Annotated in this window: 115 protein-coding genes, 1 other RNA gene and 3 riboswitches (2 of these 119 running past the window's edge); of the genes, 26 read left to right on the top strand and 90 right to left on the bottom strand. The window is 48.7% G+C overall.

What is annotated here, in order from left to right; all coding sequences use genetic code 11:
* The 5 genes in view from HP398_RS05820 to HP398_RS05840 are tightly spaced (at most 8 nt apart) and all read right to left on the bottom strand, a layout consistent with a single transcriptional unit that may run on beyond the window.
* Nucleotides 1-1,016, bottom strand: the 5' portion of a protein-coding gene (locus HP398_RS05820) for a DUF58 domain-containing protein (RefSeq protein ID WP_173622116.1). 355 nt of this gene lie to the left of the window's left edge; 1,016 of the gene's 1,371 nt are visible here — the first part of the coding sequence; its start codon is at nucleotides 1,014-1,016; its stop codon lies off the left edge, out of view.
* Nucleotides 967-1,887, bottom strand: a complete 921-nt coding sequence (locus HP398_RS05825) for an AAA family ATPase (protein ID WP_017249417.1) — start codon at nucleotides 1,885-1,887, stop codon at nucleotides 967-969. Before HP398_RS05825 ends, HP398_RS05820 begins: the two co-directional genes overlap by 50 nt.
* Before the next feature lie 8 nt (nucleotides 1,888-1,895).
* Entirely contained in the window at nucleotides 1,896-3,020 is a 1,125-nt protein-coding gene (locus HP398_RS05830) for a DUF4350 domain-containing protein (RefSeq protein WP_173622117.1), read from the bottom strand.
* Nucleotides 3,013-3,639 carry a DUF4129 domain-containing protein gene (locus tag HP398_RS05835; RefSeq protein WP_017249419.1) on the bottom strand — a complete coding sequence of 209 codons (627 nt, stop codon included), beginning with the start codon at nucleotides 3,637-3,639 and terminating at the stop codon, nucleotides 3,013-3,015. The genes HP398_RS05830 and HP398_RS05835 overlap by 8 nt, the downstream gene beginning before the upstream one ends.
* A complete protein-coding gene (locus tag HP398_RS05840) occupies nucleotides 3,632-4,669 on the bottom strand; it encodes a DUF7847 domain-containing protein (RefSeq protein WP_173622118.1) in 1,038 nt (345 codons plus the stop codon). The genes HP398_RS05835 and HP398_RS05840 overlap by 8 nt, the downstream gene beginning before the upstream one ends.
* Nucleotides 4,670-4,845: 176 nt before the next feature.
* Between HP398_RS05840 and HP398_RS05845 the strand changes: the two genes are divergently transcribed.
* Complete coding sequence (locus HP398_RS05845; protein WP_100169698.1) at nucleotides 4,846-5,511, top strand: hypothetical protein; 666 nt, start codon at nucleotides 4,846-4,848, stop codon at nucleotides 5,509-5,511.
* Nucleotides 5,512-5,753: 242 nt separating this feature from the next.
* On the opposite strand, the gene HP398_RS05850 is transcribed toward HP398_RS05845, so the two are convergent.
* The 4 genes from HP398_RS05850 to HP398_RS05865 all read right to left on the bottom strand — a co-directional run bounded on the left by HP398_RS05850 (nucleotide 5,754) and on the right by HP398_RS05865 (nucleotide 12,529).
* A complete protein-coding gene (locus HP398_RS05850; protein ID WP_017249422.1) occupies nucleotides 5,754-6,902 on the bottom strand; it encodes a glycosyltransferase family 4 protein in 1,149 nt (382 codons plus the stop codon).
* Between the two features lie 33 nt (nucleotides 6,903-6,935).
* The gene (locus HP398_RS05855) at nucleotides 6,936-8,696 is read right to left on the bottom strand and encodes a CotS family spore coat protein (protein ID WP_173622119.1); all 1,761 of its coding nucleotides are present in this window, start codon (nucleotides 8,694-8,696) and stop codon (nucleotides 6,936-6,938) included.
* 181 nt (nucleotides 8,697-8,877) lie between these two features.
* Complete coding sequence (locus HP398_RS05860; RefSeq protein WP_173622120.1) at nucleotides 8,878-12,150, bottom strand: DEAD/DEAH box helicase; 3,273 nt, start codon at nucleotides 12,148-12,150, stop codon at nucleotides 8,878-8,880.
* A 100-nt stretch (nucleotides 12,151-12,250) separates the two neighbouring features.
* Nucleotides 12,251-12,529 carry a hypothetical protein gene (locus HP398_RS05865; protein ID WP_017249425.1) on the bottom strand — a complete coding sequence of 93 codons (279 nt, stop codon included), beginning with the start codon at nucleotides 12,527-12,529 and terminating at the stop codon, nucleotides 12,251-12,253.
* A gap of 279 nt (nucleotides 12,530-12,808) precedes the next feature.
* Here HP398_RS05865 and pdaA point away from each other — a divergent pair, with 279 nt between their 5' ends.
* Nucleotides 12,809-13,594, top strand: a complete 786-nt coding sequence (pdaA, locus tag HP398_RS05870) for a delta-lactam-biosynthetic de-N-acetylase (RefSeq protein ID WP_173622121.1) — start codon at nucleotides 12,809-12,811, stop codon at nucleotides 13,592-13,594.
* Nucleotides 13,595-13,664: 70 nt separating this feature from the next.
* On the opposite strand, the gene aspA is transcribed toward pdaA, so the two are convergent.
* Nucleotides 13,665-15,089, bottom strand: coding sequence for an aspartate ammonia-lyase (gene aspA, locus HP398_RS05875; RefSeq protein WP_017249427.1), 1,425 nt, complete (start codon nucleotides 15,087-15,089; stop codon nucleotides 13,665-13,667).
* Nucleotides 15,090-15,248: 159 nt separating this feature from the next.
* Between aspA and HP398_RS05880 the strand changes: the two genes are divergently transcribed.
* Nucleotides 15,249-15,758: a Gmad2 immunoglobulin-like domain-containing protein gene (locus tag HP398_RS05880; protein ID WP_017249428.1), complete on the top strand. Its 510-nt coding sequence runs from the start codon at nucleotides 15,249-15,251 to the stop codon at nucleotides 15,756-15,758.
* A 361-nt stretch (nucleotides 15,759-16,119) separates the two neighbouring features.
* On the top strand, nucleotides 16,120-16,866 hold the full coding sequence (locus tag HP398_RS05885; RefSeq protein ID WP_017249430.1) for a YwaF family protein: 747 nt from the start codon (nucleotides 16,120-16,122) through the stop codon (nucleotides 16,864-16,866).
* Nucleotide 16,867: 1 nt separating this feature from the next.
* On the opposite strand, the gene HP398_RS05890 is transcribed toward HP398_RS05885, so the two are convergent.
* Nucleotides 16,868-17,746, bottom strand: coding sequence for a LysR family transcriptional regulator (locus HP398_RS05890; protein ID WP_173622122.1), 879 nt, complete (start codon nucleotides 17,744-17,746; stop codon nucleotides 16,868-16,870).
* Nucleotides 17,747-17,891: 145 nt separating this feature from the next.
* Between HP398_RS05890 and HP398_RS05895 the strand changes: the two genes are divergently transcribed.
* Nucleotides 17,892-18,788: a DMT family transporter gene (locus tag HP398_RS05895; protein WP_173622123.1), complete on the top strand. Its 897-nt coding sequence runs from the start codon at nucleotides 17,892-17,894 to the stop codon at nucleotides 18,786-18,788.
* A 124-nt stretch (nucleotides 18,789-18,912) separates the two neighbouring features.
* Nucleotides 18,913-19,392, top strand: a complete 480-nt coding sequence (locus tag HP398_RS05900; protein WP_173622124.1) for an SRPBCC family protein — start codon at nucleotides 18,913-18,915, stop codon at nucleotides 19,390-19,392.
* 81 nt (nucleotides 19,393-19,473) lie between these two features.
* Here HP398_RS05900 and HP398_RS05905 read toward each other — a convergent pair whose 3' ends face one another.
* The gene (locus HP398_RS05905; RefSeq protein WP_173622125.1) at nucleotides 19,474-21,072 is read right to left on the bottom strand and encodes an amidohydrolase; all 1,599 of its coding nucleotides are present in this window, start codon (nucleotides 21,070-21,072) and stop codon (nucleotides 19,474-19,476) included.
* 220 nt (nucleotides 21,073-21,292) lie between these two features.
* Here HP398_RS05905 and HP398_RS05910 point away from each other — a divergent pair, with 220 nt between their 5' ends.
* Complete coding sequence (locus HP398_RS05910; protein WP_017249435.1) at nucleotides 21,293-22,609, top strand: MFS transporter; 1,317 nt, start codon at nucleotides 21,293-21,295, stop codon at nucleotides 22,607-22,609.
* Between the two features lie 59 nt (nucleotides 22,610-22,668).
* Here the strand turns inward: HP398_RS05910 and HP398_RS05915 are convergent, their stop codons facing one another.
* From HP398_RS05915 to HP398_RS05925, 3 genes are all read right to left on the bottom strand, one after another.
* Entirely contained in the window at nucleotides 22,669-24,405 is a 1,737-nt protein-coding gene (locus HP398_RS05915) for an ABC transporter ATP-binding protein (RefSeq protein WP_173622316.1), read from the bottom strand.
* Complete coding sequence (locus HP398_RS05920) at nucleotides 24,374-26,212, bottom strand: ABC transporter ATP-binding protein (RefSeq protein WP_026043154.1); 1,839 nt, start codon at nucleotides 26,210-26,212, stop codon at nucleotides 24,374-24,376. Before HP398_RS05920 ends, HP398_RS05915 begins: the two co-directional genes overlap by 32 nt.
* A 319-nt stretch (nucleotides 26,213-26,531) precedes the next feature.
* Nucleotides 26,532-26,813 carry a hypothetical protein gene (locus HP398_RS05925; protein ID WP_007728325.1) on the bottom strand — a complete coding sequence of 94 codons (282 nt, stop codon included), beginning with the start codon at nucleotides 26,811-26,813 and terminating at the stop codon, nucleotides 26,532-26,534.
* Between the two features lie 538 nt (nucleotides 26,814-27,351).
* Between HP398_RS05925 and HP398_RS05930 the strand changes: the two genes are divergently transcribed.
* Together HP398_RS05930 and HP398_RS05935 are read left to right on the top strand one after the other, a co-directional pair.
* The gene (locus HP398_RS05930) at nucleotides 27,352-28,614 is read left to right on the top strand and encodes a DNA polymerase IV (protein ID WP_173622126.1); all 1,263 of its coding nucleotides are present in this window, start codon (nucleotides 27,352-27,354) and stop codon (nucleotides 28,612-28,614) included.
* Complete coding sequence (locus HP398_RS05935; protein WP_173622127.1) at nucleotides 28,611-29,087, top strand: YhjD family protein; 477 nt, start codon at nucleotides 28,611-28,613, stop codon at nucleotides 29,085-29,087. The genes HP398_RS05930 and HP398_RS05935 overlap by 4 nt, the downstream gene beginning before the upstream one ends.
* 323 nt (nucleotides 29,088-29,410) lie before the next feature.
* On the opposite strand, the gene HP398_RS05940 is transcribed toward HP398_RS05935, so the two are convergent.
* From HP398_RS05940 to HP398_RS05950, 3 genes are all read right to left on the bottom strand, one after another.
* A complete protein-coding gene (locus HP398_RS05940; protein WP_173622128.1) occupies nucleotides 29,411-29,836 on the bottom strand; it encodes a hypothetical protein in 426 nt (141 codons plus the stop codon).
* 134 nt (nucleotides 29,837-29,970) lie between these two features.
* Nucleotides 29,971-30,105: a hypothetical protein gene (locus HP398_RS30845; protein ID WP_371736723.1), complete on the bottom strand. Its 135-nt coding sequence runs from the start codon at nucleotides 30,103-30,105 to the stop codon at nucleotides 29,971-29,973.
* A 145-nt stretch (nucleotides 30,106-30,250) separates the two neighbouring features.
* The gene (locus tag HP398_RS05950) at nucleotides 30,251-31,120 is read right to left on the bottom strand and encodes an AraC family transcriptional regulator (protein ID WP_173622129.1); all 870 of its coding nucleotides are present in this window, start codon (nucleotides 31,118-31,120) and stop codon (nucleotides 30,251-30,253) included.
* 121 nt (nucleotides 31,121-31,241) lie between these two features.
* Between HP398_RS05950 and HP398_RS05955 the strand changes: the two genes are divergently transcribed.
* Both HP398_RS05955 and HP398_RS05960 read left to right on the top strand, forming a co-directional pair.
* A complete protein-coding gene (locus HP398_RS05955) occupies nucleotides 31,242-31,604 on the top strand; it encodes a VOC family protein (RefSeq protein ID WP_173622130.1) in 363 nt (120 codons plus the stop codon).
* A 20-nt stretch (nucleotides 31,605-31,624) separates the two neighbouring features.
* The gene (locus HP398_RS05960) at nucleotides 31,625-32,134 is read left to right on the top strand and encodes a GNAT family N-acetyltransferase (protein WP_017249443.1); all 510 of its coding nucleotides are present in this window, start codon (nucleotides 31,625-31,627) and stop codon (nucleotides 32,132-32,134) included.
* Here the strand turns inward: HP398_RS05960 and HP398_RS05965 are convergent.
* From HP398_RS05965 to HP398_RS06000, 8 genes are all read right to left on the bottom strand, one after another.
* Nucleotides 32,106-33,578 carry a hypothetical protein gene (locus HP398_RS05965; protein ID WP_254475901.1) on the bottom strand — a complete coding sequence of 491 codons (1,473 nt, stop codon included), beginning with the start codon at nucleotides 33,576-33,578 and terminating at the stop codon, nucleotides 32,106-32,108. The two genes, HP398_RS05960 and HP398_RS05965, sit on opposite strands and share 29 nt — an antisense overlap.
* Before the next feature lie 182 nt (nucleotides 33,579-33,760).
* On the bottom strand, nucleotides 33,761-35,815 hold the full coding sequence (gene recG / locus HP398_RS05970; protein WP_017249445.1) for an ATP-dependent DNA helicase RecG: 2,055 nt from the start codon (nucleotides 35,813-35,815) through the stop codon (nucleotides 33,761-33,763).
* Between the two features lies 1 nt (nucleotide 35,816).
* Entirely contained in the window at nucleotides 35,817-36,701 is an 885-nt protein-coding gene (gene sdaAA / locus HP398_RS05975) for an L-serine ammonia-lyase, iron-sulfur-dependent, subunit alpha (RefSeq protein ID WP_017249446.1), read from the bottom strand.
* A gap of 38 nt (nucleotides 36,702-36,739) precedes the next feature.
* A complete protein-coding gene (sdaAB, locus tag HP398_RS05980) occupies nucleotides 36,740-37,405 on the bottom strand; it encodes an L-serine ammonia-lyase, iron-sulfur-dependent subunit beta (protein WP_173622132.1) in 666 nt (221 codons plus the stop codon).
* Nucleotides 37,406-37,569: 164 nt separating this feature from the next.
* Nucleotides 37,570-38,022 (bottom strand): hypothetical protein, encoded by a 453-nt coding sequence (locus tag HP398_RS05985; protein WP_371736718.1) that lies wholly within the window; start codon nucleotides 38,020-38,022, stop codon nucleotides 37,570-37,572.
* Between the two features lie 79 nt (nucleotides 38,023-38,101).
* A complete protein-coding gene (locus HP398_RS05990; protein WP_069849460.1) occupies nucleotides 38,102-38,959 on the bottom strand; it encodes a DegV family protein in 858 nt (285 codons plus the stop codon).
* Between the two features lie 47 nt (nucleotides 38,960-39,006).
* Nucleotides 39,007-40,713, bottom strand: a complete 1,707-nt coding sequence (locus tag HP398_RS05995) for a DAK2 domain-containing protein (RefSeq protein WP_173622134.1) — start codon at nucleotides 40,711-40,713, stop codon at nucleotides 39,007-39,009.
* Nucleotides 40,714-40,726: 13 nt separating this feature from the next.
* Nucleotides 40,727-41,092: an Asp23/Gls24 family envelope stress response protein gene (locus tag HP398_RS06000; RefSeq protein ID WP_007728362.1), complete on the bottom strand. Its 366-nt coding sequence runs from the start codon at nucleotides 41,090-41,092 to the stop codon at nucleotides 40,727-40,729.
* A 248-nt stretch (nucleotides 41,093-41,340) separates the two neighbouring features.
* Here HP398_RS06000 and rpmB point away from each other — a divergent pair, with 248 nt between their 5' ends.
* Nucleotides 41,341-41,529: a 50S ribosomal protein L28 gene (rpmB, locus tag HP398_RS06005; protein ID WP_005831020.1), complete on the top strand. Its 189-nt coding sequence runs from the start codon at nucleotides 41,341-41,343 to the stop codon at nucleotides 41,527-41,529.
* 98 nt (nucleotides 41,530-41,627) lie between these two features.
* Here the strand turns inward: rpmB and spoVM are convergent, their stop codons facing one another.
* The 6 genes from spoVM to HP398_RS06035 all read right to left on the bottom strand — a co-directional run bounded on the left by spoVM (nucleotide 41,628) and on the right by HP398_RS06035 (nucleotide 45,021).
* Nucleotides 41,628-41,711 (bottom strand): stage V sporulation protein SpoVM, encoded by an 84-nt coding sequence (gene spoVM / locus HP398_RS06010; RefSeq protein WP_005831022.1) that lies wholly within the window; start codon nucleotides 41,709-41,711, stop codon nucleotides 41,628-41,630.
* Between the two features lie 23 nt (nucleotides 41,712-41,734).
* Nucleotides 41,735-41,908: a hypothetical protein gene (locus tag HP398_RS06015; RefSeq protein WP_007728365.1), complete on the bottom strand. Its 174-nt coding sequence runs from the start codon at nucleotides 41,906-41,908 to the stop codon at nucleotides 41,735-41,737.
* 189 nt (nucleotides 41,909-42,097) lie between these two features.
* Nucleotides 42,098-42,658 (bottom strand): energy-coupled thiamine transporter ThiT, encoded by a 561-nt coding sequence (gene thiT / locus HP398_RS06020; protein ID WP_017249451.1) that lies wholly within the window; start codon nucleotides 42,656-42,658, stop codon nucleotides 42,098-42,100.
* 128 nt (nucleotides 42,659-42,786) lie between these two features.
* Nucleotides 42,787-43,509 carry an amino acid ABC transporter ATP-binding protein gene (locus tag HP398_RS06025; RefSeq protein ID WP_173622135.1) on the bottom strand — a complete coding sequence of 241 codons (723 nt, stop codon included), beginning with the start codon at nucleotides 43,507-43,509 and terminating at the stop codon, nucleotides 42,787-42,789.
* Nucleotides 43,502-44,161 carry an amino acid ABC transporter permease gene (locus HP398_RS06030; protein ID WP_069849708.1) on the bottom strand — a complete coding sequence of 220 codons (660 nt, stop codon included), beginning with the start codon at nucleotides 44,159-44,161 and terminating at the stop codon, nucleotides 43,502-43,504. The genes HP398_RS06025 and HP398_RS06030 overlap by 8 nt, the downstream gene beginning before the upstream one ends.
* 53 nt (nucleotides 44,162-44,214) lie before the next feature.
* Nucleotides 44,215-45,021, bottom strand: coding sequence for a transporter substrate-binding domain-containing protein (locus HP398_RS06035; protein WP_017249454.1), 807 nt, complete (start codon nucleotides 45,019-45,021; stop codon nucleotides 44,215-44,217).
* A gap of 243 nt (nucleotides 45,022-45,264) precedes the next feature.
* Between HP398_RS06035 and HP398_RS06040 the strand changes: the two genes are divergently transcribed.
* Together HP398_RS06040 and HP398_RS06045 are read left to right on the top strand one after the other, a co-directional pair.
* On the top strand, nucleotides 45,265-46,398 hold the full coding sequence (locus HP398_RS06040; protein ID WP_173622136.1) for a M20 family metallopeptidase: 1,134 nt from the start codon (nucleotides 45,265-45,267) through the stop codon (nucleotides 46,396-46,398).
* A 128-nt stretch (nucleotides 46,399-46,526) separates the two neighbouring features.
* Entirely contained in the window at nucleotides 46,527-46,949 is a 423-nt protein-coding gene (locus HP398_RS06045; protein WP_017249456.1) for an RDD family protein, read from the top strand.
* Between the two features lie 194 nt (nucleotides 46,950-47,143).
* Here the strand turns inward: HP398_RS06045 and HP398_RS06050 are convergent, their stop codons facing one another.
* The 15 genes from HP398_RS06050 to HP398_RS06120 form a co-directional block, all read right to left on the bottom strand.
* Complete coding sequence (locus HP398_RS06050) at nucleotides 47,144-47,608, bottom strand: protease complex subunit PrcB family protein (RefSeq protein WP_017249457.1); 465 nt, start codon at nucleotides 47,606-47,608, stop codon at nucleotides 47,144-47,146.
* Between the two features lie 384 nt (nucleotides 47,609-47,992).
* Nucleotides 47,993-48,643: a ribulose-phosphate 3-epimerase gene (rpe, locus tag HP398_RS06055; protein ID WP_017249458.1), complete on the bottom strand. Its 651-nt coding sequence runs from the start codon at nucleotides 48,641-48,643 to the stop codon at nucleotides 47,993-47,995.
* Nucleotides 48,637-49,527, bottom strand: a complete 891-nt coding sequence (gene rsgA, locus HP398_RS06060; RefSeq protein ID WP_173622137.1) for a ribosome small subunit-dependent GTPase A — start codon at nucleotides 49,525-49,527, stop codon at nucleotides 48,637-48,639. The genes rpe and rsgA overlap by 7 nt, the downstream gene beginning before the upstream one ends.
* An 18-nt stretch (nucleotides 49,528-49,545) precedes the next feature.
* Nucleotides 49,546-51,531, bottom strand: coding sequence for a Stk1 family PASTA domain-containing Ser/Thr kinase (pknB, locus tag HP398_RS06065; protein ID WP_173622138.1), 1,986 nt, complete (start codon nucleotides 51,529-51,531; stop codon nucleotides 49,546-49,548).
* Between the two features lie 5 nt (nucleotides 51,532-51,536).
* Nucleotides 51,537-52,292, bottom strand: a complete 756-nt coding sequence (locus HP398_RS06070; protein ID WP_017249461.1) for a Stp1/IreP family PP2C-type Ser/Thr phosphatase — start codon at nucleotides 52,290-52,292, stop codon at nucleotides 51,537-51,539.
* Between the two features lie 4 nt (nucleotides 52,293-52,296).
* Nucleotides 52,297-53,367, bottom strand: a complete 1,071-nt coding sequence (gene rlmN, locus HP398_RS06075) for a dual-specificity RNA methyltransferase RlmN (RefSeq protein ID WP_017249462.1) — start codon at nucleotides 53,365-53,367, stop codon at nucleotides 52,297-52,299.
* 211 nt (nucleotides 53,368-53,578) lie between these two features.
* Nucleotides 53,579-54,925, bottom strand: coding sequence for a 16S rRNA (cytosine(967)-C(5))-methyltransferase RsmB (gene rsmB / locus HP398_RS06080; RefSeq protein WP_173622139.1), 1,347 nt, complete (start codon nucleotides 54,923-54,925; stop codon nucleotides 53,579-53,581).
* Nucleotides 54,926-54,928: 3 nt separating this feature from the next.
* Entirely contained in the window at nucleotides 54,929-55,879 is a 951-nt protein-coding gene (fmt, locus tag HP398_RS06085) for a methionyl-tRNA formyltransferase (protein ID WP_173622140.1), read from the bottom strand.
* Between the two features lie 4 nt (nucleotides 55,880-55,883).
* Nucleotides 55,884-56,360, bottom strand: a complete 477-nt coding sequence (def, locus tag HP398_RS06090; protein ID WP_017249465.1) for a peptide deformylase — start codon at nucleotides 56,358-56,360, stop codon at nucleotides 55,884-55,886.
* Nucleotides 56,361-56,376: 16 nt separating this feature from the next.
* Nucleotides 56,377-58,812, bottom strand: coding sequence for a primosomal protein N' (gene priA, locus HP398_RS06095; RefSeq protein WP_173622141.1), 2,436 nt, complete (start codon nucleotides 58,810-58,812; stop codon nucleotides 56,377-56,379).
* Nucleotides 58,809-60,056, bottom strand: coding sequence for a bifunctional phosphopantothenoylcysteine decarboxylase/phosphopantothenate--cysteine ligase CoaBC (gene coaBC, locus HP398_RS06100; protein WP_017249467.1), 1,248 nt, complete (start codon nucleotides 60,054-60,056; stop codon nucleotides 58,809-58,811). Before coaBC ends, priA begins: the two co-directional genes overlap by 4 nt.
* A 75-nt stretch (nucleotides 60,057-60,131) precedes the next feature.
* The gene (gene rpoZ, locus HP398_RS06105) at nucleotides 60,132-60,338 is read right to left on the bottom strand and encodes a DNA-directed RNA polymerase subunit omega (RefSeq protein WP_016742004.1); all 207 of its coding nucleotides are present in this window, start codon (nucleotides 60,336-60,338) and stop codon (nucleotides 60,132-60,134) included.
* A gap of 4 nt (nucleotides 60,339-60,342) precedes the next feature.
* Nucleotides 60,343-60,963, bottom strand: coding sequence for a guanylate kinase (gene gmk, locus HP398_RS06110; protein WP_017249468.1), 621 nt, complete (start codon nucleotides 60,961-60,963; stop codon nucleotides 60,343-60,345).
* 16 nt (nucleotides 60,964-60,979) lie between these two features.
* Nucleotides 60,980-61,240, bottom strand: a complete 261-nt coding sequence (gene remA, locus HP398_RS06115) for an extracellular matrix/biofilm regulator RemA (protein ID WP_015891999.1) — start codon at nucleotides 61,238-61,240, stop codon at nucleotides 60,980-60,982.
* Nucleotides 61,241-61,264: 24 nt separating this feature from the next.
* The gene (locus HP398_RS06120) at nucleotides 61,265-62,149 is read right to left on the bottom strand and encodes a YicC/YloC family endoribonuclease (RefSeq protein WP_069849491.1); all 885 of its coding nucleotides are present in this window, start codon (nucleotides 62,147-62,149) and stop codon (nucleotides 61,265-61,267) included.
* A 178-nt stretch (nucleotides 62,150-62,327) separates the two neighbouring features.
* Between HP398_RS06120 and HP398_RS06125 the strand changes: the two genes are divergently transcribed.
* The 3 genes from HP398_RS06125 to HP398_RS06135 are packed head-to-tail and all read left to right on the top strand — an operon-like array spanning nucleotide 62,328 to nucleotide 64,927.
* Nucleotides 62,328-64,067: an Rqc2 family fibronectin-binding protein gene (locus tag HP398_RS06125; RefSeq protein ID WP_017249470.1), complete on the top strand. Its 1,740-nt coding sequence runs from the start codon at nucleotides 62,328-62,330 to the stop codon at nucleotides 64,065-64,067.
* A gap of 36 nt (nucleotides 64,068-64,103) precedes the next feature.
* Nucleotides 64,104-64,445: a DUF2512 family protein gene (locus HP398_RS06130; RefSeq protein WP_173622142.1), complete on the top strand. Its 342-nt coding sequence runs from the start codon at nucleotides 64,104-64,106 to the stop codon at nucleotides 64,443-64,445.
* 32 nt (nucleotides 64,446-64,477) lie between these two features.
* Nucleotides 64,478-64,927: a hypothetical protein gene (locus tag HP398_RS06135; RefSeq protein ID WP_173622143.1), complete on the top strand. Its 450-nt coding sequence runs from the start codon at nucleotides 64,478-64,480 to the stop codon at nucleotides 64,925-64,927.
* An 86-nt stretch (nucleotides 64,928-65,013) separates the two neighbouring features.
* Here HP398_RS06135 and ssrS read toward each other — a convergent pair.
* Nucleotides 65,014-65,204, bottom strand: a non-coding RNA gene (gene ssrS / locus HP398_RS06140) — 6S RNA.
* A 162-nt stretch (nucleotides 65,205-65,366) separates the two neighbouring features.
* Between ssrS and HP398_RS06145 the strand changes: the two genes are divergently transcribed.
* A complete protein-coding gene (locus tag HP398_RS06145) occupies nucleotides 65,367-65,792 on the top strand; it encodes a Gmad2 immunoglobulin-like domain-containing protein (RefSeq protein WP_026043157.1) in 426 nt (141 codons plus the stop codon).
* Between the two features lie 7 nt (nucleotides 65,793-65,799).
* Here the strand turns inward: HP398_RS06145 and HP398_RS06150 are convergent, their stop codons facing one another.
* The 5 genes from HP398_RS06150 to HP398_RS06170 form a co-directional block, all read right to left on the bottom strand.
* Nucleotides 65,800-66,570: an enoyl-CoA hydratase/isomerase family protein gene (locus HP398_RS06150; RefSeq protein WP_026043158.1), complete on the bottom strand. Its 771-nt coding sequence runs from the start codon at nucleotides 66,568-66,570 to the stop codon at nucleotides 65,800-65,802.
* Nucleotides 66,571-66,588: 18 nt separating this feature from the next.
* Nucleotides 66,589-67,764, bottom strand: coding sequence for a CaiB/BaiF CoA transferase family protein (locus tag HP398_RS06155; protein WP_173622144.1), 1,176 nt, complete (start codon nucleotides 67,762-67,764; stop codon nucleotides 66,589-66,591).
* A gap of 132 nt (nucleotides 67,765-67,896) precedes the next feature.
* A complete protein-coding gene (locus HP398_RS06160; protein WP_017249475.1) occupies nucleotides 67,897-68,247 on the bottom strand; it encodes a DUF4870 domain-containing protein in 351 nt (116 codons plus the stop codon).
* Nucleotides 68,235-68,459: a hypothetical protein gene (locus HP398_RS06165; RefSeq protein ID WP_017249476.1), complete on the bottom strand. Its 225-nt coding sequence runs from the start codon at nucleotides 68,457-68,459 to the stop codon at nucleotides 68,235-68,237. The genes HP398_RS06160 and HP398_RS06165 overlap by 13 nt, the downstream gene beginning before the upstream one ends.
* A 277-nt stretch (nucleotides 68,460-68,736) precedes the next feature.
* Entirely contained in the window at nucleotides 68,737-69,669 is a 933-nt protein-coding gene (locus HP398_RS06170; protein WP_173622145.1) for a GntR family transcriptional regulator, read from the bottom strand.
* 136 nt (nucleotides 69,670-69,805) lie between these two features.
* Here HP398_RS06170 and HP398_RS06175 point away from each other — a divergent pair, with 136 nt between their 5' ends.
* On the top strand, nucleotides 69,806-69,976 hold the full coding sequence (locus HP398_RS06175; RefSeq protein WP_017249478.1) for a YjzC family protein: 171 nt from the start codon (nucleotides 69,806-69,808) through the stop codon (nucleotides 69,974-69,976).
* A 51-nt stretch (nucleotides 69,977-70,027) separates the two neighbouring features.
* Here HP398_RS06175 and HP398_RS06180 read toward each other — a convergent pair whose 3' ends face one another.
* Entirely contained in the window at nucleotides 70,028-70,279 is a 252-nt protein-coding gene (locus tag HP398_RS06180; RefSeq protein ID WP_173622146.1) for a hypothetical protein, read from the bottom strand.
* A gap of 91 nt (nucleotides 70,280-70,370) precedes the next feature.
* On the opposite strand from HP398_RS06180, the gene HP398_RS06185 reads away from it, so the two are divergent.
* A complete protein-coding gene (locus HP398_RS06185; RefSeq protein ID WP_173622317.1) occupies nucleotides 70,371-70,904 on the top strand; it encodes a DUF309 domain-containing protein in 534 nt (177 codons plus the stop codon).
* Here HP398_RS06185 and HP398_RS06190 read toward each other — a convergent pair.
* Both HP398_RS06190 and HP398_RS06195 read right to left on the bottom strand, forming a co-directional pair.
* A complete protein-coding gene (locus HP398_RS06190) occupies nucleotides 70,901-71,452 on the bottom strand; it encodes an RNA 2'-phosphotransferase (protein ID WP_173622147.1) in 552 nt (183 codons plus the stop codon). The two genes, HP398_RS06185 and HP398_RS06190, sit on opposite strands and share 4 nt — an antisense overlap.
* A gap of 21 nt (nucleotides 71,453-71,473) precedes the next feature.
* A complete protein-coding gene (locus HP398_RS06195; RefSeq protein ID WP_173622148.1) occupies nucleotides 71,474-72,154 on the bottom strand; it encodes a CPBP family intramembrane glutamic endopeptidase in 681 nt (226 codons plus the stop codon).
* A 194-nt stretch (nucleotides 72,155-72,348) separates the two neighbouring features.
* On the opposite strand from HP398_RS06195, the gene HP398_RS06200 reads away from it, so the two are divergent.
* A complete protein-coding gene (locus HP398_RS06200; protein WP_173622149.1) occupies nucleotides 72,349-73,548 on the top strand; it encodes an MFS transporter in 1,200 nt (399 codons plus the stop codon).
* 97 nt (nucleotides 73,549-73,645) lie between these two features.
* Nucleotides 73,646-74,125, top strand: coding sequence for a CcdC family protein (locus HP398_RS06205; RefSeq protein ID WP_017249484.1), 480 nt, complete (start codon nucleotides 73,646-73,648; stop codon nucleotides 74,123-74,125).
* 115 nt (nucleotides 74,126-74,240) lie between these two features.
* Here the strand turns inward: HP398_RS06205 and HP398_RS06210 are convergent, their stop codons facing one another.
* Complete coding sequence (locus HP398_RS06210) at nucleotides 74,241-75,056, bottom strand: VOC family protein (RefSeq protein ID WP_173622150.1); 816 nt, start codon at nucleotides 75,054-75,056, stop codon at nucleotides 74,241-74,243.
* Nucleotides 75,057-75,133: 77 nt separating this feature from the next.
* On the opposite strand from HP398_RS06210, the gene HP398_RS06215 reads away from it, so the two are divergent.
* A complete protein-coding gene (locus HP398_RS06215) occupies nucleotides 75,134-76,303 on the top strand; it encodes a CapA family protein (RefSeq protein WP_173622151.1) in 1,170 nt (389 codons plus the stop codon).
* Between the two features lie 62 nt (nucleotides 76,304-76,365).
* On the opposite strand, the gene HP398_RS06220 is transcribed toward HP398_RS06215, so the two are convergent.
* The 14 genes from HP398_RS06220 to HP398_RS06280 form a co-directional block, all read right to left on the bottom strand.
* Nucleotides 76,366-77,631 (bottom strand): homoserine dehydrogenase, encoded by a 1,266-nt coding sequence (locus HP398_RS06220; RefSeq protein WP_017249487.1) that lies wholly within the window; start codon nucleotides 77,629-77,631, stop codon nucleotides 76,366-76,368.
* A gap of 86 nt (nucleotides 77,632-77,717) precedes the next feature.
* Nucleotides 77,718-77,829: riboswitch (SAM riboswitch) on the bottom strand.
* A 66-nt stretch (nucleotides 77,830-77,895) separates the two neighbouring features.
* A riboswitch (SAM riboswitch) is annotated at nucleotides 77,896-78,002 on the bottom strand.
* Between the two features lie 94 nt (nucleotides 78,003-78,096).
* Complete coding sequence (locus tag HP398_RS31145; RefSeq protein ID WP_017249489.1) at nucleotides 78,097-78,231, bottom strand: hypothetical protein; 135 nt, start codon at nucleotides 78,229-78,231, stop codon at nucleotides 78,097-78,099.
* A gap of 159 nt (nucleotides 78,232-78,390) precedes the next feature.
* Nucleotides 78,391-78,595, bottom strand: a riboswitch (cobalamin riboswitch).
* 33 nt (nucleotides 78,596-78,628) lie between these two features.
* Entirely contained in the window at nucleotides 78,629-79,120 is a 492-nt protein-coding gene (locus tag HP398_RS06225) for a methylated-DNA--[protein]-cysteine S-methyltransferase (protein ID WP_173622152.1), read from the bottom strand.
* A 7-nt stretch (nucleotides 79,121-79,127) separates the two neighbouring features.
* Nucleotides 79,128-79,643, bottom strand: a complete 516-nt coding sequence (locus HP398_RS06230) for a DinB family protein (RefSeq protein ID WP_173622153.1) — start codon at nucleotides 79,641-79,643, stop codon at nucleotides 79,128-79,130.
* 44 nt (nucleotides 79,644-79,687) lie between these two features.
* Complete coding sequence (locus HP398_RS06235) at nucleotides 79,688-80,311, bottom strand: cyclase family protein (RefSeq protein ID WP_017249493.1); 624 nt, start codon at nucleotides 80,309-80,311, stop codon at nucleotides 79,688-79,690.
* A 21-nt stretch (nucleotides 80,312-80,332) separates the two neighbouring features.
* On the bottom strand, nucleotides 80,333-81,322 hold the full coding sequence (locus tag HP398_RS06240; protein WP_173622154.1) for a Gfo/Idh/MocA family protein: 990 nt from the start codon (nucleotides 81,320-81,322) through the stop codon (nucleotides 80,333-80,335).
* 25 nt (nucleotides 81,323-81,347) lie between these two features.
* Nucleotides 81,348-82,847 carry a glucose-6-phosphate dehydrogenase gene (gene zwf, locus HP398_RS06245; RefSeq protein WP_173622155.1) on the bottom strand — a complete coding sequence of 500 codons (1,500 nt, stop codon included), beginning with the start codon at nucleotides 82,845-82,847 and terminating at the stop codon, nucleotides 81,348-81,350.
* Between the two features lie 97 nt (nucleotides 82,848-82,944).
* The gene (gene kynB, locus HP398_RS06250) at nucleotides 82,945-83,565 is read right to left on the bottom strand and encodes an arylformamidase (protein WP_017249496.1); all 621 of its coding nucleotides are present in this window, start codon (nucleotides 83,563-83,565) and stop codon (nucleotides 82,945-82,947) included.
* A 139-nt stretch (nucleotides 83,566-83,704) separates the two neighbouring features.
* Nucleotides 83,705-84,880: an ATP-binding protein gene (locus HP398_RS06255; RefSeq protein ID WP_173622156.1), complete on the bottom strand. Its 1,176-nt coding sequence runs from the start codon at nucleotides 84,878-84,880 to the stop codon at nucleotides 83,705-83,707.
* 189 nt (nucleotides 84,881-85,069) lie between these two features.
* A complete protein-coding gene (locus HP398_RS06260) occupies nucleotides 85,070-85,594 on the bottom strand; it encodes a phage tail protein (protein ID WP_173622157.1) in 525 nt (174 codons plus the stop codon).
* 15 nt (nucleotides 85,595-85,609) lie between these two features.
* The gene (locus tag HP398_RS06265; protein ID WP_173622158.1) at nucleotides 85,610-86,119 is read right to left on the bottom strand and encodes a phage tail protein; all 510 of its coding nucleotides are present in this window, start codon (nucleotides 86,117-86,119) and stop codon (nucleotides 85,610-85,612) included.
* A gap of 27 nt (nucleotides 86,120-86,146) precedes the next feature.
* On the bottom strand, nucleotides 86,147-86,662 hold the full coding sequence (locus tag HP398_RS06270; protein WP_017249500.1) for a phage tail protein: 516 nt from the start codon (nucleotides 86,660-86,662) through the stop codon (nucleotides 86,147-86,149).
* A 54-nt stretch (nucleotides 86,663-86,716) separates the two neighbouring features.
* A complete protein-coding gene (locus tag HP398_RS06275) occupies nucleotides 86,717-87,193 on the bottom strand; it encodes a GNAT family N-acetyltransferase (RefSeq protein WP_017249501.1) in 477 nt (158 codons plus the stop codon).
* 271 nt (nucleotides 87,194-87,464) lie between these two features.
* Nucleotides 87,465-88,523, bottom strand: a complete 1,059-nt coding sequence (locus HP398_RS06280) for a peptidoglycan-binding domain-containing protein (RefSeq protein ID WP_254475903.1) — start codon at nucleotides 88,521-88,523, stop codon at nucleotides 87,465-87,467.
* A 223-nt stretch (nucleotides 88,524-88,746) separates the two neighbouring features.
* Between HP398_RS06280 and HP398_RS06285 the strand changes: the two genes are divergently transcribed.
* Both HP398_RS06285 and HP398_RS06290 read left to right on the top strand, forming a co-directional pair.
* Nucleotides 88,747-89,064 carry an ArsR/SmtB family transcription factor gene (locus HP398_RS06285; protein ID WP_007728447.1) on the top strand — a complete coding sequence of 106 codons (318 nt, stop codon included), beginning with the start codon at nucleotides 88,747-88,749 and terminating at the stop codon, nucleotides 89,062-89,064.
* A 99-nt stretch (nucleotides 89,065-89,163) separates the two neighbouring features.
* Nucleotides 89,164-90,261: a saccharopine dehydrogenase family protein gene (locus HP398_RS06290; RefSeq protein WP_173622160.1), complete on the top strand. Its 1,098-nt coding sequence runs from the start codon at nucleotides 89,164-89,166 to the stop codon at nucleotides 90,259-90,261.
* A gap of 33 nt (nucleotides 90,262-90,294) precedes the next feature.
* Here the strand turns inward: HP398_RS06290 and pyrE are convergent, their stop codons facing one another.
* The 19 genes from pyrE to HP398_RS06385 form a co-directional block, all read right to left on the bottom strand.
* Nucleotides 90,295-90,933 (bottom strand): orotate phosphoribosyltransferase, encoded by a 639-nt coding sequence (gene pyrE / locus HP398_RS06295; protein WP_173622161.1) that lies wholly within the window; start codon nucleotides 90,931-90,933, stop codon nucleotides 90,295-90,297.
* 27 nt (nucleotides 90,934-90,960) lie between these two features.
* Nucleotides 90,961-91,698 (bottom strand): orotidine-5'-phosphate decarboxylase, encoded by a 738-nt coding sequence (gene pyrF, locus HP398_RS06300; protein WP_371736719.1) that lies wholly within the window; start codon nucleotides 91,696-91,698, stop codon nucleotides 90,961-90,963.
* 15 nt (nucleotides 91,699-91,713) lie between these two features.
* Nucleotides 91,714-94,926 carry a carbamoyl-phosphate synthase large subunit gene (carB, locus tag HP398_RS06305; RefSeq protein WP_173622162.1) on the bottom strand — a complete coding sequence of 1,071 codons (3,213 nt, stop codon included), beginning with the start codon at nucleotides 94,924-94,926 and terminating at the stop codon, nucleotides 91,714-91,716.
* Nucleotides 94,910-96,007 carry a carbamoyl phosphate synthase small subunit gene (locus HP398_RS06310; RefSeq protein WP_017249508.1) on the bottom strand — a complete coding sequence of 366 codons (1,098 nt, stop codon included), beginning with the start codon at nucleotides 96,005-96,007 and terminating at the stop codon, nucleotides 94,910-94,912. The genes carB and HP398_RS06310 overlap by 17 nt, the downstream gene beginning before the upstream one ends.
* A gap of 55 nt (nucleotides 96,008-96,062) precedes the next feature.
* Nucleotides 96,063-97,343 (bottom strand): dihydroorotase, encoded by a 1,281-nt coding sequence (locus HP398_RS06315; protein ID WP_173622163.1) that lies wholly within the window; start codon nucleotides 97,341-97,343, stop codon nucleotides 96,063-96,065.
* A complete protein-coding gene (locus HP398_RS06320; RefSeq protein ID WP_173622164.1) occupies nucleotides 97,310-98,251 on the bottom strand; it encodes an aspartate carbamoyltransferase catalytic subunit in 942 nt (313 codons plus the stop codon). Before HP398_RS06320 ends, HP398_RS06315 begins: the two co-directional genes overlap by 34 nt.
* 185 nt (nucleotides 98,252-98,436) lie before the next feature.
* Entirely contained in the window at nucleotides 98,437-99,795 is a 1,359-nt protein-coding gene (locus HP398_RS06325) for a solute carrier family 23 protein (protein WP_173622165.1), read from the bottom strand.
* A gap of 161 nt (nucleotides 99,796-99,956) precedes the next feature.
* Nucleotides 99,957-100,496 carry a bifunctional pyr operon transcriptional regulator/uracil phosphoribosyltransferase PyrR gene (gene pyrR, locus HP398_RS06330; RefSeq protein WP_007728461.1) on the bottom strand — a complete coding sequence of 180 codons (540 nt, stop codon included), beginning with the start codon at nucleotides 100,494-100,496 and terminating at the stop codon, nucleotides 99,957-99,959.
* A gap of 223 nt (nucleotides 100,497-100,719) precedes the next feature.
* Nucleotides 100,720-102,081, bottom strand: a complete 1,362-nt coding sequence (locus HP398_RS06335) for a TolB-like translocation protein (RefSeq protein WP_173622166.1) — start codon at nucleotides 102,079-102,081, stop codon at nucleotides 100,720-100,722.
* A gap of 99 nt (nucleotides 102,082-102,180) precedes the next feature.
* Nucleotides 102,181-102,582 (bottom strand): VOC family protein, encoded by a 402-nt coding sequence (locus HP398_RS06340; RefSeq protein WP_173622167.1) that lies wholly within the window; start codon nucleotides 102,580-102,582, stop codon nucleotides 102,181-102,183.
* 19 nt (nucleotides 102,583-102,601) lie between these two features.
* Nucleotides 102,602-103,531 (bottom strand): RluA family pseudouridine synthase, encoded by a 930-nt coding sequence (locus HP398_RS06345; RefSeq protein ID WP_173622168.1) that lies wholly within the window; start codon nucleotides 103,529-103,531, stop codon nucleotides 102,602-102,604.
* 46 nt (nucleotides 103,532-103,577) lie between these two features.
* On the bottom strand, nucleotides 103,578-104,027 hold the full coding sequence (lspA, locus tag HP398_RS06350) for a signal peptidase II (protein WP_017249515.1): 450 nt from the start codon (nucleotides 104,025-104,027) through the stop codon (nucleotides 103,578-103,580).
* Between the two features lie 77 nt (nucleotides 104,028-104,104).
* A complete protein-coding gene (locus HP398_RS06355; RefSeq protein WP_017249516.1) occupies nucleotides 104,105-104,746 on the bottom strand; it encodes a serine/threonine-protein kinase in 642 nt (213 codons plus the stop codon).
* Nucleotides 104,747-105,570: 824 nt separating this feature from the next.
* Nucleotides 105,571-106,995: a phosphoglucomutase/phosphomannomutase family protein gene (locus HP398_RS06360; RefSeq protein ID WP_173622169.1), complete on the bottom strand. Its 1,425-nt coding sequence runs from the start codon at nucleotides 106,993-106,995 to the stop codon at nucleotides 105,571-105,573.
* A 19-nt stretch (nucleotides 106,996-107,014) separates the two neighbouring features.
* The gene (locus tag HP398_RS06365; protein ID WP_173622170.1) at nucleotides 107,015-108,976 is read right to left on the bottom strand and encodes a glycoside hydrolase family 15 protein; all 1,962 of its coding nucleotides are present in this window, start codon (nucleotides 108,974-108,976) and stop codon (nucleotides 107,015-107,017) included.
* A gap of 18 nt (nucleotides 108,977-108,994) precedes the next feature.
* Entirely contained in the window at nucleotides 108,995-111,400 is a 2,406-nt protein-coding gene (locus HP398_RS06370; RefSeq protein WP_173622171.1) for a sugar phosphate nucleotidyltransferase, read from the bottom strand.
* A 30-nt stretch (nucleotides 111,401-111,430) separates the two neighbouring features.
* Nucleotides 111,431-114,268, bottom strand: a complete 2,838-nt coding sequence (locus HP398_RS06375; protein ID WP_173622172.1) for a 1,4-alpha-glucan branching protein domain-containing protein — start codon at nucleotides 114,266-114,268, stop codon at nucleotides 111,431-111,433.
* Nucleotides 114,269-114,282: 14 nt separating this feature from the next.
* Nucleotides 114,283-114,900: a DUF4912 domain-containing protein gene (locus HP398_RS06380; protein ID WP_173622173.1), complete on the bottom strand. Its 618-nt coding sequence runs from the start codon at nucleotides 114,898-114,900 to the stop codon at nucleotides 114,283-114,285.
* Nucleotides 114,901-114,903: 3 nt separating this feature from the next.
* Complete coding sequence (locus HP398_RS06385; protein ID WP_173622174.1) at nucleotides 114,904-115,068, bottom strand: hypothetical protein; 165 nt, start codon at nucleotides 115,066-115,068, stop codon at nucleotides 114,904-114,906.
* Nucleotides 115,069-115,236: 168 nt separating this feature from the next.
* Here HP398_RS06385 and HP398_RS06390 point away from each other — a divergent pair, with 168 nt between their 5' ends.
* A protein-coding gene (locus tag HP398_RS06390) for a collagenase (protein ID WP_173622175.1) crosses the window boundary here: on the top strand, nucleotides 115,237-115,343 show its 5' portion. The gene runs 2,815 nt beyond the window's last position; 107 of the gene's 2,922 nt are visible here — the first part of the coding sequence; it begins with the start codon at nucleotides 115,237-115,239; the stop codon falls past the right edge of the window.

The following is a 115,343-nucleotide window of genomic DNA, read 5'->3' on the forward strand; positions in this document are numbered from 1 at the left end:
AGCGCCTTCGCCGGATCAGCCTCTACAAAATCACTCGTCAGGTTGTAGGTTGCCTCCAAAAGGGTGTGCAAGTGGCGCAGCCCTCTGCCTGGAGGTATGTACGTCTTGATCTCATGCGAATAGGCTAGTAACGCTACCTGATCTCCTTGACGCAATGCCACTGCCGCTAACGTGAGAGCAGACTCCAGCGATCGATCCAGTCTCGTCTGGTTATCCAGCTCGACGCCCATCAACCTGCCGCAATCGATCAAAATGGTAATCACTTTGCCATGCTCTGGGCGATATTGGTTCGTCATCAGACGTCGGGAGCGTGCTGATGCAGACCAGTTAATCATCCGAGGATCATCGTCAGGGACGTAATCGCGGATCGCATGGAATTCAGTACCCGCTTTCGCCCTGCGCATAATTTTTTTCCCGTCGACGATCAAGCTCTCCTGCAACGAAGCCAAATAGCCACGAACGGCTGAAAGGTCAGGATATACCTTGATTGTTTGTTCACACGCAAAGCGGCTTTGGCGATACCACAAGCCGAGCCTGCCATGCCACCGCATGTAAAGCCAGCGGAACACGTACTCTCCGCGTTCTTTTCCTCTTGTTTCAAAACTTAGGTTGGTTAAGGGTCGCTCCATCACACCTGTGATCGGTCCGGCTTCTTCAAATGACAGCGGAAGATCATCCACGATAGAGTACGCAACGGATTGCCCGCTTCTGTTCGCCAGTTCAAGCTCGATCGAAAACGATTGTCCGATATCCGTCTGCTCAGGCAAAATTCGCTGGATCGACAAGTCTCGACGCTTGGGGATGGTAACCCAATCCAAGATGCTAGCGATCAGGAGTAAACCGTTGTACAAAAAGAATGTCGAATAGCCAATCTCCAGTAGAAATCCGACGATCGCGATGGGTGTGCCTAGAAAAACTGCCACAAGCAGTCCCTTGGATGGCAAGACAAAACGGTCTGCCAAAAAATCAGCGAGGAACTGGAATAGCCGCCAGCGTCTCTTCGATGATGTGGTCACTGGTACCCCCCTCCAATTCTACCTGCGGTGACAGAATGAGTCGGTGCCGCAATGCAGGGCGGGCCACCATCTTCACGTCATCAGGCGTCACAAACTTGCGATTGTCCAAAAGTGCCCAGGCTTTACTCGCCATCAACACGGCGATTCCGGCACGAGAGCTGGCACCTAAGAGTAATCGCTTCGTTTCGCGTGTATTGCGAATCAGTGTCGTTATGTACTCCAGAATCGAATCATCCACAACCACTTCTTCTAATTGGCGTCGCTTCTCCAAAATCGCCTCCCATGTAAAGAGCGGCTCTTGATTACGCTCGTGGCTGCGCTTATTGGGAATATGTTTGGCGAGGATTTGCTTTTCATTTTCATGAGAAGGATACGACATTGTTAGCTTGAACAAAAAGCGATCAAGTTGAGCCTCCGGCAACACATACGTCCCTTCGTACTCCACCGGGTTTTGCGTGGCGACGACGAAAAACGGATCTGGCAAAGGATAGGTGACACCATGAATCGTCACTTGCCCTTCCTCCATTGCTTCTAAAAGGGCAGCTTGGGTTTTCGGGGGAGTCCGGTTGATCTCGTCCGCCAGCAATAAGTTAGCGAAAACAGGACCTTTGATTGTCTCAAACTGGTTCTGCTGCATATTGAACACCACATGACCAATAATGTCCGATGGCATCATGTCAGGCGTGAACTGGACGCGCTTGCTTACGCCCCCCATCAATTCCGATAAGGTCCTTACCATTTTCGTCTTTCCGATACCGGGTACACCTTCTAGCAAAACGTGCCCGCCGGCAACCAAAGCTGTTAGCAGTAACCGAACATTTTGCCGCTGACCAACCAGTTCTTTTTCCATTTGTTGCAACAATTGCTCCACAGTAGTTGTCACTCCTTCTCCAGACGCTTCGTAATCTCATCCAACAAAAGACTGTCTGCAAGCAAGCTCTTCGGCGCGTATCGCCCTTCGTTTTTTGCCTGTTCCAGTCGTTCTAGCAGATGAGCAAATTTCTCTACCTCTTGATTTGTCCATCTTGTTTTGGCATATCGCATGATTTCCACACGATCAGCTCGTTGGTGCACTCCCCACCGATCGTACAACAGCTGTCGCATGTACGCTTCTCGATGGCGCAACGCATCCTGTGCCAGCCCTCTTCGCTCATACCAGCTAGACACGGCGAGCAACGTCTCATCACCACGGCGCACCGTCCATTCCCTAAGCGTATAGACCGGTCCGAAACGTTTTCCTCTCCACCACACATACAGCAAAAGCAGGATACCGAGTTGAATGCAGGCAGCTATGAGCCAGCCCGGATAGATCGCCAGAAAACCTGGTTTTTCCTGCAAGCCGTGATGGTATTCGTCTACCCACAGGACGGACCAGTCTCCTTGTACATACGGCCAGATCGCTTCAAAGTGGGACAGTCGATCAATTTTTTGATTGGTTAGCCATTCCGGTACGAGAAAAAACGTGACACTGCCATCTCCTACTTCTGTTCTTCCTCCGAGTATCCCCTGATCGTCGTAGAGTAGTGGCTCCATGTCCTCATCTTCTAAAAATCGAAATGAGGTCTCTGCTTTGCCCATGAACCTGCCCTGGACGAGAGGTCCCTGAATGTTTCGCTCCTGATTTTCTTTTTCCCGGATGTACTCCGTATAAAAGGGAAGGTCTTCCCACTCTGGTCTCGACTGAAAGAGAATCAGGTCATTGCCTTCACTGACCCAATCCAGAATGTCTATCTGTTCCTCTGGCATCAGTTTTTCTGGTTCTACTACGAGCATGGCCTGCCCAGTTGCTGTTGGTAAAAAACGCATAGGCTGCCGCCATTCCTTTACCTGCTTGCCTTTTTCCTCCAGGAGTACGAGCACAGCCTTGAGTCCGCTCGGCTGTGCAGATGAAGCCAAATACGGTGGGAGAGGCTCAGCTGTAGGCTTGACGATCAACCAGCCCACGATGACGAGCAACAAGGTAGCCACAACTATTCCGACACGATAGGTGCGCAAACTATCCATGCTGTCCCTCCTCGCGCCAGATGCCTTCCAGTTCGTTTACACGTTGCCAAAACGACCCTTCATCAACAAGTGCTTGCCCGTACCAAACAGCGTCGAATTCTCGTGCGAAGCTGCCGAACACATCGCGTAAGCTCGGTTGATTTGCCTCAATTTCTTCTGCGTATTCCCAATTCGTTTTCCATTTCTCCACACGAACCCATGACTTCATTTGCATATAGACCAACAACGCCAAAAACAACGAGCGTTCTCCTTCCCGCCATTCTCCTCGCGCTGCTTTTTCTTTCGCATCACGCAAATAGTCTGCATGAGAACGTATTTTTTCACCGTCCATAAACAGCGGTTGATGCTTCTTCTGCACCCAAATCATTCTGCGGAACAACCAGTAAATGATGCCGACCAGTCCCAGTACTGCCATAATGAGCACGAGTGTAGATACGGTATTAGCAGCACCAGTTGGAATATGAGTCCACTGAAAAAGATCGGCGAGCAACTCGATCACAAACTCCATCGCTCTTTGAATCCAGTTCTCGCCACTGCCTTGGGGCAAATTGAACTCGTCTCTGGCTAGAATCTCTTGTAAATGCTCCTTGTCATCTACCCAAGGACTCGTGCTAATCATGAGTAACTCCCGGCTCTTGTGCAGGGGTAGGCGTTGCTGGTTCTACTGGTGCAGATGTGGCAAGCTGACGGCTAACTAGCTCTTGTAAATCTGTCCCTTCTTTTCTCACGCGCAGATCAAAGTAAGCCAACGCGTAAACAATGGCCATCCAAGGGGTCAAGAGGCAGGTAAGTGCAACCAGAATAATTTGCGCGAGGATAGATGTACCTAAGACGCCAGTGAGTACTAATTGCATGCCGCTAGAGAACATCGAGTAGATCACACTGAGAACAACAAAAAGACCGAATAAACGCCAAAAGTTTCCTTTTGTCATATTCCAGCTCTGGCCGATTCCGACTCCATCGCGTTCGAACAGAACGAGCGGCATATAAAAACCCCAACGAATTAAGAAATAGCCTGGTACGAGCATCATCCCAGCAATTAAGAATAAATAGCCAAATAAAACTAAAACGATCATAAGCACAATGCTGCCTTCATCTGACGGATCAAACATGGTTTCTAATGTCATCCCACCGGCGAAGGCGATCATAACGAAAATCAATCCATATACGATGACAAATGCTGTCGACACTGCAAACGCGATTACTCCATATAGGAAAGTACTGCCCGCGAGCGGCCAAAATCGACGAAGTGCCCCCTTTAAGGCATCTTTTAGGCTCAAGGTCTCACCCTCGAGAGCAGCCTTCGTCAGTAAAATCGAACCGGAAATCATTTGCGGATAGGCGATGATCAAAAGGATTGGTGCGACAAGGAATATGAATATGAGCAGCATCGGAAGGCTTTGTGTCATAAATTCTTCTTGTCCGGCAAATCTTGCGCCTAACGATTCTGCAAAATCCATACCTTCTGTATCTTGTGCGAGCAAAGGCACTCTGGTCAGATCAACCAAAAGCAGTTGCTGCAGGAGTAACAATGGACCGAACCAAATTAAAGCCAACAAAAAGAATGCTCCAAAATGCTGGCGATACACAGAAAAGCTCTTGTCCAACAGCTTCCCCACTCCCATGGGGGCAATCGGCGTACGATTCATGAGAAACCTCCATCTTTCTTTTTGAGATTACCTGATAAGTATACACGATTTTCCTATTTTTTTAAAAAAATCATCTAATTTTGCTAATGTTTTCCTGCCTGATTTTGTCAAATCAGGTGTTAGTCCAATGCGGTCGCCACCCTACTGAATATGATATTTCATGCATAGTAAGGAGGGTGTTGCCTTTGAAAGCATTGAGAAAGAAGAAATTAAAAGCAAAGCAAACCCGCTGCTGCCCCTGCAAGAAGCGATCTACCAAACGCAAATCCAATAGTCTGCTCAGGCAACTACGCCGTTTTGCCCGTATCCACGTTCGCGCACCTCAAGTGAATGTGACCACCCCCATTCCACAAGTAGAAGCACCTGTTGTACAAGTAGACGCTCCTGTTGTACATGTAGAAGCGCCTGTTGTACATGTAGAGCCACCTGTTGTACATGTAGAGCCACCTGTTGTAAAAGTAGAGGCACCTGTTGTACAAGTAGAGGTACCTGTTGTACAAGTAGAGGCACCTGTTGTACAAGTAGAAGCACCGAAGCCAATCGTCATCCCTGCACCATTAGTGAAGGTAGATGTCGAAACGGAAGAATCGGCTGATCAAGTATGTATTGAAGGGCTTCGTCAAGAACTCAGCAAATGCATGAGAAACGATCAACTTGTGGAGATCTTACTGACGACGGATTGGGGACCTGAGAGTCGTTCTTACCGAGTCGGCAAGCTTCTTAGAGTGGACGAAGGAATCATTGAATTACAGACCTTACCCTCCTCACGTACAAACGGAGCCTCTATTCTTATTCCTATCACCCACATCGTCGCGATTATTCCAAATGCAGAACCTAATTGAACAAGCTGATATTCTAAGGAGCTTCAGGATTACCTGAAGATGCGGGGAGTCTGTGCGTAGTAGATTCCCCCCATCTTCCCCCATTTCGTACAATAGGCATGTGGGACGAGCCCTTTTGTTCAGACAGGCCTGTCCACTCTAGAAGGACATTGCAAGTCTCTTTCGTCCCGAAGGTATGAATAAACGCCCACTTCTCCGATCTCTCTTTAGGGAAGTGGGCTGATAGCATTCACTTTTTGGTTTTACCTACCCATGTTATTCCATACATCTAGCACATCTCTCGCAACTCGATCCCATGTAAATCTTTGTTCGGCAAGCTGGCGTCCACTTCTCCCCATTTGACGTTGGAGATCGCGGCTGGACAATAGTTGTTTCAGCTGTACAGCAAACGCTTGAGGGTCCTCCGGCTGCTCGACCAACAGTCCATTGCCTCCGATGATCACCTCAGCATTTCCACCCCGTTTTGTCGTGACAAAAGGCAGACCGGCAGCCATCGCTTCATAATGGACACGTGCCAGTGGTTCCTCCCATTGCGAAGGACAGACAAAAACGTCCCCCGCCCAGAACCAGTGGTGAATCTGATCTGCCGGAACAAATCCCGTTGTAATTACCGGAACAGGCGAACGATTCGCCAATGATCGTACATATGCTGCATAGTCACTGATTTTATTTTCACCGTACCAGGACCCTCCAACTAAGACGAGAGCGATGTTGGAATGGTAGGAGCGGAGTTCATTCATCGCGCGAACCAGAATGTCGGCCCCTTTTTTCGGCGTCAATCGTCCTACAAACAATATCACTTGTTTGTTGCCAAGATTGTGCGTCGACCGCAGTTCCTGACGAATCTTTTGCGCCGTATTGGATCCTTCCACCGGAACAAACGTTTCCAAGTTCACACCTGAATAAATCGTACGAAGCTTGTTTGTGGCTTCAGGATATAGCGAGGAAATGACCCGGCCGACATAATCGCTGATGGTGATGATGCGTTCTGTTTCAGCAACGGCTCTAGCAGCTTCTGCCTGCCCTATTTTTACCGGATCAAACATATCATTGTGCATACTTAAAATGATACGTGCGTTCGGGCATACTTCACGAATGATGGGAACCATCCGCGGTCGGTTAAAAACATGGATAACATCATAGTTGTTCGCACTTAGGAAAGCGGCTACTTCGCGTGCATAAATCTCGAACACCCCTTGACCATTTACCCGCACATAACGTGCATTGCGAACTTTTTCATCCATCGGTAGCGTGGGATCCGACGTTCCCAGGATAGTCAGCTCGTGATGCCTCCCTAGAATATCTGCAATCCCTGCAATATAAGTCTGAATCGCTCCCCCTCGTATAGGAGGGACTGGCAATTTCTCTGTACAGACCATGATAACTTTCATCCGTATTCTCCTTTCCCGTTCCGACTTCTTACATTAGTTGCCTCTCGTCTTCTTTGATTTATGACGCTGTTTCTTCATCTGATTGTTGATGAATTTACGGCTTGGTTTCGCCGTCTTGGCAACTTTCTTGCTCTTGTTGGAAGTGACGGTCCGGGACTGCTGTTTAGATGTCCACACAGTTCCTTTTTTGCTTTTCCCTGTTTGACTTGCGGGTTTTGCTTGTGGTGATTTGGCTTTTACATTGATAGAGACCTTTACTCTTCTTTGAGGCTTGCTTGACTTATTGCTGCTGCTTTTTGAGACAGCTGAGCTCATCCCCCGCTTTTTGTTTCGACGAACGAGGTTTCGTGCTTCGCTTGTAGCGAGTGGCGCTGATGGCGTAAAAGGAACATTTCCCGAAAATGAGATTCGAGTTCTGCGAGTAGTGCTTTGTTCTGCCTCTGCCCCTTCTTGCTGGCTTTCTTCCGGTATTACTGGCGTTTTGTCGCTTGCAGGCTGCTTGACTTTGGACTCTTTGTCTTTGGATACCTTCACCTTAGACACCTTGCTCTTGGACTTTTCGTCTTTCGGCACCTCGACCAAAGACTCTGTCGGTGGAGTGGATACCGCAACAGGTATGAAGTCCTTGATACCTGACGCCAGCCTTTGCGGTTCAACTACTTCCGTTATTTGGTCATAGTTGCCCGGTTCGTATTTGCTGATATCTTTTGCAAGTTCTGCCAATGCCGCATCTTTCGTTTTATCCCCCGTCAACACTCGCTGCAAAATGCCTTCCGCTTCCGTCGACAGAAAGATTGCGGGATCATAAAACATCTCTTTGAGGTGCTTATAAAATTCGTTTGGCACTGCCATATCATTTAAGAGCACTTCAAACGATTCGCGATCCAGTGGATTCGCCTTATGATAGGCTTCGATCATGCCGCGCATCCAGGTAACATCCCAGACGCCCATATCATCCATCGTACTGGTGATGAGCTTGCGCAAATCCCGAAATGGCAAATCGTACGACACGCCATCCAGGTCGATGACCCAAAGCCCTCCCGGACCATTTTGACCATTTGACCAGCCGTAATCTTGGTGCACCAATCCCCAGTGCGCCTCTCCCATTTTGATCATTTTCGGATAGGAAGATGTTTTTAGTTTCTCTAAGGCTGCCCATGCTTGCTGTTCATAGTGATCAACGACGGCCAAAATGGATTTACTTGTTGGTGTTTCACTGTAGGCTTTTGCTACTTCCCGCATCCACCCGATTTTTTTGGCAATCTTTTGATAATGATTGGGCCAACGATATAAACGGGAAGAGTTTTTGGCTCCTGCGGGCGGAATATAGCCTTTCGAATGACGATGGAATTCACCAAGACCGTAGCAAAGTTCTTGCGCGCCTACCAAATCTACTTTTGTTGCCGGTTGCAAAGCAATCCAATCGGTAACAATCCAGAGTTTCCCGCCTTTTTCCACAAATAGACTGCCATTTCGGGCAGGAATCAGTGCTGGTACCCTTGCCCCCTGTTTGACGACGTATTCTTGGAAAGCCACACTATAGAGACTGCGTTCAGGCGTACGGTGCAGTACCTTTAGGCTGCGCGGACCTTTATCTGTTTCAATGCGCCAAATAGCCCCGCCTTTGTCTGGCTTGGAAGTAATGAGCGTACGACTCTTCACCGACATGTCATACTCTTTGACCACTTCTTCTGCGATCGCGTCTACTTCTGGTGGCACTGTCAAATCCCAGTTAGCCGGCGTTTCCACATTCCCTTCTCGGGTATCCCATGGCTTAATCACATATTGTTCCATTCCATTCCCCCCACACTACTGTGGTGATGCCTTCGTCCTTCTCCATAAGCTATTCGCTATATTCTTATCTCGAACCGGACAAATATCATTGGGAGTCTGCCAATTCGTTATTCGCACAGGGATAAAGTCTCGCAAAAACAGCTTGACCCCTCGCATGGTAGCGACAGTCAAGCTGTTCATGTTAAATCATCAGCAATTCGCGTATTTCTTGCTCGGTTAAAGAAGAGATAGCCTCGTGCCCCGGTGTAATGATTTCCTCGATCAAGTTTTTCTTTTTTTGTTGCAGCTCGTACATCTTCTCTTCGACCGTCCCCTCTGCAACAAGCCTGATCACTTGAACGACGTTCTTTTGTCCGATACGATGGGCACGATCAGCTGCCTGTTGTTCCACAGCGGGATTCCACCACAGATCATACAAGATTACGGTGTCCGCACCCGTCACATTCAATCCTGTTCCCCCAGCTTTCAATGACATGAGAAACAGATCTCGCTCGCCCTCGTTAAATCGGTTGCACAAATCTAGTCTCTCTGCCACTGGTGTCTGTCCGTCTAGATAGAAAAACGGGACACCGTGATACCCCAGCTCGCGTCCGATTATCCCTAGCATCTCCGTAAATTGAGAAAAGAGCAAAACGCGCTTCCCAGCGTTTTTGCATTCACCGATGATCTCGAATAGCTGTTCGAGCTTGGCTGACCCGCCGTCATACTCTTTGACGAACAGCGCCGGATGACAACATATCTGACGCAGTCTCGTCAAGCCAGCGAGAATTTTGATCCGATTTTTTTGAAAGCCTTTATTGTACAGATGCTTCACTGTTTCCTGTTGGAGCTGCGCCAAATAGGCGACATACAGCTTTTTCTGTTCTGGCAACAGCATTGCGCTTTGCAGTGTTTCAATTTTGGCCGGCAATTCCTTCAGTACCTCAGTCTTAAGCCTGCGTAGTAAAAATGGGCGCGTCCGCTTCGCAATCGTATCTCGCGGCAAGTCGAGGAATTCCTTTCTTGCCGGAAAAAGCTCAGGGAAAACAGCATCGTAGATGGACCACAGCTCCTCTATCCTGTTTTCCACAGGTGTTCCCGTAAGAGCAAAGCGATGCTTAGCTTTCAATCGTTTTACTGTCTGAGCTGTTTGGGTCACATAGTTTTTGAAGGTTTGCGCTTCATCCAAGATCAAGGTGTGGAAGGAATACTCCTCGAACTGGGCATGATCACGACGCAAGAGCGGATACGAAGTAATGAGCACATCGATTTCTGACAGCTCGTTTACGATTTGATTCCGCTCTTCCTTCGTTCCATCCACAATAACGCTACGGATATTTGGCGCGAACTTTTTAATTTCATTGTGCCAATTGTATAAAAGAGAGGCAGGAGCCACGATAATCGCCGGGAGCTTTTGTTCTCGGATTTCGGGCAGGACAGAGAGAAGAAAGGTAATACTTTGCAACGTCTTCCCCAGTCCCATATCGTCTGCGAGAATTCCCCCAAAGCCGTAGTGTGCCAATGTTCTCATCCATTGATAACCAAACTTCTGATAATCTCGAAGTGTCGCCTGCAATGATTCGGGTACTGGAAAGTCCAGATTATCAGGGTTACGCATATTCTCCAAAAACTGGCGCAATGATTTGCCTAGCTGAACAGACTGTCCCTGCATGGGTATATCAAGCAAGCGCAGTCCCCGAAAAGCAGGCAGTTGAAAACCACTCCCCATTTGCTCAGCATATTGCATGCCCATCTCGTCCAGGAAACGATTGATTTGCTCAAATTCCTTTGTCTCAAGTGGCAGAAGTGCTCCATTCGACAGCCGATGATATCTGCGCTTTTCTTCTACCGATTGGATAACACTTCGGATCTCGGACTCGGGTATCCCATCCATATCAAAGCGAAAATCCAGCCAATTTGTTCGCTCATCAACATCCACTTTTACTTTTGGTGGTAGGTGGAGAGGCTGAATCCTGATTTTTACGGAAGTTGTTGCGTATACCTTTAACAGTTTTTCCAGCTTAGGGACGACGTGGTAAAGGAAGTCGTACTCAGCTTCCTCGTCATCTAGAAAATACCCGCCTTCCGTGCGGATAAAGGCACTTTCCTCCATCAGCCCTAAAATCTGCCGCTCCTTCTCCCCATCACGCATTAAAATCAGCTCACTGCCACGTTGCCCTCCTCCTTCATTCCCTTCCAGCGGATTGATGACGATATCGCCATATTGAAACTCAAGTCCCGCCAGCAGCCGGTCTCTTACCCTGTCCAAATACAGCTTGGCTTTTAACTGGAATTGCACGACTCGTTCCGAGACGGCCTTTGCAATTTGCACGTTCCCCAGTTTCATCAAGGCCGGGACAACCTGCACCATGAATGGCTCGATTTTTTCCGCGGGAATGTGAATTCGCTCGCTGCTATGAGACTCTAGCAGGTACTTCAGCTCAGCCAAACTGTGGCATTGTTCCTTTGGTAGTCTGTGCCATATGCCATCTACGAGCAACAATCCGTAAGCTTCCAAGACAGTGATTTGCTTGAATCCTTGGACTTCCAGCTGATATTGATCGGTTTTGGTCTGGTCGAATTCGAAGTGGAGTGGCGGCGGCTCATCTATACATGCAAACGTTGGATACATTTGGTCATGATGCTGAATGTGAACAGTCGGTGCGGTAAGTAGCAAAGCAAATAATCGCTCCCAGGTAAAGGGTGGAACAAGAAGAACCCGTTCCCCACCCACATGCTTCTGTTCCTGATAATGGTAGCTTGCTGTCTCTCGATATATTTTTTCCGTGCGGTAAACTTGCAGGAGTTCACGGAGAATGGCTTCATGCTCTGGCAAAAAGCGATGCAAATTCGGATCATAGGCAAATTGGCTAGAGAAACGATACACTTGCTGCTTATCCACCTGGTCTAAAAACGCGCGAATGTCCTTTACGATGTACAACCTCTTTGGCCCTAGCTTCAGCTCTATTCCGATCATGCTCTTGCGAAAGCCGTACGGTATGATTTTACATATGATTTCCAAGGCAAGCGTTGTTCGTGAATCCAGCAACACGCGATTATGGCTTGTCCGAATCGGCCGGTCCACGAACAAGCCGAACAGTCCCTCTGTTAGCTGGGAATCAGGCTGGGTTGTCCTGCCTGCTTGTCTCGTTGCAAAGGAAGTGGAATAGCTGCCAGGATGCTCGTCTACTTGCAGATCACGCATGGTTAACAACGAAGCTGCGATATGTTGGCAGTAGTGATCATACGACGCTAAAGTAGGACAACTACACACTGCTGCCATACCAGACTCGTCCAGTTCAATCGTGACCTGATAATTATTTTTTCCTGCGTTCACTGTGGTTTTGATCCAGGCAGGCTCCTGTTGAAAATGCTCCACAAGCACGTTCCCAGAACGGTAAAACGTCTTTCCTCTTTCATAGGAAAGGCGACCACACCATTCTTTTATCGTTTGATGACTCACTTGAAAGCTCATTTTCTGCTCCATCCTCATCATGAAATATGTTTAATATTACAGAATGCAACAGAAAAAAGATACGCATGTACGCGTATCTTTTTTCAACAAATACAAACGATTAGTCGTCGTCATCTTCGTCGTCATCTTCTTCTTCGTCATCGGATTCCTCGTCTTCAGATTCCTCGTCTTCGGATTCCTCGTCTTCGGATTCTTCGTCTTCGGATTCTTCGTCTTCGGATTCTTCGTCTTCGGATTCTTCATCTTCGTCTTCATCTTCTTCATCATTACTGCCGAAGTACAATTTTTTCGTGGTACCATCTTCGTATTCGATTTTTACTTCCAATTCTTCTGCACCTTCACCGATGGCATCACGTAATTGCTCCAACCATTCTTCCATGTTAACCACACCTCCTGGCTATAGATGATTACTTGGTAGCATTTGCCAACAGTTTTCTGTCGACTTTGATACTATATGACGAGTTCCTTTTTCTTGTATGGACAGTTGTCTCCCTATCCAGAGAAGATTTTTACACAACTTGGAATACCGCTTCACTTGCCCTTCTACCTAGCCGCTGTTGCAGATGTACGTTTACATATTTGGAAGTAGACTGGACAAACTTTTGATGGAATCGCCTTAAATACATCATGACTTCGCTACAGAAGGGAGAGCTCCTTATTGAAAAGACGATGGATCAAAAGCTTGTTGATCGGGATTAGCTTGTTGCTTACAAGTGCCTTGCCAGTTGACTCGATTATGGCCTCACCAGATCACCCGTACCATTTTGGATTTAAAAAGAGCAAGAATGGTCAGTTACCCTCTATTAACGAGGAAGGCTTTAAAGGCATTGTGGATCGTCACGGTGCGGTTTTTTTAGGGGATACCACGAAAAAAGAGCTTTACTTGACGTTTGATAACGGTTATGAAAACGGCTTTACACCAAAGATTTTAGATACACTTGTCGCGAAAAAAGTCCCTGCCATTTTCTTTGTGACAGGGCACTTTGTGAAGGAACAGCCCGAGTTGTTAAAGCGAATGGCGCAAGAGGGACATCTAATCGGCAACCATTCCTGGAGCCATCCCGATATGACAACCGTATCGAATCAGAAAATCAAAGACGAACTGACGAAAGTAAGGGATGCAGTCCAGCAAGTGACCGGACAAGCTAACATGCGTTACTTACGACCTCCTAGAGGAATTTTCAGCGATCGCACACTTGCTGTAACCAAAGATATGGGCTATACCAATGTTTTTTGGTCGGTCGCCTATAAAGATTGGGATACCAAAGTCCAGCGAGGGGCAAAATATGCCTATGATAGCGTGATGGCTCAATTGCATCCTGGCGCTGTCATTCTGCTCCATTCTGTCTCCAAAGACAATGCAGAGGCACTCGGGATGATGATCGATGAAGCACGCAAGCAAGGCTATGAATTCAAGAGCTTGGAGCAGCTTCCGAAAAAGTAGTGCAAGCCCTTCCTTTTGCAAGCAAAAACTCCCGCTGCTTCGCATGTGCAAAGCGCGGGAGTTTTTTGGTTTAGTCGCGATCCAGCAAGGATGCTCCAGCAATACCTGGATGAGTCATTTCAAATGGATCGAGAATCAGATCCAGTTCTTCTTCTGTCAGTACATTGTGTTGCAAGCACAGCTCACGTACAGACTTTCCTGTCAAAATGGCTTCGCGGGCAATGCGTGCAGCAGTCTCATATCCGAGATGAGGATTCACCGCAGTGATGACGCCTACGCTTTTTTCGACGTATTCTTTCATGCGCTCGCGGTTTGCTTCGATTCCTTCCAAGCAGTGACGCGTAAAGACATCGAATGCATTGTCCATAATGCTGATCGATTGCAGCAAGTTGAAGACAAGCACAGGCTCCATAACGTTCAGTTCTAGCTGACCTGCCTCGGAAGCCAAACAAATCGTATGGTCATTTCCGATGACCTGAAACGCTACTTGGTTGATGAGTTCTGCCATGACAGGATTGACTTTTCCTGGCATAATCGAGGAGCCTGGCTGACGTGCTGGCAAGGAGATTTCTCCCAGTCCAGCTCGAGGTCCTGATGCCATCAAACGTAAGTCATTTGCGATTTTAGACATATTCATCATGCAAACTTTCAGTGCTGCTGATACTTCTGTGTACGCGTCTGTGTTTTGTGTAGCATCCACGAGATGCTCCGCACCCGTCAGCGGGAAGCCTGTGATATCGGCAAGATGCTTGACTACTGTTGTAATGTAACGAGGGTCAGCATTCAAACCCGTTCCTACCGCAGTCGCTCCCATATTCACTTCGTACAAATGCTGACGAGATTGCTTGATACGCTTGATGTCGCGCTCAAGCACTCGACGGTATGCTTCGAATTCTTGGCCCAAGCGAATCGGAACCGCATCCTGCAAATGCGTTCTACCCATTTTTATGACATCATCGAATTCTTTTGCTTTTTGGCCAAATGCATCATGCATCTTATCCATTGTCACGAGCAGCTTTTCCAACAGAGTAAGTGTTGAAATATGAATCGCTGTCGGGAAAGCATCATTGGTAGACTGAGACATGTTGACATGTGTATTTGGGCTGAGGTGGAAATAATCTCCTTTTTTCTCACCCAGCATTTCAAGACCGCGGTTCGCGATCACTTCGTTGGCATTCATATTGATCGAAGTACCTGCTCCGCCCTGGATCGGATCGACGATAAATTGATCATGCCATTTTCCTTGCATGATTTCTTCCGCCGCAGCGACAATTGCATTTCCTAACCGTGGATTCAATCTGGAAACTTCCATATTGGCCATCGCAGCTGCTTTTTTTACCATTGCCATTGCATTGATGAGGGAAAAATGAAGACGATACCCGGTGATTGGGAAGTTTTCCGTTGCTCGCATCGTTTGCACGCCATAATAAGCATCTACTGGAATTTGCTTCTCGCCAAGAAAGTCTTTTTCCACTCGAAACGTCTGTTGTTCCATTCTTATCAGACCAGCCTTCTAGGAATAATGGTTGCTACTTCCTCTCCATTCTACCACAGTTTGATGCAGGAAGACTCATCCACCTGAAACACTATTATTTGTTTTTACGTCTTACTATTTGTAGGTACCATTTCATACCAGACAGAATCGAGGGATACCATGAAAAAACTGCTTTTGCTGCTGTTGACGATCGGCTTGCTGCAAGGATGCACGAGTGGCACAGATAGCCCTTCCACTCCAACAGAACAACAGAAGCCACCTGTTGCAGCCGAGCCCGAGACACCTGCTTCTGAGCCACCCGCAACCACGCAACCACCTACAACGCCTGAGAAGCCACCAACGGAACAACCAACTCAACAAGAGACTGTCTATGCCAATGACATTTTCCGCAATGTCACTGTGAAGAAAACCGCCCAAGACACGTTTGAAATCAAAGGACAGGCGAGTGTGTTCGAAGCAGTACTCAATTACGTCGTAGAAGATGGGCATAACGAGCTGACGCAAGGTTCCGTGCAGGCTACGACCGCTGCTCCTGATTGGGGAGATTTTACCCATACACTGAAAGTGAAAAAAGCGGAGCCGAACAGCACACTGACACTGATCTTGTTTGAAACTAGCATGAAAGACGGTAGCCGAAGAATGGAACTCATCATTCCGCTCCCGGAATAAGGCCTGCAAAAAAATCAGACCCTCTCTATGAAAGAGAGGGCCTGATTGAAAGGGTCTATTATTAGATAGCAGTAGACAGTCAGTTGCCGTATGCCTTGCTGTTACTTTTACTCGCTTTTTTCTTCCTTGAAGCATTCCATGCAGAGCGCACCATTGTTCTCGATTTCATACTCGGTCAAGCGAACCTGGCAAGACTTGCATTGTTTTTCCGTGAGCACTAAGTTCAAGACTATAACTCCTCTCAATGATGTAACGTAGTCTATTTATATTATAACCAAAGATTTATATCAGACAAATAGCTACCTGTTAAAATTTCGTGAATTTTCAAATATAAAAAATAATAAACAAAGAGGAGATCATTATGACCTCACCCTATTTTTCACTTTTTCTGACAGGGGAGCCGTTTCGGCTGTTTTCTACTTCTCACGTTATCACCTTGATTCTTGTGCTTTGTCTGGTCGTGTTCACCTATTTATTTCGGCAAAAGCTCCAAGTCCCGACAAATCGACTCGCCACACGTTACGTACTTGCGGGTGTCTTGCTCTTGTCAGAGGTTTGTTATCAGCTTTGGCATGTTTATACCGAGAGTTGGACGGCTGCTTACACATTGCCCTTGCAGCTGTGTAGCGTGACCCTCCTCCTTTCTGCCATGATGCTGATGACGAGAAGTTATGGGCTGTATGAGATTACCTTTTTTGCAGGAATTGGCGGAGCCATGCAGGCACTGCTTACCCCCGAGTTGTTTTATCCATTTCCGCATTTTCGCTTTGTGCATTTTTTTGTAGCCCACGCGGGAATCGTCCTTGCTTGCCTGTACATGACGTGGATAGAAGGCTACCGTCCGACTGTCCGTTCGATTGGGAAAACGATGGGCTTTTTAAACCTGCTCTTACTCGTCGCACTTTTCGTCAACCATTGGACCGGCGGAAATTACTTATTTGTCTCGCGCAAACCGGACAATCCCAGTCTGATCGACTTTTTGGGCCCGTATCCGTGGTACATCGTATCGTTGGAAGGAGTAGCTCTCGCGTTGTTTTTCTTGTTGTACCTGCCCTTTATCCGAAAGCAGCCGTTGGCGAAGGAAGTCAGGAGCGATTTGTCTGTCTGAATTACGCCTGCTGCTCGTTTACCCATTCGGTAACAAATTGCAAGAAGCGTTTGGCAGCCGGTGACTGCTTGGAAAAAGAGGTTGCTGCCACCCCCAGCGAACGGTAATGCTCCCCTTCAAGCGGGATCATCCGGATATTTGCAGGCAAGCGGAATAAAATCATTTCCGGAAGGATACTGATCCCGAGCCCATTTTGCACCATGGCAATAATCGCATGATCATCTCCTACTTCATATTTGATTCGCGGCTCGATCTGATACTGGGCCAGCAAGCGCTGTATATCATTGTCACAGCCCGTCTTCGGCATGATAAATGTCTCTTCGGCCAATCGGCTCACATGCACCCGCTCCTCTTTGTAGAGCGGGTGTTCCTCTGTCACCAGCAAATACATCTGATCCTTTTTCAAAGGAATACATTCCAAATCCTCTGTTGTCGGCAAGGAGACGAAGCCGAAATCAATCTCTCCGGTTTGAATCCAGCTCTCAATTCCATCGTAATACCCTTCCATCAGCTTAATCTCGATCGCCGGATATTGATCTTGAAACCGCTTGAGAATACCGGGAAGCCATTGCGTAGATACACTCGTAAACGTCCCAATTCTCACCGTCCCGACCTCCAACCCATTGATGGCAAACACCTCTTGTTTCATCCGCTCATGACAGCGCAAGGTCTCGCGTATGTAGGGAAGCAGTCGCTCCCCATTACTCGTGAGGCTAATACCTGACCGTCCTCTGGTCAAAAGTGAAAACCCAAATTCCCGCTCCAGACTCGCAATCGCATGACTGATCGCTGATTGTGTCAGACCTAGTATTTCGCCAGCTTTGGTTAAGCTCCCCGACTCAATAACGGTGATCACTACCTCAAACTTGTTCAAACTCACCCTTCTTCGTCCCCTTTACATGAATCCGATTCATGAAAATCATCACAAACATTCATTTTTCTTATTTAAACGATACTCGTATACTGTTTATGGCGCAACACTGATTAGGACCCGCTTTTTCCCGGGCAAGGAGGCTTATCCCATCATGAAACCGCAAGTGAAAGCCGATTTGGCTATGATTTTGGTCACCCTGTTTTGGGGAACCTCGTATGTGTTTATGCAAATGGGATTGAAGGATTTGGAGACTTTCAATCTGATCGGTGTCCGCTTTGGCATTGCTTTTATACTCGCAGCTGCCTTGTTCCACAAACGCTTGCGTAGCACGAATCGAAAAACATTGCTCCATGCATTCGTACTCGGTGCGCTCCTTTTCGGGGTTTTTGCCACCATCACGAACGGAGTGAAATCAACGACAGCTTCCCAGGCAGGCTTTCTCGTTAGCTTGACCGTTATCTTTGTTCCGCTCTTATCTATTCTTTTGAGAAACCGTCCCGAAAAAAGAGTCTTTGTCGGCGCTGGACTGGCCATGATCGGTATCGGCCTGCTCACACTAAGCGCTGAATTTCGCATCAGCCAAGGAGATCTTCTGTGCATCGCTGGTGCTCTCTTTTACGCTACACATATTACCGTAACAGGCCGATGGGCCATTCAATCGGATACGATCCAGTTGGGGATTTATCAGCTTGGTTTTACGGCACTGTTGGGCATTGTTTTTTCTTTTGCGTTGGAGACTCCCACATTACCGCAGACGACAGAGGCTTGGATCGCCGTGCTCGCCCTTAGCGTATTGTGCAGTGCAATTGGCTTTGTCGTTCAAACGGTGGCCCAAAAATATACGACCGCCACGCACACAGGTGTTATTTTTTCCTTGGAGCCAGTCTTCGCTGCCCTGTTTGCCTTCTTGGTTACAGGCGAAACACTGTCTGTTCGCGGGTACATAGGCGCAGGTCTCGTTTTGATCAGTGTGCTGATTGCGGAAATCGATGTGAAGAGCTTGCTGCGCGGAAAGCAGCTGACAAAAAACCCGACTCACTCATCCTGAGCCGGGTTTTGCGTATGGGTTATGCAAGAGAGCAATCCGAAAGAAATCCAAACCTAATTTATTTGTTATGATTGAAAAAATGAGTATATTCATGGCGAAGCTACTTAAGTATGGAGGGATGGACATGAACCAAAACAGCGAAACAAACAAAATCGCAGCGCAAGCAGGTGAATGCGAGATTGTGATCACCCGTGTATTTGATGCTCCACGTGATCTTGTGTTTAATGCTTGGACGAAAGAGGAGAACCTGTCGAAATGGTGGGGGCCTCGAGGTTTTACGACGACTACTCAGCAGTTTGATCTAAAACCGGGCGGTACATGGCAGTTTATCATGCACGGTCCTGATAGCGTTGATTTTCCCAACACCAACGTCTTTGTCGAGGTCGTTCAACTCGAGCGAATCGTCTTCAAACATACTGTGTTTCCTCATTTTTTAGCGACAGCCATCTTTGAGGATCTGGATGGCAAGACCAAACTGACTTATCGCACCGTTTTTGAAGAAACGGCGGCTGTATTCGATAAGGTGAAAACATATGCCGTCCCAGGTGCCGAACAGACCATGGATCGTCTTGAAGAGCATCTGGCAAGTATGTCTGAAAAGTAGATCGTTCCATAAAACAGCGGCAATCCAGGACTTTACTTTCTTGTCCTGGACAGCCGCTGCTCTGATTTTCTGGTTATGTTTTCAAGACGTGTAGCAAACTGTTCCGCCTATGATGGTCATCATGACCTTTGTCGAGAGCAGCTCGTCTGGATCGATGGTAAACAGGTCTTTGGAATAGACGGTCATATCTGCGTATTTTCCACGAGACAGCGTACCTTTGACATGATCTTCGTTCGTCACCTGTGCACTGCCCAATGTAAACAGATGAATCGCTTCCTCCATCGTCAGTTTTTCTTGCGGGAAGTACCCATCGTGTGTTTCCCCTGGTGCTTTGCGCGTGACCGCTGCGTGTATCCCCAACAGAGGATCGATTGGCTCTACCGGTGTATCCGAGCCCGCAGCGCAAATGATTCCGTACTCCATCATCGTTTTCCAGATGTACGAGTGTTGAATCCGCTCCTGCCCAACACGATCCATCACCCAAGGGAAGTCTCCTGCAAGAAAACGCGGTTGGATATCTGCGATCCGATGAGGATGCTTCAAGCGGTCCAGCAGGTCCGGCCGCAAGATTTGTGTGTGTATGAGGCGGTCTCGATAGGCGACTGCCGGGAACTGATCCAAGCTGTCCAGCACCATTTCCAGTGCTTTGTCGCCAATGGTGTGTACGGCAATAGGCATCCCCAGTTCACGTGCTTGGCGAACCAGCTCTGTCAGCTCGTCTTGCTCATGCACAGGATAACCGCTGGTACTCGGATCATCAGCGTACGGAGCTGACAGGTAAGCCGTCCTGCGTCCTAATGCCCCATCTGCAAAAATTTTCACCGCACCGATTTGCACATGAGCGTTTCCATAGCCTGCCGTCATGTTTAAGTCGCGCAGCTCATGCATATGCGGATAGAAGACAAGCAGGTTGCTGCGCAGCGCAAGCTCTTCGCCATTGATGAGCTCATCATAGAGCCGATACGTTTGCGCAAGTCCGCTCAATTCACGCAAATCCTCCGTATGTGCCCCTGTCAATCCATGCGCCATTGCATAGCGAATCGAGCTGCGCAGGCTTTGCTTCAACTGATCGTAGTCAGGTCTTGGAATATGCTTCGTAATCAGGTTGGAGGCAGTTTCTAATAGCATACCCGTTGGCTTTCCGCTCACAGGATCATGTACAATGACTCCCCCCGCAGGCACTTCCATGTCACGATGATAGCCACATAGCTCCAATGCCTTGCTGTTGACTAGATTCGCATGTCCACATATTCGTGCCAGAAGAATCGGGCAATGCGGTGCAGCTTGATCAAGCTCTTCAATGGTAGGAATGCCGCCCCCATCCGCGAACAAATTCTCATCCCAGCCGTAGCCTTGTATCCACGTATTTTCAGGTGTGGCTTGCGCTTTTTCTTTTAAGAGAAACAGCATCTCGTCCTTGGACCGAGCTTTGCTCAAATCCAGCTGCAAAAAGGTGAGACCAAGCCATCCCAAGTGCAGGTGGCTGTCAATCAATCCCGGGGTAGCTGTACATCCTTGCAAATCAACGACTTCTACATCACTGCCTCCGTATTGAAGAAGCATGTCCGCATCGCTGCCCAAGTCATGGACAATTCCATCCCGAACGACCAGTGCTTGTACGAACAAATGCTTGGAATCTCCTGTGTAAATGCGTCCATTTCTGAAAATGGTTGTCGCCATCTCGTGACCTCTTTTCTGTTCGCTTCTGTATTTTCGTATGCCTATCCTCTCTTAATTTGTTTGCTGCTAGTCGTTTTCCTCCCTGAAATAAAATAACGTTCAAAAAATTGCGATCTTCGCTTTTCATTTGGGAAAACATGGTGCTTACTCACTTTCCTGTTGAAAGTAGCAGCGGTAGGGCACGTTATGTTCATGTCCTATTTTTGCGCGGAGGGAACGTATGCAGCAAAAAACAAAAAACCGCCTTCCATCCTTCCTTCAAATACAGGAGTCCACTGGTCTGAAAATGTCGCGCCACGAGCCTTCTCATCAAAAGCCATCAGGTCGGTTGGACAATCAAGCCAAGCTGCTGCTCCTGGTCAACGCTGTATTCATTGCCGCTGGCGCCCTTTCTGGCACGTTTGTAAACGTCTATTTGTGGAAGGTAAAAAGTCAGTTTGCACCGATCGCTTGGTTTACTTTCGCCGCCCATCTCGCGGGTGCTCTTACCTTCTGGCTTGCTGGCTGGTATGTTAAGCATTTGAATAAAATGAATATCCTGCGTGCCGGGATGGCGGTTTCTGCCCTTTTTTATTTGCTCGTTCTTCTGGCGGGTCCAAAAGCTGTCTCTTATGCCGTACCGCTTGGGCTCGTTCAAGGTATGGCGAGTGGCTTTTTCTGGCTTTCTTTTAATGTGGTGTACTTCGAAATCACGAATGCCGATAACCGCGACCTTTTCAACGGTTGGGCAGGGTTGCTTGCTTCCATTGGCGGCATGCTCGCTCCATGGATATCAGGGTTGCTCATTACGCGGCTCCCGGGCAATAGCGGCTACTCCCTTATTTTCGGGATCTCGCTTGCGCTATTTGTCGTCGGCGTGTTCATCAGCTTTTTTTTGAAAAAACGTCAATCGGAAGGGACGTATTCTTGGAGCTTTTCCTTCCGTTGCTTGAGAGAGGAGCCCGAGTGGCGCTGGGCGGCAGGCGCTTTAGCTGGTCAAGGACTGCGTGAAGGTGTATTCGGTTTTGTGATCGGTCTACTCGTCTACATTTCCACGAGAAGCGAGATGACTCTCGGCAACTACTGGTTGACTACATCTGCCGTCGGGCTTGTGAGCTACTTCTTGATCGCCAAATGGTTCGCTCCGCGCTATCGCAAGTGGGGAATGCTCACTGGTTCTGTCATCATGTGGGGGATTCTGTTCGTATTTTTTTGGCAGGTGAGCTTTACGACACTGCTTATTTTCGGGATTGCCGTGTCCATCGCTTATCCGCTGTATTCTGTACCCATGCTCTCCACGATTTTTGATCTGATTGGCACGAACGAAGAGAGCGCACGCAATCGGGTCGAGTATGTCGTGCTCCGAGAGTTCGCTCTGGACGTTGGTCGGCTGGTGGGGATTCTGATCTTTCTGCTGGTAACCTCCTTGAGCGTCTCTTCTCTTACGCTGAACTGGTTGATTCTGTGCATCGGAATCGGCCCACTCATCGCTTGGGCGTGCATGACCAAGCTATTCCGTCACGTCCCCGCGACTAAAAAAGCAGACAACGAAACGTAAGCGTACGCCCATGACAAAACCCGCTTCGGCTGACTTGCCTAGCGGGTTTTGTCACCGATTTATGAGGATAGTCTCCAGCCACCTGTCGTTTGTTGCAGCTTCCACAGCCGCGCATACAAACCGTTTTTCTTCACAAGCTCATCATGCTGTCCCTGTTCGACGACCGTGCCATTTTCCAACACGTAGATGTTGTCAGCATTACGGATGGTTTTCAGGCGATGAGCAATGGCAATAACCGTTCTTCCCTCGATAAGCGTATCGATCGCTTTCTGAATTTGCGCCTCATTTTCGGGGTCGAGTGAGGCTGTTGCTTCATCTAAGAGAATGATCGGCGCATTTTTCAAGATCGCTCGAGCAATGGAAATGCGCTGTTTCTCGCCGCCTGATAGCGTGCTTCCCCCTTCCCCTACGAGCGTATCGTAGCCATCGGATAGCTGCATGATGAAATCATGGCAGCACGCTTGTTTAGCCGCCTCCTCGACCTCAGCTTGTGTCGCATCCCTTTTTCCGAAGCGAATGTTGTTTGCAATCGTGTCCTGGAATAAATACACGTCCTGGAACACCATTGACACGCGGGAGAGAAGTGCCTCCGGGTCCATGTCGACAAGTGGTTGATTGCCCAGCTGAACACTGCCTTGCGACGGGTCATAAAATCTGGCAATCAGCCGCATCACGGTGCTTTTTCCACTGCCGGATGGCCCGACCAACGCTGTAAACGAACCGACTGGCATATGCATGCTCACGTTGTTCAGGACGTTCTTTTCGATATAGCCAAAAGAGACGCCTGCAAGCTTCACGTCGTTTTCCGAAGGTGGTTGCTGCTCGCCTGTCATGATCGGCTCCGACAGCAACTGGACAATCCGCTCCCCCGCCTGTTCGTGGTAACGGAATTCTGCATAGTTGACGAGTGCAGCTGTCAACGGATCAAAGATACGTGTCCCAACCAGCAGAAACATGACAAACGTGATCAGATCTATGCTACCTGCTATGAGCAAATACACGCCGACCATGACCATGAGTGTGAGGCCCGCCCGAATAAAAGCAATGGCGGCGAGCACAATCGGTCCCAGTAAACCTTCGATTCGTATGCTCTGCCGCATGAATTCGCGAAACGATTGCTCCAGCCGTACAAAGCGTTCGCCAGTCAAATTGTACGCCTTGATGACGCGAATGCCGTTCAAATATTCCTGCAAGCGATTGGCGGCGTCAATTTTGGCTCGCATATGCCTCGCTCCGAGCCTGCGTTGTAGTCCAGATGTCATCAGCACCAAGAGAATCGCTATGGGAAACGCAGCAAACAAGGCCAGTGCCATGCGCCAATCCGCGAAAGAAAGACCTACGATCGCCATGACAGGCATGATGATCGCCCCCAACATTTGCGGTACGAGATGGGAAATCCCGTGCTCTACCATCGTAAAATCTCCCATCATCATATTGGCCAAATCCCCTGGGTCTCTTTTGTTCAAGTAACCGAGTGACAGCTTGCGAAGGTGCTCTGCTAGCTTGGTTCGCCCTTCTGCAGCCGTGCTGTAGGCGCCACGAAACTGTGTACGATACGCTGGAATTTCGCATAGAAACAAAAGGAGCAACGAGACTACCATCCATCCGCATACCCACCAGAGTCGCTCGATGTTCAATGGGGCACCTGGCTGGGCAAACGGCTCAAAAATCAAGCGGGCACCCTCCACGAGCAAGGCAAACGGCAATATTTGCGCAAGGTTGGCAAGTGTCGTGTACATAACGGGTTTGATCAGCGCCCTTGGTTTACCTGCTGTGATATTGTTCAGCATACTCATCTGCATCCACACTCCCCTTTCCTTCGCCCATTTGCCAGTCCTGTGCATCGGTGTAAGCCTTCCACATCCGGGCGTAGAGCCCATTCGCCTCTATCAATGATTGATGCCTGCCTTGTTCGATCAGTTCCCCTTTTTCCAGCACCAAAATTTGATCTGCATCCCGAATCGTTGACAGGCGATGCGCGATGACAATGACGGTTTTGCCCTTCATCAGCTCTGCCAGCGCCAGTTGCATCTCATACTCATTTTCAGGATCAGCAAAGGCAGTAGCCTCGTCGAGGACAAGAATCGGTGCGTTTTTCAGGATCGCCCGTGCGACCGCCACACGCTGCTCTTCTCCCCCAGACAAGTAGACTCCCCCTTCCCCGATCAGGGTGTCGTAGCCTTGCGGGAGCTTTTGAATAAAATCATGGCATTGGGCTGCCTTCGCCGCTGCATAGACCGCCTCTGGCGTTGCGTCTGGCAATCCAATCGCAATGTTGTTGTAAACCGTGTCGTAAAACAAAAACGTATCCTGAAAGACGAATGCTACGGTGTTCATCAAATCCGTACTAGAAAGTCCCCGAACATCTACCTGGCCAATGCGAATCGCTCCCTTCGAAACATCCCAAAATCTCGGAATGAGATTCGCGACCGTAGATTTCCCTGCACCAGATGGTCCGACCAGAGCTGTCACCTGCCCGTGCTTCGCCAAAAAAGAGATGCGAGAAAGTGCCTCTCCTCCTGTTTTCCCCTCTGCTGCATAAGAAAAAGAGACGTTTTCAAATGCGACATCAAAGCTCTGCGGACGCTGGGAGCTAAGCGGTTCGGCAACGGGCTGCTCTGCCAAAATCCGATCCATGCGCTCCACCCCCTCGCCAATGTCACGCAGGGTAGAGGTCAAAAACAAGAGCTTAAACATCGGTGCAGATACACCTGGCGCCATTACGAGGAAAAAGAGCAGAACAGACGCAAACGCAACATTTTGCGGGTCTTTACTCAGCATGAACACCCCTACTGGGAGAATGAAGGCCGCAAATGAACTCAGAATCACCTTGAACACCAAAAATCCGTTTTGAAAATCATCCGTATGCTTGACGCAATAGTCCCGATAGGTGATCATATCCGCATAAAAGCGCCGGAAGGAATGAACCGTCTGCCCGAATACCTTGATCGCCGGCATTCCACGTACATACTGGACGGCAGATCCATTCATCCGTTCTAGCGAATCGTAGTACCTCTTGATATTTTCTTTTGTTTTCGTCCCGGAAAACGTAATGATCTGCACAATCAATCCCAGTATGATCGGCACGACGCAGGCCAGCGCCAGCCAGACGTTCAAGTAAAACATCACGCCAATCATGAGCACCGTTGTCACGACTACATGCACCAAATCCGGAAGCTGATGCGCGACAAACGTCTCGACCTTTTCCACATTTTGCTCCAATGTTTTTTTGACTGCACCGGTAGACGTCCCGTTGAGCCAGCCAAGCGGCAAACGGCCGATATGCGCAGCCAATTTGACTCGCATTCCGTACAAAATGCGAAACGCAGCGATATGAGACACCATCCCGCCTGCATACATCATGACCAGACTTCCCACGAGTCCCGAAAGCGCAATAACTCCCCACCGAATCATGTACGCCCCGTCCGCCATTGCGGGAGACGCTGCATGCGTTAACAGTTCGCGTAAAATAAAGTAGACCGATGCATAAGGCACCAGCATGCATATTGCGCTCAAGGAAGACAATATCGCCGAGACGACGAGCAAGCCGCGCTTCTCATCCGCAATCTCCAGCAAGCGACGCACGCCTTTTTTGGGCTGCATTCCCTCTTTGCTCTCCATTGTCGTCATTCCTGTTCTCCTCTCTCCTGCTTGCTTCTTTTGTCCTATTCCTTATCATAATGTGACCTTCTGCCCTCTACCGCCGATTGCCGGATAGATCTTACCCCTAGCCGGAGCATTCTTTTATTTAGGAACAACAAAACGGTCATAACCGTTTTGTTTGACCGCAAGCGGTCGCATCCAGCTTTATGAAAAACGTCGAGATGTTTCGATCCCCCGATGAGAGGGGACGTTTTTTACACAAAAAAACCTTTCCCACTTGGAGGCTAGCTCCCACGGAAAGGTTGCGTTGGTTTTTCGATTATGGTTGGACTACTTTTTCTTTCGCTTTCGTTACGATGTGGTGACCGAGCGGCAAGCCGCGCTGCTCCAGCTCATCAGCTGTCACAATATGGAGCGTCTCACTTTTACACGGCATGGGCATCAAGCCGCCCAATGGACTCATCACTCTTCCGATCGTGTCTGTCTCAATGAGCACGTACAGGCCTTTTTCCTCCAATTGTTGCATGAATTCTCCCCAACGTTTGGAAGTAATTTGATCGGCGTGCTTGGTGAATATGACACCCATTTCTTGTGCTAGCATGTTAAATCTCCTTTGTTCTATCCGTCAAATATATGCTTCAAAAGATAATCTAACAATACAGGGAAACCTCTCTTCTGGCAAAATCCGTGTAAGCCAAAAAAACACGAAAAACGGTTGTTTTTGACCGCTTTTCGTTTCAGGAATCTCGCATCTTCTTCGCACACACCGTTTCATCGCGGCACGCTGTTTTTTGCAGCTTGCTTTTGAAAAAGAGACCTATTTTTGTCTATTTACTGTGTTATTCTTGTGCACCTCCCCATCATGTACCTAACTTTTCCTTTATTCAGAAATTCGTTGCCAGCTTCACATGCAGCAGTCGGGCAAAAGGAACCCAGTGGACCTCAGAGCTGCCCGAAGCTTGAGGCGTTGCGCTACTTGGTCAATATGGATGACCTGGGGGCATTTTTTGCATTCCAATTATTCTCATTGCATCACGAACATACATTCGGTATATAATAAGAATATACGTTCGCATCCGTGGCGTGTATGGACTTTGTAGTACATCTACGAATCACCAACTTTACAGGAGTGAAATGCCGTGCCTCAAGAGCGAACCATTATGTTAGTTGACGGACAATCATTCTATGCTTCGATTGAAAAAGCGGCCCGGCCAGACTTGAAAGATAAGCCAGTCGCTGTAGCTGATCCCTCTAGAAGATCTGGTATCATTCTGGCTGCTTGCCCCGTCGCCAAATCACGCGGTGTAACAACGGCCGAAAGAGTCGGCGAGGCGCTTGCGAAATGTTCCGATTTGGTCGTAATACGCCCCCGAATGCAAACATATATCACCGTATCCTTGCTTCTTAGCGAGATCTTCGAGTCATTTACGGACCAGGTCGAACCTTATTCCATCGATGAACAGTTTCTTGATGTTACAGGTTCTATCAGTTATTTCGGGGCTCCGGAAGAGATTGCTCACCAGATTCAGACACACGTTCTGTTATCAACAGGAGTTTGGACGCGGTGCGGAATTGGACCAACGAAAGTGTTGGCGAAAATGGCTACTGATAATTTTGCTAAAAAAATGCCCGAAGGTATCTTTAAACTTGGTTTCGACAATTTAGAATCTGTATTATGGCCGTTACCGGTACATCAAATGTTTATGGTTGCCTCTCGAATGGCTCGTCATTTTACACGTATGGGTCTTTACACGATTGGCGACATTGCGCGTCTGGAACTGGGTGATTTTAAAAAGCGTATGCGAAAAGAGATGGGCAAGCAAAGTGATATACAGGCGGAATATTATTGGCAGACAGCACGTGGAATAGACCCTAGCCCTGTCGTGGCAAGTATTCGTAATAAATTAAAATCGGTTAGTCACGGCAAGGCGCTCAGAAGCAGCCTTTATCGGAAGATTGAAGATATCGAGGTTATACTGCTGGAATTGGTGGTGGAGGTCTGTCGTCGCAGCAGGAGACTGGGTTACATCGGGCGAGTTGTGTCCGTCGGAGCAACAGAAACAGATGGTCAACATTCGTTATTGTCGTTTAATAGACAGGTAACACTTCCACACCCTACATCCCTTTCACATGAAGTCGCATCAGCAGCTCTCGGAATTTTCCATAAACATTGGAGCGGTATGCCCGTTAACCACCTATCTGTTGCATTGACTGAGTTGACAGACGATAACGTCATTCAGCTTACTTTTTTCGACGACCGGATCAAAGCGTACAGCCTGGAGAGAGCGACTGATGACATTAAGGATAGATACGGCAGCGCCGCTATTATGAGGGCATCATCATTATTACAGTCCGGAGTAGCCCGTGAGAGGGCAGAACAGATTGGAGGCCATTACAAATGAGCAAACTGGACGGTAATGAACGGTGGAAGTCCAAAATGCTGCTTACTGAGCATCAAGAACAATACGAAAATCGTCACGACGCAAAGAACTCCCATAAACGACCTACAGAAGATGAGTTCAAAATGATCCGAGACTGCATCTTGCTTCCTCACATGTTAAGCATGGTGCAAAAGAGCATCGAAGACATAGAGAACCATTCCAACCTTCTAAAGCAGCTTTATTTGACAGCAGGCCGAGCACTAATGAGCCAAATAAGTGCAGATTTGTACAGTCTGCGCCGCGAATTGTCGAAGCGTAATATTAAAATAATGAGTGATGAACAAGCAGATATGGTAATGTATCACCGTTTTATTTGTAGAGGATACGAGGATCGCTTTGGAATGGTCCGGGATGTTATGCGTTCGGAAATCAGTATTCGCCTGTCAATGTATATCAAAGAATTAGTTAGTCGAATGGGTGCAAACGACTATTAAACCTTGCATATCCGAATTTACCGTCATATAAGTTGGCGATTTTGTTGTTGTTCCCATTATCATGGTTTTCTTCGTTTTTATCGGAGTGGATTGGGACATCAATGTAACGGCTTACGTAGTGCTAGAGCGGTCTACCGGAAGTCTTGCCCATTCCCTTGAAATTTAACAGAAAAAAGCCGACAACTCGGGCCGGCTGAAATGGTTCAAATTAACTCTGGTCGGCAAACATTACCGTCTTTCGGATGACAGCAGACCTGCCCCCCAGAAAGTAACAGGCTCACGCAATCTGAGCAGATGACCAGCCGACAGGTATTGCAGGATCGTCATCTTCTTTCAGGGACATGTGGACAAATACTTCTAAGGTATTGCAGCTGTTGCCAGGCAGCCGCATAGGCTTTGTATAGCTGTGCTGCCTCCTCCGTTCTACCAGCCTTATTAGCCTCGAGATACTTGTTATATAATTCCTTCACTTGCCTGTCGACTTCCGCTACTTTGTCGCAGCCAGTACCAGGGGTCACCAGACCAGGATCGGGGGATGGGGTCGCCGGACCAGGATCGGGGGCTGAGGTCACCGGACCAGGACCGGGGGCTGAGGTCACCGGTCCTGGATCGGAGGATGAGGTCGCCGGACCGGGACCGGGGGCTGAGGTCACCGGACCGGGACCGGGCGTCGACGGCGATGCAAACGGCTCGCAGGCGCCCAGCGGCAGGAACAGGAGGAGTAGGAACAAGACTAGGTGTTTACGCATCAGGGTTCCCTCCTTAATCGTGGTGTTGCCCTTAGAGTGCCCGAAAAGAGTCCTCAGTAAAGAAAGATTTCTTGGCATTAACGCTTGTCAGATGCTCGTGAGCACAGCAAGCGTAAAATAGCCCCACCTTGTCTTCAAGATGAGGCTAGGGTAATCTTGGTTAGGATTGAACTATGCGACACGTCAGCGGGATCGACGGCGACGACAATCAGCTTGTTTCGCAGCTCTGGGTTGACCCCTTTCTCGATACTGGCATAAAAGCTCTGCATGTCGATCAAAAACACGATCCGTTATTTAAGTAAACAAACGTTCGCTTTTATGCCTGTCATATGCAAAAAAAGTTGGTAATTATTTCTTCCCGGATATGCACACGCTGGTAGGTGTTCCGCAAACGAGAGCGAATGCAATATAGGGTTACTTTTTCACCACAGGAATCCAAATCTCGCTGCGAAAGGTCGGTGATGTTATCTCTTTATTTTCGTTCCACAAAATTTCTGGGCCCTGAGCCGCCTCATATCCAGAGGACACAAACCATTCAGCATAGATGCGACCCCAGATGTCTTGCAGCGTATCAGGGAATGGACCCACTGATTCGAATACGGCCCAGGTAAAAGCAGGAACTTCAAGCACTGCCAGATTGTCTGGACATTCCTTTGTAGTGGCCACCCCGATAAAGTGATCAACCTCACCATATTCCAGCCGACCTTCTGAAAAGTTCGTGGACGCACTGAGCAGTCCAAGTGGTTTGACATCGGATAGAGACTTCAGTTGCTGAATCGCCTCCATATCTAATGAAGCCCACATGGACGCAATCTCTGGATTGACTCCACGATAAATCAGCGGGACTCTTTTTTTCAGACCCACAATGCGAAATGGCTCTTTTTCTTCCATACGGTAGTTCATGGCACTGCCTCCTTTAATGGATAGATGAAAGGTCATTCGCGGATAAGCCTTCAAGGAATGGCCAATGTGTCTGGCTTCTGTCGGAGTGACGCCATGCACATTCTGAAAAGCTCTGGCAAAGGAATCAGCCGATCCGTATCCGTATTTGACCGCAATGTCAATGACCCGCTCGTTGCTGTCCGCAAGCTCAAAAGCTGCAAGCGTAATGCGCCGACGCCGGATGTACTCGGATAACGGAACTCCAGCGAGAAAAGAAAACATCCTTTTGAAGTGATACTCGGAGCAGCAAGCCACCCGAGCGATTTCTTTGTAGTCAATCTCGCTGGTCAAATTGTCTTCGATGTAGTCCAGAGCCTCATTCAGCTTTGCAAGCAAATCCATGGTAATGACCTCCCTTTCCCCCTCAGAATAGCAAAAGCAAAATCAGGCGATCCGACATTTCGTGCACGATTATGACGGGTCGCCCTTGTGAAAAACGCCTATTGAAAGGATCTCTATCACAATGACTACCACTTCCCCCCTGCTCTCCCAAATCGGAGCCATTTTTGTAGCCGTCAGCGACATCGAACGCGCACGCGACTGGTACTGCCGTCTCTTGGGCATTCCCGCAGACGGTGAGATTATGTTCGGACATATATACTGCATTCCCTTACAAAGCGGACTGACGCTCGTTCTAGACAGCAAAATCTTTCCGAAGCGCATCACAGATGATGCTCCCTTGTTTCATTTCAACACACAGGATATCGAAGCCTCTTATGCATTTCTCAAGGAGAACGGAGTAGAAGTCGTCGTTCCTATCCAGCATGGTCACTGGTTCAACTTCCGCGATCCCGACGGCAATCTGATCATGGTATGCAAATGTTAAGCTGAAAAGGAGATACACGCATGACCATCCACTTACGCCGCACTACACCAGCAGACATTTCATTTGTATGCGAAGTAGAAAATGCGCCAGAGAATACCCCGTTCATTATCCCGTGGAGCGAAGAGCGGCACCACCACGCACTTGGCAACCCGGACATCCTCCATATGATTGCCGAAAAAAAAGAAACAGGCCACCCCGTCGGCTACGTCATCATCGCCGGGCTGACCAATCCTCATCAAAGTATTGAGCTCATGCGTATTACAATCGCAGTGAAGGGCGAAGGCTACGGTCGCAACATCCTGCGTCAGATCAAGCATTGGGCATTCATCGAGCAAAAAGCCCATCGACTCTGGCTGGATGTAAAAGAAACGAACGACCGCGCCCGCACCCTTTACGTATCGGAAGGGTTTCACATAGAGGGCACCTTGCGCGATTGCCTAAAATCAGGCGATACTTACGAATCCTTGATCATTTTATCCATACTGGCATCGGAATATGACGCTAAGGGGCTAGTCGCTCCGGAGTCGTAACATACAGCCATTTGCCGTCGTTGCTAGCTCCCAAAATAGATACATTCGCTGGCAGTCCTTTCACCAGCACAGATTGTTGCTTACGATCAGCATCGAACAGGAAGAGCGACGATACGGACTCCGCTCCTTGTTCAGCTTTTTCCCAATCGATATAAACCAAATGGTGAGTGCCTGGAATCCATATCGCATCTGGTTTCATTTCCTTCAGTTTGACGTCGCCCTTAAACACCCCTGCATTCCAATACATTTGATAGGCGCCATCTGTCGACTGGATATAGCCAGACCAAGCTTCTTTGGGAACAGGTGGATTCCAGCTGATCACTTTGCCTGACTGCCAATCGTAGCGTTGACGAAGCTCCTCAAAGCTTTCCTCCTCCATTCTCATTTCAAACGTCGCGTAGCGTCCATCATCGATAAAACTGACGGGCTGGACTTGCCCATTCATCTCATCTGTTGGAACCCATCCTTTGATTACACCTGGGAGGCGCCGTTCTTTTGCAGTCGCCAGATCGTACACGACCAAATCGAGATCCTTTTTCTGTTCGGTCTTGCCTACTGCCATCAATACATGCTTGCGATCATGGCTAAAGCTGGCTCCATGTACGTATCCATCTACCTTGATACGAGTGGCAAACTCACTTTTCGGTACTTCTGTCCCTTTTGGTGGATGAGCGAAAAAGAAGCCGCGGCGATCTGCCATGAAGTCGCCTGCACCGCTATAGTTGTCAGTCAGCTCCACTGGATAAGCAGTCAGCTCTTTTGTCTGTATGTCATAAATCGAATACAGCATGGGGAAACGTGCATCGCACTCGCAATATTCTGTAAATCGCTCCAACAACACATACCGTTCCTCAGGGTCGATAAATTCCATGGGAGTCCTGACGGCAAAGTCCGTCATTTTTTCTTTCACCTTGCCATCAACGGAGACTCGCCAAATCTGAGACGGAGCAAACACCACCGCCGAGAAATCATTCGTATCATCAAACGCGGTTCCCTTTACCGTCTTCGCTCCTGCTACATTTACAACATATTCCGTCCAGCTTCTGTCTTTGGCAAGCGTATCAGGAAGGGTAGCCAGCAATTGCAGTTGACGGTCGTGCACCCAGTGAAACGTAAAAATCGGCTCCACGTAGCCCAAGTCCTCTTTTTTGGTCTCTTCCTGAGCATTTTTGCGGATCGCTGCTTCGACTGTTCCACGGTTCACGGCTTCCTTAAAAAAGAGGGTGTATGCCTGTGGTGCAGGTCCTACGACCGTTCTTCGAGGAGAGCGGAGCTGTGGAGCCTCGTTCAACTGAATAACCACGTCTTCTTTCATCGCTACGTAGTCGTAAGGCAGTTCCTTTTGCTTCCATTCCTTTGTCGTTTGGCTGGTCGTATGGGAGGGGCCAGTCTGAGCAATCCGACTGTCCGTGGAGGTTGCTTGCGCGAAGTCGGATCCTGTCATGATAAGCAATGCAAATACAATGGACATACTCATTCCCCGAATTTTTCGCAAAGACAAAAAAACTCGCCTCGCTTCCTAGAAAAATTTACCTTACAGAGGATAGACGTCGATACCCTACTTAAAGTTTCACTCCACAAAAGAAAAAGCCTCCCCACGCGCTTGAAGTGGGAAGGCTTCCTTTCCTAATCGAAGACGACACCGTCCAGCACGCCCTCATTCTTTAAATAGTCACGCAGCCAATGATACTTTTCGTCGCGCCAGAAAGAGTCCTCTGCTACCAGCTTGACAGTCTCCTGTCTCGCTACCTCCAGCGCTTTGTAATCACTTAATAAATCAGCGACTTTAAACTCCGGCAAGCCACTCTGCTTTGTCCCGAAAAAATCACCCGGTCCGCGCAATTCTAAATCGCGCTGCGATAGCTCAAATCCATCCGTCGTCTCGCACATGACACGCATCCGCTCTTTTCCAATCTCGGATTTCGGATCGGCGATTAACACACAATACGACTGTTCAGAGCCACGTCCTACCCGCCCACGCAATTGGTGAAGCTGAGCAAGACCAAACCGCTCCGCATCATAAATGACCATATAGGTGGCATTCGGCACATTCACACCGACCTCTACGACCGTTGTACTGACCAGGACAGCATGCTCTGCCGCCAGAAAGGCTTGCATGACTGCATCCTTTTCCTTCGCTGGCAGTCGCCCATGCATCAGACCTACGCCGAATTCAGGGAAAATGTGTGTGAGCTGAGCATGTACATCAATCGCATTTTGCACATCGAGCTTTTCCGACTCCTCAATGAGCGGACAAATCACATACGCTTGTCGTCCTTTGCGCAGTTCATCCCGCATTTGCTCCAACACAGCCGGAAACTGATCGTGCTTTTTCCATGTCGTCTCAATCGGTTTGCGCCCCGCGGGCATTTGATCAATCGTCGAGACGTCCATGTCGCCAAATGCCGTAATTGCCAGTGTTCTCGGAATTGGTGTTGCAGTCATAAACAAGACATCAGGAGACAAGCCTTTATTCCGTAAAATTCGCCGTTGCTCCACGCCGAATCGGTGCTGCTCGTCCGTAATCACAAGACCTAGACGGGAGAAAAAGACATCCTCTTGAATGAGCGCATGGGTACCAACCACGACATCGATTAACCCCATTTGCAGAGAGCCGATGACTTCACGTCTACGTTTCGCCGTCAGCGAACCAGACAAGAGCGCGACCTGAATGCCATAATCGGACAAAAGCTTCGTCAACGACTGCACATGCTGCTCGGCGAGAATCTCCGTCGGTACCATCAGCGCTCCCTGATAACCTGCTTTCACCGCAGCAATCAGCGCGATAGCAGCTACGACCGTTTTTCCCGAGCCTACGTCCCCTTGCAACAGCCGATTCATCGCATGAGGTGCCCGCATGTCGTCCAATATTTCTTTTACCACTCGTTTCTGCGCATCCGTCAGCGGGAACGGTAGACCTTTGACAAATTCCCGTACCTCTTCCATCGGAATCGTCAAAGCAACGCCTTCCGTTTGCTGTCGATTAATCTTGCGCAGTGTTTGCATCTTTAGCTGGAATAAGAAAAGCTCCTCGAACATAATCCGTCGCCGCGCTTGACGACCATCTTCCGCATTTTCCGGAAAATGAATCGAATGAAAGGCATGCATCCGAGGCATCAGTCGGTAGCGCTCCACAATATCGGCAGGAAGGATCTCAGGAATCTCCTTGCCGTATTGACGCAACGCCAGTTGAATGGTTTTGCGCAGCAGTGTATGCGTCACATCGCCACCAAGTGGATAGACAGGGGCGAGCTCGCCTCGTTTTGTCGCACGTTCGGAGTCTACTTCTGTCATTTCGCTCACAGTGATTTGTAGCTTGTGCTTGTCCCATTTTCCTGTGACGAGTATTTCCTTGCCGGGCGACAGCCTGCTTTTGACAAACGTCTGATTGAACCAGACAGCCGTCACCACGACACGATCCATGACAACCTTGACCGAAAGTCGTGATTTTCTTTTTCCATAAAAACGAACAGAGGGTTCGCCGTACACCGTACCTGCCAGCGTGACCCTCTCTCCGTCTTTTACTTCTGTCAAATCGCGCACACGGTAATCTTCATAGCGAGACGGGAAATACTCCAGCAAATCACCAATGCTGTTGATTCCCAGTCCTGCAAATGCCTTCGCCCGCTCTTCCCCTACCCCGTGCAAAAGGGAGACGGGCGATTGATATCCACCAGCCATCTTACTTCTCCATCCGTACGCCGAACACTTTGGCTTCGATCATGCGGCCCGTTTGCGTGGCAGCAAGACCACCCTGTGCGGTTTCCTTCAGGGTAGTCGGCATGGCGCAACCGATTCGGTACATGGCATCGATGACTTCATCTGTCGGGATTACGCTCTTGATGCCTGCCATTGCCATATCTGCGGCTACCGTCGCAATCGCTGCTCCCATCGCATTTCGTTTGACACATGGTACTTCAACCAGTCCGGCTACGGGGTCACAGACCAGACCGAGCATATTTTTCAATGCGATCGCCACTGCTTGGGCAGATTCCTCAGGCGTACCGCCAGCCATTTCTACAATCGCCGCAGCAGCCATAGCCGTTGCAGAGCCCACCTCTGCCTGGCAACCACCTGCAGCACCCGAAATGAATGCGTTATTGGCAATGCAATACCCGATAGCGCCTGCTGTGAACAAATAATTGACCATATCCTCACGGGTCGGCTGCAGCTTGTCAGATACAGCAAACAACGTCCCTGGTACAATGCCGCATGCTCCTGCTGTCGGTGTTGCGACAATCGTACCCATTGCAGCATTTACTTCGTTAACCGCCACAGACATCGAAACGGCATTCAAAAGTGTGGGGCCAGACAAAAACGTCTTGGTCTCCATATATGTTTGCAGCTTCTTCGCATCGCCGCCCGTCAACCCGCTATGCGAGCGAATATCTTCAGTAAGCCCGCGACGCACTGCTTTTTCCATCACATCGAGGTTGGCGTACATATCTTGCATAATGGCATCCCGACTGCGCTGGGAAACTTCCATTTCTGCTTCAATCATCACCTGGGAGATTTTCTTCCCCTGGGATTCGGCCAGCTCAACTAGTTCAGCCACATTACGAAACATCTGGTTGTTCACTCCTCTAATCCTGCTCGTCCTTTTGCTTAGTTCAATGCGAGCAGGGATACGTCAAAGATATGGGGGATTTGACGGATTTCCTCCAGGACTTCCGGGGAGATCGTCGAATCCGTTTCGATTGCCATCAAAGCACGCGAACCGCGTGTGTGTCGAGACACTTCCATGAGCCCCACATTAATGTTGTGCTGGGTCAGCACCTTTGCCACAGCCGCAATCATCCCAAAGCGATCCTCATGCAAGACCAAGAGCGTCGGTGTATCGAAGCCCAACTGAAAGGAAAACCCGTTCACTTCCAACACTTCGATCTTTCCGCCACCAATGGAAACACCAACGAGTTCAATCTGACGCTCATCATCAGACAGCTTGATCCGCGCCGTGTTCGGGTGCTCTGTCAAAACCTCAGAAGTGGACAACTCCACTTCCATGCCAGCTTTTTCTGCAATCACCAACGAATTTTTCAGACGCAAATCCGACGTGTCAAAGTCAAGAATTCCTGCAACGGTCGCCACATCAGAACCATGTCCTTGATACGTCTTTGCAAATGAGCCGTAAAACACAATTTCTGCTCGCAAAGGCATTCTGCCAAACAGCTTGCGAGCCACACGACCGATACGAGCTGCACCCGCCGTATGGGAGCTAGATGGCCCAACCATAATTGGACCGATAATATCAAATACGCTTTTGTACTTCAACCGGTTCTCCTCCTGAATCACAAGGGGTTCAACAAGATTCCCTCTCATTGTATCCTACAGCCTTTGAAAGCGCTACAGAGGAAACTGTACGTAAAGCAATCATAACCGATTTATGCTGACAACATGCGGTCAAATCAGGCTATATGAAAAAACTCCCTCTGAAATTATTTCTTTGGAAGTGAAATTAGGAATACCTTTACGGGATCTAGTTCTCGATCGAAATCTACAAATCCATCATGATACGAAAAATGAAGAAACTCGTTAATGATTGGTTCAAGCTCATCAATGATTTCAATCTTTCCGCTAAAGGGGAGTCTTTCATGAACCTGAGAGATAAGATTAAATTTTAGTCGCGAAGCCTGCCAATCGAACCAAACATATAACAGCATTCCATGATCACTATTTGATTTTAAAATTTGCTGTTTTCTATTCTCTATTACTTTATGGAAAAAGTTCATAAAATCAGAAACTGTGAACTGACTAGCTAACTGCTTACTTAAAGAAATAGACCACATATTAGCAGAAATTTCTTTGTTCAAATCATCTTTATGACCGCCAATAAATAGAGAGTCATACACAATATCCTCCAGCTCGATAAGGAAATCATCCTTATTCACCAGAACCTCCCCCTTGTATTTCACGTATAAAAAAGAAGCCCCCTACCTCAGGGAAGCTCCTCTCCATACGATATATCCCTTACTTATCTTTTACCATGACGATCCCAAGTAGACCTGGACCTGTATGCGTACCGATCACGGGACCAATCTGTTCCAACCAAGAGTCCGTTACCGAAAACTCTTGCTTGAGTCGCTCCAAGAGCTCAGCCGCTTGATCTGGAACACTACTGTGCAGCACAGCGATTTTCACAGGCTCGCCTTTCGCGTACTCTTGCAAAGCTTCAAATACGCGATTCAGAGCTTTCTTCGTCCCTCGTACCTTGTCAAAAGCAGACACGTACCCAGCAGTATCCAGCGTCAAAATCGGCTTGATATTCAAAAGCGAACCGATGACAGCAGATGCTCTGCCAATCCGACCGCCTTTTTGCAGGAACTCCAGTGTATCCACAATAAAGTATACCTGCACCTCATCCAAATAACGATCAATCTGATCCAGAATTTGCTCTTTGTTGTTGCCTGCTTGTGCGGCTTTGGCAGCCTCCACACAGATCATTCCATGAACAAACGAAGCTTTGCGAGAATCGATCACCGTAATGTCTATATTTTCATCCAACATCGACTTGGCGATCATCGCTGATTGATACGTACCCGATAAGGAACCCGATAAGAGTATGGCAATGATTTGCACGTCCTTGCCATAGTTCTCATAGATCGCTTTGTATGCTTCGGCAAATTCAAGCGGAGACGGCTGCGAGGTCGTCGGCATCACGCTCGATTGCTTCAGCTTATCGAAAAACTCCGAAGACGAGATAGTGACTGCGTCCACATACGTTTCCGCCCCAAACATGATTTTCAACGGGACGGCCACGATCCCCAATGACTGCCTCACAGACGCATCGATATCAGACGCGCTGTCGGTAAGAATCACAATTGGCATTCTCGATCGCTCCTCTCCCTATTCATTCGTGTTCAAAAGGTTGGCTTTTACTCGACAGAAAAAATGAATGGATACAACGGTTGACCGCCTGCCTGGATCTCTACTTCCACATCCGCGTACGCATCAGACAAAGCTTTTTCTAAAGCATGAGCCTGATCTTCTGTCGCATCTTCTCCTAAGAATATCGTAATGATTTCGGAGTCTTCATCCACCATTCCCAAGAGCAGCGTCGTTGCGCAAGCTAGCAAGTCGGGGCCTGCTGTGACGATTTCTTTTTCAGCCATGCCGATAAAATCGCCTTCTTTGATTTGTACCTCACCCATTTGCGTGTCGCGAACCGCGTGCGTCACCATACCTGTTTTCACCTGGGCAATTGCCTTGGTCATCGCTTGCACGTTCGTTTCCGGTTCAACATCTGTACGGAAGCTGACCAGTGCTGCTAATCCCTGCGGAATGCTCTTCGTCGGTATGACAGATACAGGAACTTCAGCGAGCTCGGATGCCTGCTGTGCTGCCATGATGATATTGCTGTTGTTTGGCAGGATGATGATGTGCTGGGCATTCAGTCCTGCGATGGCCTTCATGAAGTCCTCTGTGCTCGGGTTCATCGTTTGACCGCCCTCTACTACCACATGCACACCCATGCTGCGCAAAATTGTAGCGATTCCCTCACCAGCAGCTACCGCGATCAATCCGTATGGAAGCAACTCTGTAGCAGGTTTAGCAACTGTTTCTGGCTTCGCCTGTCCTTTGTTCTCTTCCGCTTTTAGAATGTTCGCATGCTGCTCGCGCATGTTTTCTATCTTCAGTCGATGCAGGCTGCCGAATTGCTGAGCGTATTGCAATACGCTGCCCGGATGCTCTGCATGAATATGTACCTTGACGACTTCATCATCAGAGACGACCAGTAGTGAATCACCCATCGTATCCAGGTGGTTGCGGAACAGCGCTTCTGAGAACGACTTTTTGTTCGGCTCGGTGCTATGCGCGACATGAACCATAAACTCCGTACAGTACCCGTACGTGATGTCTTCTGTTTTCATGTGGATTTGTGCATTATGCTGATCAGAAATGAGCTTGTCCAGCTCTTCCTGACCGATTCTAGGTAACGAACGCTCACGATCGGCGGATAGCTCTTCCCCGCGCAATGCTCGCAAAAACCCTTCATAAATAAACAAGAGACCTTGTCCACCAGAGTCGACTACGCCCACTTCTTTTAGAACAGGTAGCATTTCCGGCGTACGCAACAGCGTAGCTTGCGCCTGCTCGTATGTTTTTTCCATGACAGAGATAATATCATCTGACGTGCGCGCTGCACGCACAGCCATCTCCGCCGCTTCACGGGCAACAGTCAAAATCGTGCCTTCTACCGGCTTCATCACTGCCTGATACGCAGAGTCAACACCAGCTTTCAAGGCATCGGCAAACTGACGGGCGTTAACCTCATCTTTTCCATTGACTGATTTGCTGAAGCCGCGGAATAACTGGGACAAAATCACGCCGGAGTTACCGCGCGCGCCCATTAACAGACCTTTTGCCAAAGCAGTTGCCGATTCAGTGATTCGGGGGGATTCTTTTCGAGTCAGCTCCTCCACACCGGAAGAGAAAGTCAAATTCATGTTTGTCCCCGTATCGCCATCCGGCACAGGAAAGACGTTTAATCCATCCACTACTCTGACGTTGTCGGATAAAAGGTTCGCCCCCAGGTAAACCATCCGGCTAAACAGCACGCCATCTAGACGCGTATGTACCAACTGATGTTCCTCCTTACATATCCCTGTCTGTACGAACTCCCTGCACAAAAATATTAACAGCAGTCACATCAATGCCTACTGTTTGCTCCAAGGTATATCGAACACGGCGTTGAACGTTGCCTGCCACCTCAGAAATTTTTACGCCATAGCTGACGATAATGTGCATGTCCAATACTACTTCGCCATTTGTGTTATGAACGACGACACCTTTGCTCAGGTTGTCTCTTCCTAACAGTTCAGCGATTCCATCTTTCAACGCTTTGCGAGAAGCCATGCCCACAAGTCCAAAAACTTCCATGGCCGCGCCGCCAGCGATCCGTGCGATCACGTCTTCTGTAACATCGATCTTTCCTAGCGATGTATTCATTTCCACTGTCATGCAAGGACTCCTCCTCTGTTAAACAGCTTGACCGTCATAGGTAAGCGTAACCATGCTTCCTTACAATTCTACACTAACACAAAAGAGAAATGAAGCGTTTTGTCGATCCTATCAACCCTACGAGAAAGACTAGGTAATTCATGTTGTCAAGTATTGCAATTGACAGCAATGTTGTGCTAATATAGTCGAGTATTTGTATTTCCCACAAAGGAAATCCCGTTTATATGTAACAAGGGAGGTGGATTGTAATGGCACGTCGTTGCTTTGTAACAGGTAAATCTGCTAAAGCTGGAAACGCTCGCTCCCACTCCATGCGCGCAACTCGCCGCACTTGGGGTGTCAACGTACAAAAAGTGCGCATTCTCGTAAATGGAAAACCGAAGCGCGTTTATGTAAGTACTCGAGCACTGAAATCCGGTCTCGTAACTCGCGTATAGTTGATTTCAGCTATGCGAAAAAAAGCACCCTCGAGGTGCTTTTTTGCATTTCTCCCGTTTCTCCACTCTTCTCCCTAAGGAGGCTCGGGGCCGAAAGTTCATTTTTTCTTGTTGAACGCCTCGATGATGCCCCGAATCATGCCACCCAGGAACTTCGGCAACTTGATGGTGTAAAACCGCATGCTACCCCTCCTCACCGAAATTACTACACACGATACAAATACACGCCGGCCCCTATGAGTGCTAATGCCAATAGGCTATACCAAACCCACGGAGGTGCCCAATACAGGAAAATGGTGATTCCCCCGACAGCCAACGCAACCCCGAGAACACGTCGCAAGGCGCCCCCCTGTCGCAGGCGATAGGAGCGCAATCCCATTTCGCGTAAGCACCTCCTTTAGGTGTTCTCAAAAACGTGCATATTACATCATATTCTGCTGTCGGATAAACATGTATCCTGCCACCTGAAAAAAGTAGATGTCTAAGAAGTAAAAAATCAGGCAACGGAACTCGCTGCCTGATTACATTATGTGGATAGTTTGTACTTGATACCGATTTTTCCTGTTTCTTATGCGACTCGATCGCGTGCGGGGAACAGCAGCTGCGATGCGCTGCTAAGCACAACTGTCAAGACGACTCCCGCGATAATCATTTCTGGCAGCAGATACGTGATGTTATAAATGAGGGAATATTGCCAGACTGGTACACCTTCTGGCGCGTAGCTGCCAAACCAAATAATACCCGATAGAAAATGGCAGACAAATCGTCCAATCACGCCAATGAACAAGCCGCTCCACAGAACCATGATTCGTTGCTTCGTTCCTTCGTAGCCAGACAGGCGAACAAACCCAGCGAGACCCAGCGCTCCAAAAGCAAGCGGATAATCCAGCAACAGCTGAACTGGATGGACAACTGTACTGCCCAAGAGCAATTGAAGAAATCCGACAACAAGCCCTGTAATGACACCAGCAGCGAGTCCACGGCGAACAGCGATCAATGCGATTGGCACCATCACCAAAGATACAGAGCCGCCCTGTGGCATTTCGAAAACCTTGATCTGACTAAACACAATTGCAAGAGCCGCCATCATCGCCATTTCCAACAAAATGACCAACCGTTGACGATCCAAAATAGTCACTCCTCAAAATAGAATAAACAAAAAATTTTTTACACTGATAATGTTTCTGATTCTAGCCCAAGTCTATGCGCGTGTCAAAGAAAAAAGCCGCTGCCTCATCGGCACTGCGGCTAGTTGTATTACCGAACCTTCTCCAAAAACTGCTGGGCGCGTTCACTTCTTGGCTTTTGGAAAAACTCTTCTGGTGGCGTATCCTCCAAGAGACGACCATCATCGAGGAACAAAATACGATCTGACACCTCTTCGGCAAAGCGCATTTCATGCGTAACGATTGCCATCGTCATTCCGCTATCAGCCAGCCCTTTCATAACCTCCAAAACCTCCTTGACCATCTCTGGGTCGAGGGCAGAGGTCGGCTCGTCAAACAGCATGATTTGTGGCTCCATCACAAGTGAACGGGCAATGGCTACACGCTGCTTCTGACCGCCTGACAAGCGTGATGGAAAGACATCCGCTTTGTCCGCCAGCCCTACACGCGCCAATAGCTCTCTCGCCTTTGTTTCCGCCTCAGCCGCAGACATACCTTTTACTTTCATCGGAGCATAGGTCAAGTTTTTCAATACCGTCATATGCGGAAACAGGTGAAAATGCTGGAAAACCATCCCGATTTGCTGACGAATACCCATCACGTCAGCTTTTGGAGCCGTGATTTCCTGCCCGTTGATCGTAATTGTACCCGTCGTTGGTGTCTCCATCAGGTTGATGCAACGCAGTAGTGTTGACTTCCCCGATCCAGATGGACCGATGATGGCGACAACCTCCCCTTTACCGATGTTCGTCGTGATGCCCTTCAATACATTCAGTTGTCCAAATGACTTCGTAATGTTATCGATCTTAATCACTGAGTCTCATCCTCCGTTCCAGTACGCGAGCTACCCAAGTCAGGATCATAACCATGACATAGTACAGGATACCGGCGATCATGTATGGCTCAAAATAGCGGAAGATGGTGCCTTTGACCACATTCGCGTTCTGCATGATGTCTGCAAGACCAATCGTGGAAACGAGTGCAGATTCCTTCAAGAGCGCAATCGTTTCATTGACGAGTGCAGGCAAGATATTTTTGACAGCCTGCGGCAAAATAATATCTAGCATCATCCGGTGATAAGGTACACCAAGCGCTTTGGCCGCTTCCCACTGCCCTTTATCCACCGCCAATATTCCACCACGAATCGTCTCAGAAATGTATGCACCTGAGTTTAGTGTAAATGTTAGCACTGCTGCTTCCAGTTGCGAAATGTTGTAGCCAGTAAGCTGTGGCGTTGCAAAATAAACAAAGGTAAGCTGCAAAATCAAAGGCGTCCCGCGGAAAACAGAAGTATAAACAACCGCGAGCCAGTTTAGCACTTTCACATTCGAAATTTTAATAAGTGCGAGGATGGAGCCCCAGAAAAATCCCAATACAACCGAAATCAAAGTAACAAGTAGCGTGCCCTTTATCCCTTCCAATATGAAAGGAATATAGGGCACGATTTGTGCAAAATCCAAATTCATGCCCATTCTCCCCTCTTGCTGCTTATACAGTTATTCTTCGTTGCCTGGAGAGATTATTGACCGAACCATTTTTGAATCAGCTTGTCCATTTCTCCGTTGTCTTGCATCTTTTTAATGACTTCATTAAATTTCTCTACGTGCGGCGAGCCTTTTGGGAACGCAACAGCGGAGCCATTTTGTTCATTTTCTTCCAATGTGGTAAATTGCAGAGAGTCATTGTTTTCCACGAAGCCTTTCGCTACCGTGTCCTCGATAATGGCAGCATCTACGCGGCCCGCTTTTACTTCTTCAACAATCTCAGGCAGCTTGTTCAGTGAAGTGATCTGCAAGCCGGAAACAGTCTTTGCAATCTCCTTTGCTGCCCCTTCCTGAATAGAACCGAGCTGTACCGCTACTTTTTTGCCAGCCAATTGCTCAGGCTTGGTCAGATTGCTGTCTTTCTTTGCTACGATCGTATTTTTCGCATCGTAATAGATGGTAGAGAAATCAGCGTTCTTCGCGCGCTCAGGCGTTGCTGTCATGCCAGCCATAACGAAGTCCGCGCGATTCGTTTGCAGTGCCGGAATAAGCCCGTCAAAGTTCATGTCATTGATTTGCAGTTCGTAGCCAAGCTCTTTTGCAATGTATTTCGCGATATCGATGTCAAAGCCGACAATCTCATCTTTTCCGCTGCTCAGATCGTGATATTCATACGGCTTATAGTCAGCCGAAGTAGCCATGACCAATGTTTTCTTGTCGCCAGCAGAAGGCGCAGGTGCTTGTCCTGTTGCTGTTTGATTGCCTGTACCGCATCCAGCGATCACGACTGCCGCAAGCATTGAAGTAAGTGCCAGAGAAATAAATGATTTTGTTTTCTTCATGATGAACCCCCGTTGTTATGATTTTTACGCATAAAGCAGTCTATTCGTAGCATTAATTTGCATGAAAACTTATATTTATGCATCACAATGATTATTTTACTCATAATCTAAACAATTTCAATCATTTTTTACTTACATTTTAAACACGGAATATACAGAATTTTATACGCAAATCTTTATTTTAGTGGCAGAAAAGCAAACAAGGCTTTATAGTGCTAGTAAAAGGAATTACAGGAGGCTGACATGGAGAAAAATTGGACGTCCTATTTTCGGCAGCAGCTCCCAGAAATTATCGAGGAACTGCGTACATATGTAGAGATGGAAACACCCACCCATAACAAGCAAGCTGTCGATCAATTAGGCAGTCTGATTGCGGAGCGCTTTCGCCAATTGGGGTGTCGGGTAGAGAGCTTGCCACAAGAGCAATACGGAAATCAGCTGCGAATGGAGTATGGAGATGGCGACGAACAAATCCTCATTCTCGGTCACTTCGATACCGTAAAAGAAATTGGTACATTAGCCGTTGAGCCTTGTCGCGAGGAAAATGGCCGACTCTATGGGCCTGGTACATACGACATGAAGGCGGGGATCGTTTTTAGCTATTTCGCCCTGCGCGCCATGATGGAACACAATCTTTCGCCCAAAAATAAGCTCGTCTTTTTTTGGAACACCGACGAAGAGATTGGCAGTGTTTCCTCCGAAATGCTTATTAGAGAGGAAGCAAAAAGAAGTAAATATGCATTGGTACTGGAGCCTGCCGCTGGAGATGGCTCTTTGAAAACAAGCCGCAAAGGCGGCGGAGACTTCCTTTTAAAAGTCACAGGCCGTGCTGCACATGCAGGCAATGATCACGCCAAGGGGATCAATGCGATCGCTGAACTGGCTCACCACGTCCTCGATATTCAATCGTTTACGAATTATGAGGCGGGCACTACCTTGTCTGTTGGTACCATTACAGGTGGAAGTGCATCGAACGTCGTACCTGACTTTGCCATGACAGAAATTGATGTGCGTATCCAAAGCCGTGAGGAAAGCGAGCGTATTACCCGATTGATGAGTCAACTGACCCCTGTCCATCCGGAAGCCAAGCTGTTCGTGGAAGGCGGTATCACCAAGCCTCCTATGGAACGAACTGCCGGTACCGAGCAACTGTTCTTGCATGCGCAGGAACAAGCGCGTCTGGAAGGCTTTGAATTGACGGAGCAAGGTGTCGGCGGAACAAGCGATGGAAACTTCGCCGCTGATGCAGGCACACCAACGCTTGACGGTTTGGGACCTGTTGGTGATGGAGCCCACGCCTCCCACGAGCATATCGTCATTGATGCCATTCCTGGCAGGATTGCCGTAATGCTTCGGATGTTTTTAACCTTGTCATAATAAATTTACAGGTGTATAATCTTATGGAAAATTAAGGCTCCGTCTCGTTAACGACGGAGCCTTATCTGCACTATTTTCGAATGGGCAGTCATATATATTCCTATTCGAATAACAAGGAGAGGGAAAACATGGAATCAATCACCACATCGCCAAGCAATCCCGTAGGATTTTGGCGTCGGCTCGGTGCCGGACTGCTAGATGCAATCATTATCGGACTACCGCTACTACTGATCACCTATATCATTACAGGCAGTACAGAAGACAATATTGTTACCAATCTCATCTCCTCGCTGTACAGCCTCCTCGTGCCTGTATTTTGGCATGGCTATACGGTGGGCAAACGAATTGCCGGGATTCGCATCGCCCGAATCGATGGAGAGCCTGTAGGAATCGGAACCATGCTGTTACGCAACCTCGTCGGAGGAATCGTGTATGTCATTACACTCGGTCTTGGTATAATCGTCAGCGCCATCATGGTTGGTGTTCGTCAGGATAAACGCTCGATCCATGATTTGATCGCCGGTACGTATGTAACATCGAATCAGCCTTAATTTTCCACTCATCCGAAATAGAATAGCAACTCTGCGACGAGCCCCTTAGAATCGTCATTGGAAAAACCACCTGGTTACCCGATGAAATCTAAGGGGGAATTTTTATAAGATTGGCACCCAAAACAGCATGTCTCGACTAAAAAAAGGCCGGATGATTATATCCGGCCTTTTTCCATTTCTATCCATCAAGCAGTTTATCGGAACAATACCTTATCTGTCGTTGCATCCATAAACACCATTGTTGTGTATGGCGGCAGGCTTGCCCGCACAATGATATAAGGTGTGTGCACCGCTGGCATTGTAATATCTTCTGGAGTAGGATTGGTCAGCTCTACATAAACCGTGAGCATTTCCCATCCTTGCTGAGTTCCAACAACCTTCAAACTATAACCAGAGGTAGGCATTTCACCACGGGAGACCACATACAGGTCGCCTTGACGATGTACACCCTTTTTCGATTTTACTTTTCCTACGAATGCTCGTTCAGCCGCTGACAATCTACCTTCTTTTTCAATAGACAATTTTTTCGTTTGCACGTCTACTTGAGAAGTCGAGATCGGCCCCGAATGCTTTTGTTCAGCATGCACGGCAGTTTGTGAAAATGGCAGAATGGAGAGAATGGTTAGAACCGCTACACTGTTTTTCCATAACGATTTCATACATGATCAACTCCTGATTTTTTTAGAGGGCGAGAAACACTTCTTGATACTGGCCAGTATCTCTCAGATAGGAAATTTTTACCACTATCTGGATAATTTGATTTAATCATTATATTTATTAAAAAGCAATATTTTCCAAAATGTTTTATTTTTGTTAATTAACCTTTACCAGTTATCACCTATAATCCTTATAGGAGTAAGAATAATTCGATTTTATTCTATTTGTAGTATGAACTATAATTATACTTTTATTTTTATTATTAATTGATTTATCAGGTAATTAATTACAATATTCAGATGATTACAAACCGCATAAACAAGAGAAAACAAAAAAAAGCTGACGCCGATTGCCTATCGTCGTCAGCTTACAGCTACGTGTTATTCTTACTGTCCACGAATCGCAGCGATCGCTTGAGCGCGATCTGCCTGATTGAATACCGCGCTGCCTGCAACGAGGACAGTCGCTCCTGCTTCCTCGCACAAACGCGCTGTTTGTGCATTGACACCACCATCGATTTCGATTTCCACATGCCCCAAGCCACGCTCGTTCAGCATTTGACGCAACTGGGCAACCTTTGGCACAACGCTGTGAATGAATTTTTGTCCACCAAAACCAGGGTTCACCGTCATGAGGAGAACCATATCCAAATCAGCAAGGACTGGCTCGATCGTGGAAATCGGTGTAGCCGGGTTCAATACCACTCCTGCTTTTACACCTTGCTCCTTGATCAAGTGCAGCGTGCGATGCAAATGACGGCATGCTTCCTGATGAACAGTAATCCAGTCTGCTCCACTTTTCGCGAATTGCGGAATGTAGCGATCTGGTTCCTCAATCATCAAGTGCACATCGAGAGGCAGCTTGGTCACTGGGCGAATCGCCTCCACAATCAGAGGGCCGATCGTAATGTTTGGAACGAAGTGTCCATCCATTACATCCACGTGAATCCAGTCCGCTCCTCCCTTCTCGACATCGAGAATTTCTTCACCCAGACGGGCAAAATCAGCAGATAGGATAGAAGGTGCGATTTTTACCATGGTTTGTTCCTCCGTTGGTATTCTTTTAGCTCTTCGCGGAATTGTTTGTAGTGTTCGTAGCGCTGTTTACTGATCTCACCAGCCTCCAGTGCGGCCTGCACGGCACAAGCTGGCTCGCTTACGTGAAGACAGCCACGGAACTTGCATTCCGAGCTGCGATCGGCAAAGTCCCGGAAGGATTCCGCCAGATCTAGCTCGGAGAAATCGATAAATTCCAGTGAACTGAAGCCCGGTGTGTCTGCCACATAGCCGCCGCCCGCAAGTGGAATCAGCTCGACATGACGCGTTGTATGCTTTCCGCGTCCGAGCTTTTGGCTGACATCTCCTGTCTGCAGGCTGACACCCGGAAACAGCATGTTGATCAGGGAGGATTTGCCTACACCTGACTGACCTGCAAAAACCGAAATACGGTCCCGCAAAACCTCAAGCACTTCCTCCACACCGCGTTGATCCGCTGTTGAGGTCGGAATCACGCGATACCCGATCGCTTCATACTTCTCCACGATTTCGGTTACCTCTTCTTCCGACACTTGATCGGCTTTGGATAGCACAATCACAGAATCAATCCCTGCACGCTCCGTGTGCGTTAGGAACTTGTCCAACAGCAACGGACTGAACATCGGCTTGTACATCGAAAAGACGAGTACCGCCTGATCCACATTGGAAACGGGCGGACGAACCAACTCATTCGTCCGTTCGCCCACCTCCATGATATAGCCTTCTTCCTCATTGATCGCATCGTAGACGACCCAATCCCCAACCAGTGGATTTACTTTTGCATCTTTTTTCTTGAAGAGCCCTCGTGCACGGCAACTGTAGATTCGCCCTTCGTCGGCTACATAATAGAAACCGCTGAGCGCTTTCACAATCCGTCCTTCTGGCATTCATGTCCCTCCACTACACTATGGCAAGCTGTTATACGAAACTGGAATTGTCTGGTATTCAATGAAGCCTTGATCAGTCGATCGTTTCACAAAGACCTTGACTACCGAGTCCTTCTGTGGCGCCAAGACAATTGGTACATCGTACTCTTTACTTTCGGTGATCGTTTCCGTGAGCGGAGCTTTTGCCTCTCCACGAGCATCTGTCACTTCAATCTTCACTTCCAGTGTTTCACCAGGCACAACCTCTACATAAACCGGAACGTTTGCCAGCTTAGCGTCCTGCGGATATTGGCCATTGCTGACCTCAAGCGGAACCGCTACTTCCTTTTGCACATCCATTCCCGGATCGTAAGGGTGAGTGCTGAGAACAATACCTGGTTTGTCCGTCGTATAAGTAGGCACTTTGGTGATTTCCCCAACAGTCAGTCCTTTTTTGTACAATTCTACTTGTGCAGCTTCTACTGATAAATTCCGCACATCCGGCATTTTCACGAAGGCTTTTCCTTTACTGATCGTGACCGTCACATTCGTTTTAGTAGGGAACACTTTTTCATTTGCGGCTGGAGTCTGCTTGATAACCGTCCCTACCTCAGCCTTGTCGTCCTCTTCCTCTACGAAAGTGACATTCTCCAGTTTAAAACCATTGCTTTTCAATGCTTCTTCTGCAGTTGCTCGCGGCAGCGTAACCAGATTTGGCATGTTAATCTCTTGTTGTCCTTTGCTTACATACAAAGTTACAACGGAATTTTCCTTTAACCGCATGGGAGGTGCAGGGTCTTGGCGTATCACCATTCCCTTTTCTATCGTATCATTGGCTTCTTCCACGATACGGGCAACCAGTTTGGCATCCTGAATCTTCTTCTCAGCGAGCGTTACTTCGATCCCTTCCACATGAGGTACCTGTGCCTCTGGAACGGACGGGAACAGATTCAACAGTAAGTTAAATCCGAAGAATGCCAGTACGAAAAACAGTCCGATACCACCTACCCACAACAGAGCTTTGACCCACCATTGTTTCTTGGCTGGTTTGGCATCCTCTTCTTCCGTACGCTGCTCATAGCGGCTACGCCCCGCTCCTCCGGTTTTGCCATTGGTATGGCCTTCGAGCATGTCAGGTGTGATGATCGGCACCACACGCGTCATCTCTTCATCCACCGGGAACGTCAGCTTTTCTTCGTTTAATCGCTCTGGGAACAGGCAGGTCTCCAAATCTTCTAGCATTTCACTCGCGGACGCGTATCTGAGAAATGGATCCTTTACCAGCGCCTTCAAAATGACATTTTCTACACTCTGCGGGATAGCCGGATTGACTTGGCGCGGCTCTGGAAGCGGCTCCTGCAAATGCTTGAGCGCCACTGATATAGGCGAATCACCGGAAAACGGCAGTTCACCCGTCACCATTTCGTACAAGACGATCCCCAGCGAGTAAATATCAGATTTTTCCCCGGTAATCCCGCCGCGCGCCTGCTCTGGCGAAAAATAATGGACAGAGCCAAGCATCGCATTCGTATGCGTAATCGTTGCTGAAGTAACGGCTCTCGCAATCCCGAAGTCCGTAACCTTCACCCGACCATTTTTTCCAATCATAATGTTATGCGGCTTGATATCTCGATGAATGATCTGGTTTTGATGCGCATGATCGAGTGCATCGCAAATTTGCTCGGCGATCCGCACTGCCTCTTCTACCGGCAGCGCACCACGTTGAATGATGACCTCTTTCAACGTGTAGCCTTCTATGTACTCCATCACCATGTAATGGGTATCGCCTTCCTGACCGACATCATACACCCCAACCACATTGGGGTGAGATAAGCTCGCCACCGCCTGCGCTTCACGTCGGAAACGATTGACGAAATCTTCGTCCGTACCAAACTGTGAACGCAGCACTTTAACTGCCACTGGACGATTCAATATTAAATCTTTGGCCTTGTATACAATGGCCATACCGCCCCCACCGACGCGGGACTCTATTTGGTATCGTCCTCCCAGTCGTTGACCTTCCATCTCTCTCACCCCTCTTCCTGACCGGCATCAAGCGTATTTCGTACGGCAACCAGCGTTATGTTGTCTTCCCCACCAGCATCCAGTGCTTCTTGCACCAAACCGTCCACCTTCGCTTGTAACGATATCTGTTTCTGCAAATTTTCTTCAAAGGAAGGATGACTGACCTTGTTGCTCAGTCCATCTGAGCAAATCAAGACGATATCACCCTCTGACCATTCAAACTGCCCAAGATCAATGAGCACATCCGGCTCAGTCCCGACCGAACGCATAATGACGTTGCGATGAGGGTGGACAGACGCCTCCTCGGCTGTAATCTGTCCACTTTTCAACAGCTCATTTACAAGGGAATGGTCTTCTGTCTTCATGACCAGACCGTCTTGGTTGTAAAAATACAGACGGCTGTCGCCAATATGCGCAGTAATCACGGAGGATTGGTCGAACAAAGCAGCAACCACGGTTGTACCCATGCCACTGCACTCCGGATGTTCAATCGCATATTCATAGACTTCTTTATTCGCAAGCAGGATGGCGTTCATCAATTGCTCACGCACATCCTCTGCTTCGAGGTCCCCTTCTAGGTGACGCAGTTCTTTTACTATTCGCTCAACAGCAAGGCGACTGGCGATATCACCAGCCTGATGGCCACCCATACCATCTGCTACAATGGCGAGCACGCGTCCGTTTAAATCGGTCACACAGGCATAATAGTCCTCGTTAACCTGACGAACGCGGCCAACATGGGATTTCATCGCGATTTCCATGGCATCACCCCACGGTTTCTTTAGCGTGTTGTGCCCTCAATTGTCCGCATGCAGCAGCAATGTCACTGCCTTGCTCGCGTCTGATGGTCACATTGATTCCTTTTTCCTCTAAAATGCGTTTGAACTGAAAAATCTCATTGCGTGGCGTGCGCACATAATCACGCTCTGGTACGTAGTTCACCGGGATCAGATTCACGTGGCAAAGCATGTCGCCAATGAGTTCGGCCAGCTCCTCTGCATGCTCGGGCTGATCATTTTTCCCGCCGAACAGACCATACTCAAAACTGATACGACGCCCTGTCTTGTTAATGTAATGGTGGCATGCTTCCATCAGCGTAGCAAGCGGGAAGCCGCGGTTGATCGGCATCAACTGGCTTCTCAGCTCCGTGTTTGGAGCGTGCAGGGAAATGGCCAGGTTCACTTGTCCACCTTGTTCAGCAAACTCGTAAATCTTCGGCACAATTCCACTGGTGGAAACTGTAATGTGACGAGCACCGATATTCAGTCCACGGTTATCGTTGATTACAGACAAGAACGCCATCAAGCTCTCGAAGTTCTCGAAAGGCTCCCCGATCCCCATGACGACAACGTGACTGACACGCTCACCTTCCGCATCCAATCTGCGTTGTGCCGTCAATACTTGAGAGACGATTTCACCTGCATCCAGGTTACGTTTTAGTCCACCTAATGTAGATGCACAAAACGTACATCCGATACGGCAGCCCACCTGTGTCGTAACACAAATGCTGTTTCCGTAGTTATGACGCATAATCACCGTCTCAATCGCATGTCCATCAACAAGCTGGAACAAAAACTTGATCGTTCCATCCTGCGATTCTTGATGCGTGATTTCCTTGAGCGGACCCATGCGGAATGTATCAGCCAGCTTTTCGCGCAGCTCCTTGGACAAATTGCTCATCTCTTCAAAAGAAGTGACACGCTTTACATATAGCCAGTCAAAAATTTGTTGCGCACGAAATGCTTTGTCGCCGGCACTAACCAGCCATTCCTTCATTTCATCTTGCGTCAAACTGTAAATAAGCGGCTTTGCGCCAGTAAATGTCGTTAACGGCATTCTATCTCCACATCCTCAAAATCATTGCTTGCCTAAATCCATTCTATCATTGTACCTCGTGGGGCGTCTCGCTTCAAACGGTTTTGACATCCAGATTCATAAATGCATCGCTTTTCCTAGTGTAAACCAATCTGAGCGCTCGCAAACAAAGGCAAAGGAGTGGCATTTTCCACCTATTGGTGCGCCACCCCTTGTTTGTACGTCCGTTTCCTTATCCTCTTCGTTTCAATCGTGCGATAAAGAATCCATCACTCTCGAAATGGTGAGGCAAAATTTGTACGCAGGCTCCGGTTTCATCGACATGCCCTCTGACAACCTCAGGCAGGTCTTGTGCCAGTGTATCATCGAATACGAAATCAGGGTGTTCTTCGACAAAGCGGCGAACAATCTCCTGGTTTTCTGCTGGCTCGATCGTACATGTGCTGTAAACCATGACACCACCCTGAGCAAGCATCGGTGCCAACGTCTTGAGCAGTTCGTACTGTAACTGAGCAATCGCACGGACATCTTCAGGCGTTTTGTTCCATTTCAGATCTGGCTTCCGACGAATCACGCCAAATCCGGTACACGGCGCATCCAGCAGGATTCGATCGAAAGTTCCCAGCTCTTTTTCAGGTAGGTCCAGCGCATCACTAACGATTGGCTCGATGATTGTAATCCCGAGTCTTTTCGCTGCACTCGCAATCAGATCGCGTTTGTGCGGATGCACATCACTCGCAATGATTTGCCCGCTGTTTTCCATCATTTCTGCTATGTGCGTTGTTTTTCCACCAGGAGCCGCGCAAGCATCCAGTACACGCATGCCTGGTTGTGCAGCAAGAGCTGGTGCTACGAGCATGGAGCTCTCATCCTGAATCGTGAAGTAGCCTTCCTTGAACAAGCGAGAGCCTGCTGCATGTCCGCCTTCCATCAAAATAGCATGAGGACTGACAGACGATGTTTGGCCTTCCAGCCCTTCTTCCGCCAGCTTGTCCAGCACTTGATCCTTCGTCGTTTTCCATGCATTGACCCGGATAGAGCTATGCGGCGTTCTGTTGTTGGCTTCGCAAATCGCAATCGTCGTCTCTTCTCCATAGACCGTAAGCCACTGACGCACAAGCCATTCTGGATGAGAATAGGCTACGGCGATTTGCAAAGCACGGTCGCCTTTTGGCTGACGCTCCCACACATCCGGCTGGCGCAATACATTGCGCAAGACACCGTTGACCATCGAAGCAATCCCTTGGTGACCGCGTTTCTTGGCGATTTCAACCGCCTGGTGTACGGCAGCGCGCTCAGGAATACGGTCCAAAAAGTGAATTTGATATAAGCTGAGACGCAACAAATTACGAACCCAAGTCTGTACCTTTTTATTCCCGACAAAATGAGACAGGACATGATCCAGCGTCATCTTTCGCTGAATGGTACCGTACACAAGCTCCGTCACCAGCCCTGCATCTGCTGCACTGAGATTTTCACGATCCAAGACATTGCGCAGCTCAAGATTACTGTAGGACTTATGTTCTTCTACCCTGTTCAAAACATCGAGGGCGATATCGCGAGCTCCCTTTTTTGCCACGGACTATTCTCCTACCTTTGTGCCGATTTCAATGTTGCTGCCCGCTCCACGCAAAAAGTCGAGTGCACTCATACGTTTTTTGCCTTCTGGCTGCAATTCGGTTATTTTCACTGCACCGCTACCGCAAGCGACCACGATACCGTCTTCCTCACGGGCGATGATCGTTCCCGGCTCTTTGCCTTCGCCCGACGCAAGCATTTTTTCTACCCACCACAACTTCCAAATCTTGCCTTCGCATGTAGTAAATGCGACCGGCCACGGATTCAAACCTCGGACTTGGTTGTAAATCTGTTCCGCAGAACGGCTCCAGTCAATTTTTTCGTCTGTACGCTTAATATTCGGGGCAAAAGTCGCTGCCGAATGATCCTGTTTCTCTGCTACGAGCTCACCAGCCAACAGGCGTGGAACGGTAGCCAGCAACAGTTCAGAGCCTGCCGCAGCCAATTTGTCAAACATGGTCCCCACGGTATCGCGCTCCTCAATCGGAACGACTACCTTGGACAGCATATCCCCTGCATCGAGAGCTTCCACCATATACATGATGGTCACGCCTGTTTCCGCTTCTCCCTCGACAATTGATTTATGAATCGGGGCACCCCCACGATATTTCGGCAAAAGAGAGGCGTGCACATTGATGCAGCCATATTTCGGTGCATCGAGCAATTTCTTCGGCAAAATCTGTCCATACGCCGCGGTAATGATCAGATCAGGCTCGAGCGCTAACACTTCATCCAAGGCTTCTTCTGCCTTGATTTTCTCCGGTTGCAATACCAAAAGTCCATGACGCAAAGCCGCCTCCTTCACGGGGGGCGGCGTCAATACTTGCTTGCGTCCAACGGGACGATCGGATTTTGTTACGACTCCAACCACGTTGTAGCCTGCTTCGAGTACAGCCGTAAGACTCGATACAGCAAAGTCAGGCGTTCCCATAAACAGGATGCGAGCATCTTTCAAATGGTTATTCCCCTTCCTGGTTCGGGTTTACTTTGTACACCTTGTCAGCTACATCGATAAAGAGGACACCATTCAAATGATCGATCTCGTGTTGAGCGCAACGGGACAACAGGTCGTCTGCCTCGAGCTCAACCACATTCCCGTTACGATCATGACCGCGCAGTCTGATCCACTTGTGGCGGCGAACGTCTCCTTGCAGGCCAGGAATGCTCAGGCAGCCTTCTGGATAATCGTATTGCTCACCTTCATGCTCAACGATTTCCGGATTGATCATTTCAATCAGTCCATCACCGCAATCCATTACGATGACACGCTTGGAGATGCCCACTTGTGGAGCAGCCAAGCCTACACCGTCTGCATCGTACATCGTATCTGCCATATCATCAAGCAGCTTGTGCAAGTTGGAATTAAATTTGGTTACGACCATTGCCTTTTCACGCAAAATCGGATCTGGATGTTTTACAATTGTGCGAATCGCCATGTGTTTCATATCCTCCCTAAAGCAGTACGTAAGGGTCGACGTCAATCGTCATCAATACTTTCTGCTGTTTGTTCCATTCTTCAAACGCAGCCGTCGCCTGAGCGAGCAGGTCCGACAGTTGCGGTTCATCACGATATTTTAGCATGATCTGAAAACGAAATCTATCCTTCACCCTCGCAATGGGCGAAGCAACTGGGCCCAAGAGGACCGTTGTCTGTGCCAAACGCTGCCGTAAATAGTCAGCCATTGTATGCGCACCGCGGATAACAACAGGTACATCCTCGTGGCTGAACGTAATTAATACGAGCCGGAAATACGGCGGGTAGCCTGTTCGTCTGCGCTGCAACATTTCATCCTGATAAAATGCGGGATAATCATGCTTGGTCGCATGGACAATGCTGTAGTGTTCTGGCGTATACGTCTGAATCAAGACTTCTCCGTCCAGTTCATGCCGTCCTGCCCGTCCACCTACCTGCGTCAGGAGCTGAAATGTCTTTTCCGCCGCACGGAAGTCAGGCAGATGCAAGGAAGTATCCGCTGCAATGATTCCCGCTAGCGTCACTCGTGGAAAATCAAGGCCCTTGGCAATCATCTGGGTACCGAGTAAAACGTCGCCTTGACCCGCGCGGAATTTGTTTAGCAGCTCTTCATGAGAGCCTTTACGCGAGGTCGTATCCACGTCCATGCGGATGACCCGGATTCCAGGGAAAAGTTTGGCCAGCTCCGCTTCCACCTTTTGTGTTCCGGTACCAAAAAAGCGTATATGCTCACTCTGACACTCCGGACAATGCTTAGGCTGTGCGATGGTATATCCACAGTAATGGCAACGTGCCGTATGATTCGTTTTATGATAAGTAAGCGAGATGTCGCAATGAATGCAGCGCATCGTATAGCCACAGGATCGACACATGACAAAGGTAGAGAAGCCTCTTCGGTTAAGGAAAATGACCATCTGCTCTTCTTTTGCCAATCGATCTGCAATCATCTCATGCAGCTTCCGGCTGAACATCGAACGATTCTGGGACTGAAGCTCCTCTCGCATATCCACGACATGTACCTGCGGCATCGGACGGTTCCCGACGCGCTCTGGCATGCGCAACAGCTCGTAGCGGCCTCGGGTAGCCAGTGCATACGTCTCCAAGGCAGGAGTCGCGCTTCCCATGACGAGTACACCCTGATTCTCTTTCGCTCGCCACAGGGCTACTTCCCGTGCATGATAGCGAGGGGTCTCTTCTTGCTTATACGAGCTCTCATGCTCTTCATCAATCACAATCAAACCAACATTCCGAAACGGAGCAAAGATGGCAGATCGTGCACCTACCACTACTTTGACCTGTTTACGAATGATCTTGCGCCACTCGTCATAGCGCTCTCCTTGTGACAACGCACTGTGCAAAACAGCTACGTCTGCACCAAAACGGGCCTTGAAGCGCTCCACCATTTGCGGAGTCAGTGAAATTTCCGGAACGAGAAAGATCGCCTCGCGCCCTTTTTCCAACGTACGTTCGATCGCTTCGAGATACACTTCTGTTTTACCGCTTCCGGTAACACCGTGCAGTAAGTAAGAAGCATACGTTCCCGAATCAATCGATTGCAAGATAGGTGTCAGTGCCGCTTCCTGTACCGAGGTAAAGACAGGCTTTTGCTTTTCCTGGAAACGTCGATTGGCGTACGGGTCCCGGTAAACCTCCACTTGCTCGATCGCGATCCAGCCTTTTGATTCCAGGCTTTTTAGCGGAGAACGCGTTATTCCGTATTCATCCCGCAGCATTTGTACAGACAAGGACTGCTCCTTGTGCATGAGCATCAGTTGAAGGACACGGCGCATCTGCTCCGCCCGCGCTGGCAACGAACTTATCGCTTCCTCCAGCTTACCCTCATCCAATAAACTCCGGACAAATGATTGCTGCTTGCGGGTAATTTTGTCCCTTACTTGATATTCGGTAGCAAGCAGACCACTCTGTATCCAGCCCGGAACGAGCAAATACTCCTCCGCAAATTGTTTCTCTACTTCTGCTAGCGGTAGTTGCCGTTTGCGGAACAATTCCCACAGAAGCCCCGATCTCCCGCATGCCTCTTCGTCCAATGCGTCTGTCGACGTCAGCCACTTTTCCGACTTCCCTTTGAGCACAGCAGGAAGCATCGCCTGTACAGCCGTTACCCACGGACACAAGTATTGCTTGGACATCCATTCGCTCATCTTTAGCAGCTCTGGCGTAAGAGGAGGAGTATCGTCTTGTACCTGCACGACATCTTTTAGTCGCGAACGATCTGGTATGGCTTCGTCGTCCTCGACGATCCCAATGACATAGCCTTGCAGTTGACGGGGACCAAATGGGACAACCACACGGCTACCAATGCGAATCAGTGGACGCAACCAAGGCGGAACATGGTAATCAAAAGGTCGATTCGTTCGATTGACCGGAACGTCCACGATAATTTGAGCAATCATGACAGGTCTCGGAGCGGTTTATGTTCTTGTACTGCAAGGACAGCATCAAACAACTTGTCTGCCACAGCCCGCTTGCTCAATTTATCCAATGCCAGTTGCTCTCCGCCACGGGTTAGCAAGGTCACGATATTCGTATCGCTCCCCATACCTGCACCCTCGAGCAATACGTTATTGGCTACGATCATATCGAGATTTTTTCGCTCCAGCTTGGACTGGGCATGCTGCAACACATTTTGGGTTTCTGCTGCAAAGCCCACGACGAATTGCTTCGTTTTCCGATCACCAATGGTCTTTAAAATATCGGGTGCTTTCTCCAGCTCCAGTTCGAGTGGACCATCACCCTTTTTCATCTTATGTTCAGATACATGCTTCGGTCGATAATCGGACACTGCTGCTGATTTGACGACGATGTCACAGTGAGGCAACTGCTCCATGACGGCATCAAACATTTCTTGTACCGATTCCACCGCGATGAATTCCACTCCATCAGGAGGTGCCAAGGAAGTCGGCCCACTGATCAGTGTGACCTTCGCCCCTCTGTCTCGTGCCGCTTCCGCGATAGCGTAGCCCATTTTGCCTGAAGCATGATTGGTTATGTAACGAACTGGATCAATTTTTTCACGGGTCGGTCCAGCTGTGATCAGTACATGCTTGTCCTGCAAATCTTTTTCTCGGATCATTTGTCTAGTCTCATCGGAAGCAAACCATTGACGAACAGCTTCGACGATTTCCTCTGGCTCCGCCAAACGTCCTTTGCCAATCCATCCACATGCCAAGAGCCCCACACCCGGTTCAACAAACCGATAACCATAGGCCGTCAGCTTATCCATATTTGCGATAACTGCAGGGTGATTGTACATATTGACATTCATGGCAGGCGCGACCATGACAGGCGCTTTCGTAGCCAGTACAGTCGTCGTCAGCATATCATCCGCTATGCCATTCGCCATTTTGCCAATCACGTTTGCCGTTGCTGGCGCGATCAATACGAGATCAGCTCGATCAGCCAGTTCAATATGGCTAATCACATGCGGGTCTGGCTCTGTAAATGTATCCGTATAAACAGGTAGGTGAGACAAGGCTTGAAACGTTAAAGGCTGAATAAACTGTAAGGCACCCTCTGTCAAAATGACATGCACCAATGCACCTGCCTGTGTCAGCTTGCTGGTCAATGCAGCAGCCTTGTAAGCAGCGATGCCGCCCGATACCCCAAGAACAATTCGTTTTCCTGCAAGCGAATGCATCTGCACTCTCTCCCTTCTCCCCTATCCGAAATCCGAAAAAAACAACCTCGTGAGGTTGTTTTTAAAGGTGACTGCTTATTTGCGACCGTCCAAAAACTCGTGAACGAGCTCGTCGGAGATGAACTCTTCCAGTGCCAAACCTACAAACTTTTTGGATTTTGGTCTCACCACTTGAATTTCGCTGTTTTCGCGAAGCTGACGCGCACGCTTGGATGCTACTGTCACCAGGATGTACTTGCTCTCTGCTTTTTCGGTCAATTCGTCAATAGATGGATACAACATAATTCTATTCAACCTCCTGTAACCATTTGCTATATTTGTGAACCTGACGATCTTTTTTCAGATGCTCCGCTGTAATAATCGCTTGAATTCGATCGCAAGCCGATTCGATGACGTCATTGACGACTACATAATCGTAGTGATCCATGAGCTCGATTTCAGCACGCGCCACTTCCATGCGCTTGCGAATAATCTCTTGTGATTCTGTCCCGCGTCCCACGATCCGGTTTTCCAGTTCGTTTAAATCAGGAGGAGCCAGGAACAGGAATGTACCTTGCGGGAAGCTCTCTTTCACTTGAAGCGCACCCTGAACTTCAATCTCAAGAATAACATCGCGCCCCTCATTCAGCATATCGTCCACGAACTGACGAGGTGTTCCGTAGTAATTTCCTACGTATTCTGCCCATTCCAGAAGAGCATCTTCTTCAATCATCCGCTTGAACTCTTCCTGGCTTTTAAAAAAGTAATTAACTCCTTCTACCTCTCCAGGACGCGGCTGGCGTGTGGTAGCGGAAACAGAATACACCAGATCAGGCATCACTTCACGAAGTGCCTTGCATACTGTTCCTTTTCCCACACCAGCTGGTCCGGAAAGAACCAAAAGGAGACCACGATCAACCATACTCATTGTTTACACTCCTACTTTATTCGTCCGATTCGTCATCCTTCGTAGTCAAGCGCTGTGCCACTGTTTCTGGCTGTACCGCTGACAAAATCACGTGATCGCTGTCTGTAATAATGACTGCACGTGTACGTCTCCCATAAGTAGCGTCCACAAGCATGTTGCGATCGCGCGCTTCCTGGATGATCCGTTTGATAGGAGCGGACTCCGGACTTACAATTGAAATAATGCGGTTGGCATTGACAATGTTGCCAAAACCGATATTGATTAGCTTGATTGCCATGACGGCCCAGCCCATCCTTTCATGCTACTCAACATTCTGTATTTGCTCCCGCATCTTCTCCAGTTCTGTCTTGATCTCGACAGCCAGATGCTGAATGCGCAAATGATTCGCTTTGGAAGCAATCGTATTGGCTTCCCGATTCATTTCTTGGAGCAGAAAATCCAGTTTTCGACCAATTGCTTCTTCTTTGCCTAATTGAATGGCAAACTGTTGGCAATGACTATCTAAACGGGTCAACTCTTCACTAATATCACTTTTATCAGCGAAAAAGGCAACCTCTTGCGCTACACGAGCAGGGTCCAATTCAAAAGGTGTCAAACCGGCCCACTCACTTACGCGCTGCTCAAGTCGGCCCTTGTAATCTTCCCTACATAGAGGGGCCAACTGGGAGATCTCCCGCGTCCATGTGTTGACGGCAGTCAGGCGACTGGCTAGATCAGCGTGCAGCAGATTACCCTCGGTCTCTTTCATCGAAACGAGATCCATTGCCGCGCCCCTGACCAGGTCTTGGAGCCACTCTGTCAGCTCCTCCACATTGTCCTCTGACTCTTTGGTATGTATCACGCCAGGAAAGTGTAGCAGATCCTTGACGGTTAAAGGCGTCTCTAGCGAAAAACGCTGAGTCATCTCGCGGGAAATGGAGACTAGCTGTTCAGCCACATCCCAGTCAATGTCCATGACCGTAGCAGAAGAATTTTTCCCTTCCACTGAGACAGTGACATCAACACGCCCTCTTCTGACAAACTGCGCGACCAGCTTACGAATCGAATCCTCAAGCATATTCCATGCTTTGGGCAGGCGCACGACAATCTCAGAAAAGCGGTGATTCACTGCACGAATCTCGACTGTTGCTCGAATGGAGCCTTTGCTATCTTCTTTTCTACCGTAACCAGTCATGCTTCGAATCATAAGTTTTCACTTCCATAGACGCAAAATCGTTAATTTATTATAGGAGACAACTCTTGGCAGTGTCAACCGAAGCAACCCCACCACGATGAGATTCCTCCTTGCCCTGACTTATGCTACACTGTGACTGGCAGCTCTCTATCTATTATTCTAGCCATTTTTTTGATCTGAGGTGACTTTTATGGCATTTGATGGCGTAGTAACCCGCTCCGTTACGCGGGAATTACATAAACTGGTAGGAGGACGCATCTCGAAAATCCACCAGCCCCACCATAGCGATATTGTTATGCAAGTACGGACACAAGGAGAAACGGTAAAGTTCCTCCTGTCTGCAAACCCGACTTATCCGAGACTTCATATCACGACAGAAGAATTCACGAATCCGCTGGAAGCTCCGATGTTTTGCATGCTATTGCGCAAGCATTGTGAGGGCGGTGTAATTGAATCTGTCCAGCAAATCGGGATGGAGCGAATCATTCACATCGACGTACGCACGCGGGACGAGCTGGGTGACACGGCTGTCCGCCGAATTATTGTCGAGATCATGGGCAAGCACAGTAACATCATCCTCATCGATCCTGCAACCGGAATGATTTTGGATAGCGCCATGCATGTGACGCTCGCCATTAGCCAGTATAGACAAGTTACGCCTGGCAGACCTTATGTTTCTCCTCCGAGCCAAGATAAGCGCGACCCTCTTACTGTAACCGAGCAAGCGTTTATTTCTTCCCTCGACTGGAACGGCGGTCGTTTGGACAAGCAAATCGTAGAAGGCTATACCGGGATCAGTCCGTTATTGGCAAAAGAAATTTTGCACAGAGCCGGCCTTGCGAATCGTGAAACACTGTGGGCTGCCTTTTCACAGGTGATGAAGGCAATCAACGCTCATGAATATGTTCCATCCATTGTACAGGCAAACGGCAAAGCGTATTTTCACGTCGTCGAGCTAACTCATCTCTCAAACGGGGTTACCACCCCCTATCCTTCCATTCAAGAATGCTTGCAGGCATTTTACGAAGGAAAGGCGCTCCGTGACACTGTCAAGCAGCGTGCGCACGATTTAATTCGTTTTGTCACTTCTGAGCGCAATAAAAATGAAAAGAAAATCGAGAAGCTCGAACAAACATTGCAAGATGCGCATGAAGCAGATCAGTTCCGCCTGTACGGTGAATTGATCACCGCCAATATGCACCAAATGAAGCGAGGGGATCGCGAGCTCGTCACAGTCAACTGGTATGATGAAGCGGGAGGTACCATCACGATTCCGCTCGATCCGTTGAAGACCCCTTCGGAAAATTTACAGTCGTATTACAAGCGGTATAACAAGGCCAAAAACAGCCTTTCCATCGTGAGTGAGCAGATTGAGCAAGCGCATGCTGAACTCTTGTATTTGGACGGCGTATTGGTTCAACTGGAACATGCCACCTTAAAAGATGCAGAAGAAATTCGCGAGGAGCTCGTTGAGCAAAGCTACATGCGAGATCGTAAAAAACGCGGTCCGCGCAAGAAAAAAGAGACCAGACCAGAGCTGGATACGTACCTTTCTTCGGACGGTATTGAGATTTTGGTCGGTAAAAACAATAAACAAAATGAATACTTGACCAACAAGCTCGCATCGTCGCAAGAAACATGGCTACACACCAAGGATATCCCTGGCTCCCATGTCGTCATTCGCGCTCGGGAATTTTCAGATGAAACGTTGCTTGAGGCAGCGAATCTGGCGGCTTATTTCAGTCGTGCCAAAGAAGGAAGTCAAATTCCCGTAGACTACACGCTCATCAAACACGTAAAAAAACCGAGCGGGGCCAAGCCTGGCTATGTGATCTACGAGCAGCAACGAACGCTGTATGTGACACCAGATGAAGCACTGATCCGCCGTTTGAAATCAAACACCTCTTCTACGAATAGTGCGACTACCTAAGTTCATACTAAGGGCATGAAAGGTGGTGTTCGCTCTTTGAACATCGTTCTCAAGCTCTTGTTTAACGGAATCATTACCATTCCAGGGCTTTGGTGGTCGGGGACGTCCCTTATGTTTGCAGTGCTCGCAAGCGTGATTGTCAGTTTACTGGGTTATGTACTTGATTTGACAATCCTCCCGCGTACGAACAATACGTTTGCGAGCTCCGCTGATTTCTTGTTCGTGTTTGCCTCCTTGTGGCTTGGCTGTTACTTGTTTGGTCAGACCATATCCTTATCTGGTTTATTGTTGACGGCATTTGCCATTACGGTGGTCGAATACTTTTTCCATGGATACCTGCAACGGCACGGTGTCCATCATTCCAAACATCCGGGCTGAAGCATCATTTCTATTTTGGAAGGAGGATCAGGATGAACGTCATTGGTATCATCCAGACCGATCTTAACGAATTCAACGTGCTGTTTGAGCAGCAAGGCGGGCAAGGCGGAAATGGACAAGGACAGCAATCGCAAAACAGCGGACAAAACAACCAACAAGACCAAGACAGCGACTCGATGTTTCTCAGCTTTCTTGATGAGCAGCCGAGTTCCAATGAAAACAGCGGTCAAGGGAACAGCCAAGGTGGGCAACAGCAAAATGGCGGCGGCCCGCAAGAACTAACCGTTCGCATTAAAGGAATTCCTGAGGGACAAAAAGCAAACTTCCTACAAATGTATCAAATTCTTCAAGACGCCCAAGACTCCCAAACACTTGAAAAGGACCTGACCATTGTCGATCATGGGGATCAAGACCAAGGCTCCCAAAAACAAGGGCAGGGGCAGGGCCACGGCTCGGGCAAACAAAACAAAACCACCCATTAATCAACGTATAAAAAACAAAAACCACCTGGAAGCAGATTCCAAGTGGTTTTTTGTGCTATCGGCAATTCATTGCATTCATAAACGGCCAAGTCCCCGCTCTGCCGTTGACCTCATGTTTCTATAACCTGCGCTCACACAGGTGGGCGACCCTTCTGCACTTCAGCCTTCCCATGCATCCCAAAAGGAGGTGGGCCTGACATCCATCACAGTTTCCGTCTCCCAAAAAACACGTATAAGGTTAGAAACATTTACGGCCTATCGAACATCGCAGGATCTTGATGTCCCTACTTTATCACAGAATGGCCCTTTGCTCAACGGATAAAGTTCCCTTTGGACTTTTATCTCATCCATTTTCACGGAGTTGTCATACAATCCCGAGAATAGTTCTATTCCAATTTCGCCAACCTAGAGAGGAAAACGAATGAAAGGAAGGAAAAACATGCAATTTCGAACAAATATGCTGACAACCTGCTTACTCGCCATGAGCCTGACTGCTGTATCATTCCCCAGCATCCTTTCGCCCGCAGCAGCTAGCACACATTCTCATCCTGTTGGCGAAGACAAGGGGCAATACGAGAATGAATCGTTTCGGAATATTACGATCACCAAAACAGGCGAAGGACAATATACGATTAAGGGTGAAGCACGCGTGAACGAAGCCAACGTTCGATTCGTCGTGACAGACGGAGACAAGACATTGGCCAATAGCTTTGTGACAGCAAGCACGGGTGCCCCCGAGTGGGGGAGCTTTTCTATCGATCTCAAGCTGGACCCGAGCGCAAAATCACCAGCGCTCTCTTTGTTCGAGGAAAGTGCAGCGACAGGACAGCGCATTCATGAGCTAAACATCCCACTGCCAAAATAAATCAGCGCTACGTCCGCTTCAGCTTCGCTTGTACGAGCATCTGAAATTCAGGACGTGCGATCAGGGACGGCTGCTGTTGCTTTTCCCAGGCCAGTGCATATTCTAGGCCGTTTGCTTGGCAGCGTCCCAACCCTTCTTTTGTGACGGCATACGCTTGCTTCGGCAGGCGCCGTACCGCAGCAACCAATTTTTCAACCTCACTTTCGACTTGATTGGCTTCTACCGCTCGATAGATCAAGCCGATTTCCTCCGCTTTTTTCCCTGTAATCTTTTCTCCCAGCAGTGCGAGACGCTTCGCCCACGCCGTACCAACAAGCCTTGGCATAAGGTATGTCCCGCCAAAATCCGTTGTCAGACCAATCTGGACAAAAGGCTCCTGCAACAGGGCGTCTTCCGTCGCAATGACAAAATCAGCATGCAACGCGAGATTGAGTCCCGCTCCGACGGCTACTCCCTCGATGACTGCAATCACAGGCTTTGGCATTTGATGCAAGTTAGTGATGAAATCATTAATGATCGTCAATGATTGATCAGCGTCACTCTTATCCGTCAGCGCAGTCAACACGCCCAAATCAGCACCGGAGCAAAAGTTCCCCCCTGCTCCCCGCAAAATAAGCACATCGACCTCCTCATCTGCTGAAGCTTTTGAGATCGCGTCCTGCAAAAGGGAAAACATTTCAAGCGTCATCGCATTGAGGACGTGTGGCCTGTTGAGCGTAATCGTGCAGATTCCATCAACTTTTGTTACGATCAGTTGCGTATGATGATCCTGTTCCATCATTTTTCTCACCCTTTCCTATAAAGAAGCGGCAGGAATAACCCCCTGCCTTTGCAGCCTGCTCAAATCCTCCTCTGTGAGGTTCAGCTTGCGTTTGAGCAGCTCGTACGTGTAATCGGTGTGCCAAGGGGGTGACAACCGCTCCGCCCTGTAACGATGCGCGAGACTCTCCCCATGATCGGGCGACTTCTTTTCCAAATAAGGCAGCGTATACGCTATCTCCCTGTTCGCAACGTATGGATTATCTACCCAGTTTTCCCAATCTTCAACGGCGGTCAGACAGCAATCCACTTCACTGCCCAGTTCACTCCACTCGGCTTGGGTTCTGGACAGAAACAGTGCTTTCATATCGTCAAACACCTCTGGATGCAGAGAAACGCTAGCTCGGTGGCATAGCTCCCAGTCTGCTCTTCCTACCGCACGGCAAAAATTGAGCCAGAACTTTTCTTCCAATGCAGCAAGTGCGACATACTGGCCGTCTGCTGTCTCATACACCTGATACGCCAGCAGACTCCCTCTCCCGGTCTCCCGTCCAATCGAGGAGCTGTATGACATAAACAGTGCATGAAGCCCTGTCCAAGAACTAAACAAGTCAGCCGACGAAACATCCAAATATGCTCCTCGTCCTGTCCGCGCACGTTGAACAAGCGCCGCGCATATTTGTTCACTGGCATACAACCCGAGCGCATAATCAGAAAGCGGAATATCTGCAACGACAGGCTTGCCTTCCAGATCGCGAACCAGTGAGAGAAATCCGCTTACTGCCTGGACATTCAAGTCATGCCCCCCTATTTGGTATAGCTCGCCGCTTTGGCCATAGCCCGTCACGGAGCAATAAATGACAGCAGGGTGCATCTCGAACAGGCGATCGTAATCCAGTCCCAAATGACGCATCACACCTGGTCGATAGCTTTCCACCACGACATCAGCCTGTCTGGCCAGAGCAAACGCGAGCGCTTTTCCCTCATTCGTCCGCAAATTCAAGGAAATACTTTTATGATTGCGATGTGAACGCAGGTAAAACGCTCCCGTCTCTCTAGCTTCAGGATGAGAAGGTCTGATTAACGGTGAGTGAGTTTTGTCGTGAAACGGTTCCACCTCAATGACCTCTGCCCCCAAATCAGCCAGGCGCATCGTACAAATCGGACCTGGAAGATGGCGAGAAAAATCAACTATCGTCACTCCCGTCAACATGATTTAACTCCCCCCTTCACCGACTACACTCTCTTGTAATTCGAGATGAACGACTGTTCACCCTCTTTTTAAATAGAAAATTCAAACAAATATAAAAAGCCGTCCCAAGTGGAACGACTTTTCCAAGAACGGTTATTTAATAAACCGGAGAGTGAGCGGGTAACGGAATTCTTTTCCCTCGTTCGCTTTCACCGCAGCGATAATAACGAAGATCGCCCAAAAAATAAAGAGGGCTCCCAATAAAAGTGCGCCGATAAAAATGATGATCAGCAAACTTGAAATGGCGGCATAAATCGTCACCGAGATGCTAAAATTCAGTGCCTCTTTTCCATGCTGATAAAAAAAGGCTCCCTCTTCACGCTTGATCAACCATACGATTAAAGGTCCTAGTACATTGCCGAACGGAACGATAAAACCAAGGAAGGCAGATAGATGCACGATCATCGCCCACATTCGTTCCTCTTTCCCATTCAGGAATTGCATATCCATACCTCCATTAATCCTTTTCCTCTATTGTACGACAAATTGCGCAAAACTTGCGAAAAAACGAAAAAAGCGCCACCACGGCGCCTTTCTCTATTAATACTTGCTCTCGTGACTTCCACCGTAACCGCCGCCGTACCCTCCACCGTACCCGCCACCATGAGAGGAGCCGTAACCATCATAGCCGCCGCCAAAGTGGCCCCAACCACCATAGTGGCCTCCACCTCCACAATGTCCGTGTCCCCAACTACGACCGTATGGTTTGCAATGGGTTTTGTAGTGTGGCTTGTAGAAGCAATGCTTTCTGTACACTTTCTTTTCGCAGCATTTAAAGCATCTGCGACGAGATCTTCTGCATCCGCAACTCATTAACCTCACTCCTTCCTGTTCGTTACATCTACAAGGTATGTAGGTGAAGGCATATCGGCATGGACATCAGTCTATATACTAGTCAAAATCAGCGGATGTCTCGTAGGCTATTCAGTATGGTCAATGGGTAACGAGCTTGCGCAGCTCATTAATACCATGGTGGTCAGGAATTTCTTGAAATTCCTTTACTTTTGGCAGCGTAAGCAAATGTGGTTTCACCATATAGCCAGGCTTGGAAATATACACGACGTCAGAGGATGCAATCAAATCAAACACTTCTGCATGGTTCGCTTCTATTGTCCGAATATCCAAGTGCGTAATGCCTGCGTTGTAGAGATCATTGATCATACCCGCACCACCTCGTATGGTCGCACAGATCAATCCGACTTTCGTATTTCGTGGGTAGGCCTCCATGGCAGGGATCACCGTCGTTGGGTCCGGGATAAAATCAAGGCTAACGATCGGAGGCGCATCCTGCGGGAGTTTCAGGTTAACGGAAGGTGGGATAACGATGGCTTTGTATTGCTGCAAAAAATTTGCATCGCATTCTACCTGCTGGGAAAAATCCTCGACGGTTCTCCCTTCAACCATCACACTCGGAAGATGGTACTGCACCAAACGCATATATTCAGTGACCTCCAGCTCTGTGAACCGCAAAAAAAGAACCGGAAACTGATTGATTTCTTGCAAAACACAGGACAGAACGCGCGAGAATTCATCTATGGTATAGCCCATTGCTTTTACTTTATGAATGGTTTCTTTGGCGAGTAAAGCAAGATGGATCGGGTTACGTGACAAGAGCGTGTCACTTGCGCTATTGGTTACAATCGTCCCCCTCCCTTGCCGACAATCAACTAGCCCTTCTTGCTGGAGACGCAAATACACGCTGCGAACGGTGTTGTAATTGACTTTCAACTGTGCCGCCAACTCCCTTACCGTTGGCAGCTGCTCTTGGGAAGGAAGCTCACCGCTTCGAATCGAGGATGAAATTTGTTGATATAATTGCTCGTGATAAGATATATTGGATTCCTTTTTCAAGGTCAAAGGTAGCATGTATTCACCTCTCCAAAAGTAATTGAAATGATCGTAAAGGAATTCAAAATCTATCGTCAATAGAAGGGAAAGCATGAAGCCAGTGTACCGGGTCATACTAATTCAGATGACAATTCCTTAGGAAGAAGGTGCCTTCGTGGGAGAACACAGCCGTTTTCGTGAAGGAGAAAAGTCTCCGAAAAATGCCGTATACATGGAGATTGGTGAGTCTGGTGCAAGTGTGCAGAACCCGATGATCATCGAGCTTTCCAGAGGGGAAAAGTTCCCCGCTACACGAAATAAAAATCGCGTATGGACGCAAAAGTAAGGAATGCAAAAACCAACCTGGCACCATGCACAAGGTTGGTTCTCTTTTTTACTACTTTTCGTCGTCGTCTTCGTCGTCTTCATCCTCTTCGTCTTCTTCATCGCCACTCAAGTAAATAATGGCGACACCCAAGCTCTCCAATAACGAAAGGACTTCTTTGTTCAACTCCTGATCCATGAGCAATCCCAGGCTTTCCACGAGCTCGAGCTCTTCCAGTTCTCCCTGTTCAGCATCCTCGATCAGTTCTATGATTTCGGTCATTCGCTTTTTTTCCAATACGGCTACGAGTTCATCTCTTGTCATAAATGGTTTTACACCTCATTTTCTACTCTCTATGCTTTATAATAGTACATAAACGAACCATTGAAAACCAAGTAGTGAGGTGAAGATCACCATGTATCCGCAACCGTATCTGGATTATTTGATCCAGTTTCATGTAGAACGCGATTATTTTGAGTGTCATGAGATTCTCGAGGAGTATTGGAAAAGCGCTCCTCCACATGAACGACAGCCAGTGTGGGTTGGTTTGATTCAAATCTCCGTCGCTCTGTATCACCAGAGACGCGGGAATCAGTCAGGTGCAATCAAAATGCTCACAAGCGCCATATCCCTTGTCAAAAAGCATCAACTTGACATCCAAAAGCTTGGGTTGGATAGTGACAGTCTGGCTAACCTGCTTGAAGAGCGCCTGACGGAAATCCAAAATGGTCAGCCCTATCGAAGCCTGTCCCTGCCCATGTCCGATGCTTTGAAACAGGCGTATCAAGAGGCTTGTACGATGCAAAATCACCCTGAACATCGGGATAGCGATATGCAAGACGCCTACTTGCTGAATAAGCATACCTTGAGGGATCGAAGCGACGTTTTGGCAGAACGCAAGCAACAGCTGCAAATGCGCGAAGCACGTCGAAACAACGAGTCAAACTAGTCTGCGTACAGCTGCAAATAACTGGCCGGGACAGCATCGCTCAAACAATAGCGCTCACCCACGCGGTAAAAGCAAATTCCGGCTTCATGGGCCCCCTTTGCATTCACAGTGACGAGGCGCAATGTGCCTGTCGGCTCTCCAATATGCTCCGGTCTTTCCGCAAGCTGCACATACTCACTGGCAATTGGCAACAGGCCACCAGTGAGTACTTGTTTCCATAATTTTCGATGTGTCCCGTAATAAAGAACGTCAGGTGGTACCATCTCGATAAGCTTGCTTTTTGCAATCGTGGGCAAAAATCCGTAGGTCACTCGAATGAGTGCTCCTCCGTCCCATTCGATACTCCGTTCCGGATCGAATTCCACGACTTGATGAAGATCTTGCCTAGCTATGTATGAGCACCCTTTCAGCGTATGAAGATAGTCCAGCAACGGCTCAATCGGGGTATATCCATACGTGTCATAGTAGAGTTGAAATGCTTCACTGTTTTGCCGAAGTATACTGAGCAATCGCTTGCGCAGTCTCGTTTCTTCACGAATCGCCAGCATCCGTTTCGCCCTCCTATCCAGTCAATAAATCCAGAGAACCACAGCTAGTGCGAGACCCAAATCCGCGAACAAATGACTAATCCAGTTTGGGTAAATCGAAGGAAACATTCCTTTCATCCATCCCCAAATTAGCCCTGCTCCAAAAACCATCGACGTAATGAACAAGCCGTTTCGAAAACCAAAGAGGATCGAAGAGATAATCAGGTGATATAAGGAATAAAAAAAGCTGGAAAGAAAAATGGACATCAAGCGGGATAAGGATGCGCGCAACCGCTGCAATACGAAGCCTCGCCAGAACAACTCTTCCAGCAGCGAGTTAATGAAAACGAGGTAGAACGAAAAGCCCCATATCCAGCGGCGTTCAATCTCCCATGCCTCCATACCTGTTCGAACGGCTTCAGGTCTTCCTGGTTCCTGCAGGAGCAACCAAAGCCCAGCCAGCACTCCTGTCAACATAAGAGCGCCAAATGCCAGTCCGTATAAAGTACCCTGCCATTCAAAATTTCCCCACGCTAAACGCCAGTGCCTTTGCAAATCTCCTTCCCACCATCCGTGAATGACGGGGATACAGATGCAAACAAGCACATGAAAAGAAAAGAACGTGACAATCACGCTATGCTTTTCCACTAGTCCGTAAAAGATCGTGAGTGTCGCAGCGAATCCATACACGATCAACAGTAGCAACGTCCGTTTTCGCGCCATTTACGAATAGCTCCTTTTGGGCGTAATGGCCGCAGTATTGCGTTAGTTTGTCCGTTATGAACACGAAGAATACCCACAAAGACAATAAATATACAAGCGTTTGCATGAATGCTATACTTGAGAAATCGCTTTTTATCAAATGAATGGATCGGTTCAAATTTTTACCTATCTAACGAATGTTTGGAGTGGCTCTCATGTTATGGCGTAATCGTACCTTTCTGCTTTTAATGAGCGGAGAGATCGTCGCGGGAGCGGGCATGTGGATTTCGATTATTGCCAATCTTGCGTTCATGCAGAAACTCGTTCCTTCTGATACGGTGAAGGGCTTGATTCTGATGTGTGGGTTGGTGGTCAGCATCCTCCTCGCCCCTAAAGCAGGTGTGGTAATTGACATGTACGACAAAGGCAAGATCATGCTGTTTGCCAGCCTGGTCCGAACACTCAGCCCCGTCTTCATGTTCCCGGCTCTTGCCAACGATTCTCTTCTGTGGATGATCGTATCTTTGATCGTGATGCAATGCTCTGCTGCGTTTTATTTTCCGACCGTGCAGGCTTCCTTGCCAGCCATCCTTTCCCAGGACGAGTTACTCAAGGCGAACAGCGCATATCTGAATATCTCTACCCTCTCGCGCATTGGAGGAACAGCAATCGGCGGTATACTCGTTGCCTCCATGGACCTGTCCATGCTGTATGTGTGCTCCATCATCGCGTACGCTGTACTCGCTGTCGTCACACTCTTTCTCCGTATTCCGCAAGTGACTTCTCGGAAAATTCAGGAAAAAGTAGAGTTTCGCGAAGTACTGACGATCTCGCGACAGGACCCGGCCTTGTTTGTCGGCTTGATTAATAACGGGTTGATCACCTTGTTCCTTGGCGGTCTGAACCTGATGATCTTGAACTTTAGCGAGCTACAACAGGAACCTCAGCTCATGGGATGGATCTATGCAGCAGAAGGAATCAGCATTTTGATTGGGGGGCTCTTGGCAAAACGTTGGATCGGCCGCAGAAACCTCGTGGCAGCGTCCACCATCATGCTCTTTTTCTTCGCGCTGTCCCAGTTTGGCATGTCATTCGCCGATAACAAATTCATGGTGCTCGCTTCCTTCTCCATGTTCGGCTTTGTCGTTGCTTTCTTCTTCCCGGTCACCGCAACGATTTTCCAGAAGCGTCTACCTCCACACCAGCAAGGGCGATTCTTTTCTTTCAAAAGCATGCTTGATCGTGGATTCTTCTTGTTGGCTCTCGCGATTACAGGAGTTGGGCTGGACATTCTCGGCATTAGCGGCTACCTCCTCTTCATCGGCTCGGTGACAGTGCTCTTTGGCTTATTGACTTTCTTCTACAGTAAAAAGCATAAGCTGGATGTGCGCTCCCACGATGAAGCAGCTGCCTAGAATCGGAATGTAACGTACCATGACAAACGCTTTCCCACTGACCATGCTTTGGTGTACACTAGTGAAAGTATGTTGAACCTTATGGAGGCGTTCTTCCATGCAGATACTTTCCTCTCCCATTTTGGGAATCCTGCTGCCTCTCGTGATGGCTATTGCAGTGATCTTTGTGAGAATGCGTCGGCAAAAAAAGCCGGCTTCTGCAAAAAGTATTATTTTGCCACCTTTCTTTATGGCGACAGGGTTTGCAATGTTCTTGTTCCCCGAGGCGCAATTACCGCCCAAGTTTGATATTGCAGCCTTTGTGGTTGGGCTTATCTTTTCGATTCCGCTGATTATGACGTCACGCTTCGAAATCATTGGGCAAGATGTGTATTTGAAACGGTCCCGTGCGTTTTTCTTCATTTTGTCCGGACTGTTGGTCATCCGACTGATTATTAAACTGATGATCAATGATAGCTTTACACCGATTCAGACAGGTGGACTGTTCTTCTTGCTCGCATTCGGCATGCTCGTACCTTGGCGTATCGCGATGCTGGTGATGTACCGGAATTTAACTAAAAAGACGTTTGGCACCTAGTAAAAAAACCACCTCCAGTGCGAGGTGGTTTTTTTCTTAAAACGCTACATAAAACGGATGCTCTTCTTCTCGTAAACACAACTCAATCCGTTTGCAGAGGCTCTCTTCTAAACGACTATTCCAGCGCTACTAGAAAGTAAGATCCTCCATCAATCTTATACTCGCTATTCTTGCTTGCTCCTTCCAGCCTCGCAAAAAACGGTCGTTGCCCGTGATTTTTCCATGCAGTCTGCGCCAATCCCTCTTCAATCGGTTGGCAAAGCACTACATTTCCACCCGGAAGTTCAAATACTTGGCAGATGGCCCCCAGTTCTTTATCGTGGAATGTTTCGCTCTTCTTCCATCCAAACCAGCTTTGCCAACGTGCTGTTGCCTCCTCCAGATCTGTTACTGCATAGCCTACTGACTGGAGATGCGCTGCACCGTTCGGATGAGCGGCAATGATGCCACGATTTGTCAAATCATCTATTCTCTCCTCATCCGTTTGCGACCATTCGATGAGAAATGGCGGTAGAAGTGCACTATCTGCATCTTCGAGGAACAGCATTCGCCACCGAAGCGTCGTGCCATCATCACGCGTACGACTTCCCGCAACTGGTCCAGTAACCTGCAAACCTTGGATTCGCAGGCGCTCTGCCCACGCATCCATCTCGTTGGTCCGAAGCGCAATCTGGCCAAATCCTTCTCCCTTTGCCTCATCCTCGATGCATTGACGTACGAGCGGATTATCTGATTGTCGCGCAAGCTCCTTGTGTTCAACCGCCAAAAATTCAACATAAGAAAGCCCGAAATAACTAAGGCTATTCCATGTCCCCCAAGACGCATGACGCCCTCCAGCTACCGCATGAAAACCCGCTTGGCAAAATTGTTCCGATGCTTCCTGTGGAGTTCGCTGTACAAAATGAACCAAATGATCAAAAGTTAATCGCACCTTTTTTCGCCTCTTTTCGTAATACTTATAGGATATCAAAATTCATTTATGTAAGGATAGAATCACAAGGGGGAAAAATGAACGAGACCAGATCAAGTCGGGTAAAAGCTCGGCGCAAGAAATCACGTAAAACATGGGTACGTGTTGGAAAGAGCACGCTCCTATTTAGCGTATTGGCCATCTTCGTCGTCGGAACCTATTACCTATTCCAAACTGCCATGGATGGAAAATATGCCAACCCGAACGAGCAGCCTGCTCCTGACAATACTGTGAACCAAAAGACCTCTGTGCAGCTCACCTTTGTCGGTGACATCATGATGTCAGGGAATGTAGAGAAAACCTTACTCGCAAACAGCTATGACTACCCATTCAAGCATGTAAGCTCACTCTTTTTGCAAGATGATATCACGATTGCCAATTTGGAGACGCCGATCACTGCCACAGGTGTTGCCGCACAGAACAAGGCGTATGTCTACAAGTCATCGCCACTTGCTGCTCCTGCCATGAAAAACGCAGGGATTGATGTGGTGAATCTCGCCAATAATCACTCCATGGATCAAGGAGTTCCGGGATTGCTCGATACCTTTGACGCTTTGGACAAGAACCGGATTGAATACGTCGGCGCCGGAAAGGATGCCAACCGTGCCTATTCCCCTGTATTCATAGAAAAGAACGGCATCAAGATCGCGATTCTCGGCTTCAGCAGGGTCATTCCCGAAACAAGCTGGTTTGCAGGGGATTCCCAGCCAGGTATGGCCGCTTCCTATGATCCTACGCTAGCAGTGAAAGCGATCCAAAATGCGAACAACCAAGCGGATCTCGTCGTGGTGATTGCGCACTGGGGAAAGGAACGCTCCGATTATCCTGTCGATCATCAAGAAGAGTTGTCTCGTGCCTACATCGATGCTGGTGCAGATTTGATTGTCGGCGGTCATCCCCACGTACTTCAAGGCTTTGAACGATACAATGACAAATGGATTGCGTATAGTCTCGGCAATTTCATTTTCACACGATCAAGCGAACCCAAGACTTGGGAAACGATGGTTCTGCAAGCAAACTGTACGAAAAGCGGTGATTGTGAGCTGACGATGCTTCCGTTTCACGCAGAATTGGGACAAGCTGTACCCATGAATGAAAGCAACGGCGCTGCCCTGCTAAAACGTATTGAATCCATTTCTGAGAGTGTAGACATACAAAGTGACGGGCGTGTACAGCCGCGCGCAAAAGCGGTGGAGACTGCCCCCTGACAAAAGAAGCCGTGTTTCCAGGTAACTAGAAATACGGCTTTTCTTCTTATTTTTCCTCTTACTTACGCAGATTCGATAATGGGGAAGCAGCGAACTTCTAAGCCAAAATCATTTTTCAATAGGGACTCGTGCTCTTTACTGATTCCTGTCACGATCAAACCTGCACGCAATACGCCCCCCAAGTCGAATTGGACTTTTAGTTTATGCACGTTGACTCCTGCTTGCTGAAGGAAATGCAAGACACGATCTGGCGTAGCAGTATGACATGAGCCCTCTAGATAACACAGGACGCGTTCCTCCGAATCCACCGTGACTCCTGCTTTGTCAGCCGTTTTTTCTTTCCAAGTAGGATGAGGTGTGAATGGCTGTGTCAATAAATAGGCCAAATCCTCTACAACTGCACTTGCTGTAGGGAGCTCTCCTGCCCCTCTTCCTGTAAACAACAAGTCTCCCACGATGTTGCCCGATAGCTGCACAGCATTAAACGCGTCGTGGATTTGCGCCAACGGATGACTCAGCGGAAGCATGGTTGGTTCAACAGATAGGCGAATTCCTTGTTCAGCTTGATAGGCCTGCGCGATGAGCTTGATCCGGTACCCCAGCTCACTCGCAATCCGAATGTGACCCGCTGATAAATCTGAAATCCCTTTACGAACAACATCTGCTAGCGGCAGCGATTCTCCGTAAACAAGCTGTGCCAGGATGTACAACTTGTACATAGCGTCAAAGCCTTCTACATCCGAACGAGGGTCTGCTTCCGCATAGCCCAACTCCTGCGCTTGCTTGAGCACCTCCTGATAAGAGAGCTGTTCTGCTTCCATTTTCGTCAAAATGAAGTTCGTTGTTCCGTTGAGAATACCGCGAACACCTTGGATATCGTTCGTGCGAAGGAACTGCCGGAGCACGCTCAAGATCGGGATGCCCCCTGCCACACTCGCTTCATAGGCCAGATGTACTTGATGCTGATTTGCCAAATCGACTAGCTCTGTTCCTTTTTTCGCCAGAAGTTCTTTGTTGGCAGTTACTACATGGCAGCCCTTTTCGATCAAAGCACGGACGTAGTCATAGGTAGGTTCTACACCGCCCATGACCTCCACCACGATATCCACATCGCTTCTCAATACTTCCTCAAAGTCAGTTGTCAGTAAAGCCGGGTCGACATGAACCGCCCGCTCTTTTTCCGAGTCACGCACCAAGGCCTTGACGATCTCAATTCGTTTTCCCAGACGAGAAGCCAGCTTCTCCTGTTGCGAACGGATCGTTTTGATTACGCCTCCACCCACTGTTCCCAATCCCAATAATCCCACGCGTACCACTTCTGCACTCATCCTGACCACCCCATACCCCGAATTTTAGATAAAAAGAAAAGCCATCTTCGATAAGAAGAAGGCTTGTTAGTAGCTAATGCTCCCCCTCCTTATCTCCCAGGACTTATATGTCCTGCAGGAATTGGCACCTTGTCACAAAATATGCGTGACGGTTGCCGGGCTTCATCGGGCCAGTCCCTCCACCTCTCTGGATAAAGAAAATATGAAATTAAAAAAAACCTTCTTCGCTAAGAAGAAGGTTCATCTACTAATGGAGTAACCCGCTTCTTATCTTTCGAGACGAAACGTCTCGCAGGAATTGGCACCTTGTCGCAATATGCGACGGTTGCCGGGCTTCATAGGGCCAGACCCTCCACCTCTCTGGATAAGAACTATTTATGCTGTTGAGCTTTATTCTAAGAAATTCCAAGGCAAGCGTCAACAAAATTCTTTCTTTTCTGATTGTAAGCTGATTTGACAAGGCTTTCAGTTGGGAGTGAACAGGCTTTCTACCTCTTCCATACTGCAGCAAGTGCAATGAAACACACCCTCCTGACCTTCCTCAGGCAGCTCTTTTTCCTCGACATATCCGCACCATTGGCAAATGAAAAGTTGAATCATCGCACGCCCTCCTCTTCTTTTATCCTGCCCAAAATAAAAAGAACATTTTCCGCTCGACCGTGACGATCGTTAGAAAATGCCAGAAAAAGAGGGACGCACTTGTCCACGCGCTGTTTTTCGCAAGCCATCTCTAACACCTCCCTATCTCCCGTAGGTCTATCAGTGTTGTCGAAACAGGCAGGTCTCCTGACTATGGGTTCATCGTCTAGCGTCGCCTTCCCCGTCTATTTTGATAGACCAGTGGCTTGTTGGACGCTGACTCCCCTCTTACAGTGGCGGGACCGTGTCGGATTTGCACCGAGCTTCCCTATTATCCTTGTGGCGAATTGTTACGCCCGAAGGAACCTGTTTCCACCTATGAAATTGTCTTTTCTCACTACCCTCCTCAAATTTTACCTTATTCTTCCTTGTTTAGCGAACATTGTTCGTGGATCAGTAGCCATTCCTTTCGCCACAAGCCACCCGAATAGCCTGTTAGACTCCCGTTTGCTCCTATAATTCTATGGCATGGCACAATGATGTTCAGCCGATTTTTTCCGTTGGCATTCCCGACAGCCCTCACCGCATTTTCCTTCCCAATCAACGTGGCTAGCTCCGTATACGTAATCTTGTGCGCATAGGGAATGGTGGTCAATGTGTGCCAGACTGATTTCTGAAAGTCTGTCCCTTTCATCCACAGGGGAACAGAAAAGGACTGTCTCTTGCCGGAAAAATATTCGTCCAGCTGTTGCCGGCAAACGAGGAGAGGCTCGTGGCAATTGTCTTCATGTTCAAGCAAAATGGGTTCGTCCCGATCTGTGAATAGGATAGAACATACCCCGTCTTCTGTCCCACTGATTTCCAAGACACCGAGGGGCGATGCATAATCGATTGTCTGTATCCTTTCCATACGAGACCTACCCTAAATACCGCTCTCTCAAAATGGTACTGTGGTGAGCTTCATGTCCTGCAATCACATAAGCCAACGTCCTTGCAGATAGCTTGTTTCCGTTGGCAATTCCTGTACGCAACCACGCTTCTGGAGAGATTCCTCGGACTTGCGCGATAGTCGAAGCACGTACAGCCTTATACTCTTCCAATAAATCAGAGAGGTCTCGTAGCTGAAAACACCCGTGTTCGACAAAAGCATTCTCATCAAAACCGATGAGGGGTGTCTGATCTCCTCTCGCGATTCTCAGTAAGCGATAGCTCATGATGCGTTCTGTATCGACGAGATGACCCAAAACCTCTTTTACCGTCCATTTGCTTGGTGCATACCGATAATCAATTTGCTCAGGCGCAAGTGACGAAAATAGCGCGACTTGCCTCTCTCCTTGTTGCGTAAGGATCGTTAGCAGCTCCCCCTCCGGTACAAGCCCAATATAATAGTCAAAATAAGCGGCGTATTCATCGCGCTCTGGTCGTATGAGCATGTATTTCCCTCCCTTTCATTTTGGATAGACAAATGATGTCTCCATTATTCATTATGTAATCCTTCAAACAATAGGACCCTTGCCGGGGCTGCATCCGTGCCGATCAGCTTGAGTGGTGCAGCTACCAGAAAATAATTGCCTGGGGGGACCTCCGCTAGCCGCAAGCCTTCCACGACAATGACGCCCGCTGCAAACAGTTTTTTATGGGTGGGGTGCCCTTCCTGACTGCGTTCGATTCCAAGTGCATCGGTTCCAATGCCCCGTACCCCCAGCTCACTTACATATTCTGCACCTTCCTCTGACAGAAAGATGAATTCAAAAGAGAACGCCTCTTCAAAAGAGTTTTTCGTTTTAAACAGGACAAAATCTCCACGTTCAAGATCGAAGTTCTCCAAGTCGGAGCGAGTGATCCTGTCCTCTACCGCTGTGAGATCGAGAACCTTGCAACTGCCCACTAGCTTCTCCAATGAAATACTCTCAAATGTATCGCCAGCATTCACCATGTGCAGGGGAGCATCTACATGGGTACCAGAATGAAGATCCATATCGATTCTCGATTCTGTTACATAGCCATTGGTAGCGGTACGTATTTTCGGCTGCTTTTCCGGCTTGTTTTTATACACCGTCATTCCTTCGTACACGGTGGCTGTTACATCATACATTTTCATCCCAAATGCCCTCCCCTTTACTTACCGTTTTTTATGATCCGCAGGAAAAACGATTCCCATCTGTCTTCTTACTTCATCCATGACCTGCATGGTCGTTTTGGAGACATCATGTGAATTCGTTGTAGATTGTCTTGCCCCTATGCTTGCCAAATGTAGGAACTCCCTAATCTCATAATGCATGGTCTTCGGGGTCTGCGGCCTTGTCACTTGCTCGATTCGTCCGTCTCTATAACGAATGTCCACTTCTTTGAGATGGTTGATTCGATCGATCACCATCGTGGCGTCCTCCCCTTGGATTTCTGCTGGCTGATAGGAGGTCGTAATTTTCGAAAAGCTAATGATTGCATCCATCTCTCGATACTTCAAAAGAATGCTGCCTTCCCCGTCCACTCCAGAATCAAGCACAATTCCTTCTGCCTTGATGTCGTCTGGTCTGCCAAAAAGGATGAGTAACGGATAAAGACAATAGATTCCGATGTCCATCAAGGCTCCGTTTGAAAAAGCAGGATCAAAAGCACGTAAAACCTTCCCTTCGCGATAGGCGTCATAGCGCGAAGAATATTGGCAATTGCTAGCAATATAGCGTCGTACTTTTCCCAGCTTGTGCAGGTTGTCTTGTATCGCAAAAAAATTGGGCAACAGCGTAGATTTGACAGCCTCCATGAGCAGCACGTCATTTCTTTTCGCTGCCTCGATCATTTCTTCTACCTCAATTGCATTGGAAGCCAGTGGCTTTTCACACAATACGTGTAGCCCCGCGTCCATGCACTGGATCGCTTGTTCCGCGTGGCAGGAGTTGGGGCTCGCGATATAGACCGCGTCCATATTTTTGCTTGCAGCCATTTCTTCTAGGCTGTTATAGGCGAATGGTGCATGGTACTTGTCAGCGAATTCCTTGGCGCGTTCGATGGTACGTGAATAAACAGCCTGAAGAGAAAATCCTTCTACTTCTTGACCAGCCTGGATAAATTCCTCGGTGATCCAGTTCGTTCCGATTACGCCAAATCGCATCTCATCCGCTCCCTTTTCTTTTGGTCTATCTCGTTGCAGTGACCGGCACTCGTTCTTCGACCTTATCCAGCCACCACACGAATCCGTCCGCAGCCAGCAATTGCTCTGCGGCCTTCGGTCCAAATGAGCCAGCTTCGTACGTAAAGAGCGGCACCAAATTCTCAGCGAAGGCTTCCAAAATCGGTGTCACCCACTCCCACGACAGTCGGACCTCATCCCAATGCGCAAAGTAGGTGGAATCTCCTCGGAGTGCATCGAACAAGAGCAGCTCGTACGCTTCTGGCACGTCTTTTGTCCCCGCACTGAAATCTACCGTCACCGGCTCAATCTTACCGCTATTTGTCGGATTCTTACTATTTACCTGCAAGGCAATACCTTCGTTCGGATTCACGCTAATGATCAACAAATTTGGCGATGTTGTTTCATTTTGCTCCTGATATAGCTTTTCGTGCGGATTTTTGAACTCAATGACGATCCTTGTTGATTTCTCTTGCAGTCTTTTTCCCGTACGAATATAAAAAGGTACCCCTTGCCAAAACGGGTCATCAATCCAGACACGAGTGGCAATATACGTTTCTGTCATCGAAACTGGATCGACACCAGGCTCGTCCCTGTAGCCAGCCACAGGTGTTCCTTGAATATGTCCTGCGCTATACTGACCGCGAATCACGTGGGTGCGGACTTCTTCTTTCTTCATCGGGCGCACGGCCGCCATCACCTTGCGCTTTTCTTCGCGGATATGGGCGGAAGTGATTCGCTTCGGAAGCTGCATGGCGATGATCATGAGCATTTGCAGCATGTGATTTTGGAGCATGTCGCGCAGTGCACCGGCTGGCTCGTAATATCCCGCCCGATCCTCGACGCCGACCGTTTCATTCGCCGTAATTTGCACGTTGGCGATGTACTGGTTGTTCCAAAGAGCCTGGAAGACCGGATTCGCAAATTCGAGAGCCTCGAGGTTTTGAACCATCGGTTTTCCCAAGTAATGGTCAATGCGATATATTTCTTCTTCCAAAAATGCTTTCCCCAGCTTTTCATTCAATTCTTCGGCAGATTGCAAATCATGCCCAAACGGTTTTTCAATGATCAGACGCTTCCAGCCTGTCGTTGAACCCAGTCCACTGACCTTAACATTGGTTGCAATTCCCTCGAAATATTGCGGGGCTACTGACAAGTAAAACATCCGGTTTTGCGGGATCTGCAGCTCTTGCTCTCTCTGCAGGACCAGATCATGTAACGTTTCATAAGCACGCGGCTCCATGACATCTACTTCCGCATAGCGACAAGCAGACAAGAAAGTGTCTAGTTCGTGGGAAGCAATCTGAGCTCGACGGGAAAACTCATGGACAGACTGGCGAACAGATTCCTGAAATTCGTCACCAGACCAGGCCCTTCTCCCTACACCGATAATCGAAAAGGCAGCAGGCAACTTTTGATCTACATATAAGTTAAAGAGCGCAGGGAAAATTTTGCGTTTTGCTAAATCTCCTGTTGCGCCAAAAAGGACAAAGGTCATCGCTTCCATCTACTTTTTCATTCCCTTCATACGTACGCCGTGATGATGGTTTTTGTAGTTACCCTATTATTATTCGAGAAAATCACTGCTTTATCAATATGCAGCCTCACGAACGACGCAAGATTGCACGTACCGGACTCCCATCTGCTTCCATCAAAAGCAGCGGCAGTGCGATCAGTTCATAATCACCCGGTTCGACATGATCGAGCAGAAGCCCCTCCAAAATATGAATGTCATGCTGATGAAGCCCATGATGAGCAGCCAGTTCCTTGCTGTCCAATGGATCGACAGACGGGACATCTACTCCAATCAGCCGAATGCCTTTTTGGGCGAGGAACGCTGGTAAGTCCGCTCTCAGATGACAGATGGTTGACGGAAACTGATTGGGGTCGCTCCATGATAAGGTTTTGAGCAGCAAGCGTTCCACCCCCTCCAGATCTACCTGGGCAAAATCTTCTGGGCCAATGCTGGAACGTCCCGTAAGCTCTACCACTCTTGCCTCTCCAATATACAAGTCCAAAGGCAATTCAGCTATTTTTCGGCCATCGTCATCGAAGTGGAATGGAGCATCCACATGGGTGCCTGTGTGAATACTCATGGTTACTTTACCGACATTGACTGATCCGCTCTCCGCTTTGGGCCAGTTTACGACATAGTGAAAGGGAGTGTCCCCTGGCCAGGTCGGCATACCTGCCATGAGCGGACGGGATATATCTACTATTTTCATCACGTATCCTCCACCTTCCAGCAACTGTTCGTGCCTATACTCAGCGTACAAAAAAGACTATATTGAGTCAATATTCTAACATTTGCACCAAGAAAAAAGACCTCAGCTTGATAGCGAGCTGACAGTCTTTTCGTTGATGTTAGATTCTGCTATGAAGAGACAGGTAGTCCCACACCTCATCATAGATTCCGTTGTAATCCACTTGTTTCAAATGTTCTTTCAAAGTCCGCAACCACTCAATGGTTGTTGGATAGGTAGCTGCAATGGCCTCCCGTAGATCGCTCATTTGAATCGGGCGATCGACCCCTTTTGTTACAACATCATGCCAGACCTGCTCCGTTGCGAGCTCCACTACATACTCGATGTCTGCCCCCGAATAAAACTCTGTCCATCCTGCTAATTGCTCATAATCGAGCGTCTCAGAAGGACGGCCCTCTAGCTTTAAGCGAAAAATATCCTCCCGTGCTTGCCGATCTGGCGGTCCGACAAAAATCCAGTGATCAAAACCAGCTGCTCGGAGCATGGAAGGCTCCAATTCCCATGGAACGTTGGTTGAACCCATCAGGACGAATCGTTCGTCGTATTCGCCTGCCTCCGCTATCTGCTGAAGCCATTTGGAATCGATCCCCTGTCTAGGATAGGAGTTCGGATGCTCTTCGTAATGGCTGGAAGCGTCTAGTTCATCTAAAAAGAACAGAAACGGTTTATCGGCAGGGACTGTTGCCAGTAAGTCCTGGATGTTGAACTGCCTGTTCGACGGCGCATACATACTTCGACCGCCTGTGATCGCCATGGAGAAAAAATGAGCCTGACATTCTTCTGCGGTTGCTTTTGCTAGCAAAGATTTTCCGCACCCCGATGGTCCGTAGAGTAAAATGGTACTTTTCTTTTGAGACAACCGTTGCGAAATAGGATGTAGGAGTCTTTGAAAAATTGCCTCTTTTACTCGTCCAAGCCCGCCGACCATTCCAAAACCCGCCGTTTTCTCAACGAGTTGAACCGATTTCGCGGTGGTCTTCCCTTTACCCCCTTCGATGACGCGTATCTTAGGTGAAAACATCGTATATGTAGAGGAATCCTTCTGATTGATCCCTTTTAACGTCCGCGAATATGGGGATTCCTTTTGTAGCTTGTTGAGTTCGATCACAATTTTTTCCTTCATCGCTTCATTTCCATAGGCAAGGGCCTGCGTAAACGCTTGTAAAGCCTCCGTACGATCCCCATGCTCAGCATGCTCTAACCCTAATAACAGCCATACTGGGGCATTGCGTTGATCGCTCGTCAACATGCTTTTCAGTATTTCTATCTTCGTCATCTGCTTCATCCTCTGCGATCGTTCTGCTTCAAGCGATCGTTTAATATCACGGACATATCCATTATAATGCATACGTCTCGCAAGAAGAATACGAAAAGTAGGAAAAGATGGAAGAAGGGCTGTGACCGTCATCGTCATTCGAAAAAGACGCCTTCTGCTACACAGCATCGGGCGTCCAAAATACGGTTCCTATTCTCTCGGCGGAAAAGCTCCGCCTTCCACACAAATGATGAACGAGAGTCCAAGATAAGGTTGCATATTATTATGAGGTTGAGTCCCGCCTGTGGTGCCGATTGCTTGCGGACTAAGCTGTGTCCCATCACTCGTGTTAGAGTAAGGAATGACAGCTCCCCGGCCAACGGTGGAAGACCATTTTGCGCCTGTTGGCGTATCCTCTGTAGGAGTTGAGCACGCATTCGGAACATGAGTATGTGCCGGAATATCGTTTTGCAGCAACGTTATGCTGCTTGAACCACCTGTCTCACCTACCACACGTGGTGTCAAGCCAGGTCCTTCCCCCTGGTTCATTGGAGCTGTAGCTCTTAAATTAGGAAGAGCAAATGTGGTCTTGCCATCTCCGCCATACTTCGCTCCCAATATCGAATACAAGACAGGATTGGAAGAGATCGCAATCAATTGTCCATCACAAAAAGCCCAGTCCCTCGGTGGGAAGTTGCCACTGAAAATACGAATTTCTCCAATATACGGATCCATATGATAGTGCCTCCTCTAGTTTCTTGACGGGTAAATCCCTTGAATTGCGATGCAAAAATTTCCGACCAAATACGGCTGCATATTATAATGTGGTGCACTGTTTCCTACCGTTTGCAGCGCACTCTCGCTCATCGTCGTATCCGGGGTTGTCCCATAGGTTGTAGCGGAAGCTTGTGCCCAGTAGTTCCCAGCGCATACTTTTTCATTGGCAACTGCATTCGAACCGCTTGCCGTATGGGTATGGGCGGGTATCTCATTTGTCGTTAATACATGCGTTTCTTCGCCGGCTGACATACCGAGCGTTACGATTGGGCGATCCAAGTTACGATTTGTATGAACGGGGACACGCCCTCTTAAATCTGGTAAAGCAAACGTGGTTGTCCCGTTCCCCCCATAAACAACTCCTACCAAGGAAAACAGTGCCTGGTTTCCGTTGATAGGTAGCAGAGCACCATTACACAAGGCCCAACCCTTTGGTGCAAATGGAAATGGAAAAAAGCGAATTTCTCCAAGAAATGGTTCCATGTAAAATCCTCCTGTTCGATTTGGATATTACTGTTGTGAAGGATAGATCCCGTACAGGGCAATGATGAAATTAATAACCGTAAACGGCATCAGGTTACTGTGTGGTTGATTCCCACCTACACTGCTCAAGCTGGACGCGTTCATTAATCCATCAGGTGCATTCGCTGAATATTGCTGCGCATTCTTTGCCCATACAGCATTGGCAGGGCTGTTCTGCGTTCCTGGCTGCGATGATGCATGGACCGTATGCGTATGCGCGGGCAATTGTGGGACGGTTAAGGTGACGGATTCTACACCATTTTTTTCACCCATCACGTAGGTAGTTCCTGTTCTCGGATTTTTCCCTTGATTAAGCGGGATACGTCCCCGTAAATCAGGCAACGCAAAAGTCGTTTGTCCATCCCCGCCGTATGTGGTTCCAATCAAACTAAACAATGTGTCGTTTTCAGAAATAGATAAGATTTGTCCATTGCATAATGCCCAACCTTGTGGTGCATAATCTCCTCCAAACATCCTGATTTCTCCAATAAATGGCTCTGCCATGTTGCTTCCTCCTTATGTAAAGTGGTTATTTCCGTTGTCGAACGAACAGATTGGTCATTTTTGCAGACGTGGCTGCCATTCCATTTGGATATACAGCCCCGTTGAGTCAGTTACGATGAAATGAAGTCGTTCATATAATCGAAAGGCGGGATTCCCTTGTACAACATGTAAACGGATTGGTAATTGGAAAGCTTGAGCCTCTTTTTGCAGATCGCCAATCATACCAGAACCAACACCCTGTCCCCGATAAGCAGGCAGCAAAGAAATATCTACGAGGTGCAATGCATCTCCGCTCGCATCCGTGATCATCCGACCGATAGGCTGCTCGGATCGAAGAATGATTTGATGCTTCTGAGCGGGAAACTGCATTTGGTAAGACTTCTGCTGCATGATAAACTGCGACTGTAAAAAAGCAAGCTTGTCCGCCTCACTCCAACCCCAAAGAGCCATTTCTTCGGTTCTCGTAGAACCGTACAATTCCCAAATAAATGCTTCGTCTTGCTCATATTCAAAAGGTCTGGTATGTACCATAATCCTCCTTGCATGCAATCGTTGTACTTTTCTGTCATTTGATCAGTTACCTGCTTGCATTCTTTCAGGCTGGATACGCTGACTTGTCTTTCCTATATGTATCGCTCTTCCTCCTTCGAACTTTTTCTGATATCCCGGCTGATTAAATAGCAATCATCAATCATGATATCATTAGCCAAATTCCTTCTAACACTAACTAAAGTTAGCTCTTTTACATGAAAAACGCTTCGTCCCTATAAAAGAGGCGAAGCGTTTTATCTCCTGTGTACAGTTAGTCTTTTCCAGTACCTTCGTTATCCTCATTGTTCTTACCGTTGCCGCCTCCATTGCCATTGCTGCCACCGTTGCCGTTACCACCACCGTTGCCATTGCTGCCACCGTTGCCGTTGCCGCCTCCATTGCCTTTTCCACCACCGTTGCCGGTTCCGCCGCCGTTGCCTTTTCCACCACCGTTGCCGGTTCCGCCGCCGTTGCCGGTTCCACCGCCGTTGCCTTTACCTTGGCCTTCACCTGTTCCGCCGCCATAACCTTTGCCTTTGCCTTGGCCTTCACCCGTTCCGCCACCGTAGCCTTTACCTTTACCTTGGCCTTCACCTGTTCCACCGCCGTAGCCTTTGCCTTGGCCCTCACCTGTTCCACCGCCGTAGCCTTTACCTTTACCTTGGCCTTGGCCTGTTCCGCCGCCGTAACCTTTGCCTTGGCCTTGACCTGCTCCGCCGCCCATTCCGCCACCTTGACCTGCTCCGCCGCCCATTCCGCCACCTTGACCTGCTCCGCCGCCCATTCCGCCACCTTGACCTGCTCCGCCGCCCATTCCGCCACCTTGGCCTGCTCCGCCGCCCATTCCGCCACCTTGGCCTGCTCCGCCGCCCATGCCGCCACCTTGGCCTGCTCCGCCGCCCATTCCGCCACCTTGGCCTGCTCCGCCGCCCATGCCGCCACCTTGACCTGCTCCACCACCGTGACTTTTGCCGCCACCTTGGCCTGCTCCACCACCGCGACCTTTGCCGCCACCTTGGCCGCGTTTTCCAGATTTGACACTATCATAGGAATAAACAATGCTTTGGAACGTACGATTATCTACATTTCCTGTAACCGGCAACCCGTGTTTTTTCTGATAATGCTTCACACCTCGTACGGTAACATCATCGTAGTATCCATTGATTTGACCCGAGTAACTACCTAATGATTTCAACATCCCCTGAATCACATAAATATCTGGCCCATGAGCACCTTTGCCCACAGCCTGTCCCGTATGAGGAAGGGAAAACATCAGTGTGGCAGACAAAAAAGCTGCACCGAGGATTTTCTTAACCTTCCCTGTTTTCATAAGAGAGCCCAGGCTCCCCGTTCCTTTTTTCATACACAAGCACCTACCTTTACTTTTTTTGTAACCTCCATTACTATTCCCTACTTTTCTTTCCTATTGCATCTGGCCAATCTCGCTTCCTCTTATTTTTTTGCTGATTGTTCAACGTTTTTATGACTTGCAAAAATAAGGAAGAACCCATATACTTTGGTTCAAATGATTAAGTTTATTAACGGAGTGTGCAATGACGAATCCAACCTGCAATGAAAAAGCGATTCAAATATTTATGGAGTTAAGTCCATACTTCCAAGGCTTAGGTGATCCGATTCGGCAGCAAATTGTAGCTCTTCTCATCGACAAGGAAAGCATGAACGTAACACAAATCGCCGAGCATATTCCCATGTCTAGACCTACGGTGTCTCATCACTTGAAAATATTAAAACAGGCGGGCCTAGTAAACGTTCAAAAAAAAGGAACGGAGATGTTTTATCGGCTTGAAATTACAGAAGCGATCAGGCTTTTTAAGCAATTGGTGACTTTCGTCGAAGAAGAGTGCAACTGAATTTGAAACGTCACGAAAAGGGACAGTGTGTCCCTGTTTTTCACACTTATCCGTTAATAAACTTAAACGCATAAACGTTTAATCAAAGGAGAAATCTTCATGAATCTCACCAAAGTTTTAATTGTCGGCGGCTACGGAACGGTTGGGAGCCAAATTGCCAAGATCCTGCACGATCGCCACCCTACTCTCGAATTATTGCTGGGAGGAAGGTCTACGGGAAAGTCATTGCCTTTTACATCCGGTAGGCTAAAGCCTTTCCTCCTAGACATCTCCAAATCCGATCCTCTCGCCCATGCTCCTGATGATTTGACTTTGATTATTAGTGCAGTAAATGATCCTGATGACAGTCTGCTTCTTGCCGCTGTTCGCCGACAGATTCCTCTGATTGACGTCACACGTTGGACAGAACGATTTACACGATCGATCGAACGCTTGAAGAATGAGAACATTGGCTCTCCAGTCATTCTCGCCTCAGGGTGGATGGGGGGAACTGTAGCACTTCTTGCAAGCATACATACAGCTTCCCTGCAAGATGTCCAGATACATCTTCACGCCCTTTATTCCCTTCAAAACAAAGCGGGTCCAGATTCCACCGACTATATGGATCGTATGACGATTCCTTTTGCCGTCACCACACCGACTGGCGTAAAAGAAGTGACACCCTTGTCAGATCCGTTACCCGTCACCTTTCCGAATGGGTACCATGCGAAATGCTATCGTCTTGACACACCCGATCACATGACGCTCGTGAAAGCCCAAAATGTAACTGCCGCTGATTTTCGTATCGCCTTCGACAATAAACTGTCTACTTTTGCCCTCGTTTCATTGGTGAAAAGCCGGATATGGAACCTGCTCAGCAAAAGCACACGTCAAAAAATACTGTACAATCCAGGTGTAGGGTCACCTCACCATGTTGTCATCCAAATAAATGGGCGCAATCAGCATGGCATGAACGTGATACGCCAAGTCGAGATCACTGATCCGAAAGGGCAGACTCACCTAACTGCTTTGGGAGCTGCCATTTTTGCACAATCAATCATTCGGCAAAACGAAAACTCAACTGTTACGCCCGGTATTCTTTTTCCAGAGGATTTCGGCCATTTCGAAATGACTGCCGATGATATACTCCAGTTCTATCGATCCGAAGGGGTCCAGATTGTAATCCACGGCGAAACAAAAAAGAGTAGGACGGTTTGATCACCGCCCTACTCTTCATCATGTATCCCTTCCTTATTCAAAAAAAGTACGCGGGGATTTCCGCCATTCGCCCAGTACTTTTTCCTGTTCACTTGTAATAACCCCTTGCTCTGAAGCTATTTCCAAAAGTGCTGTGTAATTCGATATGGTGGAGCAAGGAATGCCTGCATCCTCAAACAAGGCTTGGGCATCTGGGAATTGGTAGCTGAAAATGGCTACGACCCCCAGTACCTCTCCACCCTCAGCCTGCACAGCTTGCGCTGCTTTCAAGGAGCTGCCTCCTGTGGAAATCAGGTCTTCAATCACGACGACCTTTTGACCAGCCGCCAATGCGCCTTCAATCTGATTTTGGCGACCGTGGCCTTTTGCCTTGTCGCGTACGTAAATCATAGGCAGATCAAGCAGCTCTGCTACCCATGCAGCATGTGGAATACCCGCAGTCGCTGTTCCAGCAACGACTTGCGCATCTGGGTAACGCTCCTTGATCAAATCGGCAAATGCTCTCGCAATGGCACGGCGCACATGCGGATAGGACATCGTGATCCGGTTGTCGCAGTAGATCGGGGATTTGATCCCGGACGTCCATGTAAAAGGTTGCTCCGGTCGCAAATGAACTGCCCCGATTTCGAGAAGGTTCGCTGCAATATGTTTAGCGGTTGTCATTGTCGTCATTTCCCTTATTCCCTCCAGCTGGCTACTTTACGAACGATCTTTGTCCACTGCTGCGACGATACTTTGCCAGACACCTACCGGATCTTTTGCACCCGTAATCGCGCGTCCGATCACGAGGTAATCACTGCCCAAGCGAAATGCCTGTTCCGGCGTCGTGATGCGCGTCTGATCGCCTTGATCTGCTCCCAGTGGACGAATTCCTGGTGTTACGGTTACAAATGTGTCTCCAGCAGCTTTTTTGATCATCGGTACCTCTAGTGGAGAAGCAACTACCCCATCCAAACCAGCTTGCTTGGTCATCAGCGCATAGTGCACCACAACATCTTCTACATCACCTGGAATCGCCAATTCTTGATTCATCGTTTGCAAACCAGTAGATGTCAGCATCGTCACACCGATCAGGAGGGGACGAGCAGCACCTGCCGCTGTCCCTTGCTCCAAACCTTCTCTCGCTGCCGCCATCATGGCTACGCCGCCTGCCGCATGCACGTTTACCATGTCTGCTCCCAGACGCGCCAGGCTTCTCATCGCACCTTTTGCTGTATTGGGAATATCGTGAACCTTCAAGTCGAGGAACACTTGGAGTCCTTTTTCCTTCAAGAAGGAAACGATCGCTGGACCTTCTGCGTAAGCGAGCTCCATCCCCACTTTTACATAGCGGATATGCCCCTGTAGCGGCTCGATGCACTTTTTGACTTCATCCAGTGTGGAAAAGTCGAGCGCAACAATCATGCGTTCGCGAATATCGGTTAGTTGTTGTTGCACGCTGCTCTCCCCTTTTTATACGGTTACTGCCACTTTGGCACCAGCACGCTGGGCTGGCATTGCTTCTGTAGAGAATGTGATCGTCTCCAGTACGTGCAGGAGAGCGGAAGCTGTATCGAGTGAAGTCAAGCATACGGCGCCGTTCTCTACTGCTTCCCGACGAATGCGGAAGCCGTCGCGTTGTGGCGTTTTGCCTTTTGTCAGTGTATTGAGTACGATGTTCGCTTCTCCTGTATGGATGACATCCAACAGGTTTGGCGTGCCCTCAGACAATTTGCTTACGCGTGTTACTTGCAGTCCCGCTTGCTCCAAATAATCTGCTGTGCCTGCGGTCGCCATCAGCTTGAAGCCGAGGTGGCGGAAGCGTTTCACGATGTCTAGCGCTTCTTCCTTGTCTTTATCAGCAACTGTCACGAGCAATGTGCCTTGTGTCGGGATATTCATGCCCGCTGCGACCAAGCCTTTGTACAATGCTTTTGCCAGTGTGCTCTCGCGTCCCATGACTTCTCCAGTCGATTTCATTTCAGGGCCGAGCGTAATATCGACGCGACGCAGCTTTGCGAAGGAGAAGACTGGTACTTTGACAGAAACCATCGACTCCTCTGGATGGTAGCCTGGTGTAAAGCCTTGTTCGATGATCGAGTGACCAAGGATCGCTTTCGTTGCGATGTTTGCCATTGGAATCCCCGTTACTTTGGAGAGGAATGGCACCGTACGGGACGAACGCGGATTGACCTCGATTACGTATGGGCGGTCTTTATAGATGACGAACTGGATGTTGAGCAAGCCTTTGATTTGCAGGGCGCGCGCCAGCTTTGTCGTCATGTCAATCAGCTCATCCTTAATCGCTTGGGACAAGGATTGCGGAGGATATACAGCGATAGAGTCACCGGAGTGCACCCCTGCGCGTTCGATATGCTCCATGATGCCTGGGATCAAAACATTTTCGCCATCGCAGATCGCATCGACTTCCGCTTCTACCCCCACCATGTAACGGTCAACCAGTACAGGATGATCCGGATTTACCTTCACCGCTTTTTCCATGTACTCCAACAGTTCGGACTGGTTGTAGACGATTTCCATCGCACGTCCGCCAAGTACGTAGGATGGGCGAACCAGCACTGGGAAGCCAAGTCCTTCTGCTGCCACTACTGCCTGGTCGACTGACGTAACCGTTTTGCCTGGTGGTTGGGCGATTTCCAGCTCGCGCAGCAGCGCTTCGAACTTCTCGCGGTTTTCCGCTGCGTCGATGTTTTCGAGACTCGTACCCAAGATTTTGATTCCACGTGCAGCCAGCTTGTCAGCCAGATTGATCGCGGTTTGTCCGCCGAATTGTACGATGACACCCTCTGGTTTCTCTACATCGAGAATGTTCATGACGTCTTCAATGTACAGCGGCTCGAAGTACAGGCGATCCGAAGTGTTGAAGTCTGTTGAAACGGTCTCCGGGTTGTTGTTGATGATCACTGCCTCATAGCCCGCTTCTCTCAGTGCCCAGACAGCGTGGACAGTCGCATAGTCAAACTCGATTCCTTGACCGATGCGGATTGGTCCAGAACCCAGCACAACCACACGCTTCTTGCCAGTCTCGATGCGCTCGTCTTCTACTTCATACGCGGAGTAGTAGTACGGTGTTTGCGCTTCGAATTCTGCCGCGCAAGTATCTACCATTTTATATACAGGTACAAAGCCTTTTTCTTTGCGCATCGCGTGTACCGCTTCTTCTGTCTCACCGCACAGCTCGGCAATTTTGCGGTCTGTGAAGCCCATGCGTTTTGCTTCGTACAGCTTCTCACTCGTCAAGCCTTTTGCCAGTTCCGCTTCAAAAGCAATCATTTTATGGAACTTATGCAGGAAGAACAGATCGATCTTGGTCAGGTTGTGCAGTTGTTCGATCGTCCAGCCACGACGCAGTGCTTCTGCCAGCAGGAAGAGGCGTTCGTCATCCGCGTGCACCAGTCGAGCTTTCAAATCTTCCTCGCTGATTTCGCCTGCTCCCTCGATCTCGATGTGATAGCTGCCGATTTCCAAGGAACGGATGGCTTTCATGATCGATTCTTCAAAAGTCCGACCGATCGCCATGACTTCTCCAGTCGCTTTCATTTGCGTACCGAGCTTGCGGTTTGCGGATTGGAACTTGTCGAATGGCCAGCGTGGGATTTTGCTGACGATGTAGTCCAGTGTTGGCTCGAAGCATGCGTATGTTTGGCCTGTCACCGGGTTTTTCAGTTCATCCAACGTGTAGCCGATTGCGATTTTGGCTGCCATCTTTGCGATTGGGTAGCCTGTTGCCTTGGAAGCCAGTGCAGAAGAGCGGCTCACACGCGGGTTCACTTCGATCACGTAGTATTGGAAGCTGTGCGGGTCGAGTGCGTATTGTACGTTGCAGCCACCCTCGATACCTAGTGCCCGGATGATGTTCAGTGCGGATGAGCGCAGCATTTGATATTCGCGATCAGCCAGTGTTTGGCTAGGTGCTACTACGATGGAGTCACCTGTATGCACGCCGACTGGGTCGATGTTTTCCATGTTGCAGACTACGATGCAGTTGTCGTTGGCATCGCGCATCACTTCGTACTCGATTTCTTTCATGCCGGCAATGCTTTTCTCGATCAAGCATTGCGTAATCGGGGAGTATTTCAATCCGCTTGCGACGATCTCGCGGAGGGTTTCTTCATCTTCACAAATTCCACCGCCTGTGCCACCCAAGGTGTAGGCAGGACGAACGATGATGGGATAACCGATTTCGTTTGCAAAATCGACAGCTTCTACGACCGTGCTCACGATGACGGATTCAGGTACCGGCTCACCCAGTTCATTCATGAGAGAACGGAACAGGTCGCGGTCTTCTGCTTGCTTGATCGATTCCAGCTTGGTTCCGAGCAGCCTTACATTTTCTTGCTCGAGAACGCCTGCTTCTGAGAGAGCAACAGCCATGTTCAAGCCTGTTTGACCACCAAGTGTAGGCAACAGTCCATCCGGCTTCTCTTGACGAATGACGCGCGCTACGAATTCAGGTGTGATTGGCTCTATATATACTTTGTCCGCCATGTTTGTATCAGTCATGATGGTCGCCGGGTTGGAGTTGATCAGAACTACCTCCATGCCCTCTTCTTTTAACGCTTCGCATGCTTGCGTGCCTGCATAGTCAAACTCTGCAGCCTGCCCGATGACGATAGGTCCAGAGCCAATTACGAGGATTTTTTTCAGATTATCTTGTTTTGGCATGAGTTTTTTCCTCCTTAGCGGTTTCCATCATCGCAAGAAACTGGTCGAACAGGTAGCCGGAATCATACGGACCTGGAGCTGCTTCTGGATGGTACTGTACTGAGAATGCATTCTTCGCTGCATGACGTACGCCTTCGACGGTGCCATCATTGAGTGCGATATGTGTAACTTCCAGTTCCGTGCCTGCCAGTGAATCTTCTTTGACTGCATAGCTGTGGTTCTGGGATGTGATATATGTGCGTCCGGTTGGCAGCTCTTTTACTGGATGGTTGCCGCCACGGTGTCCGAATTTCATTTTCGTCGTGTCAGCGCCAGATGCTAGTGCGAACAGCTGGTGACCGAGGCAAATTCCGAACAGAGGATATTCACCCAAGATTTCGCGAATCATCTCTACAGCTTGCGGTACATCCTTCGGGTCCCCAGGGCCGTTGGACAAGAGAATCCCGTCTGGTTGAATGCGGCGAATCTCTTCTGCTGTCACATTGTAAGGCACGACTACTACGTCGCAATTGCGTTTGGTCAGCTCGCGCAAAATTCCGTGCTTCGCGCCGAAGTCTACCAGTGCTACCCGATGACCTGTACCTGGGCAGCTGAAGACGCTTTTCGTAGAAACACGTGATACTTGGTCTGTCATCAATGTCGTGCCGTTCAGGGCAGCAACCAATTCAGCCAACGGGGCTTCACTGGTTGTAATCATGCCCTTCATCGTGCCGTGGTAACGAATTTTTCTCGTCAGCATCCGGGTGTCGACTCCAGCAATACCTGGGATGTCGTATGTTTTCAGCAGTTCATCGAGTGTGTTCGTATTGCGCCAGTTGCTAGGCGCCTCGCAATGCTCGCGAACAACGAAGCCGTGAATGTATGGACGAACAGCTTCAAAGTCGTCTCGATTGATCCCGTAATTTCCGATTAGCGGGTATGTCATGGTGACGATCTGTCCGCAGTAGGATGGGTCGGACAAAACCTCCTGATAGCCAGTCAGCCCTGTATTGAAAACCACTTCCCCGTAGGACTCCTTTGTCGCTCCAAATGCTGTCCCGATAAATTCTGTTCCGTCTTCCAAGATCAATCTTGCACGCATCTATGCTCCTCCTCCATTGTCGTGTAAAAACTTGTGTCTCGTCTGTAAGTCGTTTTTACACGTTTTGATATACGATCTTCCCATCAACCAGTGTCAGGGTCGGCCAGCCTTTGCATGCCCAACCAGCAAATGGTGTGTTGATTCCTTTACTTGCGAATGTGCTTGGGTCGATTGTTTTTTCCGTTTCCAGATCAATCACAGTCAGGTCTGCTGGTGCGCCCACTTCCAGACGTCCGTATGGCAGTTTGAATGCTTCTGCTGGCTTCACGGTCAACAGCTCAACCAGCTTCTTCAAGGTCAGCTCTCCGTTTTGCACGAGATTTGTGTACAGGAGCGGGAATGCTGTCTCCAGTCCGACGATTCCGAATGGTGCTCGGTTCATCCCGTTTGCTTTTTCCTCTTGAGTGTGTGGTGCATGGTCTGTGGCGATCATATCAATGGTGCCGTCTTTCAATCCCGCAATCAGTGCAGCACGATCCTCACGAGAGCGCAGCGGCGGGTTCATTTTCCAATTCGTATCCAGATTGTCCGGGATATCCTCATCGCACAGCAAGAGGTGATGCGGACTGACTTCACACGTTACATTTACGCCAGCGCGTTTCCCATCGCGTACCAGACGCACCGACTCTTTCGCACTGATGTGGCATACGTGGTAGTGCACACCTGTCTGTTCTGCCAGCAAAATATCGCGACCAACGTGGATGGACTCTGACTCAGAAGGAATTCCAGGGAGTCCGTGTCGAGCAGCTACCACCCCGTCATGCAAGGCTGCTCCTGGGATCAACAGGTCTTCGTCCTCGCAGTGAGCGACGATTGCGATACCGAGCTCTGCTGCTTTTTGCATGGCCTTTTTCATCATCGCTGTTGATTGCACGCCCACACCGTCATCCGTCAGCGCAAAGATCCCCGCTTCTTTTAATCCAGCGAAATCCGTCAGCTCTTTTCCCAATTGGCGAACGGTAATCGCACCATACGGGATCACGCGCGCCATACCAGCCTCGCTCGCTTTGTCCAAAATGTAGGTCACGGTCTCGACACTGTCGATGGATGGTCGTGTGTTCGGCATGCATGCTACTGTTGTAAATCCGCCTTGTACCGCTGCTTTTGCCCCTGTTTCGATCGTTTCTTTATGTTCGAAGCCTGGCTCACGCAGATGTACGTGCACATCGATGAGACCGGCGCTAATCATACCGCTGTGGCAATCGATCCATTCATGTCCCTCGCGATCGAGCGTTTCCCCCATCGCTGTGATTCTTCCCTTTTCCACCAATATTTCCATCGGGGTGAGTTCCCCCGCCTGATTTAGTACGTTGCCGTTGCCAAGGATGATTCCCATGTCATTTCGCTCCCTTTCAAAAGAGTTTCTAGAACTGCCATTCTTGCTGCGACTCCGTTGGTCACTTGGGTTTGAATCAAGGACGTTTCGCATTCTACCAAATCGGTATGAATCTCAACCCCGCGATTGACGGGTGCCGGATGCATGATAACTGCGCCGGACTTCATCATTTTGGCTCTTTCCAGAGTGAGCCCATGTGCCTTGTGGTACTCTTCTTTCGATAGATAGAGGGATTCCGCATGGCGCTCTAGCTGAACGCGCAGCATCATGACCACATCTGCGGTTTGAACCGCTTCTTCCATTTCCACGATTTTGACACCTTGCGGGATATGCGCCGGCATCATCGTAGCAGGACCCGAGAGTAGCAGATTCACGCCGAGCTTCGGCAGCGCATGCAGGTGAGAACCGAGCACGCGGCTGTGGCGCAGGTCTCCCATGATCGCTACTGTGAGACCAGATAGCTTGCCAAACTGTCTTTTCATGGTCAACAGATCGAGCAGGCATTGGGTCGGGTGCTCATTCGTTCCATCTCCCGCGTTGATCAGCTTCAGGTCTACGCTTTCTGCTAACTCTTGCAGCAGGCCTTCTTTCTTGGTGCGGATAACGGCTGCTTCCACGCCCATTGCTTCCAAGGTGCGGATCGTGTCATAGACCGTCTCGCCTTTTACGGTGGAGGAGGTTTCCGGAATGAAGTTCAAAACATGTGCGCCCAGTCGCTTTTGTGCTACTTCAAAAGAGAAGCGGGTTCTGGTACTGGCCTCGAAGAACAGATTCGCGACAAACTGTCCGCGCAGGATATCCGCTTGCTCAGTTGGTCTAGCAGCCCAATACTCTGCTCGCTCGAGGAGCTGGATGATCTGTTCTTTCGATAAGTCTTTGAGGCCAATCAGGTGCGCTACATTTTTCATCATGAATCCCTCCGGTTCATTTTGGTCAACAGAAAAGCTTTTTTCATAAGAAAAGCTTCTTGGCATCGCTTTGCATCTGGAGGCAAGCGAGACAAGAAGCTGGTTGGGTGCCTTTTTCGGGCAGCCTTAACAGCGTTCTATGCCTTGCCAGCCTCTCTGGACTGGATTTAAAGGATTGGGAACGTTTAGGCTATTTGTTTTTGTTCTTCCTGGTGCGCTTCGCCCATCGCGGACTCTTTTCCTGGAAGGATCAGGTGCAGAATAATACCCAGGAAGGTAGAGAGTGCGATATTATCGATGGTCAGATCGTTCAGGAAAGCGATACCTGTACCTGCAAAACTGATTTTGTATCCGCCGATTCCCGTGACGAGGATGACCGCTGCGAGAATCATGTTGCGTTTGTCTGCAAAATTCACTTTGTGCTCGACGTACATCCGCAAGCCTTGTGCCGCGATGATACCGAACAGGATGATGGAGACACCACCAAGTACCGGCGTTGGAATCGTCATTAAAATGGCGCTAATCTTACCAGCGAAGGCGAACATGATTGCCAGTACAGCAGCCAGACCGATGACCACTCGGCTGTATACCTTAGTCATTGCAAGGACACCAATATTTTCTCCATACGTCGTTGCTGGCGGACCTCCCATGATGGCTGCGAGTGAGGTTGCCACCCCGTCTCCGAGCAAGCTGCGGTGCAGACCCGGATTTTTCATCAGATCGCGATCCATGACCTTGCTCGTTACCAGCAAGTGTCCCAAATGCTCTGCCAGCGTGACGAAAGCGACTGGCGCGATGACGAGTGCTGCGATCCATGCAGAGCCGTCACCGATCGCACTCATGACTTCGGTAAATTTGAAGTGCTCCGTAAACATTTTTTGTGGCGTGATGAACCAGTCTGCTTCTACTACTTTTTGAAAGTTAATCAGATCAGGGTGACGCAGCAGCGTGTATACATAACCAGAAACCATTCCGATCAAGATGGGGATAAGACCAAGGAAACCGCGTAGCATGACCGCTGCTAGAACTGTTATGACCACGGTAACGAGCGAGATTTCAATCGAAGTCAGTGACATTTGCGATTGACCGTCTACAGTGACTTTCGTTGCCATGTCTACTGCTACGCCAGCCAGGCTCAGACCGATCACAACGATGACGGATGCGATGACAACAGGTGGCAGTACCCGATCGAGCCATTTGACTCCTGCCTTCTTCACAATTCCGGCGACGATGATGTACACAATCCCGGAGAGGAAGCAGCCCAAGAGTGCCGTCCCTACACCATGCGATTGACTCACGACGATAATCGGACCGATGAAGGCGAAGGAAGAACCGAGATAGTTCGGAAGCTTTCCTTTGGTGATCCACAGAAACAGAAGTGTCCCGATCCCGCTCGCCAAGAGGGCCGTTGCAACATCCAGACCCGTCAAGATCGGTACGAGTACAGTCGAGCCAAACATCGCGAACAAGTGTTGAATACTAAGTGGCAGCAATCGCGAAATATGTGGTGTTTCGTCTACATCGATGTAATTTTTTTGGCTCATGCCTGTATGCCCCCTGTTTTGTTTCTTTCATTCAAAAAGCTTTTTTATACAAAAAACCTCTTTGTGCGGACACAAAGAGGCTAGCTTCACCATGCTCATGGGAAGTTTCTTGCCTCTTGCCGACCTCACGGGATCGTTTTTAAAGAGGAGTTCTTTTATTTTTACAGTAGCTGTCGGATGGACACAATGTCCATAACGTCCACTTCTGCCAATTGTACATCGACAATTTCCGTTCGAGCAGTTGGGAGGTTTTTTCCGACGAAATCAGGGCGGATGGGTAGCTCGCGATGACCGCGATCAACCAGAACAGCCAGTTGAATCATCCGAGGGCGACCGTTGTCAATCAGTGCATCCAATGCGGCACGCACTGTTCTTCCCGTGTAGAGAACATCATCCACCAGAATCACAGTCTTGCCCGTGATTTGATCTGGGAGCTTGGAGCCTTGCAAAATGGCATCTTCGGACTTGTGTTGCAGATCGTCACGATAGAACGTAATGTCTAGCTCACCGACTGGGACTTTCACATTTTCAATCATTTCGATTCTTTCCACAAGACGCTGTGCGAGGTAGATCCCTCTGGTCTTGATGCCCACGATAATGAGATCTTCGACGCCTTTGTTTCGCTCGATAATTTCATGTGCGATTCGAGTGAGCGCGCGGCGGATTGCGGCTTCATCCATAATGACGCTTTTGTTGATCATCTCAATATCCCCCTTCTCGACGGGAACAGTGGACCTTACGAAAAAAGGCTCCTTGTCAGGAGACAAGAAGCCCTCGGACAAACTGACCGGACTGTAAGAGTCCCGCCTGCTTGTCATTCCGTGCCCTTGCCAGCCTCACTGGACTGGATTAAAAGGTTCCATTCGTCATGTAGAATTATGTCACGATTCTGGACGGGTGTCAATGCAGCCCGGAAAAGTCTAACTATTCCCAATAGACGCTGACCCACGGTGGCAAATAGTTCGCATAATAACCAATGTCCCCTGTAATGTCTTTGATCAGCTCGACTTGTTTGTCCGCATCCTCACCTATTCCTTGGATAAACAGGGAGCCACGCTCCGCTCGATCCAAACGCAAGAAAAGGAGCTGTTTCCCATCTGGAGATGGCGCAGGATAGTAGTCGGCTGTATTCGCTGACCCTTTTGTCACCTGCTGCTCTGCTCCATCTGCGGATCGCCGCCAGATGCCTTGTTCCGGTACCATGACCTTCTTTGGATCGTATGAATACGCTGTAGCCAAGCCTCTGGTGAAAAGCAGTGTATATGGAGCTTTGGGAATCCATACTGGATAAGTGTCTACCACCACTGGACCAGGGCTGACTGTTTTGACCTTTCCTGCTCGATCCGCCAGCTTCAACTGCTTGTTAGTCGTGGCGATCCGGTCAGTGCCATCGACAAAAGCGAGCTGGTCGCTATTTGGTGTCCAAGCAAGCCAATCAGGATAAGCCAATCCTGTACCGAGTTCTATTGGCTTTTTGGCAGGCTGTGTCAAATCAAACCATTGAATAGGTACGCCATCAGCAGACAAGGACCCGGAGTTATACCTGACAAAGTAGGCAACAGCCTTCCCATCCGGGGATACTTTTAGGCCTGTCGCCGCCCATGGGTAGATACCTTCCTCCACTTTTGGCGGTTCTGCAATCGGGTAGGCAGCCAACGGTTTACCTGCAAGCGTGCGCAAGGCCAGCGTCATCGGCTTATTTTTTTCAGCGGGTAGCGCGACAAGCATGTTTTCCCCATCCGGCATCCAGGCAAAATCTGCGAAGTCAGCCTTCGTTGAACTTTGCAAGGCTACTTCTCCTTGATCATGAATTTCTTTTACAATCAGCAAAGGGCTTGGCGCTTCATTGCTGCCGATATTCACGGTGTATGCTAGCTTGTTCGCTTTTTGGGACCACTTTGGCATTTCAAAGACTGCTCGTTCGTCTACCTGCACTGTTTTGCTGCCATCCGCTCTGACGATCCACACGTAGCCTGGTGTCGAGTAATTGTCGTTGCCTTTGTATTTCACGAACAGGAGCCACTTGCCATCTGGCGACCAGCTTACGATCTGTGCATAGCCGTCCTTGGAGATTTGCTTTATTTTTCCTGATGCATCCCGTCCATCTACCAAAAACAAATGCTGGTTGCTCGTAAATGCAATTTTTGCCGGAACGCTTATTTCCTTGTTCACACGCTCTGGCTGTTGGTTTTGGGCTGCCACCTTTGCTTCACCGTTTGCCGTGACAAGTACAACCAAAAGGACAAAAAGACTGATCAGCTTCCCCCATTTTCCGATCACAAGCATTCACTCCTTACACGCTCTATTGAATGATGAAAAAAACGCCAGAAGAAAGTAATAAGCTCTCTACTAGCGTTTTCCAATCCAACTGCCATTATGTAAGTGTCATAGGAAGACTGGCTGCAACAACAAAAAACGATTGCCATACAGATCCTCGAAAATAACCTCAATGCCATACATCACTTCGTTTGGTTCACTCACAAACTTCACGCCGCGTTGGCGCAGTGTTTCGTATGTGGCCCCAAAATCATCCGTCTCCCAAACCCACATTGGATTTTTGCCGACCTGACGAAGCAATTCCTGCGCAACTTCTTCCCGATGCCAATGGGTAGGGTCATGCAATACGATCTCTATCTCCTGCCCAGGAAGACCGACGGTGAGCCAACGAGAACCATCATCCATCCGAGAATCCATGCGTTTTTCGAAACCGAGTTTTTCCGTGTAAAACCGCAATGCCTCTTCACAATCGTGAACGTACAGCGTCACATGCGCTAATCTTTTTAGCACGGCTATTCCTCCTGTTCGCTTACGCTTGTCTAAGAACCTCGATGGCGTCAAGCATTTCCTTCGGCATTGGCGCTTCAAATTCGAGCTGATCTCCTGTACGGGGATGGATAAAGCCGAGTGTTTTCGCATGCAGAGCTTGTCCATCGAGCTCCAATGTATTTTTCGGACCGTATTTCGGATCGCCCGCCAGTGGATAGCCAATATACTTCATGTGTACGCGAATTTGATGGGTACGTCCTGTTTCGAGTTTCAATTCCACCAACGTGTACTCTTTGAAGCGCTCCAGCACGATAAAATGCGTCACAGCCGGCTTGCTGTTTTCAAAAACAACCGCCATTTGCTGGCGATTTTTCGGATCGCGCCCGATTGGTGCTTCAATCGTTCCCATTTCATGCGGGATGACACCATGAACAATCGCGACATACTTCCGATTGACCGTATGTGCTTTTAATTGTTCAGCCAAACCCATGTGTGCCTTGTCGTTTTTGGCTATCATCAACAGGCCGGATGTATCCTTGTCAATGCGATGGACAATTCCTGGACGCAAAACACCATTGATTCCGGACAAATCCTTGCAATGTGCCAAAAGCCCATTGACGAGTGTCCCACTGTAATGACCAGGAGCAGGATGCACGACGAGGCCACGTGGTTTAGTCACGACCACGACATCGCTATCCTCGTATACAATATCCAAGGACATTTCCTCTGGCTGGATTGCCATTTCCTTTGGCGGCGGAACACGGAGGGTTACTTCGTCCTCTGCCTGCAGCTTGTAGTTGTTTTTGATCGGTTCACCATTTACAGTGACACGGCCTTCCTTCACCCAAGCCTGCACCTGTGATCGGGACCAATCTTCATTTTGCAGCGTGATAAACTTATCGATGCGCTCGCTCGTATCCGCTGGCTCTACCGTCCAATCGTAACGTTCAAACAATTGCGTGTCATTCATGTAATTTTCTCCACCTATCCGAGCTTTCCCACTATTATTCTCATAACTATCTATTTTTCTTCCCATCCAGAAAAACATCGAGAAGCAAAATCCCCACACCAATCGTGATGGCCATATCAGCCACGTTAAAGATTGGGAAGTTAATCAACGTAAAATCGAGAAAATCTACAACTTGACCAGTCATCGCACGATCAATGAAATTCCCAACGGCTCCACCCAAGACCAATGACAGCGCCAACGATGCACGAGGTTGGTTTTTTCTCAAGCGAATCAAGGAAATGACAATCCCAATCACAACGACAACGGTAATGACAATAAAAAACCAACGTCGATTTTGCAGGATGCCAAACGCCGCTCCCATGTTTCGATGGGAAGTGAGATGAAAAACGTCCGCGATCAAAGGAATGGATTCTCCCAGTTCCATATACTTCACGACTAAATACTTTGTAAACTGATCAAGCGCAATAATTACTGCCGCAATGAGATAGTACAACAATGGAATGTCCTCCTTATTCTGCTTCGACCAGCAACTGAACAAACACAATATCAAATGATCATTTTACCAGAGACCGTCTACGTGAACAAGCGCTTTCCTTTTTTGTACAGTCGATAGCCTTTACGTACAACTTCCAGCATCCACAATGGAATTTTCCATCCACGATCCTTGATAAATGGCAGGTACACCTTGTAATACGCCTTGCGTAAATCACGCCATTTTGTGTCTGTATCATTGACATAGTAATCCGATACGTCAATCAGATAACCTCGTCCCTGATCCATTAGTACGTTTTTTCCATGGACATCATGCGGAAACAAACCCTTCCTGCGCGCCTCTTCGAGTGCTTCCTCCACGTCTTCAATCACCTGGGGAGGAATCGGAATACCAAAGCGAACACAGTCAAACAGGGGTATGCCGTTCATCCGCGAAATGACCAAGTATCCTTCCCCATAATCATAACAGATAGGGAAAGAACGAGTCTCCCCAAGCTTGCGATAGACTTCGATTTCCTGTTCGGCTCCTGGTCTTCCAGGTGCGTACAGCTTAATCACTACCTTTGGATAGTCCGGGTGGGCAAATACGGCAGCATAATTGCCGGTACCGACCAACTCCCACGGGTACGGCGTGTGGTGTACGACGACTGGATCATCCGGCGACAGACTCTCCACTTGAACTTCCTGTAAAAAAGCTTGCAATATATCCTGATCGATCCGCATCGTTTCTCATCATCTCTCATCAGTTACCGACTTCGAACTACGTTAAAACAAAATTAATGAAGGTCCATCTACTACGATCATTCAGACACTTCCTATTTAAGGGGCAAAAAATCCTTTACACTGGTGAGGCCAGGAAGTCCTGTCCGATTCCAATGAAAGGATTGCATATGGACAAGAATACCTCATTTTTTCGATTTGGTAAATGGGTAGTAGATGTCCAGCAATAGCATCTGTTTTTTTATGTAGTGTATAACGATTTTGTACGTTGCTGTCGTGGTGGGGAGGAAACAGGAGAAAACGCTCAGATTCTAGGGCCACCCCCTGCGGGATTGACTGCACGACTCCATGCAAAAAGCGAAACCGCGTCGAAAGTGGTCCTATCAAGATGTGTTTCAGAGGTGGACGCTTAAGAGCGTGTTTCGCTTTTTGCATTGCGTCTCGGTCGGTGTCCCTAAGATCTTCGCTTATTTCTCCTGTTTCCTCTACGAGCTTTCCGTGTGAGCCGATTTTTAAATGCCTGAAAAGATTGAAGAACCTCATTGTTACGCCAGAGAAGAATATTTCCAGACGTAGCGACTTGTGGAGTCCTACCGAGCGGAGAAGGGATGAGCGGGCAAAAGAAACGCAACGTGCCCACGCGACGAAGCGGCTACCACTTTTGCGTTTCCCCGCGAATCCCTTCGGAGCGGACAGTCTCAGCCCCCAGCAGGACGGAGCCTGGAGCCTAGACTGGAAATATTCTTCTCTTCCCCGTAGCCACATAACAGGAACCTACGAAAAAAAGAAGAACCTAGCACATCCATGCAGGCTCTCCCCTTCAGAATTTACACATTAATCTCCAAAAACCATTCGCGAATCGCATCTTGCAACTTCTGCAAAGCCGTTGCATTCGTTGCTTCACAATAGATGCGTACCAACGGTTCTGTGCCAGACGGACGGATCAAGACCCAATGTCCTTCCTCGAGCAACAGCTTGACCCCATCCACTCGTTGAATCTCCAAAACCTGATAAGGACCAATTAGTGCAGGTGGCTTAGCGATCATTTGCTGTATCCATTGATCTTTTTCCGGCAATTTCATATCAATTCGCGTATGGAACAGCTCGCCGAACTGCTCGTATACGTCTCGCAGGATTTGATCAATTCCTTTGTTTTCGTGCGCGCACATCTCAGCGAGCAACAAATTGATGAGTACGCCGTCTTTCTCCGGGATGTGACCGAGAATACTGGCCCCGCCACTTTCTTCTCCACCAATGAGCACGTCACCTTTGCGCATTTCCTCACCTACATACTTGAAGCCAACTGGCGTCTCTACCAGTTCAAGACCATAATGCTTAGCCATCCGATCCAATAGATGCGTAGTCGCTACGGTCCTGACAATCCGTCCGCTCAAGCCACGATTTTTTCGCAAATGATAGGTCAGCAGGACGAGTGCTTCATTTGGCGTGATGTACTGTCCGAAGCGATCGACGACTCCGAAGCGATCCGCATCGCCGTCATTGGCAAGACCAAGAGATGCTTGGCGTTCTACTACTTCTTTTTTTAGCAAATGCAAATGCTTATCGTTTGGCTCAGGCAAATCTCCTCCAAAAGCCGCATCCGGGACTTCTCGGATTCCGACGTTTTTCACCCCCGCCTCAGACAAAAAACCGCTCACGTAGCCCATACCTGCACCATGCATGGCATCGACAACAACGGACAAGGAAGAGTTTTTCAAAACATCCATATTTACCATCCGTCTAAGATGCGCCTCGTAATGAGGACGCAGCACAATGACTTGCAGCAGCTTGCGGGCCTTTGCTTCCGCGAGGGAAATCGTACGCACCGATTTCGCCTGGCAGGTTTCGCTGATCCACTCTTCCAATCTTTGCGTGATCGCAGGCGTTGCAGGTCCGGCGTACTCCGGAATGTATTTGATGCCGTTATATTCGGGTGGATTGTGACTGGCCGTGATCATGATCGCGCCACTCGCTGCAAAATGCTTCACTCCAAAGGCTACGGCAGGCGTTGGCGCTGCTTCATTCACCAAATAGGTACGAATGTCATTCGCAGTCAGGACAGCTGCAACCTCCTCCGCGAAGCGTCTCCCCAAGAACCGTGTGTCGTGCCCGACCAGAACAGGCTGCTCCTGTTGTCCGATTTCTTTGGTATAGCTAGCGATAGCTTGTGCGACAATGCGGACATTCTCGACAGTAAAGCCATCTGCAATTATGTCGCGCCAACCGTCCGTACCGAAACGGATCGTTGTCATCCCCTCATCTCTCCCCTCGTTACCGCAACTCATTCACCTTCTCCAAATAACGCAAAACAGTGGCAACATAAGTAGCATGCGACCACGTCAACGGTGCAACGGATACGGGAGCACCTGTATACGGATCGAGCTGTTCGGATAGCACGCCGCTTTGTAGAGCATGGCGTACGACCCAAGCCAATCTGTTCTTTGGCTCTTGGAGTTCATCGAGAGATTTCGCCTTGGCAATTTCCCAATCAGCGACCCATAAGGTGCAAATAATCCATGGATTGCCCGGTACCTTCGCCGTATCATGTGATTTTTTGAAATAGTAATCCCCTTGGTAGCGGGCAATTCCACCAATCACCGTGTCTACCCGCAAACTCTTTTTGACAGCTTCCATCGTCCGCTCAACTCTCGGATCGTCTACGGAAAACACATCAAGCGCAAACAAGGCGAACAAGCTGCTCTCCACCGTGAAATCTTTTTCGACACTCCCATCTGCTCTTACATATATCCCACGCAAGAAACGCCCGATTTCAGAGTCGTAGAGATGTTTTTCCATTGCCCCACGAATGCGCTCTGCCCCTTCTGTGTAACGTTTGTAGCGCCGATCATCCCCGAACAGCTGGGCAAAACGAGCCGCAGCCATTAAGCCTGCGAAAACAGTAGCACTGGTAAACGTAAAAATTCCCCGTCGCTCTTCCCATAAGTCGTAGCTTTGTTTTGGGAGTTGCAGCTCTGGATGGACATACTCCAGCAAAAAGCGGGCCGCCGGGCGAACCAGCGTGGGGTAGAGCGCTTGGCAGTCTTCAATTTGCTTGCCGCTCTTGTATTGCTCCCAGAGCGCATACAGCACGAGTGCCGTCTCATCCTCCTGAATCGGGAGCTGAATTTCTCCGTCAACAATATACGGATGCCAACTAGAGCCGACAGACCCATCTGGATTGTACTTGTGCAGCAAATATCCGTCCTTATTCAATGCGTCCGCGCAAAATCGGAAAAATGGTGCGACCACTCCCGTATAACCCGCTTTCGCCATCGCACTCGCAATTAACGCTCCGTCTCTGGGCCACATGTAGCTGTAATGGTCGCGATTGAATTGGAGAATATCCGAGTCATTCGCAGCGAGAATCGCTCCATTCTGATCAATTTGCGTGCGCACGAGTAGCAAGCTGGTCTTGTACAGATTGACAACCTCTGAAGGAAGATCAGCAAAGTCCCGCTCTTCCTTATTGACCCAACGTTGCCAATACACCGCGACCCGACTGAGCAAATGTTCCGGATCGCTTTCGAGTACATACTGGTTCAATACTTTAACATCCTCATACGATTCACCAATGCACATCCAGTAAAAGAGCACCTTTTCTTCTTGCGGTTGCAGTATGAGGGAAAAAGAAATCGTACTATCTACAGAGCCCTGTGCAATCGGATTGCCGGACAAAAGACCATCCTCCGCGTCCCTCCAGGTCCCCTCCGCATAGTTGAACCGCTTGATCCCGACACTATATTGATCGATCCCACCCGTATCCGTTTTTCCATTCGCCATGATGTACACATTGCGCTTGTAATGGTAAATGGTGCGCAGGATAGGATCAAAAACAGCGGTATCCCCTACCTCCGTCTCATTCAAGCTGAAATCGTGATTGAAAAACAGCCTGACCTCTCGCACTTCACTCGTCAAATTCTGAACGCACACCTTTTTCAAATAAATCGGGTCACGCTGATGCACCCCATCTGCAATTTGCAGGGAGATGCCCAGATGTTCATGATGCGCATGAACATCTGTCACCAAAGACTCCTGTCCGTATCCGAGCTTCCGCGTCCAGCCGTCTTCATCCAGCCAGGAAAAGTGACCTTGCACCCAAATACCCAGCTTGCTAAAGTGTCCCCCGACATGATTCAGTTGGCCGACATACGGAAAATAGAGATCTCGCATGTGCAGCTTATCATCAAAATTAATCAGCAGTTTTCCGTTCCCGACGACGAGCGGTCTCGGCATGCCTTCACGTCCTTTTCGTTATAGGCTGTCGATCTCTCTCTTTTCGTGAAACTGATATTCGGCAATTCGCCTCGCGTAGGAAGAAGCAAGCGTAGCCGCGGTCTCTGCCGTCGCTCCTTGCGAAATCACTTTTACGTGCGAATCCTCTGAATCGGGTAAAATCAGCACCCAGCCGTTCGAATCGTATACTTTGATTCCATCGACGAGCTCCAGCAGCTTGCCTTTGTTTTCTTCCATCACTTTGCGCATGACCTTCCCTTTTGCTGTCCATGGGCAAAAGACAGTCTTTTTCTCCATATGGCACGCTGGCAACAGCTCCAGCAGAATGCTGAGCGGTTTTTCTTCGGAAGCGAGGTACGAAAGAATTCTCATGAGACTGTACACGGCGTCAAACATCGGATGAAAGCGCTGTTCACTCGATACCTCCATCATGGAGCGCGGAGAGACCTTGGTGCGTACAACCTCCATTTGCAACAGCTGGGCCATATGCTCCAATTCGATCGGTGCACTCACAGGAAGCCCGATGCGCCGATGTTGACCACTGCAAGCCAGCAGTTGCAGAGCCGTGATCTGCTCGTTCGAGAGCTTCTCTCCATGCTCGGTAAACAAGGTAAATTGTTCGCCATTTTTATCGAGACGAACGCCTAAATCCGCTCCCTTTTTCCGAATACCTTCTTGTATGGAGCTGTAATGTGCAGTGACTCCCAGTGCATGCAAGAGTGGCGCAAGAAAAGTCGGGAAAAATCGCTGTTCACAATCGATCAGCAGGTGGAAGCGCTGACGCTGGATGGACGATACATTCAACTGTTGGACCAAAGCATGAAGATAAGCTTCTTGTACTTGATGCTCGACTTGCAATGCTCCCAATCGATGCAGGTTGCGAACATACGTCTCTTGCCAGTAAGCATTCTCAATTTTGCGTTCCATCTCACGAGAAATCGGCAACCCAGCATGATCGATGAATTGGATGACAATCTCTTTATCATCGACTGGCTCTGCCATATAAACATGAATGCCACCCTTGCAAGCCAGGGAGCGCACGCCGTATCGGATCAAGGGTGAATTGCCAATCCCGAGATCGACCGTATCAATTCCGGAAGAGCACAAGCTCGTCATGATGCTATGCTTCAATAACTGAGCAAATGGGTGTGAGCATGCTGAGAGCGCAATTTTATCCCCCGCTTGTAGTAAGTACGCGTAGGCAGCAGCAAGTCTAGTGACGAATTCGGGCGTGATGTCGACATTGCCAATGCCCTTGATTCCATGCGTCCCAAACAAATTTTTGGTTTGCTTGGCACCATAGATGAGCGAGGTTGTGACAGTCGCATTTTCACCGACTTCCTTGTCCGGCCAAATTTTGATGCCTGCCTTTACCACCGACTTCGCCCCAATGAAGCACTGGTCTCCAATGACCGCCCCTTCCCCGAGTTGTACGCAATCGCTAATTCGGGTGTTGCGGCAGAGCGTCGTTCCTGTGATCTCAGTTTTTTTCCCAATGACATTATTTTCCCAAACGATCGTCCTGGACAGCTTCGTACCGGAAGAAATCACCGTATTTTTCCCCAGAATGGAATAAGCACCAACGGCAACTCCAGCCTGCAAGTGTACATTTTCACCGATATAGACAGGGCCTTCCAAACGGACCGATGAATCGATGCGAACATCATTTTCCAAGAAAATGCGCGGCGCGATTTCCTGTGCTTTTATTTCGAGATGCACGCGTCCATCCAGCAAATCAAACTGGGCTTGCTGATAAACCTCCAAAGAGCCAATATCAGACCAATAACCGCTTGCTTCATATCCGTATAGAGGCTTTGCTGCTTGTAAAAAAGATGGGAAAATTTCCTTACTGAAATCCACTTCCCGCTCTTCTTCTATATAAGACAAGACCTCTGGCTCGCAGACGTATATCCCGGTATTCACCGTATCGCTAAAAACCTCCGCCCAGCTCGGCTTTTCTAAAAAGCGTGTAATGCGTCCGCCCTCATCTGTCATGACAACTCCGAATTCCAGCGGTGTTTCTACACGAGTCAAAATCAACGTAGCCAGAGCGTTATTTTGCTCATGGAAACGTATCGCTGCCGACAAATCGATGTCTGTCAACGTATCTCCACTGATCACGATAAAGCGCTCATCGAGAAAATCGGCGCAGTTTTTCACGCTGCCTGCCGTGCCCAAAGGAATCGTTTCTTCAAAATAGACGAGCGAAACACCGTAGCGAGATCCATCACCAAACGTATCGCGGATGACATCAGGCAGATACTGGAGTGTCACTGCTATCTCTGTAATCCCATGCTTTTTCAATAGATCAATCGTGTACTCCATGCAAGGCCGGTTTAAGAGTGGCACCATTGGTTTTGGCGTGTGGCATGTTAACGGACGTAGTCGTGTACCTTTTCCCCCAGCCATGATTACTGCCTTCATCTTCTTTTCTTCCTCCTTCATCGTTGCAATCTATGTTGTCATGCCGCTTTCCGCGGATACGCCAAGTGAACGGTATAGATCAATGGTTTGAGTAGCGAGAATGGTCCAGTTATAAAACTGTTTCACATCTTGCATAGCCGTCTGGGCTAGTTGATGCCGCTGATCGGGATCGCGCAGTAGCCAGCGGAGTTGATTCGTCAAGGATTCAGGGTCGCCTGTGAACATCATGGCGCCGTTTTCGCCATGGCGAACGATCTCTCGAAGCCCTCCCGTATCCGCAACAAGAACTGGCGTACCTAGCGCCATCGCTTCCAGTGCAACAATTCCAAAAGGTTCATACAAGCTCGGGAATACCGCCACATCAGCCAAGGCGAACAACTCATTTCGCCTAACATCTTCTACGAAGCCCAAGAAGCGGACTTGCTCAGAAAGTCCCATCTGATGAACCAACTGCTTCCACTCGTCTTGCATCGGCCCTCTGCCAGCTATAAGCAACTTCGCCTGCGGAAATTCAGCGCGCAGCCTTGCCATGGCTTCCAACAATAGGTGAACACCTTTTTCCTGGACCAAGCGCCCTACAAAAAAGAGGACAGGTCCATCGCCTATCGCCAACTCCTGCCGAAGCTGTTCACGATTTACATCCGGTAGAGGAATGAGATCGACACCGTTGTGAATGACACGTAATTGGGATGAAGGTGTTCCGAACAAGCGCATGACTTCCGACTCCATATACTTGCTGCAAACGATCATCGAGTCAGAGCTTTGTGTTAGTGTACGTTCACACTCATGAATCCTTTGCTGCAACGGTGTATGAATGCCTTGATGCCGTCCATGCTCCAAAGCGTGAATCGTGCTGACGAGCGGAAGAGAGTACCTCTGTTTCAGTTCGATCGCTGCCCAGCTGACAAGCCAATCATGAGCATGGATGACATCTGGTCGCACTCCGAGTGACCATAGCTTGAAGGTAGCATCGACCATCGCCAAATTCAGTTGAAACACCCATGCCAGAAAGTCAGCTTGTTCAGAAGGAAGGTACGTAGGCAAACGGTGTACATGAACTCCTTCCATCGTCTCATCTATGGAGCATGAATCTGCCGAACCTGTCAGCACATGCACCACGATTCCTTGCTGGCCAAGATGTCTGGCGAGATCGAAGACAGCCCGACCAAGCCCCCCTACCACATGAGGGGGAAATTCCCATGCAAGCATCAAAACTGTTTTTGTCGAAGACTGATCTTGCGTAGCCGCTACCAATTGACGCGATACGTTCACTCTATGCATTTGTTTAGGCAAATAGAACGTGATATCCAAGTCAGGAAAGATCGGAAAGTCAGCTTCTGCTTGCGTAATTGCCTCTTCATCCAGTTGTTGCTCTCGATACATCGCCAAGAGAGCCCGCATGCGAACTAAATGATCATGAACGCGTTGCACCGCATACGGGGTGACCGTTTGACCGTCTAAAATAAACGCCCAATCACTGCTTTGGGCTAACATCAATTCGCGTGCTGCCTGCTTGAGGCACCGTAAGGCAAGCTGATCTCCTTTCTTTTCAGAAAAGGTAGTAATCGCTCCGATCAGTTCCCGCTCTGCTTGATGCAAGTGCCTGTATATCCAGCCATTATTCTCGTTCAGCCAGACTTCTCCGTAGCCATTTCTCCCCCACGTAGACATAGGCAAGTGACCGCGATCCTGCTCTGGATACTCCTCCAAATATTCAGATGGTGTCATTAATTTCACGTCTTTTGAATCACAAACCGTTTTTCGCATGAGGTCATCTAGAAACTGTGGACCCTCGAACCACCAATGACCAAACAATTCCGCATCATAAGTGGCGACGACCAACGGCTTGCGATCCATCCAGTGACTGGCTTCCTCCACTTGACGCTCTCGGTGATACAGGAAGTGTCCCGCATGAGACGCTGCTTTTTCCCGCGCCCAGCTTGGCTCATACCAGTCTTTATCCCCTGCTTTTCCGGTGATCCGATAGTATTTCAAACCGGTATGCACGCGAATGCCGTCAGGATGGATGTACGGCTCGATGTAGCTCATCTCCCTGTCAAATCCGATATCCCGGTAGTATTCACGATAATCATAGTCCCCTGGATAACCATCGATTGAGCTCCATACCTGGCGGGAAGCCACTTCATCACGGGCAAAGGCAGCCACTTCATGCGGCGTGAACAAGGGAGCCAACACCCCTCTGCGAGGTAAAGGCGTCGCATGCTCTATCGTGTGACTGTCTACAAAGAAATACCGAAGCCCTGCCTCTTTCAGCAAACGATCCAATCCAGGTGTATACCCACACTCTGGCAGCCAAATTCCCTTCGGACGTCTTCCCAAAATCCGCTCATGTGTATCGATGCCCACCTGGAGCTGAGCCCGAATCGCCTCTTCTGTTTCCACAAAGGGCAAGAAGGAGTGCGTGGCTGCGCAAGTGATGAGTTCGAGGCATCCGCTATCCTCGATATGCCTAAAGGCCTTGATTAGTTGAAAATCCCACTTGCGGCAATAGGCAATGATGCTTCGAAAGCGCTCCACGTACATTTTGGCGATACGGTGTTCTTCAGGTTGACCTGCGGTGCGTTTGACTTCCTTCCCAGCCAATTCAACGGTCTTCGTTAGATGTGTGCGAAAGCGTGTCACGATCAGATCATCTTCTAGCATAGAAAGTAATGTCGGAGAAATAGCAAGGGTCATGCGAAAAGCGATGCCGTCTGAGAGGAGCCTGTCGAAAACCATGAGCAAGGGAAGATAGCATTCCAGCATGGCTTCATACACCCAGCGCTCTTCCAGGCGATCGTCCCGATCCCCGTGTCGGACATAAGGCAGATGGGCATGCAACACGAGGGAGAGATAACCTTTGTGCACAAATGACACCTCACTTATTTTGATGTTTTGGTATACAACGAGTAGGAGGAAAAGTTCTCAAACCAGGAAGGTGTAGCTGAATCGTGGACGGGCTCAACGAACGATTCCCCCCAGCTAGCTTTTGAGTTACGCGGGGTAATTGCCGTTTCCGAGCGTAAAATCGGACAAAACCGATTGTGTTCATATAAACCAAAATCAACAATGTATGTACGCCCTGGCTCTACATCATTCACGTACCAGGAATGAGCCTCTTCATGTACGAGCACATCTCGGAAGGAATGCGCATTTTTTCCATCAAATAAGCGTTCCGTGACATCATACAGACGCAAGCCCTTCTGGATGTGACGATAATCGGCTTGCAGGTAGGATGCGACCATTCTCATCCGGGGCCAAGTGATTTCCCAATAGACGAATAGCACAGTCGGTCCTTGTACCATGACTTTGACAATGTCCCGACCATAAAACGCAGGCAATTGCCATTCCAATTCCGTTCTAGCGGGAGGTGGTGTCACTGGCTTCGCACGGTCTTTTTGCAGGCGATACTTAACTTGACCGATCGTTAAGCCGCACTCTTTGGCAATTTGTGCAATGGACATGGATCGTGAACGCAGTTCGAGAATTTTTTCCAGCATCTTCTAGCACTCCCCTCCGCCAACTTCACCTATCTGTGCTTTCCCAATGTCAATCATAGCCAATGCTGCTAACAAAGACTGTCGAATGCTGGATGCACATCCTTTCTTCTTTTGTCGATCAACAATCATGTTTTCGTCATAGGCAAACAAAAGTCTCTCTCCTTCCATTCTTACAAAGCTACTTCTCTAGACATTCTTTTCTTTTTACCAAATAGGAAGAAAGAGCTATATTCCGTCATCTTTTGTTTTATTTGTAAGGATTTTCATATTGGATACCGATACTATAAAATATTCAATTTCACTACCAAAATGAATGAAAAAGGAGTCAACGAAAGAATGAATCGATCATGGATTAGCATGGTAACAGCAGGATCAATTGCAATTTCAACGGTAGCGGCAGGCTTGCCACTAGCAGCTCAAGCCCAAAGCACGCCGCCAAGCCC

The sequence above is a fragment of the Brevibacillus sp. HB1.4B genome (assembly GCF_013284285.1).
GTDB classification, from domain to species: Bacteria; Bacillota; Bacilli; order Brevibacillales; family Brevibacillaceae; genus Brevibacillus; species Brevibacillus porteri.

Coding starts and splice junctions, on each gene's coding strand:
- HP398_RS05830 (WP_173622117.1), bottom strand. CDS start 3,020: ATGGATAGTTTGCGCACCTATCGTGTCGGAATAGTTGTGGCTACCTTG.
- HP398_RS05835 (WP_017249419.1), bottom strand. CDS start 3,639: ATGATTAGCACGAGTCCTTGGGTAGATGACAAGGAGCATTTACAAGAG.
- HP398_RS05840 (WP_173622118.1), bottom strand. CDS start 4,669: ATGAATCGTACGCCGATTGCCCCCATGGGAGTGGGGAAGCTGTTGGAC.
- HP398_RS05850 (WP_017249422.1), bottom strand. CDS start 6,902: ATGAAAGTTATCATGGTCTGTACAGAGAAATTGCCAGTCCCTCCTATA.
- HP398_RS05855 (WP_173622119.1), bottom strand. CDS start 8,696: ATGGAACAATATGTGATTAAGCCATGGGATACCCGAGAAGGGAATGTG.
- HP398_RS05860 (WP_173622120.1), bottom strand. CDS start 12,150: ATGAGCTTTCAAGTGAGTCATCAAACGATAAAAGAATGGTGTGGTCGC.
- HP398_RS05865 (WP_017249425.1), bottom strand. CDS start 12,529: ATGGAAGAATGGTTGGAGCAATTACGTGATGCCATCGGTGAAGGTGCA.
- aspA (WP_017249427.1), bottom strand. CDS start 15,089: ATGGAACAACAGACGTTTCGAGTGGAAAAAGACTTTCTTGGCGAGAAG.
- HP398_RS05880 (WP_017249428.1), top strand. CDS start 15,249: ATGAAAAAACTGCTTTTGCTGCTGTTGACGATCGGCTTGCTGCAAGGA.
- HP398_RS05885 (WP_017249430.1), top strand. CDS start 16,120: ATGACCTCACCCTATTTTTCACTTTTTCTGACAGGGGAGCCGTTTCGG.
- HP398_RS05895 (WP_173622123.1), top strand. CDS start 17,892: ATGAAACCGCAAGTGAAAGCCGATTTGGCTATGATTTTGGTCACCCTG.
- HP398_RS05900 (WP_173622124.1), top strand. CDS start 18,913: ATGAACCAAAACAGCGAAACAAACAAAATCGCAGCGCAAGCAGGTGAA.
- HP398_RS05905 (WP_173622125.1), bottom strand. CDS start 21,072: ATGGCGACAACCATTTTCAGAAATGGACGCATTTACACAGGAGATTCC.
- HP398_RS05910 (WP_017249435.1), top strand. CDS start 21,293: ATGCAGCAAAAAACAAAAAACCGCCTTCCATCCTTCCTTCAAATACAG.
- HP398_RS05915 (WP_173622316.1), bottom strand. CDS start 24,405: ATGAGTATGCTGAACAATATCACAGCAGGTAAACCAAGGGCGCTGATC.
- HP398_RS05920 (WP_026043154.1), bottom strand. CDS start 26,212: ATGCAGCCCAAAAAAGGCGTGCGTCGCTTGCTGGAGATTGCGGATGAG.
- HP398_RS05925 (WP_007728325.1), bottom strand. CDS start 26,813: ATGCTAGCACAAGAAATGGGTGTCATATTCACCAAGCACGCCGATCAA.
- HP398_RS05935 (WP_173622127.1), top strand. CDS start 28,611: ATGAGCAAACTGGACGGTAATGAACGGTGGAAGTCCAAAATGCTGCTT.
- HP398_RS05940 (WP_173622128.1), bottom strand. CDS start 29,836: ATGCGTAAACACCTAGTCTTGTTCCTACTCCTCCTGTTCCTGCCGCTG.
- HP398_RS30845 (WP_371736723.1), bottom strand. CDS start 30,105: ATGCAGAGCTTTTATGCCAGTATCGAGAAAGGGGTCAACCCAGAGCTG.
- HP398_RS05950 (WP_173622129.1), bottom strand. CDS start 31,120: ATGGATTTGCTTGCAAAGCTGAATGAGGCTCTGGACTACATCGAAGAC.
- HP398_RS05955 (WP_173622130.1), top strand. CDS start 31,242: ATGACTACCACTTCCCCCCTGCTCTCCCAAATCGGAGCCATTTTTGTA.
- HP398_RS05960 (WP_017249443.1), top strand. CDS start 31,625: ATGACCATCCACTTACGCCGCACTACACCAGCAGACATTTCATTTGTA.
- HP398_RS05965 (WP_254475901.1), bottom strand. CDS start 33,578: ATGACAGGATCCGACTTCGCGCAAGCAACCTCCACGGACAGTCGGATT.
- recG (WP_017249445.1), bottom strand. CDS start 35,815: ATGGCTGGTGGATATCAATCGCCCGTCTCCCTTTTGCACGGGGTAGGG.
- sdaAA (WP_017249446.1), bottom strand. CDS start 36,701: ATGTTTCGTAATGTGGCTGAACTAGTTGAGCTGGCCGAATCCCAGGGG.
- HP398_RS05990 (WP_069849460.1), bottom strand. CDS start 38,959: ATGCCAATTGTGATTCTTACCGACAGCGCGTCTGATATCGATGCGTCT.
- HP398_RS06000 (WP_007728362.1), bottom strand. CDS start 41,092: ATGACAGTGGAAATGAATACATCGCTAGGAAAGATCGATGTTACAGAA.
- rpmB (WP_005831020.1), top strand. CDS start 41,341: ATGGCACGTCGTTGCTTTGTAACAGGTAAATCTGCTAAAGCTGGAAAC.
- spoVM (WP_005831022.1), bottom strand. CDS start 41,711: ATGCGGTTTTACACCATCAAGTTGCCGAAGTTCCTGGGTGGCATGATT.
- HP398_RS06015 (WP_007728365.1), bottom strand. CDS start 41,908: ATGGGATTGCGCTCCTATCGCCTGCGACAGGGGGGCGCCTTGCGACGT.
- HP398_RS06030 (WP_069849708.1), bottom strand. CDS start 44,161: ATGAATTTGGATTTTGCACAAATCGTGCCCTATATTCCTTTCATATTG.
- HP398_RS06035 (WP_017249454.1), bottom strand. CDS start 45,021: ATGAAGAAAACAAAATCATTTATTTCTCTGGCACTTACTTCAATGCTT.
- HP398_RS06040 (WP_173622136.1), top strand. CDS start 45,265: ATGGAGAAAAATTGGACGTCCTATTTTCGGCAGCAGCTCCCAGAAATT.
- HP398_RS06045 (WP_017249456.1), top strand. CDS start 46,527: ATGGAATCAATCACCACATCGCCAAGCAATCCCGTAGGATTTTGGCGT.
- HP398_RS06050 (WP_017249457.1), bottom strand. CDS start 47,608: ATGAAATCGTTATGGAAAAACAGTGTAGCGGTTCTAACCATTCTCTCC.
- rpe (WP_017249458.1), bottom strand. CDS start 48,643: ATGGTAAAAATCGCACCTTCTATCCTATCTGCTGATTTTGCCCGTCTG.
- rsgA (WP_173622137.1), bottom strand. CDS start 49,527: ATGCCAGAAGGACGGATTGTGAAAGCGCTCAGCGGTTTCTATTATGTA.
- pknB (WP_173622138.1), bottom strand. CDS start 51,531: ATGGAAGGTCAACGACTGGGAGGACGATACCAAATAGAGTCCCGCGTC.
- HP398_RS06070 (WP_017249461.1), bottom strand. CDS start 52,292: ATGGAAATCGCGATGAAATCCCATGTTGGCCGCGTTCGTCAGGTTAAC.
- rlmN (WP_017249462.1), bottom strand. CDS start 53,367: ATGCCGTTAACGACATTTACTGGCGCAAAGCCGCTTATTTACAGTTTG.
- def (WP_017249465.1), bottom strand. CDS start 56,360: ATGGCGATTCGCACAATTGTAAAACATCCAGATCCGATTTTGCGTGAA.
- priA (WP_173622141.1), bottom strand. CDS start 58,812: ATGATTGCTCAAATTATCGTGGACGTTCCGGTCAATCGAACGAATCGA.
- coaBC (WP_017249467.1), bottom strand. CDS start 60,056: ATGCATTCGCTTGCAGGAAAACGAATTGTTCTTGGGGTATCGGGCGGC.
- rpoZ (WP_016742004.1), bottom strand. CDS start 60,338: ATGTTGTATCCATCTATTGACGAATTGACCGAAAAAGCAGAGAGCAAG.
- gmk (WP_017249468.1), bottom strand. CDS start 60,963: ATGAGTATGGTTGATCGTGGTCTCCTTTTGGTTCTTTCCGGACCAGCT.
- remA (WP_015891999.1), bottom strand. CDS start 61,240: ATGGCAATCAAGCTAATCAATATCGGTTTTGGCAACATTGTCAATGCC.
- HP398_RS06120 (WP_069849491.1), bottom strand. CDS start 62,149: ATGATTCGAAGCATGACTGGTTACGGTAGAAAAGAAGATAGCAAAGGC.
- HP398_RS06125 (WP_017249470.1), top strand. CDS start 62,328: ATGGCATTTGATGGCGTAGTAACCCGCTCCGTTACGCGGGAATTACAT.
- HP398_RS06135 (WP_173622143.1), top strand. CDS start 64,478: ATGAACGTCATTGGTATCATCCAGACCGATCTTAACGAATTCAACGTG.
- HP398_RS06145 (WP_026043157.1), top strand. CDS start 65,367: ATGCAATTTCGAACAAATATGCTGACAACCTGCTTACTCGCCATGAGC.
- HP398_RS06150 (WP_026043158.1), bottom strand. CDS start 66,570: ATGGAACAGGATCATCATACGCAACTGATCGTAACAAAAGTTGATGGA.
- HP398_RS06155 (WP_173622144.1), bottom strand. CDS start 67,764: ATGTTGACGGGAGTGACGATAGTTGATTTTTCTCGCCATCTTCCAGGT.
- HP398_RS06160 (WP_017249475.1), bottom strand. CDS start 68,247: ATGCAATTCCTGAATGGGAAAGAGGAACGAATGTGGGCGATGATCGTG.
- HP398_RS06165 (WP_017249476.1), bottom strand. CDS start 68,459: ATGGTGGTTGGGGCCACTTTGGCGGCGGCTATGATGGTTACGGCTCCT.
- HP398_RS06170 (WP_173622145.1), bottom strand. CDS start 69,669: ATGCTACCTTTGACCTTGAAAAAGGAATCCAATATATCTTATCACGAG.
- HP398_RS06180 (WP_173622146.1), bottom strand. CDS start 70,279: ATGACAAGAGATGAACTCGTAGCCGTATTGGAAAAAAAGCGAATGACC.
- HP398_RS06185 (WP_173622317.1), top strand. CDS start 70,371: ATGTATCCGCAACCGTATCTGGATTATTTGATCCAGTTTCATGTAGAA.
- HP398_RS06190 (WP_173622147.1), bottom strand. CDS start 71,452: ATGCTGGCGATTCGTGAAGAAACGAGACTGCGCAAGCGATTGCTCAGT.
- HP398_RS06195 (WP_173622148.1), bottom strand. CDS start 72,154: ATGGCGCGAAAACGGACGTTGCTACTGTTGATCGTGTATGGATTCGCT.
- HP398_RS06200 (WP_173622149.1), top strand. CDS start 72,349: ATGTTATGGCGTAATCGTACCTTTCTGCTTTTAATGAGCGGAGAGATC.
- HP398_RS06205 (WP_017249484.1), top strand. CDS start 73,646: ATGCAGATACTTTCCTCTCCCATTTTGGGAATCCTGCTGCCTCTCGTG.
- HP398_RS06215 (WP_173622151.1), top strand. CDS start 75,134: ATGAACGAGACCAGATCAAGTCGGGTAAAAGCTCGGCGCAAGAAATCA.
- HP398_RS06220 (WP_017249487.1), bottom strand. CDS start 77,631: ATGAGTGCAGAAGTGGTACGCGTGGGATTATTGGGATTGGGAACAGTG.
- HP398_RS31145 (WP_017249489.1), bottom strand. CDS start 78,231: ATGATTCAACTTTTCATTTGCCAATGGTGCGGATATGTCGAGGAAAAA.
- HP398_RS06225 (WP_173622152.1), bottom strand. CDS start 79,120: ATGGAAAGGATACAGACAATCGATTATGCATCGCCCCTCGGTGTCTTG.
- HP398_RS06230 (WP_173622153.1), bottom strand. CDS start 79,643: ATGCTCATACGACCAGAGCGCGATGAATACGCCGCTTATTTTGACTAT.
- HP398_RS06235 (WP_017249493.1), bottom strand. CDS start 80,311: ATGAAAATGTATGATGTAACAGCCACCGTGTACGAAGGAATGACGGTG.
- HP398_RS06240 (WP_173622154.1), bottom strand. CDS start 81,322: ATGCGATTTGGCGTAATCGGAACGAACTGGATCACCGAGGAATTTATC.
- zwf (WP_173622155.1), bottom strand. CDS start 82,847: ATGGAAGCGATGACCTTTGTCCTTTTTGGCGCAACAGGAGATTTAGCA.
- kynB (WP_017249496.1), bottom strand. CDS start 83,565: ATGAAAATAGTAGATATATCCCGTCCGCTCATGGCAGGTATGCCGACC.
- HP398_RS06255 (WP_173622156.1), bottom strand. CDS start 84,880: ATGACGAAGATAGAAATACTGAAAAGCATGTTGACGAGCGATCAACGC.
- HP398_RS06260 (WP_173622157.1), bottom strand. CDS start 85,594: ATGGATCCGTATATTGGAGAAATTCGTATTTTCAGTGGCAACTTCCCA.
- HP398_RS06265 (WP_173622158.1), bottom strand. CDS start 86,119: ATGGAACCATTTCTTGGAGAAATTCGCTTTTTTCCATTTCCATTTGCA.
- HP398_RS06270 (WP_017249500.1), bottom strand. CDS start 86,662: ATGGCAGAGCCATTTATTGGAGAAATCAGGATGTTTGGAGGAGATTAT.
- HP398_RS06275 (WP_017249501.1), bottom strand. CDS start 87,193: ATGGTACATACCAGACCTTTTGAATATGAGCAAGACGAAGCATTTATT.
- HP398_RS06280 (WP_254475903.1), bottom strand. CDS start 88,523: ATGAAAACAGGGAAGGTTAAGAAAATCCTCGGTGCAGCTTTTTTGTCT.
- HP398_RS06285 (WP_007728447.1), top strand. CDS start 88,747: ATGACGAATCCAACCTGCAATGAAAAAGCGATTCAAATATTTATGGAG.
- HP398_RS06290 (WP_173622160.1), top strand. CDS start 89,164: ATGAATCTCACCAAAGTTTTAATTGTCGGCGGCTACGGAACGGTTGGG.
- pyrE (WP_173622161.1), bottom strand. CDS start 90,933: ATGACGACAATGACAACCGCTAAACATATTGCAGCGAACCTTCTCGAA.
- carB (WP_173622162.1), bottom strand. CDS start 94,926: ATGCCAAAACAAGATAATCTGAAAAAAATCCTCGTAATTGGCTCTGGA.
- HP398_RS06310 (WP_017249508.1), bottom strand. CDS start 96,007: ATGCGTGCAAGATTGATCTTGGAAGACGGAACAGAATTTATCGGGACA.
- HP398_RS06315 (WP_173622163.1), bottom strand. CDS start 97,343: ATGGGAATCATCCTTGGCAACGGCAACGTACTAAATCAGGCGGGGGAA.
- HP398_RS06320 (WP_173622164.1), bottom strand. CDS start 98,251: ATGAAAAATGTAGCGCACCTGATTGGCCTCAAAGACTTATCGAAAGAA.
- HP398_RS06325 (WP_173622165.1), bottom strand. CDS start 99,795: ATGAGCCAAAAAAATTACATCGATGTAGACGAAACACCACATATTTCG.
- pyrR (WP_007728461.1), bottom strand. CDS start 100,496: ATGATCAACAAAAGCGTCATTATGGATGAAGCCGCAATCCGCCGCGCG.
- HP398_RS06335 (WP_173622166.1), bottom strand. CDS start 102,081: ATGCTTGTGATCGGAAAATGGGGGAAGCTGATCAGTCTTTTTGTCCTT.
- HP398_RS06345 (WP_173622168.1), bottom strand. CDS start 103,531: ATGAATGACACGCAATTGTTTGAACGTTACGATTGGACGGTAGAGCCA.
- HP398_RS06355 (WP_017249516.1), bottom strand. CDS start 104,746: ATGCGGATCGATCAGGATATATTGCAAGCTTTTTTACAGGAAGTTCAA.
- HP398_RS06360 (WP_173622169.1), bottom strand. CDS start 106,995: ATGACAACGATCCGTTTCGGTACGGACGGTTGGCGCGACATAATTGCA.
- HP398_RS06365 (WP_173622170.1), bottom strand. CDS start 108,976: ATGCCGAGACCGCTCGTCGTCGGGAACGGAAAACTGCTGATTAATTTT.
- HP398_RS06370 (WP_173622171.1), bottom strand. CDS start 111,400: ATGAAGGCAGTAATCATGGCTGGGGGAAAAGGTACACGACTACGTCCG.
- HP398_RS06380 (WP_173622173.1), bottom strand. CDS start 114,900: ATGCTGGAAAAAATTCTCGAACTGCGTTCACGATCCATGTCCATTGCA.
- HP398_RS06385 (WP_173622174.1), bottom strand. CDS start 115,068: ATGGAAGGAGAGAGACTTTTGTTTGCCTATGACGAAAACATGATTGTT.